This is a genomic window from Thalassobaculum sp. (assembly GCF_040219215.1).
Lineage (GTDB): Bacteria > Pseudomonadota > Alphaproteobacteria > Thalassobaculales > Thalassobaculaceae > Thalassobaculum_A.
Genome location: NZ_JAVJSX010000011.1, coordinates 115,344 through 226,796, shown reverse-complemented (window position 1 = coordinate 226,796; position 111,453 = coordinate 115,344). Strand labels below are relative to the sequence as shown.

At 65.1% G+C, this 111,453-nt stretch carries 113 protein-coding genes and 1 pseudogene (1 of these 114 cut by a window edge); 63 read left to right on the top strand and 51 right to left on the bottom strand.

The annotated features are described in order from the left end of the window. Positions 1–110 precede the first annotated feature (110 nt). Together RIC54_RS10990 and RIC54_RS10985 are read right to left on the bottom strand one after the other, a co-directional pair. Complete coding sequence (locus tag RIC54_RS10990) at positions 111–1,091, bottom strand: NAD(P)/FAD-dependent oxidoreductase (RefSeq protein ID WP_502990176.1); 981 nt, start codon at positions 1,089–1,091, stop codon at positions 111–113. 14 nt (positions 1,092–1,105) lie between these two features. Beyond that, positions 1,106–1,864 (bottom strand): NAD kinase, encoded by a 759-nt coding sequence (locus tag RIC54_RS10985; RefSeq protein WP_350097329.1) that lies wholly within the window; start codon positions 1,862–1,864, stop codon positions 1,106–1,108. 113 nt (positions 1,865–1,977) lie between these two features. Between RIC54_RS10985 and RIC54_RS10980 the strand changes: the two genes are divergently transcribed. Continuing rightward, positions 1,978–2,493: a molybdopterin-guanine dinucleotide biosynthesis protein A gene (locus RIC54_RS10980; RefSeq protein ID WP_350096097.1), complete on the top strand. Its 516-nt coding sequence runs from the start codon at positions 1,978–1,980 to the stop codon at positions 2,491–2,493. A gap of 22 nt (positions 2,494–2,515) precedes the next feature. On the opposite strand, the gene moaA is transcribed toward RIC54_RS10980, so the two are convergent. Further along, the gene (moaA, locus tag RIC54_RS10975; RefSeq protein ID WP_350096095.1) at positions 2,516–3,556 is read right to left on the bottom strand and encodes a GTP 3',8-cyclase MoaA; all 1,041 of its coding nucleotides are present in this window, start codon (positions 3,554–3,556) and stop codon (positions 2,516–2,518) included. 155 nt (positions 3,557–3,711) lie between these two features. Here moaA and fdhD point away from each other — a divergent pair, with 155 nt between their 5' ends. The 4 genes from fdhD to RIC54_RS10955 are packed head-to-tail and all read left to right on the top strand — an operon-like array spanning position 3,712 to position 7,486. Then, positions 3,712–4,599 (top strand): formate dehydrogenase accessory sulfurtransferase FdhD, encoded by an 888-nt coding sequence (gene fdhD, locus RIC54_RS10970; protein WP_350096093.1) that lies wholly within the window; start codon positions 3,712–3,714, stop codon positions 4,597–4,599. Position 4,600: 1 nt separating this feature from the next. Continuing rightward, complete coding sequence (gene mobA, locus RIC54_RS10965) at positions 4,601–5,242, top strand: molybdenum cofactor guanylyltransferase MobA (protein WP_350096091.1); 642 nt, start codon at positions 4,601–4,603, stop codon at positions 5,240–5,242. 16 nt (positions 5,243–5,258) lie between these two features. Further along, positions 5,259–5,639 (top strand): hypothetical protein, encoded by a 381-nt coding sequence (locus RIC54_RS10960; RefSeq protein WP_350096089.1) that lies wholly within the window; start codon positions 5,259–5,261, stop codon positions 5,637–5,639. Further along, the gene (locus RIC54_RS10955) at positions 5,636–7,486 is read left to right on the top strand and encodes a sulfotransferase (protein WP_350096087.1); all 1,851 of its coding nucleotides are present in this window, start codon (positions 5,636–5,638) and stop codon (positions 7,484–7,486) included. The genes RIC54_RS10960 and RIC54_RS10955 overlap by 4 nt, the downstream gene beginning before the upstream one ends. Here the strand turns inward: RIC54_RS10955 and RIC54_RS10950 are convergent. Then, positions 7,471–8,157 carry a Rossmann-like domain-containing protein gene (locus RIC54_RS10950; protein ID WP_350097328.1) on the bottom strand — a complete coding sequence of 229 codons (687 nt, stop codon included), beginning with the start codon at positions 8,155–8,157 and terminating at the stop codon, positions 7,471–7,473. The two genes, RIC54_RS10955 and RIC54_RS10950, sit on opposite strands and share 16 nt — an antisense overlap. A gap of 206 nt (positions 8,158–8,363) precedes the next feature. Beyond that, positions 8,364–8,549 (bottom strand): DUF3553 domain-containing protein, encoded by a 186-nt coding sequence (locus RIC54_RS10945; protein ID WP_350096085.1) that lies wholly within the window; start codon positions 8,547–8,549, stop codon positions 8,364–8,366. 210 nt (positions 8,550–8,759) lie between these two features. Here RIC54_RS10945 and RIC54_RS10940 point away from each other — a divergent pair, with 210 nt between their 5' ends. The 6 genes from RIC54_RS10940 (at position 8,760) to RIC54_RS10915 (ending at position 15,206) form a co-directional block, all read left to right on the top strand. Continuing rightward, positions 8,760–9,380, top strand: a complete 621-nt coding sequence (locus RIC54_RS10940; protein WP_350096083.1) for a histidine phosphotransferase family protein — start codon at positions 8,760–8,762, stop codon at positions 9,378–9,380. A gap of 119 nt (positions 9,381–9,499) precedes the next feature. Beyond that, positions 9,500–12,235, top strand: coding sequence for a hybrid sensor histidine kinase/response regulator (locus tag RIC54_RS10935; RefSeq protein ID WP_350096081.1), 2,736 nt, complete (start codon positions 9,500–9,502; stop codon positions 12,233–12,235). A 16-nt stretch (positions 12,236–12,251) separates the two neighbouring features. Further along, a complete protein-coding gene (locus RIC54_RS10930; protein ID WP_350096079.1) occupies positions 12,252–12,743 on the top strand; it encodes a chemotaxis protein CheW in 492 nt (163 codons plus the stop codon). A 53-nt stretch (positions 12,744–12,796) separates the two neighbouring features. After that, entirely contained in the window at positions 12,797–13,162 is a 366-nt protein-coding gene (locus RIC54_RS10925; RefSeq protein ID WP_350096077.1) for a response regulator, read from the top strand. Next, positions 13,162–14,367, top strand: coding sequence for a protein-glutamate methylesterase/protein-glutamine glutaminase (locus tag RIC54_RS10920; RefSeq protein WP_350096075.1), 1,206 nt, complete (start codon positions 13,162–13,164; stop codon positions 14,365–14,367). The genes RIC54_RS10925 and RIC54_RS10920 overlap by 1 nt, the downstream gene beginning before the upstream one ends. Beyond that, the gene (locus RIC54_RS10915) at positions 14,364–15,206 is read left to right on the top strand and encodes a CheR family methyltransferase (protein WP_350096073.1); all 843 of its coding nucleotides are present in this window, start codon (positions 14,364–14,366) and stop codon (positions 15,204–15,206) included. The genes RIC54_RS10920 and RIC54_RS10915 overlap by 4 nt, the downstream gene beginning before the upstream one ends. A gap of 366 nt (positions 15,207–15,572) precedes the next feature. Here the strand turns inward: RIC54_RS10915 and ctrA are convergent, their stop codons facing one another. Next, positions 15,573–16,271 (bottom strand): response regulator transcription factor CtrA, encoded by a 699-nt coding sequence (gene ctrA, locus RIC54_RS10910; RefSeq protein WP_350096071.1) that lies wholly within the window; start codon positions 16,269–16,271, stop codon positions 15,573–15,575. A 126-nt stretch (positions 16,272–16,397) separates the two neighbouring features. Here ctrA and fliI point away from each other — a divergent pair, with 126 nt between their 5' ends. Further along, entirely contained in the window at positions 16,398–17,747 is a 1,350-nt protein-coding gene (gene fliI, locus RIC54_RS10905) for a flagellar protein export ATPase FliI (protein WP_350151015.1), read from the top strand. Between the two features lie 11 nt (positions 17,748–17,758). Next, the gene (locus tag RIC54_RS10900; protein WP_350096069.1) at positions 17,759–18,181 is read left to right on the top strand and encodes a flagellar FliJ family protein; all 423 of its coding nucleotides are present in this window, start codon (positions 17,759–17,761) and stop codon (positions 18,179–18,181) included. 10 nt (positions 18,182–18,191) lie between these two features. On the opposite strand, the gene RIC54_RS10895 is transcribed toward RIC54_RS10900, so the two are convergent. Further along, positions 18,192–18,923 carry an HAD family hydrolase gene (locus RIC54_RS10895; protein WP_350096067.1) on the bottom strand — a complete coding sequence of 244 codons (732 nt, stop codon included), beginning with the start codon at positions 18,921–18,923 and terminating at the stop codon, positions 18,192–18,194. 16 nt (positions 18,924–18,939) lie between these two features. Then, positions 18,940–19,884 (bottom strand): hypothetical protein, encoded by a 945-nt coding sequence (locus RIC54_RS10890; RefSeq protein ID WP_350096065.1) that lies wholly within the window; start codon positions 19,882–19,884, stop codon positions 18,940–18,942. Here RIC54_RS10890 and RIC54_RS10885 point away from each other — a divergent pair. Continuing rightward, a complete protein-coding gene (locus tag RIC54_RS10885; protein ID WP_350096063.1) occupies positions 19,853–20,650 on the top strand; it encodes a hypothetical protein in 798 nt (265 codons plus the stop codon). The genes RIC54_RS10890 and RIC54_RS10885 overlap by 32 nt on opposite strands. Positions 20,651–20,879: 229 nt before the next feature. On the opposite strand, the gene RIC54_RS10880 is transcribed toward RIC54_RS10885, so the two are convergent. From RIC54_RS10880 to fliF, 8 genes are all read right to left on the bottom strand, one after another. Then, complete coding sequence (locus RIC54_RS10880) at positions 20,880–21,677, bottom strand: MinD/ParA family protein (RefSeq protein WP_350096061.1); 798 nt, start codon at positions 21,675–21,677, stop codon at positions 20,880–20,882. A 20-nt stretch (positions 21,678–21,697) separates the two neighbouring features. Further along, the gene (locus tag RIC54_RS10875; RefSeq protein WP_350096059.1) at positions 21,698–22,657 is read right to left on the bottom strand and encodes a flagellar biosynthesis protein FlhF; all 960 of its coding nucleotides are present in this window, start codon (positions 22,655–22,657) and stop codon (positions 21,698–21,700) included. Between the two features lie 145 nt (positions 22,658–22,802). After that, positions 22,803–24,932: a flagellar biosynthesis protein FlhA gene (gene flhA, locus RIC54_RS10870; protein ID WP_502989703.1), complete on the bottom strand. Its 2,130-nt coding sequence runs from the start codon at positions 24,930–24,932 to the stop codon at positions 22,803–22,805. Positions 24,933–24,965: 33 nt separating this feature from the next. Next, the gene (gene flbD, locus RIC54_RS10865; protein ID WP_350096057.1) at positions 24,966–26,396 is read right to left on the bottom strand and encodes a sigma-54-dependent transcriptional regulator FlbD; all 1,431 of its coding nucleotides are present in this window, start codon (positions 26,394–26,396) and stop codon (positions 24,966–24,968) included. A gap of 16 nt (positions 26,397–26,412) precedes the next feature. After that, the gene (locus tag RIC54_RS10860) at positions 26,413–27,258 is read right to left on the bottom strand and encodes a motility protein A (RefSeq protein ID WP_350096055.1); all 846 of its coding nucleotides are present in this window, start codon (positions 27,256–27,258) and stop codon (positions 26,413–26,415) included. A gap of 16 nt (positions 27,259–27,274) precedes the next feature. Next, complete coding sequence (gene fliN, locus RIC54_RS10855; protein ID WP_350096054.1) at positions 27,275–27,640, bottom strand: flagellar motor switch protein FliN; 366 nt, start codon at positions 27,638–27,640, stop codon at positions 27,275–27,277. A 14-nt stretch (positions 27,641–27,654) separates the two neighbouring features. Then, the gene (locus RIC54_RS10850) at positions 27,655–28,449 is read right to left on the bottom strand and encodes a FliH/SctL family protein (RefSeq protein ID WP_350096052.1); all 795 of its coding nucleotides are present in this window, start codon (positions 28,447–28,449) and stop codon (positions 27,655–27,657) included. A 43-nt stretch (positions 28,450–28,492) separates the two neighbouring features. Then, positions 28,493–30,166 carry a flagellar basal-body MS-ring/collar protein FliF gene (gene fliF / locus RIC54_RS10845; protein ID WP_350096050.1) on the bottom strand — a complete coding sequence of 558 codons (1,674 nt, stop codon included), beginning with the start codon at positions 30,164–30,166 and terminating at the stop codon, positions 28,493–28,495. Between the two features lie 222 nt (positions 30,167–30,388). Between fliF and RIC54_RS10840 the strand changes: the two genes are divergently transcribed. After that, positions 30,389–31,975, top strand: a complete 1,587-nt coding sequence (locus RIC54_RS10840; protein ID WP_350096048.1) for a tetratricopeptide repeat protein — start codon at positions 30,389–30,391, stop codon at positions 31,973–31,975. A gap of 6 nt (positions 31,976–31,981) precedes the next feature. On the opposite strand, the gene sciP is transcribed toward RIC54_RS10840, so the two are convergent. From sciP to RIC54_RS10820, 4 genes are all read right to left on the bottom strand, one after another. Next, entirely contained in the window at positions 31,982–32,311 is a 330-nt protein-coding gene (gene sciP, locus RIC54_RS10835; RefSeq protein WP_502989702.1) for a CtrA inhibitor SciP, read from the bottom strand. Between the two features lie 155 nt (positions 32,312–32,466). Beyond that, entirely contained in the window at positions 32,467–33,768 is a 1,302-nt protein-coding gene (gene flgE, locus RIC54_RS10830; protein WP_350096046.1) for a flagellar hook protein FlgE, read from the bottom strand. An 87-nt stretch (positions 33,769–33,855) separates the two neighbouring features. Beyond that, positions 33,856–34,524: a flagellar hook assembly protein FlgD gene (locus RIC54_RS10825; RefSeq protein ID WP_350096044.1), complete on the bottom strand. Its 669-nt coding sequence runs from the start codon at positions 34,522–34,524 to the stop codon at positions 33,856–33,858. Positions 34,525–34,535: 11 nt separating this feature from the next. Then, positions 34,536–35,738, bottom strand: a complete 1,203-nt coding sequence (locus tag RIC54_RS10820; protein WP_350096042.1) for a flagellar hook-length control protein FliK — start codon at positions 35,736–35,738, stop codon at positions 34,536–34,538. 1,074 nt (positions 35,739–36,812) lie between these two features. Here RIC54_RS10820 and RIC54_RS10815 point away from each other — a divergent pair. Together RIC54_RS10815 and RIC54_RS10810 are read left to right on the top strand one after the other, a co-directional pair. Continuing rightward, positions 36,813–37,637 (top strand): flagellin, encoded by an 825-nt coding sequence (locus tag RIC54_RS10815; protein ID WP_350096040.1) that lies wholly within the window; start codon positions 36,813–36,815, stop codon positions 37,635–37,637. Positions 37,638–37,921: 284 nt separating this feature from the next. Continuing rightward, the gene (locus tag RIC54_RS10810) at positions 37,922–38,746 is read left to right on the top strand and encodes a flagellin (RefSeq protein WP_350096038.1); all 825 of its coding nucleotides are present in this window, start codon (positions 37,922–37,924) and stop codon (positions 38,744–38,746) included. A 92-nt stretch (positions 38,747–38,838) separates the two neighbouring features. On the opposite strand, the gene RIC54_RS10805 is transcribed toward RIC54_RS10810, so the two are convergent. Then, entirely contained in the window at positions 38,839–40,299 is a 1,461-nt protein-coding gene (locus RIC54_RS10805; RefSeq protein ID WP_350096036.1) for a CHAT domain-containing protein, read from the bottom strand. A 162-nt stretch (positions 40,300–40,461) separates the two neighbouring features. Continuing rightward, positions 40,462–40,656, bottom strand: a pseudogene (locus RIC54_RS27075) (tetratricopeptide repeat protein); the annotation flags it as partial. 94 nt (positions 40,657–40,750) lie between these two features. Here RIC54_RS27075 and flbT point away from each other — a divergent pair. From flbT to RIC54_RS10760, 9 genes are all read left to right on the top strand, one after another. After that, positions 40,751–41,200, top strand: coding sequence for a flagellar biosynthesis repressor FlbT (gene flbT, locus RIC54_RS10800; RefSeq protein ID WP_350096032.1), 450 nt, complete (start codon positions 40,751–40,753; stop codon positions 41,198–41,200). A 7-nt stretch (positions 41,201–41,207) separates the two neighbouring features. Further along, positions 41,208–41,639 carry a flagellar biosynthesis regulator FlaF gene (gene flaF, locus RIC54_RS10795; protein ID WP_350096030.1) on the top strand — a complete coding sequence of 144 codons (432 nt, stop codon included), beginning with the start codon at positions 41,208–41,210 and terminating at the stop codon, positions 41,637–41,639. Between the two features lie 16 nt (positions 41,640–41,655). Further along, positions 41,656–43,608 carry a tetratricopeptide repeat protein gene (locus tag RIC54_RS10790; RefSeq protein WP_350096028.1) on the top strand — a complete coding sequence of 651 codons (1,953 nt, stop codon included), beginning with the start codon at positions 41,656–41,658 and terminating at the stop codon, positions 43,606–43,608. A gap of 404 nt (positions 43,609–44,012) precedes the next feature. Continuing rightward, positions 44,013–44,834, top strand: a complete 822-nt coding sequence (locus RIC54_RS10785) for a flagellin (protein ID WP_350096026.1) — start codon at positions 44,013–44,015, stop codon at positions 44,832–44,834. A gap of 75 nt (positions 44,835–44,909) precedes the next feature. Beyond that, positions 44,910–45,284 carry a flagellar biosynthesis regulator FlaF gene (gene flaF, locus RIC54_RS10780; protein WP_350096024.1) on the top strand — a complete coding sequence of 125 codons (375 nt, stop codon included), beginning with the start codon at positions 44,910–44,912 and terminating at the stop codon, positions 45,282–45,284. A 94-nt stretch (positions 45,285–45,378) separates the two neighbouring features. Next, the gene (gene flgK, locus RIC54_RS10775; protein WP_350096022.1) at positions 45,379–46,809 is read left to right on the top strand and encodes a flagellar hook-associated protein FlgK; all 1,431 of its coding nucleotides are present in this window, start codon (positions 45,379–45,381) and stop codon (positions 46,807–46,809) included. Between the two features lie 20 nt (positions 46,810–46,829). Further along, positions 46,830–47,849 carry a flagellin gene (locus RIC54_RS10770; protein WP_350096020.1) on the top strand — a complete coding sequence of 340 codons (1,020 nt, stop codon included), beginning with the start codon at positions 46,830–46,832 and terminating at the stop codon, positions 47,847–47,849. A gap of 167 nt (positions 47,850–48,016) precedes the next feature. Continuing rightward, complete coding sequence (locus RIC54_RS10765) at positions 48,017–48,448, top strand: hypothetical protein (protein ID WP_350096018.1); 432 nt, start codon at positions 48,017–48,019, stop codon at positions 48,446–48,448. Between the two features lie 101 nt (positions 48,449–48,549). Continuing rightward, on the top strand, positions 48,550–49,515 hold the full coding sequence (locus tag RIC54_RS10760; RefSeq protein ID WP_350096016.1) for a tetratricopeptide repeat protein: 966 nt from the start codon (positions 48,550–48,552) through the stop codon (positions 49,513–49,515). A 14-nt stretch (positions 49,516–49,529) separates the two neighbouring features. Here the strand turns inward: RIC54_RS10760 and RIC54_RS10755 are convergent, their stop codons facing one another. The 3 genes from RIC54_RS10755 to RIC54_RS10745 are packed head-to-tail and all read right to left on the bottom strand — an operon-like array spanning position 49,530 to position 51,471. Next, the gene (locus RIC54_RS10755; protein ID WP_350096014.1) at positions 49,530–49,976 is read right to left on the bottom strand and encodes a hypothetical protein; all 447 of its coding nucleotides are present in this window, start codon (positions 49,974–49,976) and stop codon (positions 49,530–49,532) included. Beyond that, on the bottom strand, positions 49,973–50,317 hold the full coding sequence (locus RIC54_RS10750) for a rod-binding protein (RefSeq protein ID WP_350096012.1): 345 nt from the start codon (positions 50,315–50,317) through the stop codon (positions 49,973–49,975). The genes RIC54_RS10755 and RIC54_RS10750 overlap by 4 nt, the downstream gene beginning before the upstream one ends. A 14-nt stretch (positions 50,318–50,331) precedes the next feature. Further along, on the bottom strand, positions 50,332–51,471 hold the full coding sequence (locus RIC54_RS10745) for a flagellar basal body P-ring protein FlgI (protein WP_350096010.1): 1,140 nt from the start codon (positions 51,469–51,471) through the stop codon (positions 50,332–50,334). Between the two features lie 194 nt (positions 51,472–51,665). Between RIC54_RS10745 and RIC54_RS10740 the strand changes: the two genes are divergently transcribed. Further along, complete coding sequence (locus tag RIC54_RS10740; protein WP_350096008.1) at positions 51,666–52,082, top strand: flagellar assembly protein FliX; 417 nt, start codon at positions 51,666–51,668, stop codon at positions 52,080–52,082. A 131-nt stretch (positions 52,083–52,213) separates the two neighbouring features. Next, positions 52,214–52,630: an RNA polymerase-binding protein DksA gene (gene dksA, locus RIC54_RS10735; RefSeq protein ID WP_007672351.1), complete on the top strand. Its 417-nt coding sequence runs from the start codon at positions 52,214–52,216 to the stop codon at positions 52,628–52,630. A gap of 114 nt (positions 52,631–52,744) precedes the next feature. Here the strand turns inward: dksA and flgH are convergent, their stop codons facing one another. The 4 genes from flgH to flgF all read right to left on the bottom strand — a co-directional run bounded on the left by flgH (position 52,745) and on the right by flgF (position 56,181). Next, complete coding sequence (gene flgH, locus RIC54_RS10730; RefSeq protein WP_350096005.1) at positions 52,745–53,500, bottom strand: flagellar basal body L-ring protein FlgH; 756 nt, start codon at positions 53,498–53,500, stop codon at positions 52,745–52,747. A gap of 35 nt (positions 53,501–53,535) precedes the next feature. Further along, positions 53,536–54,510: a flagellar basal body P-ring formation chaperone FlgA gene (gene flgA, locus RIC54_RS10725; RefSeq protein WP_350096003.1), complete on the bottom strand. Its 975-nt coding sequence runs from the start codon at positions 54,508–54,510 to the stop codon at positions 53,536–53,538. A 40-nt stretch (positions 54,511–54,550) separates the two neighbouring features. Next, positions 54,551–55,336: a flagellar basal-body rod protein FlgG gene (flgG, locus tag RIC54_RS10720; RefSeq protein WP_350096001.1), complete on the bottom strand. Its 786-nt coding sequence runs from the start codon at positions 55,334–55,336 to the stop codon at positions 54,551–54,553. A gap of 122 nt (positions 55,337–55,458) precedes the next feature. Next, complete coding sequence (flgF, locus tag RIC54_RS10715; RefSeq protein ID WP_350095999.1) at positions 55,459–56,181, bottom strand: flagellar basal-body rod protein FlgF; 723 nt, start codon at positions 56,179–56,181, stop codon at positions 55,459–55,461. Between the two features lie 352 nt (positions 56,182–56,533). Between flgF and RIC54_RS10710 the strand changes: the two genes are divergently transcribed. The 9 genes from RIC54_RS10710 to RIC54_RS10670 all read left to right on the top strand — a co-directional run bounded on the left by RIC54_RS10710 (position 56,534) and on the right by RIC54_RS10670 (position 65,416). After that, positions 56,534–57,061, top strand: a complete 528-nt coding sequence (locus tag RIC54_RS10710; RefSeq protein ID WP_350095997.1) for a flagellar basal body-associated FliL family protein — start codon at positions 56,534–56,536, stop codon at positions 57,059–57,061. Between the two features lie 10 nt (positions 57,062–57,071). Then, positions 57,072–58,097, top strand: a complete 1,026-nt coding sequence (gene fliM / locus RIC54_RS10705) for a flagellar motor switch protein FliM (RefSeq protein ID WP_007672343.1) — start codon at positions 57,072–57,074, stop codon at positions 58,095–58,097. 15 nt (positions 58,098–58,112) lie between these two features. Continuing rightward, positions 58,113–58,604, top strand: a complete 492-nt coding sequence (locus RIC54_RS10700) for a DUF6468 domain-containing protein (protein WP_350095995.1) — start codon at positions 58,113–58,115, stop codon at positions 58,602–58,604. 298 nt (positions 58,605–58,902) lie between these two features. Further along, positions 58,903–59,460: a MotE family protein gene (locus tag RIC54_RS10695; protein WP_350095993.1), complete on the top strand. Its 558-nt coding sequence runs from the start codon at positions 58,903–58,905 to the stop codon at positions 59,458–59,460. Between the two features lie 108 nt (positions 59,461–59,568). Continuing rightward, positions 59,569–59,955 carry a chemotaxis response regulator CheY gene (locus tag RIC54_RS10690; RefSeq protein WP_007672336.1) on the top strand — a complete coding sequence of 129 codons (387 nt, stop codon included), beginning with the start codon at positions 59,569–59,571 and terminating at the stop codon, positions 59,953–59,955. A 23-nt stretch (positions 59,956–59,978) separates the two neighbouring features. Beyond that, positions 59,979–60,410 (top strand): hypothetical protein, encoded by a 432-nt coding sequence (locus RIC54_RS10685; RefSeq protein ID WP_350095991.1) that lies wholly within the window; start codon positions 59,979–59,981, stop codon positions 60,408–60,410. Positions 60,411–60,416: 6 nt separating this feature from the next. Further along, positions 60,417–61,079, top strand: coding sequence for a hypothetical protein (locus tag RIC54_RS10680; protein ID WP_350095989.1), 663 nt, complete (start codon positions 60,417–60,419; stop codon positions 61,077–61,079). 3 nt (positions 61,080–61,082) lie between these two features. Further along, positions 61,083–61,835 carry an OmpA/MotB family protein gene (locus tag RIC54_RS10675; RefSeq protein ID WP_350095987.1) on the top strand — a complete coding sequence of 251 codons (753 nt, stop codon included), beginning with the start codon at positions 61,083–61,085 and terminating at the stop codon, positions 61,833–61,835. Then, positions 61,832–65,416, top strand: coding sequence for a tetratricopeptide repeat protein (locus RIC54_RS10670; protein WP_350095985.1), 3,585 nt, complete (start codon positions 61,832–61,834; stop codon positions 65,414–65,416). Before RIC54_RS10675 ends, RIC54_RS10670 begins: the two co-directional genes overlap by 4 nt. 3 nt (positions 65,417–65,419) lie before the next feature. Here RIC54_RS10670 and fliP read toward each other — a convergent pair whose 3' ends face one another. From fliP to RIC54_RS10650, 4 genes are read right to left on the bottom strand one after another with little or no spacing between them, the layout of a single operon-like run. Continuing rightward, positions 65,420–66,181 carry a flagellar type III secretion system pore protein FliP gene (gene fliP, locus RIC54_RS10665; RefSeq protein WP_502989701.1) on the bottom strand — a complete coding sequence of 254 codons (762 nt, stop codon included), beginning with the start codon at positions 66,179–66,181 and terminating at the stop codon, positions 65,420–65,422. Continuing rightward, a complete protein-coding gene (locus RIC54_RS10660; RefSeq protein WP_350095983.1) occupies positions 66,178–66,504 on the bottom strand; it encodes a flagellar biosynthetic protein FliO in 327 nt (108 codons plus the stop codon). Before RIC54_RS10660 ends, fliP begins: the two co-directional genes overlap by 4 nt. A 54-nt stretch (positions 66,505–66,558) precedes the next feature. Further along, positions 66,559–66,903: a hypothetical protein gene (locus RIC54_RS10655; RefSeq protein ID WP_350095981.1), complete on the bottom strand. Its 345-nt coding sequence runs from the start codon at positions 66,901–66,903 to the stop codon at positions 66,559–66,561. Beyond that, entirely contained in the window at positions 66,900–67,229 is a 330-nt protein-coding gene (locus tag RIC54_RS10650) for an EscU/YscU/HrcU family type III secretion system export apparatus switch protein (RefSeq protein ID WP_350095979.1), read from the bottom strand. Before RIC54_RS10650 ends, RIC54_RS10655 begins: the two co-directional genes overlap by 4 nt. A 158-nt stretch (positions 67,230–67,387) precedes the next feature. On the opposite strand from RIC54_RS10650, the gene flgB reads away from it, so the two are divergent. The 15 genes from flgB (at position 67,388) to RIC54_RS10575 (ending at position 81,517) form a co-directional block, all read left to right on the top strand. After that, positions 67,388–67,801: a flagellar basal body rod protein FlgB gene (gene flgB, locus RIC54_RS10645; protein ID WP_350095977.1), complete on the top strand. Its 414-nt coding sequence runs from the start codon at positions 67,388–67,390 to the stop codon at positions 67,799–67,801. Positions 67,802–67,829: 28 nt separating this feature from the next. Then, a complete protein-coding gene (flgC, locus tag RIC54_RS10640; protein ID WP_350095975.1) occupies positions 67,830–68,240 on the top strand; it encodes a flagellar basal body rod protein FlgC in 411 nt (136 codons plus the stop codon). A gap of 80 nt (positions 68,241–68,320) precedes the next feature. After that, on the top strand, positions 68,321–68,617 hold the full coding sequence (gene fliE, locus RIC54_RS10635; protein ID WP_350095973.1) for a flagellar hook-basal body complex protein FliE: 297 nt from the start codon (positions 68,321–68,323) through the stop codon (positions 68,615–68,617). A gap of 90 nt (positions 68,618–68,707) precedes the next feature. Further along, a complete protein-coding gene (gene fliQ / locus RIC54_RS10630) occupies positions 68,708–68,974 on the top strand; it encodes a flagellar biosynthesis protein FliQ (protein ID WP_350095971.1) in 267 nt (88 codons plus the stop codon). Positions 68,975–69,022: 48 nt separating this feature from the next. Further along, complete coding sequence (gene fliR, locus RIC54_RS10625; RefSeq protein ID WP_350095969.1) at positions 69,023–69,790, top strand: flagellar biosynthetic protein FliR; 768 nt, start codon at positions 69,023–69,025, stop codon at positions 69,788–69,790. Positions 69,791–69,802: 12 nt separating this feature from the next. Beyond that, the gene (gene flhB, locus RIC54_RS10620) at positions 69,803–70,879 is read left to right on the top strand and encodes a flagellar biosynthesis protein FlhB (protein WP_350095967.1); all 1,077 of its coding nucleotides are present in this window, start codon (positions 69,803–69,805) and stop codon (positions 70,877–70,879) included. Between the two features lie 10 nt (positions 70,880–70,889). Next, a complete protein-coding gene (locus RIC54_RS10615; protein WP_350095964.1) occupies positions 70,890–72,872 on the top strand; it encodes a response regulator in 1,983 nt (660 codons plus the stop codon). A gap of 188 nt (positions 72,873–73,060) precedes the next feature. After that, positions 73,061–74,143: a recombinase RecA gene (gene recA, locus RIC54_RS10610; RefSeq protein ID WP_350095963.1), complete on the top strand. Its 1,083-nt coding sequence runs from the start codon at positions 73,061–73,063 to the stop codon at positions 74,141–74,143. A 152-nt stretch (positions 74,144–74,295) separates the two neighbouring features. Beyond that, positions 74,296–76,965, top strand: a complete 2,670-nt coding sequence (gene alaS, locus RIC54_RS10605) for an alanine--tRNA ligase (RefSeq protein ID WP_350095961.1) — start codon at positions 74,296–74,298, stop codon at positions 76,963–76,965. Between the two features lie 26 nt (positions 76,966–76,991). After that, entirely contained in the window at positions 76,992–77,852 is an 861-nt protein-coding gene (locus RIC54_RS10600; protein WP_350095959.1) for an AAA family ATPase, read from the top strand. Further along, entirely contained in the window at positions 77,849–78,226 is a 378-nt protein-coding gene (locus tag RIC54_RS10595) for a hypothetical protein (protein WP_350095957.1), read from the top strand. The genes RIC54_RS10600 and RIC54_RS10595 overlap by 4 nt, the downstream gene beginning before the upstream one ends. A 69-nt stretch (positions 78,227–78,295) precedes the next feature. Further along, entirely contained in the window at positions 78,296–79,474 is a 1,179-nt protein-coding gene (locus RIC54_RS10590) for a vWA domain-containing protein (RefSeq protein WP_350151009.1), read from the top strand. Further along, positions 79,471–80,355: a C40 family peptidase gene (locus RIC54_RS10585; protein ID WP_350095953.1), complete on the top strand. Its 885-nt coding sequence runs from the start codon at positions 79,471–79,473 to the stop codon at positions 80,353–80,355. Before RIC54_RS10590 ends, RIC54_RS10585 begins: the two co-directional genes overlap by 4 nt. Continuing rightward, on the top strand, positions 80,352–81,215 hold the full coding sequence (locus tag RIC54_RS10580; protein ID WP_350095951.1) for a hypothetical protein: 864 nt from the start codon (positions 80,352–80,354) through the stop codon (positions 81,213–81,215). Before RIC54_RS10585 ends, RIC54_RS10580 begins: the two co-directional genes overlap by 4 nt. A gap of 35 nt (positions 81,216–81,250) precedes the next feature. Then, positions 81,251–81,517: a hypothetical protein gene (locus RIC54_RS10575; RefSeq protein WP_350095949.1), complete on the top strand. Its 267-nt coding sequence runs from the start codon at positions 81,251–81,253 to the stop codon at positions 81,515–81,517. Here the strand turns inward: RIC54_RS10575 and RIC54_RS10570 are convergent. Beyond that, entirely contained in the window at positions 81,514–82,146 is a 633-nt protein-coding gene (locus tag RIC54_RS10570) for a histidine phosphatase family protein (protein ID WP_350095947.1), read from the bottom strand. The two genes, RIC54_RS10575 and RIC54_RS10570, sit on opposite strands and share 4 nt — an antisense overlap. 97 nt (positions 82,147–82,243) lie before the next feature. Here RIC54_RS10570 and RIC54_RS10565 point away from each other — a divergent pair, with 97 nt between their 5' ends. Continuing rightward, positions 82,244–83,440: a pyridoxal phosphate-dependent aminotransferase gene (locus RIC54_RS10565; protein WP_350095945.1), complete on the top strand. Its 1,197-nt coding sequence runs from the start codon at positions 82,244–82,246 to the stop codon at positions 83,438–83,440. Between the two features lie 74 nt (positions 83,441–83,514). Next, on the top strand, positions 83,515–83,766 hold the full coding sequence (locus RIC54_RS10560; protein ID WP_350095944.1) for a hypothetical protein: 252 nt from the start codon (positions 83,515–83,517) through the stop codon (positions 83,764–83,766). 3 nt (positions 83,767–83,769) lie between these two features. Here RIC54_RS10560 and RIC54_RS10555 read toward each other — a convergent pair whose 3' ends face one another. The 5 genes from RIC54_RS10555 to RIC54_RS10535 form a co-directional block, all read right to left on the bottom strand. Further along, positions 83,770–84,513, bottom strand: a complete 744-nt coding sequence (locus tag RIC54_RS10555; RefSeq protein ID WP_350095942.1) for a sulfite exporter TauE/SafE family protein — start codon at positions 84,511–84,513, stop codon at positions 83,770–83,772. A 4-nt stretch (positions 84,514–84,517) separates the two neighbouring features. Next, a complete protein-coding gene (locus tag RIC54_RS10550; protein WP_350095940.1) occupies positions 84,518–84,868 on the bottom strand; it encodes a DUF6614 family protein in 351 nt (116 codons plus the stop codon). A 27-nt stretch (positions 84,869–84,895) separates the two neighbouring features. After that, the gene (locus RIC54_RS10545) at positions 84,896–85,363 is read right to left on the bottom strand and encodes an RNase A-like domain-containing protein (protein WP_350095938.1); all 468 of its coding nucleotides are present in this window, start codon (positions 85,361–85,363) and stop codon (positions 84,896–84,898) included. Between the two features lie 13 nt (positions 85,364–85,376). Then, complete coding sequence (locus RIC54_RS10540; protein WP_350151007.1) at positions 85,377–86,591, bottom strand: NADP-dependent isocitrate dehydrogenase; 1,215 nt, start codon at positions 86,589–86,591, stop codon at positions 85,377–85,379. A 104-nt stretch (positions 86,592–86,695) separates the two neighbouring features. After that, positions 86,696–87,298, bottom strand: coding sequence for an LOG family protein (locus tag RIC54_RS10535; protein WP_350095934.1), 603 nt, complete (start codon positions 87,296–87,298; stop codon positions 86,696–86,698). 405 nt (positions 87,299–87,703) lie between these two features. Between RIC54_RS10535 and RIC54_RS10530 the strand changes: the two genes are divergently transcribed. The 4 genes from RIC54_RS10530 to RIC54_RS10515 are packed head-to-tail and all read left to right on the top strand — an operon-like array spanning position 87,704 to position 91,062. Then, positions 87,704–88,879, top strand: a complete 1,176-nt coding sequence (locus tag RIC54_RS10530) for a LysM peptidoglycan-binding domain-containing protein (protein ID WP_350095932.1) — start codon at positions 87,704–87,706, stop codon at positions 88,877–88,879. Positions 88,880–88,894: 15 nt separating this feature from the next. Continuing rightward, on the top strand, positions 88,895–89,581 hold the full coding sequence (locus RIC54_RS10525) for a phosphatidylserine decarboxylase (protein ID WP_350095930.1): 687 nt from the start codon (positions 88,895–88,897) through the stop codon (positions 89,579–89,581). Then, positions 89,578–90,444 carry a CDP-diacylglycerol--serine O-phosphatidyltransferase gene (gene pssA, locus RIC54_RS10520; RefSeq protein ID WP_350095928.1) on the top strand — a complete coding sequence of 289 codons (867 nt, stop codon included), beginning with the start codon at positions 89,578–89,580 and terminating at the stop codon, positions 90,442–90,444. Before RIC54_RS10525 ends, pssA begins: the two co-directional genes overlap by 4 nt. A gap of 12 nt (positions 90,445–90,456) precedes the next feature. Next, positions 90,457–91,062, top strand: a complete 606-nt coding sequence (locus tag RIC54_RS10515) for a CDP-alcohol phosphatidyltransferase family protein (RefSeq protein ID WP_350095926.1) — start codon at positions 90,457–90,459, stop codon at positions 91,060–91,062. 14 nt (positions 91,063–91,076) lie between these two features. On the opposite strand, the gene RIC54_RS10510 is transcribed toward RIC54_RS10515, so the two are convergent. The 4 genes from RIC54_RS10510 to RIC54_RS10495 all read right to left on the bottom strand — a co-directional run bounded on the left by RIC54_RS10510 (position 91,077) and on the right by RIC54_RS10495 (position 96,309). Next, positions 91,077–94,286: an efflux RND transporter permease subunit gene (locus RIC54_RS10510; RefSeq protein ID WP_350095924.1), complete on the bottom strand. Its 3,210-nt coding sequence runs from the start codon at positions 94,284–94,286 to the stop codon at positions 91,077–91,079. Beyond that, complete coding sequence (locus RIC54_RS10505) at positions 94,283–95,374, bottom strand: efflux RND transporter periplasmic adaptor subunit (RefSeq protein ID WP_350095922.1); 1,092 nt, start codon at positions 95,372–95,374, stop codon at positions 94,283–94,285. The genes RIC54_RS10510 and RIC54_RS10505 overlap by 4 nt, the downstream gene beginning before the upstream one ends. Before the next feature lie 22 nt (positions 95,375–95,396). Continuing rightward, positions 95,397–95,954, bottom strand: coding sequence for a PadR family transcriptional regulator (locus tag RIC54_RS10500; protein ID WP_350095920.1), 558 nt, complete (start codon positions 95,952–95,954; stop codon positions 95,397–95,399). 148 nt (positions 95,955–96,102) lie between these two features. Then, positions 96,103–96,309 (bottom strand): cold-shock protein, encoded by a 207-nt coding sequence (locus RIC54_RS10495; RefSeq protein WP_007672236.1) that lies wholly within the window; start codon positions 96,307–96,309, stop codon positions 96,103–96,105. 258 nt (positions 96,310–96,567) lie between these two features. On the opposite strand from RIC54_RS10495, the gene RIC54_RS10490 reads away from it, so the two are divergent. The 3 genes from RIC54_RS10490 (at position 96,568) to RIC54_RS10480 (ending at position 100,061) form a co-directional block, all read left to right on the top strand. Further along, positions 96,568–97,557, top strand: coding sequence for a hypothetical protein (locus RIC54_RS10490; RefSeq protein WP_350095917.1), 990 nt, complete (start codon positions 96,568–96,570; stop codon positions 97,555–97,557). Between the two features lie 279 nt (positions 97,558–97,836). Continuing rightward, entirely contained in the window at positions 97,837–98,874 is a 1,038-nt protein-coding gene (locus tag RIC54_RS10485; protein WP_350095915.1) for an FkbM family methyltransferase, read from the top strand. Between the two features lie 149 nt (positions 98,875–99,023). Continuing rightward, positions 99,024–100,061: an FkbM family methyltransferase gene (locus RIC54_RS10480; RefSeq protein WP_350095913.1), complete on the top strand. Its 1,038-nt coding sequence runs from the start codon at positions 99,024–99,026 to the stop codon at positions 100,059–100,061. Positions 100,062–100,079: 18 nt separating this feature from the next. Here RIC54_RS10480 and RIC54_RS10475 read toward each other — a convergent pair whose 3' ends face one another. Then, complete coding sequence (locus RIC54_RS10475; protein ID WP_350095911.1) at positions 100,080–100,772, bottom strand: SDR family NAD(P)-dependent oxidoreductase; 693 nt, start codon at positions 100,770–100,772, stop codon at positions 100,080–100,082. Positions 100,773–100,777: 5 nt separating this feature from the next. Beyond that, entirely contained in the window at positions 100,778–102,427 is a 1,650-nt protein-coding gene (locus RIC54_RS10470; RefSeq protein WP_350095909.1) for a thiamine pyrophosphate-dependent enzyme, read from the bottom strand. A gap of 163 nt (positions 102,428–102,590) precedes the next feature. On the opposite strand from RIC54_RS10470, the gene RIC54_RS10465 reads away from it, so the two are divergent. After that, the gene (locus tag RIC54_RS10465) at positions 102,591–103,991 is read left to right on the top strand and encodes an amidase (protein WP_350095907.1); all 1,401 of its coding nucleotides are present in this window, start codon (positions 102,591–102,593) and stop codon (positions 103,989–103,991) included. 37 nt (positions 103,992–104,028) lie between these two features. On the opposite strand, the gene RIC54_RS10460 is transcribed toward RIC54_RS10465, so the two are convergent. Beyond that, the gene (locus RIC54_RS10460) at positions 104,029–105,699 is read right to left on the bottom strand and encodes a thiamine pyrophosphate-binding protein (RefSeq protein WP_350095905.1); all 1,671 of its coding nucleotides are present in this window, start codon (positions 105,697–105,699) and stop codon (positions 104,029–104,031) included. After that, complete coding sequence (locus RIC54_RS10455) at positions 105,696–106,283, bottom strand: SRPBCC family protein (RefSeq protein ID WP_350151004.1); 588 nt, start codon at positions 106,281–106,283, stop codon at positions 105,696–105,698. Before RIC54_RS10455 ends, RIC54_RS10460 begins: the two co-directional genes overlap by 4 nt. Positions 106,284–106,527: 244 nt before the next feature. On the opposite strand from RIC54_RS10455, the gene RIC54_RS10450 reads away from it, so the two are divergent. Continuing rightward, complete coding sequence (locus RIC54_RS10450) at positions 106,528–108,156, top strand: FMN-binding glutamate synthase family protein (RefSeq protein WP_350095901.1); 1,629 nt, start codon at positions 106,528–106,530, stop codon at positions 108,154–108,156. Here RIC54_RS10450 and RIC54_RS10445 read toward each other — a convergent pair. The 4 genes from RIC54_RS10445 to RIC54_RS10430 form a co-directional block, all read right to left on the bottom strand. Next, a complete protein-coding gene (locus RIC54_RS10445) occupies positions 108,083–108,637 on the bottom strand; it encodes a GNAT family N-acetyltransferase (RefSeq protein ID WP_350095899.1) in 555 nt (184 codons plus the stop codon). The two genes, RIC54_RS10450 and RIC54_RS10445, sit on opposite strands and share 74 nt — an antisense overlap. Before the next feature lie 28 nt (positions 108,638–108,665). Beyond that, the gene (locus tag RIC54_RS10440) at positions 108,666–109,634 is read right to left on the bottom strand and encodes a DMT family transporter (RefSeq protein ID WP_350095897.1); all 969 of its coding nucleotides are present in this window, start codon (positions 109,632–109,634) and stop codon (positions 108,666–108,668) included. Between the two features lie 89 nt (positions 109,635–109,723). Then, on the bottom strand, positions 109,724–110,542 hold the full coding sequence (locus RIC54_RS10435; protein ID WP_350095895.1) for an aldo/keto reductase: 819 nt from the start codon (positions 110,540–110,542) through the stop codon (positions 109,724–109,726). A gap of 50 nt (positions 110,543–110,592) precedes the next feature. Continuing rightward, a protein-coding gene (locus tag RIC54_RS10430; protein ID WP_350095893.1) for an amidohydrolase family protein crosses the window boundary here: on the bottom strand, positions 110,593–111,453 show its 3' portion. The gene runs 345 nt beyond the window's last position; only the last 861 of its 1,206 coding nucleotides appear in the window; its start codon lies beyond the right edge, outside the window — the gene reads right to left on this strand; its stop codon occupies positions 110,593–110,595.

The window sequence follows — 111,453 nt, the reverse complement described above, 5'->3', positions numbered from 1 at the left end:
CGCCTGGCCTCGCGCTGGGCCGGCCTGCGCAGCTTCGTCGCCGACAAGACGCCGGTGGTCGGCTTCGATCCGGCGTCGGAGGGCTTCTTCTGGCTGGCCGGCCAGGGCGGCTACGGCATCCAGACCTCGGACGCCGGATCGAAGCCGACCACCGGCGTCTTGTCGGCGACGAAGCTGCGCAGGCCGGCCCAGCGCGAGGCCAGGCGACGGATGTCGAAGGTGGTGTCGGTCATGATGCGGTCGACGGCGACCGCAACGTCGTACTCGTCCGGCTGGGCGTCGCACGGCTCCGACGGGATCTCATCCGCCGGGCTGCCAAGGATGCGCCCGGCATTCGGGATCACGTACCAACTCTCGTCGCACAGATCGACACCCGGCCACTTGGTAACGTCGGCACCGGCCGGCGGCTCGAACGTGAACGCGGTGCGCCGCTTCGGCACCAGCCCGATCGTCGGTACCCCGGCCATCCCGGCAACCGCGTCGCACCACGCGCCGGCGGCGTTGATGACCACAGGCGCCTCGAATGTCCCGGCGCGGGTCTGCAGCCGCCAGATCGAACCGGCCCGGGTCAGGGATTGTACATCGGCGTCGGTGACGGTGCGTCCACCCTTTGCCCGCATGCCACGCAGGAAGCCCTGGAGCACCGCGTTGACGTCGATGTCCATCGCATCCGGCTCATAAATTGCCTTCACGATCCGGTCGCGGCGCAGGAACGGCGCCAACGCAAACAGCGCATCGCCCTCAAGGGTTTCGGTGGCCGGGCCGGCTTCCAGTCCCGCCATGGCGTCAAGGCGATCCACCAACTCGGCCGTCGCAACCGTCAGCATGCCGCGCGGCGTCAGCAGCGGGCCGGATGCGAACCCGTCCGGCGGGGTCTGCAGGAAGCCGCGGGACGCCTTGGTGATCCGCCGGATCACCGCGTTGCCGTAGCTTTCGTAGAACAGCGCCGCAGAGCGTCCGGTGGTGTGGTAGCCGGGCTGCTCTTCGCGTTCCAACAGGATCACGCTCGCGGTGTCGGCGAGGAAGTACCCGCAGGAGGCGCCGGCCATCCCGCCGCCGATGATCAGCACGTCGCTGGTGGTGGTCGTCACGTCAGGTTCTCCGTTCAGGGCGCAAACTGTTCCTTGAGGACCCGTTCCTCAAGGTTCTGCTCTGGGTCGTACAGCACGGTCAGGCGGACCGACCGGTCCTCCCAGACCTCCACAGAGACCACGTCCTTCACCTCCATCACGTCGGCCACGGCGTTCACCGGGCGCTTTTCGGGACGAATGGTCTCGAACAGAATGTGGGCGGCATGCGGCAGCAGGGCGCCGCGCCAGCGCCGCGGGCGGAACGCGCTGATCGGCGTCATCGCCAGGATGTCGGCGCCCAGCGGGATGATCGGGCCGTGGGCGGACAGGTTGTAGGCCGTCGAACCGGCGGGCGTGGCGACCAGCACGCCGTCGCACACCAACTCGTCCATGCGCACGACGCCGTCGACGGTGATGCTGATCTTGGCCGCCTGCGCCGACGCGCGGAACAGCGAGACCTCGTTGATGGCGAGGCCCTCGGTGATCGCACCGTCGCGGCAGACCGCCCGCATCCGCAGGGGATAAAGCGTGACGGGCTGGGCGTTGCGAATCCGCTCCGGCAACCCCTCCAGCCGGTATTCGTTCATCAGGAATCCGACCGTTCCACGGTTCATGCCGTAGATTGGCCGGCCACCGCCGATCGAGGCGCGCAGCGTCTCCAGCATGTGGCCGTCGCCTCCCAACGCGATCACGACGTCGGCCCGCTCGGCGGATACGTTGCCGTAGCGCGCCGACAACGCTTGGCACGCCTCGGTTGCCTCGTCGTTGGAGGCCGACACGAAGGCCAGTTTCATCTCGGACACGCGTCTTCCTCCAACCAGGGCGCGGCGCCGGATCGCGCCGGCGGGCAAGATAGGCGATGATGCGTTCAGAGCCAAAGGGCTGGGGGCGGAAAGGAGACGACACGATGCAGGAACGGTATGGGGCGAGGGGATACCGGCTGGCCGGTGCATGGCTCGCCGGGATTGCGCTTGTCGCGATTCTCGGCACGGCGAGCGGTGCCGTCAGTTCGGAAGACCGTCATGCCGGTTACTACTATCCTGCGGTGTCGTCATCCGAGATCTATCACTCACGGGCGGAAACGCTTCCCGATTCGGACCGAAGCCGCCGGGTCGGGTTCGTGACCGGTGTTACGGCCGGGCAGACCGAGCGGCCCTACGCCCCCATCACGGCGATGTATGCGAAGGGCACAGAGGCGGAGAAGCTGATCCTGATCGGTCTTCAGAACGGGCCGCTGGACACCTTGTTCCGGGCTCGGGCGGTGCTGGCCATGTTGACGGCGACCGCGCGGACGACCGCCGTGTTCCGCGATCTCGATCCGCAGGCGCACTACACCTTCCTTGATCTCCTCAAGCTGCTGGGGTTCACGCAGATCACCGTCAGCGACGGCAGGACCTGGGCGCATCAGATCGAAATTCAGTGACACACGAAGTCCGGCCTGAGCTTCAGCCGCCGGTGACGCTCATGTGGCGGGCTACCGCCGGACCTTGGTGCCGTCGGTCGATGATGAAGTCATGGCCCTTCGGCTTGCGGCTGATCGCCTCGCGCACCGCCGCCTCCAGTACCGCATCGTCGTCCGAGGCACGCATCGGTCCTCGCAGATCGGCGGCGTCATCCTGGCCAAGGCACATATACAGCGTTCCGGTGCAGGTCAGCCGGACCCGGTTGCAGCTTTCGCAGAAATTGTGGGTCAGCGGCGTGATGAACCCCAGCCGGCCGCCGGTCTCCTCGACGCGCACATAGCGTGCCGGTCCGCCGGTCTGGTACGGGATGTCGGTGAGGGTAAACCGCTCGGCCAGCTTGGCCCTGACCATCGACAGGGGCAGGTACTGGTCGACCCGGTTCTCGCCGCCGATGTCGCCCATCGGCATCACTTCGATGACCGTCATGTCGTAGCCGCGGTCGCCGCACCATTGCAGCATGCCGGCCAACTCGCTGTCGTTGACGCCCTTCAGCGCCACCGCGTTGATCTTGACGGCCAACCCGGCGCGGTCGGCGGCGTCCAAGCCTTCAAGGACCTTGTCGAGCTTGCCCCAGCGGGTAATCGCCTGGAACTTCGCGGCATCCAGCGTATCGATCGAGACGTTGATCCGGCGCACGCCGGCGTCGACCAACTCATCTGCGTACTTGGCAAGCTGCGAACCGTTGGTGGTTACCGTCAGTTCCTCAAGCCCGCCGCCGTCCAGGCGCTTACCGAGTTCGCGGAACAGCCACATGATGTTCCGCCGGACCAGCGGTTCGCCACCGGTCAGGCGAAGCTTTCTCACGCCGAGGTCGACGAACACGTTGCACAGCCGCGCCAGTTCCTCGAGCGATAGAACGTCGGCCTTGGGCAGGAACGTCATGTTCTCCGCCATGCAATACACGCAACGGAAATCGCATCGATCGGTGACGGAGATCCGCAGGTAGTTGATCGCCCGCTGGAACGGGTCGATCAGTGGCGCGGGGCCGGATGCTGGACGGTTGAGGATGGTCGTATCGGTCATGACCGTTATATACGATGGAAGATAACGCGGCGAAAGGGGCGCATCGTTCACAAACTCGACGGGGGCGCTCAAATGGTATGGTCGCGGTCTCGAGCCGCCTCGTCAACCGGTTCGCCCGGATTGCCATCGACCCGTCGCCGGGCCATGTTTTGCCTATGAACGTTGAAACCTCTCCCTACCTCGTCGCCCCGGAACCGGCGGATACGCGGCTGACCACCCGGGTGTCGGGCCGGGACCAGGAGGGTCGTCCGGTCGACTTGGCGGTGGTGAACGAGCGGCCGTTGACGATCTATCTGAACCGTCAAGAGATCGTGACGGTGATGACGATCGGGGATCGGCCCGACGAGCTGGCGGTCGGATATCTGTTGAATCAGAACATGCTGCGATCGGACGACCGGCTCACCGGCATCGAGTTCGACGAGGATCTCGAAGTGGTCGTGGTGCGCACCGAGCGATCGACCAACTATGAGGCGAAGCTCAAGAAGAAGATCCGCACGTCGGGCTGCGCCGTGGGCACGGTGTTTGGCGACCTGATGGAGAAGATCGAGGGCATCACCCTGCCCGAGACCGAGGTTCGGACATCCTGGCTGTACGCCCTGTCGAAGCGGATCAACACAACGCCGAGCCTTTACCTGGAGGCTGGTGCCATTCACGGCTGCGTGCTGTGCCAGGGCGACCGGCCGCTGGTCTACATGGAGGATGTCGGCCGCCACAACGCGGTCGACAAGATTGCCGGCTGGATGTTCCTGAACGGCGTCTCGTCTCACGACAAGCTGTTCTACACCACCGGGCGCCTGACCTCCGAGATGGTGATCAAGACCGTTCAGATGGGCATCCCGGGATTGGTCTCGCGCTCCGGCTTCACCGCCTGGGGAGTCGAGTTGGCCCGACAGACCGGCCTTACGCTGATCGGACGCATGAAGGGCAAGCGCTTCATCGTGTTGGCCGGGGAGCATCGCTTGGTCTGGGACGCCGACACCGCCAAGGTCGACGACGAGGATACCCGCAGCCGCCGCAAGGCCGGCACGATGGACGATTCCTGACATGGCAACACCGAGTTTCGGGACGCTCTCGAAGGATCGCATCGTCGGGGTGTTGCTGGCCGGTGGCCAGGCACGCCGGATGGGCGGCGGCGACAAGTGCCTGCGGACCCTCGGTGATAGGACGCTGCTGGCCCGAGCAATCGGGCGGCTGGAAAGTCAGGTCGGGCTCATGGTGCTGAACGCCAATGGCGATCCGGCGCGGTTCGCGGACTACAGCCTGCCGGTCGTCGCCGATCCGGTCGAGGGGTTCGCTGGCCCGCTCGCGGGCGTACTGGCCGGGCTGGACTGGGCGGCGGCGCGGGCGCCGGGTGCAGAGTGGATCGTGACCGTACCGACCGATGCCCCGGCTTTCCCGACCGATCTGGTCTCCCGCCTTGCTGATTCGCTGCAAAGCGACGGCGCCGAGTTGGCGTGCGCGTCCTCGGGTGGACGGCGTCATCCGGTGTTCGGGCTCTGGCCGATCGGCCTGCGCGGCGCCCTGCGCGACGCGTTGATTGGCAGGGACGTGCGCAAGGTCGATGTGTTCACCGCCGATTACCAACTGGCGGTTGCCGATTGGCCGACCGATCCGGTGGACCCGTTTCTCAACGTCAATCGGCCTGAAGAACTCGCCACCGCGGAACGGCTGCTTGCCGCGATCTGAAAACACCGATCATATGATGACTCTTGCGCGTTGGCGGGTGTTCGATCACGCTGCCATCATGACGCGCGCACCTGTAGTTCTCGCCCTCGCCCTGTCCGCTGCCTTGACCGCCTGTGGCGAGGAGGAGCCGAAAGGGCCGCCCACATCAGAGATCTACGTTCGAAACGAGAGTTCGACCGAGGCCAATGTTCGGGTCAAGTTCTGGACTAAGGACTACGTGCGGGTCACGTCCGGTGACAAGGCGACCGTCAAGTTCGTGAACACCGAGAAAGCCAACGCGGTCCAGGTCGAAGCCAAGTCGCGCAAGCAGTGGGATGATTGCTGGGTCACGATGAACGTCGGCCAGACCCTGGTGGTGTTCGATGCGACTGAGCGGATCGGCTGCCGGGCCGAATGACCGCAGGGCCGTCCGCGGCGATTTATCTCAAGACGGCGGCTGCGGCTCTTCGCCGGGGTTCCAGCGGCGAGGCCACTCGACAGATCCGGCCGGCGCTTGTTCTGGACCCGGGTCACGTCGACGCTACCATCCTGGCAGCCATGGGGCTGCGCGCGTCGGGCGATGCATCCGGAGCGGTGCGCCTGTTCCGACGAGCGCTGGCATTGCGCCCCGGGGACGTCCATGCGCAGGGTGGGCTCGCCGACCTTGGTTCCAGGATCGGACAACCGCCTCAACACACCGATGATCAGGCGCTTCTTGCGCGTGTTCGGGAGTTCCCGGATCAGTCGCCTGGCTGGCGGGCGCTCGGTCTGTCCGCACTGTCGGCCGGACGGCGCTCTGTCGCCTGGCCGGCATTGCGGCGTGCCGCTCTCCTGGCCCCCGGTGATCGCGCGACGCTGCCGCTGCTGATCCTGGCCGAGCGGCGGGGTGGAGCGCGGGTGAACTGGTCGGTGCTGGCGGGGCGTGCGCTGGTGGTCGATCCGAACGGACCGGCGACCTTGGAAGCGGCACTGGTCGCGTATCGAGAGGCCCGTGACAGCACGGCGGTGTTGCGGATCGGAAAGCGGTTGATGCTTGGTGCGCCGGGCGGGTCCGGAGCATATCAGGCCACTGTTGCCGTCGCGGACGTGGCGTTGCGGGTACGCGATTCGCAGACGGCTGTTCGTTTGACTGCCCGGGCCGAGTCTCTGTGGCCCGGATCCACCGTCCACGCCGGGATGCGCGCCAGGTTGCTGCGCGACGCCGGCCGGCGAAAGGCGGCGGTCGACTATCTGAAGGAGTTGGTGGCGACGCGCCCCGACGACCCGGACACCGTGGGGCTGTTGTTCAATCTCGCGTCCATGCTTGACGAGGAGGGCGACTCCGAAGGAGCTGCCAGCGCTCTGACGGCGGCGAACCGTCAGGCGGCGGCACGATCGGCCGAGTATGGGGTCGATCGTCGGCGGTTCCTGAAGCTGGTCGATCTCTTTGCGGCAAACACGGTACAACCGGTCGATCCGGAAACCGCCGAGGCATCAGATGCCTCGCCGGTGTTCCTGTTTGGCATTCCCAGATCCGGGACGACGCTGGTCGGCGATCTGCTGCATCGCCATCCGCAGGTCGAGACGTTTGATGAAGTCGATCCGTTGCCCGATCTGGTGGGAATCGAGAACGCGCGCCGACGCGAGGCCGGCGATCGGAACAGTCTGACGAGCCTGTTGGCCAGCCCGCATCCCTTCGATGCACGCACCGCCGGGATCATGCGGGAGACATTCCACAACCTGCTGAAACGTCATGAGACGCACCCTGAGCGACCGATCAAGGTCGACAAAAGCCCATTCGGCCTAGTGTATATCGGTCTGGTCGCACGGCTGTTTCCGAGGGCACGGGTTGTGCTGGTTCTTCGACATCCGGCGGACGTTTGCCTCAGTTGCCTGATGCAGGAGTTCGCAGCGACTGATGCGCTGGCCAGCTTCACGTCGGTGGAGGAGACCGGGGACCTGTACAACCGGGTGATGTCGTTCTGGATGAACGCCACCGCGACATCACCATTGCCGATCCACACGGTGCGCTACGAATCTCTGGTCGATGATCCCGAGTCCGAACTGAAGAGGCTTGTCGGGTTTCTCGGCCTGGAGTGGGATCGCGGAATCCTGGACCACCAGCGCACTGTCGGGCGGTACACGGCAACGCCGAGCTATCGTCAAGTGGCCCGTCCGATCAACCGGGACGCGGTCGGGCGCTGGATGCGGTACCGCGATTACCTGGCCCCGGCATGGCCCTACATCGAGCCATGGGTGAAGCGCTTCGGCTACGACGCCGGCTGACGTAGGACGGCCCGGCCGTGTCGGCGGAACGCCCGGGCGCCGGCACCCTCCATCACCGCCTTGATGCAGCCCTCCCTGTCGGTGGCAAGGAACCCGGCCAGCCGGCTGATTCCAATCCGGAACAGGCCGGGGCACAGCGGCGTTCCCGGTCCGACCAGGGTAATCTCGGTTCCAGGTCCGGCCAGCGCCAGCAAGCCGTCGACGGTGCCGTTGACCAGGGTCGAGGCGGTGATCACCAGACGCGCGCACCCGGGAATGACTTCCGGCGCCCGGTCGGCGGGAAGATCGTCTGGGCCCGGATGGCGTTCCAGGACCACAGCACCCGGAAGCTTGACGTCCAGCCCGGGGAAGCGGCCGACCACGACGGTGCGTCCGCCGCTTGATGCGTCGGCAAGGCCATCGCCGTCAGCAAGGTCGGCCGCGTCGGCATTCCAATGCGCGTTGGCCGCCGCAATACCGATGGCCCGTTCATAGGGATTGGCCGAGCGTGCCAGTGCGGCCAGTTCGGACAGCGCCCGGCCTCCATAGCTCCCGGTCTGCGGCGTGGTCGCTGCACCATCGGCGCGGGCCGGCGTTGCGGCAAAACCGATGGCTGCCGATCCCTCGACCGCGGTCCAGTTGAAGCCGACGACGACACGCCCGGACGGCAGGTCCGGGACACCGGCGGTCAGGACATCGATGAGCGGGTCCGTGGCGTTTCTCTTCTTACTGAGTGGCGGTTGCGGCTGTGCCTGCGGGTTCGAGGCATGCGGCGGCGAACGTGAGCGCGGGGATATTGCCGAACCGGTGGAGCGCCGGGTTCGTCAGGGCTCCAGTTCCCGTCATCGCTCCCTCCAAGACGCGGCTTCGGCCTTCATACTGCACACAAAGCGCGAATCTATCGGCCGAACATCCCATGATCGACCGCCACCAGACTGGCGCGGTCGGTGTTGATCAACTGCTTGCCGCCATGCTCGAAATTTACCGTCACCCGGGAGCCGATCACCGTCTGTACCTGACCAATCCCCCAGTCCGGGCGCCCGGAAAGCCTCACAAAGGATCCGGGACTCAGGAAGTCGTTCATCGAAGGCTCCGTCAAAGGTCCGTGAACTCCAGGTCGTGATCTTAGCCTGTCTGTAGTCGGCGAGCCTATCAAGACCGTTGTCGGCGCGTGTCGGTTGGGCGGTTTCGGACTTCGGGAGAGCCGTGCTAAAAATATGGTTAAGTGTGCAGAGCGGTCAGCTTGGATGCGGTCGTGATCCGAGCGTCGCCCGACTTCGAAAGGTGGCAGTCCGTGGACTATTCGCCCGGCCATGTGGATCTGCTGATGTCTCGGCTGTTCCACGATCTGATCAGCCCGGTGGGCGCTGCGCGCAACGGGCTGGAGCTGCTGAAGGAGTTCGGCGCCGACGAGGTCGGGGCCGACGCCATGGATCTGGCGGCTGACAGCACCGAGCAGGCCACCGCCCGTCTGACCTTCTTTCGAATGGCGTTTGGCGGGGCTGGCAGTTCACCCGGGCATGGATTCAGCGAGGCTGACCGGATTGCCAGAGCCTATCTAGAGAGCCGGCGGATCGACTGGTCGATGACTGGCGGCTCCGGCCGGCCGACGCCGCAGACCGGTGCGATCAAGACACTTCTGGGGACAATTGCCGTCGTGGCGGATGCGTTGCCTCGACTGGGTTCGGTGTCCGCCGCCGTCGAGGATGGCCGGGTCATCGTCACCGGCGATGGGGAGGCGGCCTGCTTCGAACCGGCGGTGCGCGGCGCCCTGGTCGGCGAAATCGAGCCAAATGACGAACGCACGATTCTGGGGGCAACGGTGCACAAGAATGTGCGCCGCTTCGGGCTGAGCCTGTCGGTTGTTAATGACCGCCCGCCGAGTGTTTCGATTGAGTTCGCCGAATCTTCGTAGAATGGGGCAGTGCCGGACCGGCGTTTTCACCGGTTTATTAACCCTTCTTTAGGAGGGCACCGCTACGGTCACGCAGATAACGCTTGCCTGGAGCCGGGCGAAATATCTGGGGATGGACGATGGACGAGCTGCTAAGCGAATTCCTGACCGAGACCACCGAGAATCTGTCGCAACTCGACGTCGAAATCGTTCACCTTGAACAGAATCCGAACGACCAGGCGCTGCTCTCGAATATTTTCCGCTTGGTTCACACCATCAAGGGAACCTGCGGTTTCCTCGGGTTGCCCCGGCTTGAGTCAGTGGCCCACGCCAGCGAGAACGTGCTCGGAAAGATCCGCGACGGCGAGCTTGTCGTAACCCCCACCGGCATCAGCCTGATCCTGGAGTCGCTTGACTGCATCAAGGGCCTGCTGGCGACGCTTGAGGCGACCGAAGCCGAGCCGGAAGGATCCGACGGCGACCTGATCGCGCGGCTTAACGCACTGGCTGAAGGAGCCGAAGGGGCGGACCCTGCCGAGGCGGTATCGTTTGGCTCCGAGCCGGAACCGGAGCCGGAGATTGACGACACCCCGCCGCCGGGATCTGAAGTGATCGGAACCCGTCCGGGCGAGGTGCCGCTCGATGAGCTTGACCGGATCTTCAACGAGACCAGCGTAGACGACTTCGATACTCCCGAGGCGGCACCCACCCCGCCGGCAGCGCCGGCTCCGGCTCCGGCTCCGGCGGTCCAGTCGACACCGGCGGCCGCCGCATCGAAGGCCGTCGCAGTGGCCTCCGAGGCTTCGGATGACAGCGCGCCGAGGGAAAGCCAGGTCGCGAACCAGACCATCCGGGTCAACGTCGATCAGCTCGAGAACCTCATGACGATGGTCAGCGAGCTGGTGCTGACCCGCAACCAGCTGCTGCAGATCGCGCGCCGCGAAAAGGACAGCGAGTTCACCGTGCCGCTGCAGCGGCTCAGCCAGGTGACGTCCGAGCTGCAGGAAGGGGTGATGAAGACCCGCATGCAGCCGATCGGCAATGCCTGGTCGAAGCTGCCGCGCATCGTGCGGGATCTGGCCCATGAACTGGGCAAGAAGATTGACCTGGTGATGCTGGGTGCCGACACCGAGCTCGATCGCCAGGTGCTGGAGCTGATCAAGGATCCGCTGACTCACATGGTCCGCAACTCCGCCGACCACGGGGTCGAGACCCCGGACGTCCGGATGGCGGTCGGAAAGAGCGAGCACGGCAAGATCACGCTGAACGCCTACCACGAGGGCGGGCACATCCTGATCGAGATCTCCGACGATGGACGAGGCCTCGATCCGGCGAAGATCAAGGCGAAGGCGATCGCCAACGGCTTGGTCTCGGAGCTGGAAGCCGAGGCGCTGACCGAACAGCAGATTCACCACTTCATCTTCCGCGCTGGGTTCTCGACGGCGGCGGCGGTCACCAGCGTGTCCGGCCGCGGCGTCGGCATGGACGTGGTGCGGACAAACATCGAGAAGATCGGCGGGACGATCGAGCTGCAGTCCAAGCTGGGCCGCGGGTCGCGCTTCATCATCAAGATCCCGCTGACCCTGGCAATCGTGTCGGCGCTGATCGTTGAGGCGTGCGGCGAACGTTTTGCGATCCCGCAGCTCAGCGTCATCGAACTGGTTCGGGCGTCGGCGGACAGCGAGCATCGGATCGAGGAGGTGCAGGGCACCCCGGTCCTGCGCTTGCGGAACCGCCTCCTGCCCCTGGTTTCCCTGGAGCGGTTGCTCAATCTTGAGCGTACGCAGGGTGACGAGCCCGCCAGCAAGCAGACTTTCATCGTGGTGGCCCAGGTCGGAACCTACACGTTCGGCATCCTGGTCGACCGGGTGTTCGACACCGAGGAAATCGTGGTGAAGCCGGTGGCGCCGATCCTGCGGCACATCGCGATGTTCTCAGGCAATACCATTCTGGGTGACGGCAGCGTCATCATGATCCTCGACCCGAACGGGATCGCCCAGGCGACCGGCGAGCTGTCTGTCACCGATCCGAACGCCGCGGACGAGGCCGCAGACCATCGCAGCATCGGAATGTCGACGGTTTCGCTCCTGGTGTTCCGGGGCGGCTCGGACGCGACCCCCAAGGCAGTGCCGCTGTCACTGGTGGCCCGACTGGAAGAGATCGACCTGTCGCTCGTCGAGTACTCGGAAGGTCGCCCGCTTATCCAGTATCGCGGACAGCTCATGCCGCTGATCCCGATGGACAGCCGCGCCGAATTGAAGCGCGAAGGGCGTCAGCCGGTCCTGGTGTTCACCGACGACAGCCGCTCGATGGGCCTGGTGGTCGACGAGATCGTCGACATCGTCGAGGACCGGATCAACGTCGAAGTCCGGCCGGATTCGCCGGCGCTGATGGGCAGTGCCGTGATCGCCGGAAAGGCGACGGACGTCATCGACGCCGGCTACTACCTGACGCAGGCGTTCGGCGACTGGTTCGACCACAACAACGAAGAGACGCTGTCCGTCACCCGCGGGCGCCGCCTGCTGGTGGTCGATGACAGCGCGTTCTTCCGAAACCTGCTGACGCCGCTGCTGTCGGTGGCTGGCTACGAGGTGACAGCGGTGGCCGGCGGCGAGCAGGCAATGGCGCTCTGCGAGAGCGGCGATACCTTCGATGTCATCATCAGCGACATCGAGATGCCGGGCATGGACGGCTTCCAGCTCGCCGAGGCGGTACGGTCGGACAGCCGGTGGGCGGACGTCCCGATCGTCGCGCTGTCCTCGCGCACCACGGCCGAGGATCTGGAGCGGGGCCGCCAGGTCGGCTTCACGGACTACGTCGCCAAACTGGACCGCGACGCGCTGCTGGAAACCCTGGCCCAGACTGTCGGCGCTTGATCGAGGAGATATCGCCATGAGCAAGAACACGTTGCCTGCGACGACCAAGTCGCGGCTGCCGGCCAAGACCGAGGGTCGCCAGTTCGTCTCGATCACGATCGGCAAACAGACTTTCGGTATCCCGGTTCTGCTGGTTCACGACGTGCTGGGTCCGCAGAGGATCACGCGGATTCCGCTGGCGCCGAAGGAAGTCGCCGGTTCGCTGAACCTGCGGGGGCGGATCGTCACCGCCATCCAGGTGCGCCGCCGGCTTGGCCTGGATGCGTTGCCCGCCGACGCGGCGACCATGAGCGTGGTGGTCGAGCATCAGGGCGAGCTGTACAGCCTGATCGTGGACGGGGTTGGCGAGGTTCTGATGCTCTACGATCACGACTTCGAGAATCATCCGCCGACCATGAGCCCGCGTATCCGAGAGGTATCGAGCGGCATCTATCGGCTGAAGGAAGCGTTGCTGGTCGTGCTTGACGTGCCGAGCCTGCTCGACCTCGTGCGGGCCGAGGCGGCATAATGTCGGTATCGACCACTGGTTCTCGATCCCAGGCCTCCGAAGGGAGATCTCCGATGAAGTCCTGTCTTGTCGTCGACGATTCGAAGGTCGTCCGGATGGTTGCCCGACGCATCCTGGAGAAGCTCGATTTTGAGATCGAGGAAGCTGCCGACGGCGCCAAGGCACTGGAAGCCTGCGCGCAGAAGCTGCCGGATGCCATTCTGCTGGATTGGAACATGCCGGTGATGAACGGTATCGAGTTCCTGCGCGAGTTGCGGCGCATGCCGAACGGCAGCTCGCCGGTGGTGGTGTTCTGCACCACCGAGAACGATCTGGCGCATATCCAGGTGGCGCTGTCGGAAGGCGCCAACGAATACATCATGAAGCCGTTCGACAGCGACATCATCGAGACGAAGTTCCAGCAGGTGGGATTGCTGTAATGGCATTCGCCCCGTCCAAGCCGGAGCGTGCGACCGATCCGTATCGGGTGATGCTGGTGGATGATTCCGCGGTGATCCGTGGCTTGTTCGCCCGCTCCCTTGAAGGCGATCCGGAGATCGAAGTCGTTGCTTCCGTCAGCGACGGGCAGATGGCCTTGAATACCCTGGAGAAGCGGACGGGCGAGATCGAAGTGGTGGTGCTCGATATCGAGATGCCACGGATGGATGGTTTGACGGCGCTGCCGAAGTTGATCGCGATCGACCCCGAGATCGCGGTGGTGATGGCGTCGACACTGACCGAGCGGAACGCCGACATATCGCTGCGAGCGCTGGCTCTGGGCGCAAAGGAGTACATCCCGAAGCCGACGAGCACCCGGGAGTTGTCGGGTGCCAATGAGTTCAAGAGGGAGTTGTCTGCCAAGGTCAAGGCGCTTGCGAGCACGCGGCGGGCCAGCCGCGGCGAGCGGCAGCCGGGCAAGAAGGCGTTCTCGGCCGAGCGACGGACCACGGCCTCGACACAGGCCGCGGCGACACCGGCGGCCGCTCCGACGATGGTGCGGACACCGGGTGTTGCACCGGCTGCCGGAACGGCAGCGATCGCGCTGCGGCCGATCGGCCGGGACATGCCGCAGATGATCGCGATCGGGAGCTCGACCGGCGGACCGCAGGCGCTGTTCAAGGTCTTGGGCGACTTGCCGAAGACCGTGCAGCTGCCGATCTTGCTGACCCAGCACATGCCGCCGACGTTCACGACCATTCTGGCCGAACACATCAGGCGCACGACCGGCTGGGAATGTGTCGAAGCCGAGGACGGGATGCCGATCACCGCAGGCCGGATCCATCTGGCACGGGGCGACCACCATATGCGGGCCGAAGGAACGGCAACCAAGGCGGTGATTCGGATCGACCAGGGGCCACCGGAAAACTTCTGTCGGCCGGCGGTTGACCCGATGTTGCGGAGCATAGTCGAGATCTGGGGCGGCCGGGCCTTGGCCGTCATCCTTACCGGCATGGGCCATGACGGGCAGAAGGGGTGCGCCGACCTGGTTCAGGCCGGCGGCACGGTTGTCGCGCAGGACGAGGCGACGAGCGTTGTGTGGGGGATGCCGGGGGCAGTCGCTCGGGCTGGTCTGTGCAGCGCCGTGCTTCCGCTGGGCGAGATCGCGGCCTGGGTGCAGAAACAAACGATGAGGCGGGCGGCATGAACACGTCGGATTTCCAGATGATTGCGACGATGCTCAGGGAGCAGTCGGGCCTCGTGATTACGCCGGAGAAGGCGTACCTCGTCGAAAATCGGCTGCAGCCTGTTGCGCGCAAATGGGGTTATGCCAGCCTCGACCAGTTGGTCGGTGCGATGCGCACCAAGTCGGATGGCAAGCTGCGCAAGGACGTGGTCGACGCGATGACCACCAACGAGTCACTGTTTTTCCGCGACCTGAAGCCATTCGACCTGATGCGCGACGTGGTGCTGCCGCCGCTGCTGACCGCGCGCGCGTCGACCAAGCGCATCCGGATCTGGAGTGCTGCATGCTCCAGCGGACAGGAACCCTATTCGCTTGCGATGATGCTTTCGGAGATGCAGGCGAAGCTGGCCGGATGGAAGATCGAGATCCTGGCGACCGACCTGTCGAGCGAGATGGTCGCCAAGGCGAAAGCCGGTACATACTCGCAGTTCGAGGTGCAGCGCGGCCTGCCGATTACCATGCTGGTGAAGCACTTCAAGCAGGACGGCGACCGCTGGCAGCTGTCGGACGCGATCCGCAACCAGGTGACGTTTCGTGAGTACAACCTGCTCGAACATCCGCGTTCGCTCGGGCAGTTCGACGTGGTGTACTGCCGCAACGTGCTGATCTATTTCGACCAGCCGACCAAGACCAAGGTTCTGGCCGGCATCGCCGACCAATTGGCTCCCGACGGCACACTGTTCCTGGGCGGGGCGGAGACCGTGCTGGGTATCACCGATCGCTTCGAGCCGGTCCCGGGGCAGCGCGGCATCTACCGGGCGGCCACCAAGACCGGAGCGGGCCTGCGCGCCGTGGTTTGAGCCACTCGGGGCTCGGCCTGCGAGGCGGTGCTGAACTGAAGAAGGCCCCGGCGGGCTTCGTCGGGGCCTTGTCTTTGATGTTCGGCACTTGAAGCGAGATTGCCGGCTGGGCGAAGCCCGGGAGAGGCTCCGCACCGGGGCCCGGCTCTCAAGGATCAGGGCCGACCGGGCAAGACCATCTCCGATGACCCGACATTCAAGGGGCGGGAATTCGCCTCAGAATGGGAAACGTTCGTATTCACCAACAGGGATACGCGAGAGAGACTGCGCGACCCTGGAGGAGTTCTTGGCAGGGCAGGAGGCTTCCGACTTTGCGTCAGGCGCAGCGGTTCCGCCTTCTCGGCGCCAGAGATCAGGCGCCAGAGATCAGGCGGCAGAACTCGCCGACTCGAGCGGATCGCGCAGCACGTAGCCACGGCCCCACACCGTCTCGATGTAGTTGTCGCCGTGGGTCGCCGAGGAAAGCTTCTTGCGCAGTTTGCAGATGAAGACGTCGATGATCTTAAGCTCCGGCTCGTCCATGCCGTTGTAGAGATGGTTCAGGAACATCTCCTTGGTCAGCGTCGTGCCCTTGCGCAAAGAGAGCAGTTCCAGAATGCCGTACTCCTTGCCGGTCAGGTGGATCGGCTGGCCTTCGACTTCGACCGACCGGGTGACGAGGTTGACGGTCAGCTTGCCTGTCTTGATCAGCGAGTCGGAGTGCCCCATCGAGCGTCGTACGATCGCCTGGATGCGGGCCACCAGTTCGCGCCGGTCGAATGGTTTGGTGACGTAGTCGTCGGCGCCGAAGCCCAGGCCCTTGATCTTGGCGTCGAGCTCGGCGAGACCGGACAGGATCAGGATCGGGGTGCGCACGCGGGCCTGACGCAACCGGCGAAGGACCTCGTAGCCGTCCATGTCGGGCAGCATGATGTCGAGCAGGATCAGATCGTAGTCGTACAGCTGACCGATCTCGAGCCCGTCTTCGCCTTGGTCGGTGGTGTCGACGATCCAGCCTTCCGCCTTCAACATCAGTTCGATGGAACGGGCGGTCGAGGCGTCGTCTTCGACGAGTAGGATGCGCATAGCCGGATCTCCCTCGGGAGTAAGTTCGCCCCAACTTACGGCGAGTGTTTAAAAGAAAGGTTAACGCGTATCTGGCAATTCGTTAAGGGTGGCCGGTCATGGTAAAGTCCGGATCGCGTCGTGTTGATGGAGGACGGCTTGGCGACCCTGCTGCGTCATCTGGTGAGCGATATCGATAAAGTGCCGGATTTCCGCCTCTACGGGCGGGTTACGGCGGTGCTCGGCATGATGGTTGAGATCGGCGGAGTCGAGCGGGCACTGTCGATCGGCGACCGTTGTTTCGTTCAGGCCCGCGGCAGCCGGATGGTTACCTGCGAGGTCGTGGGGTTTCGCGAGGGGCGTGCATTGGCGATGCCCTATGCGCCTCTGGAGGGTGTCGGCATCGGCTCGCGCGCGCAGATCTCCGATGCGGATCCGGTGGTGTACCCGGACGACGGCTGGCTCGGCCGGGTGGTCGACGCCATGGGCGATCCGGTCGACGGAAAGGGCTCGCTGCCCCAAGGCAACGAGGGCTTTGCCCTGCGCAATCCTCCACCACCGGCTCACAAGCGCCATCGGGTGGGGGCGAAGCTCGATGTCGGCGTGCGGGCGATCAACCAGTTCCTGTCGATCTGCTGCGGCCAGCGTATGGTCATCTTCGCCGGCTCCGGAGTCGGCAAGTCGGTCCTGATGGCAATGCTGGCACGCTTCGCCAGCGCCGACGTCTTCGTGATCGGCCTGATCGGCGAACGTGGCCGCGAGGTCCAGGAGTTCATCCAGGATTACCTGGGCGAGGAGGGCATGCGGCGCAGCGTGGTGGTGGTCGCGACGTCCGACGAAAGCCCGCTGATGCGGCGCCAGGCGGCCTACCTCACGCTGTCGGTGGCCGAATACTTCCGGGACAAGGGGCGCCAGGTGCTCTGCATGATGGACTCGGTCACCCGTTTTGCCATGGCACAGCGTGAGATCGGGCTGGCGACCGGCGAGCCGCCGGCGTCCAAAGGCTATACGCCAACCGTGTTCTCGGAGTTGCCGCGCCTGCTGGAACGGGCCGGCCCCGGCGTGGGCGGCGGCTCGATCACCGGCCTGTTCAGCGTCCTGGTCGAAGGCGACGATCACAACGAGCCGATCGCCGACGCCGTGCGTGGCATCCTGGACGGCCACATCGTCCTGGAACGCGCCATCGCCGACCGCGGCCGCTATCCCTCGATCAACATACTGCGGTCGGTTTCCCGAATGATGCCGGGCTGCAATACCGAGGAGCAGAACGCGCTGGTCCGCCGGGCCCGGGCGTTGATGGCGACCTATGACGACATGGCCGACATGATCCGGTTGGGCGCGTATCGGCGCGGCAGCGATCCGCAGGTCGACGAGTCGATCAAGTACCATGACGCGCTGGAGGCCTTTCTGTCGCAGGATAAGGACGATCGCGCCGAACTGGAGGAAGGCTACGGCCTGCTGGCCGAGATCCTCGACGGCGACGAAGCGGCAGCTTGACCCGATAGCCGATGCGTCCGTTCGACACCCTGATCCGGTTGGCTGAACAGGCCCTCGACGAGAAGCGCAAGGCGCTGTCGCAACTGGAGGCCGGGCTGGAGCGGGCTCGGGTTGCCCGGGCTGCGCTCGACGTTGAACTGGCTGCCGAGCAGAAGGCGGCGGCCGGATCGATGGAGGCAGGGCGGCTGTACGGTGCCTATGCACAGGCGATGCTTGCCCGACGGCGGCAGGCCGACCGGCTGGTCGATGATGTTGAGATGGCGGTCGAGGCGGCGCGCGAAGAGGTTCGGACCGCGTTTGCCGAACTGAAGCGCTACGAGATCACCCACGACGCCCGTCTGGCCAAGCTGGCGGCAGAGGAAGCCCGCAAGGAGCAGGCCGTGGCCGACGAAACCGCCCAGAACCTGAAGCGCCGAGAGAATGATCGCCTGTAGTCGGGCGGGGTCAGTCTTCCAGAAGCTCGGCTAGGCGGGTGATGATGCGATCGGGCTTGGCGGTCGTCCCGGCCGGCAACCCGTTGCCGACCGGATCGCGCCAGATGGCGTGGAAGCCGAGGCGCTGCGGCACGACGACTTCCCAGTCGATGTTGTCGCCGACTATCCAGGTTTCGGCGGCGGTGGTTCCAAGCCTGGCCAGGGCATGCGCATACGCCTGCTCCTCCGGCTTGCCGACGCCCAGTTCGCCCTCGATCTGAATGTGGACGAAGTGCCGGGCCAGATCGAACCGGACGATCTTGGCGCGTTGCGCCTCGGCACTGCCGTTGGTGATCAGGCCGAGGCGCACGCCCCGTTCCGCCAACCCGAGCAGGGTATCGACCGCGTCCGGATACAGGGCGGTCTCCTCGGTTCGCCGCACCGTGAAATGATCCGACAGGCGCTCCGTCAATGCCGCGTCCGAGATCCCGAGGTGTCGGAGCCCGCGGTCGACGATTCCGAGACGCGCGCGCCGGATGTCCATCCGGCCCTCGCGATGACGAACGGGATCCGACCAGAACCAACGCGCGGCCTCGTGGATCGCAACCGCAGCCGCAAGCGCGTCGAACGGGTCGGGACGGTCGGGCAGCGTCTCGATCGCCTGTTGCCATGCCGCACGGGGATGCAGAGGCGCGGTGATCAGGGTGTCGTCCAGGTCGAAGAGGATCGCCGGTGGGAGCGCCGCGTTGGAGGAAGTCTGCATGGGCCTGTGAGGATGTTTAGACGGTGACCGTGGTTGTATCGCCTGCAGCACTGCTGTCCAGGGCGACGGGAAGCGGCGGCATGACCGGCGATGCACGGAAGGTCAGCCGACCGACGATGCCCGTCCGCTCCAACGTGTTGTCGAACAATGCCTTGATGTCGTTGCGCATCACTCCCGGCAGCGGCTTGATGGTGCGGATCATCAGGTCGAGCAGTTCGTTGCGGACCAGACCGTCGAGCCGGAATGGCCCTAGGTTGGTGAGGTCGATGTCCACCAGGAAAGCGGTGCCCGGCTTGCCGCCACGCCCGTCGCCGGGTTCGCGCCTCTCGCGCTTGGTCAGGAGGCGGATCGGCCGACGCTCATCCAAGGCGACCGGGATGAGGAAGCTGCGCCAACCGTTCTCCGAAGGCTCGGATGCGCGCTGCATCGTCTGGAAGTCGTCGGACAGCGCGCGCAGCAGCCCGCTGTTGTTGGTGCTCTCGAGGGTCTGAACGGCGTTTCGTCCAAGCCAGGTCCGGACGTCACCGCCACGCAGTGCCGCCATGAAGAACAGCAGGGTAGCGGTCAGTTGCGGCCCGGGCCGAGGCATGGCGTCGAGGGCCTGCCGTGCTCCGGCCGGGCCGAGGTGCTCTTCCAGGACCCGAAGGGTGGCCTCCAGCGCCGGCCACTCGCGGGCGAGCACGGGGAGGGGGGCCGACCGATCCGCCACCTGACCGGACCGGGCCGCCAGGACATCGAGCGCGACGGAGGTTCCGAGACGCAGGTCTGCGCGGGCGTCGAGGGCGAGGAAGCCGGACGACGATTGAATGACCGGCCGTCCGGCCGCCGTTACCCCGGCAATCTGCCCGGCAATCCGGTTCGGTGTTGCACCCGTTCGACTGTCAGGATGGATCAGTCCGGTGCCGGCGCGAGCGGAACCCTCCGGACGTGTGGGTGCTTCGGCAATCGATGCGACGCGCACGGTCAGGACGGCCCCGTTCGGCAACGTCGTCCGGCTGGCGGCCGCCGAAGCCGTCGCCGTGGTCGCGTTGGAAGACGTTGGCCCGGGCGTGCTTGCGGTCGGTGCCGCCGAAGGCCGGGTTGCCGCCGCTCCAGAGGCCGTTGCGGGAAGCGATGCCATTGGAGTGGGGGATGAGGTCGCAGGACCCGTTGGAGTCGGGGCCGGACCCGTGGCGGAGGGCGTGGCGGCCGGTACCGTGGTTCTGCCTGTGCTCGCGGCAACGGGAGCGGCTGCCAGTGCTGCGGCGGTCGGTTGCCCTGCCGTCGAAACGGGAGCACCGGTTGCGGGATTCGGAACGCCGGGTGCAGCGCCGGCAGACGGCGTCGGACCGGATGTCGGGGTGGTTGCCGGCGTCGCCGTCGTTGCAGGTTGGCCGGGGGCCTGCGGCACGTTGGGCGATGGCGGGCCGGATGAGGTCGGAACCGTCGGCGCCGAACCGGCTGCCGGCGTGCCGCCTGGCGCTGGACCCGGAACCACGGTCGCCTGGATGATCCGGCCGACCGCCAAGGGAACGGTCGGCGCCGGGGCCGATGATCCGGTCACTACCGCCGGGCCGGCCGTCGATTGCGGTGCGGACGGTGTGCCGGTCGGCGGGTTCCCACGGACCGTGACCTGCACCACCGGCGGCTGGGCTGTGGTGTTGCGAATCTCGATCGTGACCGGGGTTCCGGCGCGCAACAACTGGGCCAGTTGCGAGCGTCCGACTTCCAGCCGCACCTCGCCCTGACCGGTGCGGACAGTGACTTGGCCATCGGCGGTTGCCGAACGCACCTCGCCGTCGACCGCGGTGCCGGCCGGCGCGTTGGCCAGACCGGGAGGCAGGGCCGGTGCCCGCGCCGGGCTGGATGCGGCGGTGTCGGTTGCCGGCGGACTTCCGCCGGAGGGTGGCGGCGAAGGGGACGTGGTTGACGGTGTCGGGGGGGAACCCGTGGGCGGAGGTGCGGGAGGTACGTCGCTCACTGGTTCTCGATCAGATGATTGGCAATCGCCTCGACATCGTGCGCCGCATCGGCGCCTGGATGGCGGATCATGATCGGAGTCTGCGTGCGGATCGCCTCGATGACCTTGCGGTCGCGCCTGATGACACCGGCAAGCGGCGGTTCCGCCTTCAGGAAGTTGGCGCAGGCCTTGCGCAGTGTCTCATAGGTCCTCTGGCCTTCGCCCTTGGTGTCGGCGGCGTTGATGACAATCCGCAGGTCGGCTGACGGGTCGTTGGTCAGCGTCACCTTGATGAAGGCATAAGCGTCGGTCAGCGACGTTGGCTCGGCAGTGGCCACCACAAGAACCCGCCCGGCGCGGCCGGACAGCAGCCGCACGGTCCGGTCAAGTCCGGCGCCCATGTCCATGATGACGCTGTCGTACGAGCGCCCGAGGTCGATCAGGTCGGTGCCCAGTGTACCCAGCCGGTTGGACGGAAGCTGGGCCAGGTTCCCCGACCCGGACCGGCCGGCGATGATGTCGAAGCGACCCTCTTCGTAGCGAACCCGGGACTGCGCCAGCGACAGCTTTCCGGCGAGCACTCCACCGAGGTCGCGCTGAGGCATCAGGCCCAGTTGGATGTCGACGTTGGCCAGCCCGAGATCGGCATCGAACAGCAGAACCTTCTGGCCTTCCCGGGACAGGGCATGGCACAGCGTCACCGAGAACCATGTCTTGCCTACACCGCCTTTGCCGGAAGCAACGGCGATGATGTTGCGGCCCTTTGCCAGCTTGGCGGGCGGACCGGCGGGGGTCGGTGCATCAGACGGAACCATCTCGGATCCTTTCACACGCATCACTCGGCAGCCTGGTCGCGAGCGGTGGCATACTTTGGCAGCAAGAGTCGTGCCAGGGAGACTGGGTTGAGCGGGCCAAGGCCCTCGGCGACGTTCGCGCCGATCCCGACCTCGGTGAAGGCGAGCCGGCCGGCGCTTGCCCCGCTGAGAATGCCGCCAAGGCGTCGGGCGATGTCCAGTCGGGTCGCCAGTATCCGCCGGGCACCGATCGCCGCGTAGGCCTGGGCCAGATCCGCGGCATCCAGCGGATCGCTGCCCGCCGCCGTAACCATGATCACCTCGGCCTCGATTGCCGCAATCAACTGGTGCTGGCGCCGTGCATCGTCGGCGTCGAACGGATTGCCGCCGGCGCAGTCCACCAGGATGAGCGATCCGGAACGTGCTGCCGAAACCGCATCCTGCAACTCGGCAGGTGTCCCGGCCTGTTGTAGGTCGATCTCAAGCAGGCGCGTGAACGCGTGAAGCTGATCGTAGCCGCCGGCGCGCTGCGTATCGGTGGTGATGACGCTGACCGGACGGCGGTTCATCACCGCCCGGGTGGCCAGCTTGGCGGTTGTCACGGTCTTGCCGGCACCGGGCATACCAATCAACACGATCGGGCGTTTGCCGGCCGCCGGTACCGGCTGGAACTTGAAATGCTGGTCAAGCGCACCGGCAAGAGCCAGCAGCGGGTCGTCGGCGTCCAGAGAGCCGGCGGCCCGGGTGAGCTTGTCGGCGAGCTCGCCGGGAACGTTATGGTGGGCCAATGCTTCGGCAATCTCGTCAAGCGGGTCGGCGCCATCTTCGATCTGGTCATAGTGGTCTTCATCCTCGACCGCTTCGATGGCCGCGGTAATCCGAACTCCAAGCCCGCCGTCACCCTTCTGGGTCGACACGATGATCGCGTCGGCCCCCAGATGGGTCTTCACGAGTTGCATCGCTTCCGCCATAGAGGGCGCGGTGAAGGTCTTCAGGCGCATGGACGAGTCCGGCCGCTGAGAAACCCATGCCGGGTCAACCCGGCGGGCCGATCCTCTGTAGTCTCCGGCCCGGCGCCGATGGCCGATGACCGGGAGTGGCCGGTGCCCTGTACGCTGGAACGCATTCCCAGCCTCTCAACTTCCCTCATATCTGCCCGAGTGTACGGATCTTTGCCTTCGGGTGGATCTCATTCTGCGACATTACCACGGTCTGCGGCCGGAACCGCTCGATGATCGAACGCACGTAAGGGCGGATCGCCGGCGAGGTCAACAGGCAGGGCTGCTCGCCCATGGCGGTGTACTTGTCGAACTGATGCCGGACCGTGGTGATGAACTGCTGCAGGCGCGTAGGGGCCATCGACAGCTGCCGGTCGTCGCCACTGCCGATGAGCGATTCCGCAAAAGACTGTTCCCACTCCGGCGACAGCGAGACCAGGGGAATCACGCCGTCCTCGTCCGCGTGCGCCTCGCTGATCTGCCGGGCCAGCCGGACCCGGACGTGTTCGGTGATGATCGACACATTGCGGCTGTAGCCGGCGGCCTCGGCAACGCCCTCCAGAACCGTCGGCAGGTCGCGGATCGAGACACGCTCGGCCAACAGGTTCTGCAGAACGCGTTGCAGGGCTCCGACCGTAATCTGTCCCGGTATGACGTCGGCGACGAGCTTCTGGTTGTTGTCGCCCAGCTCGTCCAGCAGCTTCTGGGTTTCGCCGTAGGACAGTAGCTCGGACATGTTGTCACGCACCAACTCGGTGAGATGCGTGGTGATGACGGTCGACGGATCGACCACGGTGTAGCCCTTGAACAGCGCCTCTTCGCGCAGATCGGGCGAAATCCACATGGCCGGCAGGCCGAAGGTCGGCTCCTTGGTGTCGGTGCCAGGCAGTTCGATCTTTCCGCCGGTCGGATCCATCACCAGCAGCCGGTTCGGCCGAAGCTCGCCGTTGCCGACATCGATCTCCTTGACACGGATGACGTAGGTGTTGGCTCCGAGCTGCAGATTATCCTGGATGCGGACCTGCGGCATGATGAAGCCGCTCTCGGTCGCCAACTGTCGGCGCAGGGCCTTGATCTGGTCGGTCAGGCGCTGGCCCTCGACGGCTTCGTTGATCAGCGGCAGCAAGCCATAGCCAAGTTCCAGCCGAATCAGGTCGATCTGCAGCGCCGAGCCGATCGGCTCCTCCGGTGGTGGCGCTGTGAGAGCGGATTCCTCGGCCTCCACCTTGGCGACCTTGGCCTCTTCCTGGTCGCGCCACAGAAAGAAGGCTCCCGCGCCGGTCACGCCGGCGATCAACAGGAACGGGATCATCGGGATCCCGGGCAGCAGGGACATGATGAGCATAAGTCCGCAGCTCATCATCAGCGCCTTCGGATAGCCGCCGAGCTGTCCGAAAACCGCCTCGTCGCTGCGGCCTTCGGTGCCGCCCTTGGTCACCAGCATGCCGGCGGCGGTCGACACGATCAGCGCCGGGATCTGGCTGACCAGGCCGTCACCGACGGTCAGGACGGTGTAGGTCTCCGAGGCGCTGGCGAATGTCATGCCTTGCTGGGCCATGCCGATGATCATGCCGCCGACGACATTGATGACCGTAATCAGCAGCCCGGCGACCGCATCGCCGCGAACGAACTTGGAGGCGCCGTCCATCGACCCGAAGAAGCTGCTCTCCTGGCCGAGTTCTTCGCGTTTCCTGCGGGCTTCGTCCTCGGTGAGCAGTCCGGCAGACAGGTCGGCGTCGATCGCCATCTGCTTGCCGGGCATCGCATCGAGGCTGAACCGCGCCGAGACCTCGGCGATACGGCCGGAGCCCTTGGTGATGACGATGAAGTTCACCAGCACCAGGATCGCGAACACGATCACCCCGATGACCGGGTTGCCGCCCATCATGAAGTTGCCGAACGCCTGAATGACCCGGCCGGCGGCGTCGGTGCCGGTGTGGCCCTCGCCCAGAATCAGTCGGGTCGACGCCAGGTTGAGGGCCAGGCGCATCATGGTCGCGATCAGCAGCACCATCGGGAACGCGCTGAAGTCCAACGGCTTCCGGATGAACATGACGGTCATCAGGATCAGGATCGAGAACAGCAGCGACACCGCCAGACAGAAGTCCAGCAACCATGTCGGCATCGGCAGGATCAGGACCGACAGGATGGCGACGACTCCGCCGGCCATCAGGATGTCGCCGCGCCGCAGCGCATCGCCGATGCTGCCGAGCGTCGGCATGGCTACACCGCGACCGACCCCTCGGTTGCCGCCGCCTTGTCCGGATGCGTCCGCCATCGCTCAGGCCGCCCCTGCCACCGTGTTCACCAACTACACCGACGCCCGGTCGGCATCACCGGGTGCCGGGACGGCATAGCCCTCGTCCATGAACAACTTGACCTTGTTGCGCAGCGTCCGGATGGAAATGCCCAGGATGTTCGCCGCGTGGGTCCGGTTGCCCAGGCAGTGGCTCAGCGTGTCGATGATCAGGTCTCGTTCGACATCGGCCACTGTCCGGCCAACCAAGCTGGATGTGTTGTTGCCGGCGGTGGCGGAGTCGTCCGCGGCGGAACGGGGCGGCTGCGGCGCTGTCGGTTGCGCTGGAGCGGGCTGCGCGCTTGACGGTTGTGCCGCTGCGGATGGCGCTGGCGTCGACCCCATGGTTTCGCCGGTCAGAAGGATCGCCTCCGGGCCGATCTCGGCGCCGCTGGCCAGCAGGACACCGCGGTGCATGGTGTTCTCGAGTTCGCGGACATTGCCCCGCCAATGGTGGCCTTCAAGCCGTTGCAGGGCGGCCTCGGACAGCGGCCTTGCCGGCAGGCCATTGGCGTCGGAGTACTTCTTGGCAAAGTGTGCGGCCAGCGCCCGGATATCGCCCGGCCGTTCCCGCAGCGCGGGGATCTGCAGGTTGAAGACGTTCAGCCGGAAGTACAGGTCCTCACGGAACTTGCCGTCCTGCACATGCTTGTCGAGGTCACGGTTCGATGTTGCGATCAGCCTTATGTCGACCTTGACCGGGTTGGTTCCGCCGAGCCGGTCGATCTCGCGCTCCTGGATGGCGCGCAGCAGCTTGGCCTGCAGGCGGATGTCCATCTCGCTGATTTCATCGAGCAGCAGCGTGCCCTTGTCGGCCTCTTCGAACTTGCCGATCCGCCGCGCGACAGCACCGGTGAACGCGCCCTTCTCGTGACCGAACAACTCGGATTCCAGCAGGTTGTCCGGGATGGCTGCGCAGTTCACAGAGACGAACTTTTCGTTGGCACGCCGCGACTTGGAATGCAGGTAGCGCGCCAGCACTTCCTTGCCGGTACCGGATGCGCCGGTGACCAGCACGCTGGCATCCGACGGGGCGATCTGGTCTGCCAGCTTCAGCACTCCGGCCATCACCGGGTCGCGGAACACAACCGACGTCTGCTCCTCGGCGACCGCAGCCAGGACGGCGGCGATCAACTCGGGGTTCGGGGGCAGGGGGATGTATTCCTTGGCGCCGGCGCGGATCGCGGCGACCGCCGTCTCGGGATCGCTCTGGATGCCGCAGGCCACGACCGGCGTGTTCATCCGCTCCTGTTTCATCTGCTTCATGAAACGGGCGACCGGCTGGCGCACGTCGATCATCACCAGATCGGCGCCCGGTCCGTCGCGCAGGATCTTCAAGCCGCCTTCGTAGCCGTCGACATGGCTGACCTTGGCACCGCGCTGCGTGGCCATCTGGCCCGCGGTGGTGATGTGACCCTCGAGTGTGCCGACGATCAGCAGACGCATCGTTTCGCTCCCGGTATCACGAGTAGTAGTCCAGCCGCTGCGACGGCGGCAGGACGGTGTTCAGCAGCGTTTCGAGCTGCCGCGGGTTCTCCTGGCGCGCGATGGAACTGGCCGCGACCATGTAGATCTGCTGGATCTGCCGCTCGTCCGCCGCGTTGCGATCCACCTTCGCCGCCACCGGCGCCAGCACCATGTAGGCCAGCACCGCGCCGTAGAACGTCGTGAGCAGCGCGACCGCCATGGCCGGGCCGATCGCGTTGGGATCCTTCAGGTTGGCGAGCATCTGCACCAACCCGATCAGGGTACCGATCAGGCCCATCGCCGGCGCCACCTCGGCGGCCCGTCGCAGCACGTTCGCCGAACGCGTCATACGCTCCGAAGTCGCCTCGATCTCGGTGACCAGAACCGACTCGATCTTCTCGGGCGGAGTCCCGTCCACCGCCATGGCAATCGCGCGTTGCAGAAAAACCTCGCGAGCGAGTTGCGGCAGTACATGGTCGAGCGCAAGGACGCCGTTGCGCCGGGCAATCTCCGCTAGGCTCAGGGCGCGCTCGCACGCACGCCGGGTGTCCCGGACCGGCGGGAACATGGTGCGCAGCAACAGCGGGACGACCGAGAACACCTCTCCGATCGAGAACGACACCATGGTGACCGCGAAGCTGCCGAGCAACACGATCAGGACGGAGGGATAGTCGACGAACGAGCGAACGGATTCGCCAAGCGAGATCGCCACGCCAATCAGGGCGAACGCCATCAACAGGCCGACGAGCAGGGCGCCGTCAACCGTCGTGCCGCTCGACGGTATCTCGTAGCTGGCCGCTGCGCCGGCGCGTGGTGCAGCGTATTCCGCTCCGTCCGCCATCATCCCCGCTCCGTCCTCAAGCCGGCCGGTCGGCTTTGATGATCTCGGTCATGGTCACGCCAAGCCGTTCGTCGACGATCACCACCTCGCCGCGCGCGACGAGACGGTTGTTGACGTAGATGTCGATGGCTTCACCGACCTTGCGGTCCAGTTCGACGACCGCGCCGCGGCCCAGCTTCAACAGCTGGCTGACCTGCATGCTGGTCTTGCCAAGCACCGCGGACACCTGGACCGGGATGTCGTACACCGCTTCCAGTTCGCGGGCGGTAATCTGGCCCTTGCCGTCGTCGGAGAACGTCTCTTCAGGCTCGTCCTGCGCCGCCATCGCCGCGGCCATGTCGTCGTCTTCCAGGTCCGTCAGGTTCAGGTCGTCGTCGGCCATTGTGTCACCCTCGGTCAGTTGGCTGGATCGGCCTGCTCAGCCGCTGCAGCCGTGTCGTGGTCGGCTTCGTCATCATCGGCCTGTTCTGCCGATGCAGCCGTAACGTCGTCGGTGTTCGCGTCAGCGCGCTCGGTCTTGATGCGTTCAGGCTGGCCGGCCAGCGCGCGGCCGACGATCTGGTCAATCTGGTCCCAGGTGTCGTCGAGCGACCGCTCGACGGCGCCGGCCTGCCAGGACACACGGCAGTCGTCGGTCGGAAGTTCCGGATCACCCACGAGAACCACCTGGCCCTCGTAGCCGACGCGCGATGCCATCAGCGCGACCTTGTCGCGCAACGCTTCCTCAAGCGTCGGCGCCACCCGGATCATCACCTTCGGTTGTTCGGTGAGGAAGCCGAATGCCTCGCGAATGATCCGTTCCACCTCCGGCAACTCGCTGTTGCGCGACAACTCCGGCGCCAACTTGCGCATCAACGCCACGGCCAGCCGCAACGCGTCAACCTCCATGGCCTTCGTCCAGGCGGCATGCTCCTCGAAAACCTTGGGCAAGCGCGAGAACGTCGCGTCCATTGTACGGGCAATCTGCTGTTCGATCCCGGCCATGGCGTCGTCCATGCCTTCCTGGCGGCCGGCGGCGTGGGCTTCGACCTTGGCCTGCTCAAGCTGCTCCTGCGTGAACGTCGGCGGCCGGTTGCTCTTGGCTTCCTGGGCCGCGCGCTTCTTGGCGTCCTCCTCGGCCTTCCGGCGTTCGTCGGCGCCATCGTCGAAACTGTAGTCGAATGTGAACGGCCTCGGCCGCAGTCGCGCCATTGTCAGCTCCCCCACCGGAACTCAGCCAGCTTCCAGCCGGACATCATTGCGCTTCCTGATACATCCAGTTGCGGATGATCGCGACGGCCTCTTCGGGATGCTTGTCGACGATCTCGCCGATCTTGCGCAGGGACGACGCCCGCACCCGGCCTTCGACCTGGTTGATGTCGATCATCTGGTCGAGCAGGCTTTCCTCCGCTTCGTCCTCGCCGTCGAGCAACTCGGCCATGTCCGCTGTTGCGCCGGGGCCGGCAAGCTGAGCGAGCTGTCCGTCCTGTCCGATCAGGCCGCCGCCGCGGGAGCCCAAAGTAGTCGGCATGCTTTCAAACAGGCGGGTCAGCACGGGACGGACGACCAGCAGGATGACCAGCAGGCCGACAACCGCGAGGACCAGAACCTCGGCGAGCTGCAGGAACTCTTCCTTGGAGATGCCGAACAGGAATGCGCCGTCGCCGAGATCCTCGGGTTCCAGCTTCACGAACTCCATGTTCACCACCTCGACTGAATCGCCCCGGTTGGCGCGATATCCAATCGCCGATTTGACCAGGGTCTCGATTTGCTCGAGTTGCTCGGGAGTGCGCGGAACATACACCCGCACTCCGTCGTCGTTGCGGGTGTAGGTGCCGTCGACCAGCACCGCGACCGACAATCGCTGGAGTTCGCCGGATTCCTTGGTGCGCTGGCGGATGGTCTTGGAGATTTCGAAGTTGACCGTTTCCTCGGTGCGGGTGTTCGAGGTCTGCGAGGTGTTCCCGCCACCGGCCGAGTTCGCCGCGGCCTCGGGCAGGTTGTTCTGTACGGTTACCGTGTCGTCCCGGGCGGCTTCGTTCGACGAGGACCGGTCCTCGATGCTCTGAGTCGACCGGGCGACCTGGCTGTCTGGATCGAAGCTCTCGGTGTTCTCCACCACCCTGCCGTAGTCGAGGTCAGCCGCAACCTCGGCCCGGACCTTGCCGTAGCCGACCGTGCGCTCCACCAGTTCCTCGACCGACCGGCGCACGCGGGTCTCGTAGGCGATCTTCATTTCTTCGGCGTTCAACAGCGCCAGTGAGTTCTGCGCGTCCTCGCCGAAACCGCGTGCCAGAAGCTCGCCACGGTCGTCGAGGATCGACACGCCTTCGGGACGCAGTTCCGGGACTGCCGCCGCAATCAGATGCTGGATCGACAGCACCTGTTCCTTGCCAAGCCGCAGGCCGCCGGAGAGTTGCAGGACCACCGACGCGCTAGGCTTCTGGCGCTCGCGCGAGAACAGTTCCCGGCGGGGCAATACCAAGTGGACGCGCGCGCCCCGGACGTTGCGCATCGAGCTGATGGTGCGGCTCAACTCGCCCTCCAGGGCACGGACCAGATTGACGTTCTGGACGAAACTGGTGGTGCCCAGCCCCTGGCTCTTGTCGAACAGTTCGTATCCCACCGAGCCGCCGCCTGGCAGGCCCTGCTCGGCCAGTGCCACGCGCAGGCGCAGGACATCGTCGCCGGGGACGAACACCTGCGTCCCGTTGGCCTTCAGCTGATAGGGGACCGTGCGTTGTTCGAGTTCGCGTACGATCTGTCCGGCATCCTTCGGATCAAGATCGGCGTACAGCAGGGACATGCTGCCTGTTGAGAGTCGCGAAACCAGGAAAATGAAGAAGCCCACGACCGCAACGCCGGTGCCGACCAGGGCAGCAAGCCGCATCGGCCCGAGATTCCGGATCAGATCGGCAAAGGGGTTCATCGCTCGTCACTCCCCGCGAAACCCGCCGCGACTCGACAGCGGTCGTTCAATCTAGAAACATACAATTTTATACAAAATTTTTGGACCTTTGGATAGCCCGCACCCGGCAAATTTTTCCTAGCGAACCTATCATGCCTATCTATAAAAAAGAACAATGAATTAGAATGAGTCGTTGCGGTCGAAGTTGAAGTGACGGCCGGGATCGTGATGACGGGAGGGTCGATGGCGGGGGGCAACACCGGAAAGCGCTCTGGGCCGAAGCGTCCGCCTCGGCGGGCGCGTGGCGCCTGGGCGGATCCCGCCGATCCAGCGAACCGACGCCACGCGGAGTTGGTAATCGCGTCGATGCAGGCGCTGGAACGCGGCGACGCAGAGACGGCCAATGCCGGATTCCGTCGGGTGCTGGCCGAGAACATCGAACATCCCGACGCCTTGCTCGGCATGGGGCTGATCGCGCGGGGGGTCAAGCAGTACGAGACGGCAGCGGACCTGATCCGCAAGGCCATCCAGATCAACCCCGACGTCGCCGGTTACTGGTCCAATCTCGGCAACGTCATGCAGGACATGGATCGCTGGGCCGAGGCTGTCGAAGCCCATGGCCAGGCTGTCCGGCTCAACCCCCGGCATGCGGCGATCCGGCAGAATTTCGGAAGCGCCCTGAACATGATTGACCGGTCCTACGATGCGCTGCCGCATCTGCGGGAAGCGCTTCGTCTGAATCCCGGCTCGCCGGATGCCGCAGCCAACTACGCGACGGTACTGGCGCGGGTGGGCGAGTTTGCGACGGCCGCCCGCTTCTTCCGACAGGCCCTGGAGAAGGCTCCGGACAGCGCGATTACCAACTTCAACTACGGCAGCAGCCTGCTGTGGATGGGCCGATGGGCCGAGGGCTGGCCGTTCTACGAGTGGCGGTTCGGCGCCAAGAGCTACGAGATGTCGGTGCGCGGCCTGCCCGTGTCTCCGGACCTGCCGGACGTGCTGACCGGTCAGCGTGTGTTCCTGTATCGGGAGCAGGGCATCGGCGACGAGATCCGGTTTGCCACCATGGTCCCGGACGTGGTCGAGCGGGGCGCCGACGTTACCCTGGAGGTGTCGCCGAAGCTCCTGCGGTTGTTCGAGCGATCGTTTCCATCGGTACGGGTGGTGGCGTCGCCGTTCCTCCCGGCGGAACGCGGGGAGGAACGGTTCGATATCGCGATGCCCACCGGCAGCCTCGGCCAGCACGTTCGGGGATCTGCCGAGCGGTTTCCGCGGGACCGAACGCTGTTCAGGCCGGACGCCCAGCGGGTGGCCGACCTGCGCCGCCGGGTCGAATCGCTCGGGGCCGGGCCCAAGATCGGCCTGTCCTGGCGCAGCGGCGTACAGGGCCGATTGCGCAACCAGTTCTATGCCGCGGTATCCGATCTGGAGCCGGTCCTGCGGGTCCGCGGCGTGGTGTTCGTGAATCTGCAGTACGATGACTGCCTCGACGAACTGGCCGAGATCACCGAACGGTTCGGGGTGCCGGTGCACGCGTTCGACGACCTCGACCTGTTCGACGACCTGGACGGCTCGGCTGCCCTGACCGCCGCTCTCGATGGCGTGGTCAGCGCCAACACCTCGGTGGCAACGATCGCCGGCGGCGTCGGCGTGCCATGTGTCGAGTTCCACGGCCGCCCGGTCCCGTCCGCCTACCTGATTGGAGGAGCGGATCCCTGGTTCTCGTCGGTTCGGCCGATTGGAAAGCGCATTGCCGATCCGTGGGATCGGACGATGCATCGCGTCTCTGAGATCGTCGGGGAATGGGTACGGAAGGACGCGGGGGACTAACCCGGGCTATCGCGGTCCGGGCGCAGCTGATCGTCGCCCGGAGCCACGGTACTGCTGGAGCCGGGTGGCGCGCAGGCCGCGTACGCCGTATCGGTCGATCAGTCGTTGCCAGGACTCCAGCTCTTCGATCGAGAGGTTCCAGCGCCCGCAGGCTTCCTCCGGGGACAGCAGCCCGCCGCGGACGGCAGATACGACCTCGGCCTTGCGGCGCATCACCCAGCGGGTGGTTTCCGGTGGTGGCAGGTCGTCGATGCCAATCGCCGTGCCGTCGGGGCCGGTGACGTGCTCGGGTCGCAGTGATGTGGTTTTGGTAGCCGCTTGTCCGCCCATGACCATCAAGAGCTGTTTTGATCCTGGAGACAGTGTGCCAACCGCCTCTTAACAAACGCCTAATGTCGGACGATTTGGATCGAATTCGTTGCAGGCAAAAAAAATGCCCCGGCCAGAAGGCCGGGGCGAGGCTGAGCGGTAACGCTTGCGGGGGGCGTACGTTACCGCTTCACACGGATGATCTCGTCGAGCAACTCGTCGCCGGTGGTGATCAGCTTGGTTGCCGCCGAGTAGGCGCGCTGGGTGATGATCAGGTCGGTGAACTCGTCCGATAGGTCGACGGTCGATTGCTCGAGTGCCGAAGACTCGATCGCACCCGCCCCCTGCAGTCCGGCTTCGGTCAGCAGAAGGTCGCCTGACCGGCTCGACAGCTTGTAGGCGTTGCCGTTCTCGGCACGCAGCTCCGTGGCGGCGGGGACGGTGCCGATGGCGATCTTGTAGATCGGTCGGGTGTCGCCGTTCTTGAAGCGCGCCGTCACGATGCCTTCGTTGTCGATCTCGACCGCGGTCAGCGCGGACGGCGACGAGCCGTTCTGGTTCAACAGCGTCGCCTCGTAGGAGCCACTCAACTGGCTCATTCCGTTGGTCTGGCCGACAATGCCCCAGTTGATGACGATGCTGGAGGCTGCGGCGCCGCTGCCGAAGGCCAGAGCGGTGATCGGCAGGGTGGTCTGGGCCGTATCGCCATCTGCCAGGGTGCCGCCGTTGTCGATGTCTTCGATGGTGCCATCGGCCGGGTCGAAGTCGATGGTGCCCGCGACGATCGCCGCGGTCGTGGTGCCGGCCTGATTGGTGACGTCGAGGGAGTAGGCCCACTCGTTGGCCTGGGCGTTCTTGGTCCAGTTGATCGTCATCAGGTGTTCGACGCCGAGAGAGTCATAGATCGTCAGGTTGGTGGTCTGCGTCGACGCCGTGGTGGCGTTGGCCGGAAGGTTGACTGCGAGGTTGGCGGTCGATGTCGGGTTCGACACCGATGTGAAACCGGCGAGATTGACCGTCTCAAGGCTCGAAAGCTGATCCTTGGTGGTGGCGTTGACGATCGCGCCCGTCGAGTCGGTCCGCCAGCCCTGCAGGAAGAATCCCGCGGCGTTCACCAAGTTGCCTTCTTCGTCCTCGGTGAAGGAGCCGGCTCGGGTCAGCAGGTACTCGCCACCGTCGGTGAGGGGTTCATCGTTCTCGTTCACGATGAAGAAGCCGTCACCGACCAGCGAAATATCGGTGTTCGACGTGGTGCCCTGCAACAGGCCCTGCTTCTCCGGGTTTACGAACGGCCGGGCCAGCACCCCGCCGGGCGAATAGCGGGCCGCCGACGCCGATTCGGTCACCAGGGTCTGGAACCGTGCGGTCGTGTCCTTGTAGCCGATCGTGTTCACGTTCGCGATGTTGTCGGAGATGATTCCGAACGCCTGGGACTGCGCGGACAGTGCCGACACCCCCGAGAACATACCGCCATAGATGCTCATTGTTATTGCCTCCGATTGCGCACCCGGTTTCGTCGGATGACTAAGAGGGTTGCTCCGTGGCGTTCTGCCAATTGGTTGCCGGTGTCGTTATGACGACGCGGCGGATTCTCTGACTGCGACAACCTTGGTCACATCGACCGCCAGGTCGCCGATCAGCAGGTAGTTGCCTGTCGCGTCGCTTGCGGCGCCGGTGACGTGGCCGGTGATGTCCTTGTCGACGCTGATGGCCTTTTCGCTGGCGTCTTCGGCCGTGACCAGGAAGGTGTACTGTCCGGCTGGAGCCGCTGCGCCGTCCTTGTCCAGGCCGTCCCATACGAGGGTGTGGCGGCTGGCGGAGCGTTCGCCGTCGACGGTCCTGATCGTTACGCCTTCAGCGTTGACGATCTTGATCTGTACCGATTCGGCCGTCTTGGCGGGTGTGTAGCCGAAGGTGACCGGCTTCGTGCCGTCGTAAACCGTCGTGCTGTCGGAGAACTGGACGTCGCGGCCGATATAGGAGACCGAGGAGGCTGCCGACTGGGAGTTCAGCAGCAGGATCATCTGCTCCAGGTTCTTGTTCTGGCTGATCTGCTGTTCGACGCTCGAGAACTGCACGAGCTGGTTGACCATCTCGGAGTTGTCCATCGGGTCGAGCGGATCCTGGTTCTTCAGCTGAGTGGTCAGCAGAGTCAGGAACATGTCGAAGTCCTTGCTCAGCTTGTCGGCCGAGGTGGACGACTTGGCACCGGTGGTGCTGATCGGGCTGACGGATTCCATGCTGCTTCTCCTCAGGCCACTAGGTCGTAGCTGCCGTCCTCACGGACGCTGCCGGAGCCGGTCTGGGTGTCGGGTTGGGCGTCGGCCTCGGCGCTCTGTTCGGCTGTTGCCGAGGATGCTGGGCCGGACGCGACACCGTGTTCGTCGCGCTCCGTCGGCTGGCCGTGGCCGCCGCGCAGATCAAATTCGAGCGAGTTCTGGTCGGTTTTCAGTCCGGCTTCCTGCAGCGCCTTCTCGAGGGCGCGGGAGTCGCGCTGCAGCATCTCGAGGGTCTCCGGCCGCTCGGCGCTGATCAGCGCCCGGACCATGCCGTCCCGGCCGAATTCCAGCTTCACGTCGACCTTGCCGAGTTCCTCGGGGTTGAGTCGGACCGTCATGCGCCCGCCGCCGTCGGCAGCCGAGCTCACCAGTTTCACGGCGACCTGGCCGACCGCGGTGCCTGGGAGGGCACCGGGTCGTCCATGGGCGGTCGCCTCCGCCCGAGAGGCCATAGCGGCGGGTAGTGTGCTCTGGGGTCCGCCTGGCCCGGCCGTCATAGAACTGGTCGCAAGAGTTGAAGTGGCTCCGGCCGACATCGAACCGGTGCCGCCGGGGCCCTGGAGCGGCGCACGCGCCGTCCGGGTTTCGAGGATCTCCTGGAACTGCGCTCGGGCGGCGTCGCCACCGAAGCCGCGCTGCCCGATGGTCGCCGTGCCGAAGGTGAAGCCACCATTGGCCTGAGCCTGGCCGCCATTCGGCTGTCCGCCATTCTGCGAATTGTTGCCCGACTGTCCGCCGGCTCCATTGCTGCCCTGCCCGCCGGACTGCGCCGCGCCGGCGTCGGCGCCGACGAACAGTGGCTGACCGCCACCGACATGCAAGGTGGTACCGGCTTGGGTTGCGGCTGCACTCTGTCCGGGCTGCACGGCAACCTTCGCACCGGCGTCGCCGGCGGCTGCCAGATGAGCCTGAACGAGGACGGCTGACGATACGCCCTGGGTGCGGGCGACGACGGTGGCGGGCTCGACGGTGACCGTCGCGCCGCGAAGCGTTCTGCTGTCCGGCGCGCCCGGGGATGCTGCCGCTGCCGTCGCTGCCGGCGCTGCCGAGGACGATGCGGGGGTGGCCGTCGGTGCCGACGTACGCTGCGTCGAAGTCGAATCGCTTGGCTTCTGGGCTGATCCGACACCCGGCGCTCGTTCGCTCGCCTGGGCCGCCGTTGCGAGTGGCGTCATGCCCGAAGGCAGCTCGGTTGTCGCTGCGGCTGCCGCGACTGGAGCGGCTGCCTGCTGCGGCGCCGGCTGTCCAGCGACGGTCTGCGCCGCGGCTGCGGCCGGCGGTGCGACGGCCGCGGGAAGGGGCGTCGGCGTGGCGGAGGGAGGGACTGGAACGGCAGGATGTGCAGGAACGACCGGCTGGCCGGCGACTGGCACTCCTACCGGGGTAGGTGTCGGGGTCAACTGCGGGATCGCTGGGGAGAGCGGGGCGCCGTCGACGGCTGCAGTTTCAGGTTCCCCGGTGTCGGATGTCCGGCCGGAGGCCGCAGTCGGTTTCGCCACTTCGACGGCGATGGCCGCTGACGCACTCGGATCGTCAACCTGTGGCTCGGAACGCCGTCCGTCGGCCGTCTCCGAGCTCGTCACGCGGCCGTCGTCTTCGACGCGCACGGAGTCGGGAGCCTCGTCCTGATGATGATCGTCGATCCGGGAGGACGCGTCGCGTTGGGTCTCGGGGCGCCTGGAGGGCTCGGGACGCACCGGCTCGGTCGGATTGCGACGAGCCGCCAGGTCCATGATGCTTTGGAAGCCGACATCTCCGCTCACGCGGTATCGCGGACTCCCGTTCGATCCGTTGGGGGCTTTGAGATCCAGTGGATTGAGGTCCATGGCGTCACCTGATCGGTCGTGTTCGATCCAATTCACGCAACAAGCGGGCCACTCCGGCTCCCCTGGTCTTATGGATAAATATCAATTGGTTAGGCTGGGGTCGTTGCTGTGGAGGCGGCAGGACCTGCCGAGCTCGGCAAATTCTTCCGGTTCACACGATCAAGATTGCCGGGCTGGGGCTTGGATCGGCCCGTGGGCCAGCGTTCAGGTCATTGAAACGAAGCCCAGCCGCGGCTTCCCGCCATCGGTACGAACCGTGCAGACGGATGAGGTGCATAGACTCTATAGTGAATATAATTTGAAATAAATTTTATTAAAATACTTGACAATATGCTTCAGCTCGTATTCAGTGAGGGTAGGACGGGCTAGATCCGTTCAGGTCGGCAAAACGCCGATGTCACCCTTAGAACGAGGATGAAGACAATGGCTGTTCAAAACTCCATCAACACCAACGTCGGTGCATTCGTGGCTCTCCGTAACCTCAACTCAGTCAACAAGCGTCTGGACGTCAGCCAGAACCGCGTGTCGACGGGTTTGAAGATTGCGGGCGCGCTCGACGATGCCTCGAACTTCTCCATCGCCCAGGGTATCCGGGGTGAGTTGAAGGCGATCGGCGCCGTCACGCAGGGCCTGAATAACGCCAAAGGCATTGGCAAGGTCGCGATCGCCGGCACGACGGCGATTTCCGATCTGCTGCAGACTGTCCGCCAGAAGCTGACCGAGCTGTCCAACGAGGGCATCACCACGGCGCAGCGGACCATTCTGGAGGAAGACTTCAACCAGCTGCTGTCACAGGCGGCCAACTTCATCGACAACGCCGTCTTCAACGGCGTGAACCTGCTCGACAGCTCGTCGGCGAACGTCAACACCTTGTCGAACCTGTCGGGCGGCACTCTGACGCTGACCTTCCAGGATCTGCGCACCACCGTCCTCGCGCTTGCGGGCTCGTCGTTCGGCAGTGCGACTTTGGCCCAGGCCGTGCTCTCGAGCGAGTACTCGGACCTGGAGTCGACCGTGAACTCGGCTCTCGGCTCGCTCGGTGCGGAAGTCCGTGCCCTCGAACTGCAGACCACGTTCCTGGAGCAGATCTCGGATGCGACCGAAGAAGGCTTGGGCAACATCGTCGATGCCGATCTGGCTCGCGAGTCCGCCAAGCTGACTGCCGCCCAGGTCTCGCAGCAGTTGGCAGTGCAGACGCTGGGAATTGCCAACCAGCGGCCGCAGAGCCTCTTGGGTCTGTTCGGTTAATCGGCAGGCATACGGGACACGGGGTGAGGCGGTGCCTCACCCCGTCACCCCGAAGAAAAACGCGGAAAGGAGAGATGCAAACTACAGAGAAATGATCCGGTAACTATTTGTTAATGATATAAACTCCGCTTGGAGTGTGATTTTTGGCCACCGCTGTGTTGCCACAGTCAACCGATACGTATTCGGTTGACTCGCGGGCGCTTGCGGCGCATGTTCTGAGGTGCTCTGGGGTTCGCCCCAATCTTGATGGGCAAAATGCCCAACCTTAGAACGAGGAGGCCAAAATGGCTGTTCAGAACTCAATCAACACCAATCCCGGCGTGTTCGTCGCGCTGCGGACTCTCAACACCGTCAATCGCGGCCTTGACATCAGTCAGAACCGGGTCTCTACCGGCCTGAAGATCGCGGGCGCACTCGACGATGCCTCGAACTTCTCCATCGCCCAGGGTATCCGTGGTGAGTTGAAGGCGATCGGCGCCGTCACGCAGGGTCTCAACAATGCCAAAGGCATCGGCAAGGTTGCGATCGCCGGCACGACTGCTGTGTCGAACCTTCTCCAGGACGTTCGCGTTAAGCTGACTGAGCTCTCGAACGAGGGTATCACGACGGCGCAGCGCACCATTCTGGAATCGGACTTCAACCAGCTGCTCTCTCAGGCTGCGAACTTCATCGACAACGCCGTGTTCAACGGGGTCAACCTGTTGGATAGCGGTGGCGCGAACATCAATACTCTGTCGAACCTGAACGGTGGCACCTTGTCGCTGACCGCTCAGGACCTGCGCACGACCATCAACTCGCTCGCCGGCTCGTCGTTCGGCAGCGCAACCTTGGCTCAGGCCGTGCTCTCGTCTGAGTACTCGGACCTGGAGTCGGCCGTGAACACCGCGCTGGGTTCGCTTGGTGCGGAAGTCCGTGCACTCGAGCTGCAGACCACGTTCCTGGAGCAGATCTCGGACGCGACCGAGGAAGGTTTGGGCAACATCGTCGATGCCGATCTGGCTCGCGAGTCGGCCAAGCTGACCGCCTTGCAGGTGCAGCAGCAGCTGTCCGTGCAGACGCTTGGTATCGCCAACCAGCGTCCGCAGAGCTTGCTGGGCCTGTTCCGGTAATCTTCTTCGACAGACTGACGCGACTACTTATGAGCCGGGCGACCCAGTCGCCCGGCTCTTTTATTGCCTGGCGCCTGGGATGCCGCTGAGTGTCATTCGGCGGATGCCGTCGGGTGAATATTGTGCCGCACGTGATCGGCGACGCGCTGCATTAGATGCTCCCAGGTTTCGGCGTTCTGCCGATGCAGGGTGGTCATCGATGGAAACCAGGGCGATTGCGTCCGGCCGAGTTCGACCCAGCTCGGTGCAAGGTCAAATCCCAAAGTCTGTACACCGATCGCACCTGCGAGGGCTTGGACGGCCGTTTGCGCCGAGGCAACGCCGTCGAGAGCCGCCATCAGCGCGGCAACGCCATCCAGATCGTCACGCCGATCGAGATCCGGTGGGAACAGAATCGGAGCTTGGTCTGGAGAGTCTAGGGCGGCGACTTCCGCGCCGCAGTCATCGTACTGCAGGACGACGATCCGCGACCCACCTTCGCGAAGCAGTGGTCGGCAATCCGACAGTTCCGGATAGTACTTGGCGCGATCCTCCGTCGTCAGGCCCGAGCGCCAACACAGACCCACGCGGCGCTCGTTCGGGGCTTCGGTGGCAAGCCAGTGACGAAACGCGGCAACACGGTCCGGATCCGGAGTGAGATAGCCGGCGGCAGCCGGGAAGTCGTTCTGCTTGCGTCGGAACATTGCTGGCAAATCGCCCGCCGCAATCCAATGAGTGGCTGCAAACTCGCCTGAGCGCCGGGCGCCGTCAGCGGGTCCGGCAGCCCGGTCGCGATCGAGCCAGTCAAGCTCCGGAAATGAGCGCTCGGCGAGACCGCGCAACCGGGAATCGATTTCCACCCGAACTGCCTGCAACCGACCGTTCCGAACCGCATCGGCAAGATCGGGCCAACAGGACGCGAACAGGATCTCGTCACCGAGGCCCTGTTCGGCCAGAACCAGCAATCTGGCGCCCGCCTCGCCGGTCCAGCGCGGTCCGGGTAGGTGCGGGGACCGTGCGATCGCCCTGGCGGTCTTTCGGTGCCCGAACAACTTCCAGCCATCGGCCAGGCTGCCGCTCGCGAGACGGTAGGTCCCGAGGTTGGCGAGAACCTGGAAGTCCGCGGGGGCGGCCACAGCGGCCCGGACGCCGTCGACGATAGCGCGCTCGAACCGGGCCAAGCGGTAGTGGCATTGCGCGCGGTTCCCATAGGCATTGGCCGTCTCCGGGACCAGGAGCGCGGCAACACGCGCGCTCCGGTCCGCGGCGTCGATTCGGTCAAGATCCAGTTGGACGGCCGACAGCGCCACCCTGGCGGCGGCGGACATCGGATTCAGACACAGCGACCAACTGCCGGTTCGGCTGGCGAGCCGGGAGGTGCGTCGTGACCGAAGCATGTCGGTCAGGTCCGTGGCGGCCGATCCGTCCATAGGGTCGATCACGATCGAACGCCGTAGGCTTGCCAAGGCGTCGTCCGGTGCCGGGGCGTCGCGTTTCCGACGCGCCAGAGCCAGTCCCAGACTCTGCCAGCCATCTGCCCTCAGCGGTGCGAGCATCACGATTCGGCGAGCCATCCGCACCGTTCCCGGTGGGTCTGTATGCAGAGTGATTCGGACCAGGGTGTCGCTGGCTTCGAGCAAAGACGGGCGAATCAGCAAAGCTCGGCGCAGCGAGGTTTCGCCACACGTCAGTCGCTTGAGGGTGAACTGCGCGTGGCCGAGATGAGCCCACGCTTCAGCGGATATCGGCGTTCTGCGGAGCGCCATTGCCAACAACGGCTCCGCATCGGCGGGCGAACCTTGCTGGAGAAGCACGAATCCCAGCAGATGATTGGCGCGTGGATGAAAGGGGGAGATCGTCAGAATCTCGCGATATCCGGCCGTTGCCGCATCGAGGTTCCCGGCGCGGTGGGCAAGGAGCGCACGCGCCATGATTTCGGCGATCGCCGTCACAGCGGTTCGACCGGCAGAGTGTCGGACAGTGAGGCTAGCTTGACAGAGCGGGGGTCCATGCGACACTTACTCCATGCCGCTCAAGGTCAACATCAAGCCGGGTGAGAAGTTCGTTGTGAACGGGGCCGTCATGGTCGCCGGCAACAAGGGCGCCTCACTTATTCTGCAAAATGAAGCCACGATACTTCTTGGAAAAGATATCATCCAAGAGGAAGAGGCCAATACGCCAGCGAAACGGATCTATTTTTCAATCCTTTTGATGTATCTGGATGACCACGATTCGAAGCAATACTATCCGACGTTTATCCGCTTGATTGAAGACTTTATGGAGGCGACATCGTTCAATCAGGTGCGAAAGACGCTCCTGCACATTGTACAGGACGTGAACGCCGCAAAATACTATCGTGCGTTAAAGACTTGTAAAGCATTGATAGGCTATGAAACTGAGGTGCTGGCGTATGCACAGGACCGAGGTGTAAGCCCCGATCTGAACGCGCTGGAAGCCGCTCACGACGACCGCTGAGTGTCCAATGTCAAAATATGATGCCTACAAGCGCACGATCAAGCAGACAGCGGCTCCTCGCGACGTCGAGTATCGGCTGCTTGCGCAGGTGACGTCGGGCTTGATGAAATCGAAGGAGCTTCGCGACGGTTCACACCGCGATCCTCGGCGCATGGCGCAGATCATGGATGCGCTGAACTGGAACAATCAGGTCTGGGACGCGTTCGTGGAGGACGTCGGCACCGAGGGCAACATGCTGCCACGGGAGTTGCGGGCAGCAATCGTCAGCCTCGGGATCTGGGTTACCCGCGAGACGGCTTTGGTCACATCGGGGGAAGGCGACATCGATGCGTTGATCGCCGTCAATCGAGCCATCATGCGCGGGCTGAATCCAAATCTGTCGGCGCGCGAGGATGCGACCGAAGACACTCAACTCGCCGTCCCGGACCAGTCCGTCTGACGTGAAGAGACGAGCCGTGACAACCGGCTCCAAGCACGGCGATCGCGGATCCCGGCTTCTCAAGTCATTCAACGAAGCGGTCGGCCTGCATGTCGCAGGCCGGTTCGCCGAGGCGGGTCGACTGTATGCCGATCTGCTTCGCCAGATGCCGAAGCATCCCGATGTCCTCGACTTCTATGGAACGCTCCACCACCAGCTTGGCGACAACGCCAGGGCGGCCGATCTCGTCGGGCGGTCCCTCACATACCGACCGCTGGCTGCGGCTACCCGGAATCGTTTCGGCGCAATCCTGAAAGCGCTCGCTCAGCGCGGATCAGCGGAGCGGGCGTTCCGCAGGGCGGCATTGATCGACCCCCGCCTGGCAGAGCCGGCCGTCAATATTGCCACGCTCCGTTCGGAGGATGGTGATCCGGACATTGCTTTGACATGGTGCGACCGGGCGCTTGTCCTGCAACCGGGCTCGTTTGAGGCCCGTGTTCGCCGAGGCGCGGTCATGAACGCGCTGCTTCGGTTCGATGAGGCGCTTCGGCTTCTGGAGCCTGCGCGGCGGCTCCAGCCGCAGCACCCCGAGATCTGGCTGCACTTGGTCACGGCTCGGTCCGGCACCGGCGACTTCGATGGGGCCCTGCGTGCGGCCCGTACTGGTATCGTTCAAGCACCCGCGGCCTATGAGCTGTATGCGGGCCTGACCAGCGGGCGCGGGCCGGTACTGGAAGGCGATGGGTTTGTTCCCTGGGCCCGGCGAGCGGTGCGCCTCAAGCCGACGGATGGCCGGCTGTGGGCCAATCTCAGTTCGGAACAGCACCGCGGATCCGAACCTGAAGCGGCCCTCGAAGCGGCGCGACGCGCCATCGTGCTCGATCCCGCACGGGCGTCGGCGATGCATGCCCTGGTCAACGCAGGCTTCCAGTGCGACCGGCTGGCGCTGACGAGGAACGCGTGCCGGCGAGGGTTGCTGGCACATCCCGGCAACCCTGACATCGGGTATGTTCTCGCGGAGGTCGAGTTCATCATCGGCGATCTTCGGCGCGCCTGGGGTCTCCACGAGGCGCGGATCGAGCGGCGGGTATTTCGGCCGCGCTTGGCGGTGCCATCGCCCTGGCTTGGCCCCGGGACCGAGAGTGGCGCGCTCCTGGTCGCTTCGGAGCAGGGGGTTGGCGACGAGGTGATCTTCCTGAGTTGCCTGCCTGATCTCCTGAACGCCGTAAAGGTTCCGGTCGTGGTTGAGGTCGATCCGCGCATCGTACCGGTCATGGCACGGACTTTTCCGAATGTGACCGTGGTCGCCCGCCAGCTGGTTGCAGGCGATTCACTCGGGCAGTACTTCGACTACGCCGAGTTGACTGCCCGCCATGATCTCCGGCACGTGGTGTACGCGGGCAGCCTGCCGCGGTTCTTCCGAGCCGATCGGGCGGCTCCTTCATTGACCGGCGGCTATCTTCGGCCGGTGCCGGAGCGTGTTGAGCGTTGGCGGTCGGTCTTGGCGCAATACGGCGCGGATAAAGCGGTCGGCGTGGTATGGCGCAGCGCACTGATGACGCGGTTCCGCGCACGCCACCACGCAGACATTCTGGACTGGGCGCCGGTGTTCCGCACGCCCGGCTGCACGTTCGTCAACCTGATGCACGGCGACGTCCAGGCTGAGATCGATCGCCTGAAGGAGGCCGAGGGCGTTGACATCCAGCGGCTGGACGGGGTCGACCTGTGGAATGACATCGACGAGCTCCTGGCGCTGCTTGCCGCGTTCGACGTGGTCGTTGCGGCCAGGACTGCCAATTGCGCATTCTCGGCCGCGGTCGGCACCCCGACCATTCGCATGGCGCAGAGCTTCAACCGCATTTCCGATGGGCGCGACTTCTTCTTCGCGAATATGAGACCGGCTTTGGCCAAGGACGAGCCCTTCAACGCTCGCCAGGCGGGTGTTGGCGGCGCCCGGATCCTCGCCGACTTCCTGGCAGGCCGGTTCTGACTTTCGGTCTCCTGCGCGCGGCGCAGGCGAAGGCCGTCTCTGCATCCCGGTTCGCAGCAGATTGAGGTTCGCCGGCTTGGCCGGATGGAAGCTCAGCAGCATTCCACGGCGGTTATCCCGGCCGAGTCCCGTTCCGGATAGCCAGATCACCCAGTCCAACTCGGCGCTTTTTTCCAGGTCGGAGCGGCAATTCCTGCCGTGAACGAACCTGATTAACGGTGAGTGTGTCCGGTCCTCCAGAATAATATTTTTTAAAAACAAATAGTTATGTGGATTTTTCAATCTGGCCCAGAGCTTGCGCCATCCGCTTCGACAGACCTCTACCGGTTCCCACCGATTGTGAAGGTGGGAGGCACAAGAGAGCCGGGATTGGGTCGACAGAACGTTGACGAAGGAACGGGACCATGGCGAACAACTCAATCCTGACAAACCCCGGTGCACTTGTTGCCCTGCGCAACCTGGAGCGGACAAACCGTTCGCTGGACGTAACGCAGAATCGCGTCTCGACCGGCCTGAAGGTTACCGGTGCGATCGACGACGCGTCGAACTTCGCGATTGCCCAGGGTATCCGGGGCGACATCAAGGCGCTCGGCGCGGTGGTTCAGGGACTGAACAACGCCAAGGGCATCGCCAAAGTCGCGATCGCCGGTACCACCAGTATCTCCGATCTTCTCCAAACGGTTCGTCAGAAGCTGACGGAAATGTCCAACGAGGGCATCACCACCACTCAGCGGTCGATCCTCGAAGAAGACTTCGCGCAGCTGCTCTCGCAGGCGGCGAACTTCATCGAGAACGCGGTGTTCAACGGCGTGAATCTGCTCGACAGCGGCAGCACCAACGTCAACACCCTGTCGAACATCAACGGCGGCACGCTGACCCTGACGGTTCAGAACCTCCGTACCCAGGTTCTGGCGCTTGCCGGTTCCTCGTTCGGCAGCGCGACGCTGGCCCAGTCGGTCCTGGCGTCCGAGTTCAACGATCTGCAGTCCATCGTCAACACCGCACTGGGCTCGCTCGGTGCGGAGGCGCGGGCGCTTGAGCTGCAGACCACCTTCCTTGAAGAGATCACCGACGCCACCGAAGAAGGCCTCGGCAACATCGTCGACGCCGACATGGCGCGTGAATCGGCTCGCCTTACCGCCCTGCAGGTCCGCCAGCAGCTTGGCGTGCAGGTGCTGGGGATTGCCAACCAGGCACCGCAGATCCTGCTCGGGCTGTTCCAGTAATCGCCGGCGGTGCGTCCGGCGGAGCAGAGCCCGACGGACCGGCGATGACCGGAGAACGAAGCGGAGGGTAGGAGAATGCAGGGATACAACGCCTATCGCCGCACGCAGGGCGCGGTGGCGACCCAGAACGGCCGGGACCTGGAGTACAGGTTGCTTGCCCAGGTGACGGGCGCACTGATCAAGGCTCGCGATGGCGCATCGACACTGCCGGAACGGCTGAATGCGGTCTTGCGCAACGAGAAGGTCTGGGGGGTGTTCCTCGCAGACCTCAATCATCCCGACAACGGGTTGCCCAAGGAACTCAAGGGCGGGATCGCGAGCCTGGCGCTGTTCGTGATGAAAGAGACGCAGCTGATCATGGATACCAACGCGCCTCTGGACGACCTGATTCTGATCAACCGCCAGATCATGGCGGGCCTGAAGCCTGAGCCGCAGAGCCTGGCCGGATAGCGTCGGCGACACGCCGCACGGACCTTGGCTCAATTCTTGCTTGGTCTGTAGCGCGCGTTCGGACGTCTGACGCGGTCGAAGCCGAGGAACAACGATGTCACTGATCAACGCCATCTACAGTGCTTCAAGCGGCATCGCGGCGGCCCAGGCCAAGATCGACGTGGCCTCCCGGAACATCGCGAGCGCCAGCGTCGACGGCTATACCCGCAAGGTACAGGAAACATCGACCCGGGTCGTGGACGGCCGCGGAGGCTTGGTCCTGGTCGAGCAGGTTACCCGCAACGTGAACGCGCAGTTGCAGCGCGACGTGCGGGAGCAGACCTCGGTCGTTGAAAAGCTGACGGTCCTGGACGATTTCCTTGCCCGTTTCGAGCTCGAGTTCGGGCGGCCGGAAGACAACAGCTCGATCTCATCGAAGATCACCGATCTCAAGGCCAAGTTCCAGGCGCTGGCGACCAATCCAGACCAGTCCACCGCTCAGAACGATGTGATCTCGGCGGCCGAGGAAGTCGCGCGGACCCTCAACAATCTGTCGTCCAGCATTCAGGAGCTGCGAGCCGAAGCGGATCAGCGCGTCGAGGATTCGGTCGAAATCATCAACCAGGCACTGCAGAACGTCGAATCGCTGAACGCTGAGATCGGCTCGCGCAAGGCGGCGGGCGAGTCGACCGCCGATCTCGAGGATCAGCGAGACGTTTGGATCACCAAACTGTCCGAGCAGATGGACATCAAGACGTTCGAGCGGCCGGACGGCAAGATTGCCATCCTGACCGGCGACAGCCAGTTTCTTCTCGATCAGGAAGCCGTGACGCTGACCTTCGTCGCGTCGACCACGGTTTCGGCCGGGTCGGTGCTCAACGATGTCATGCTCGACAATGGGTTCATGGCGCCGTTTTCGATCACCAACTCGTTCTCCGGCGGAACGGTCTCGGGCTTGCTGCAGCTTCGCGACACCACACTGCCGCTGGCCCAGAGCCAGTTGGATTCGCTGGCTTTCGAGCTGGCCGAGCAGTTTGATGCCATCACGGTCGGCGCCACCACCGCCGATCTGGATCTGTTTACGGACGCGGCTGACGCGATCCCTGGAGCGGCTGCTGGCTTCGCGGCGGTGATCCAGGTTCGCAGTACGGTTACCGGCGCGGAGCTGCGCGACGGTACCGGCGGCACCTTCACCTCCTCTGGGGTGAGCGACTCATCGCTGCCGCTGGCCATCATCGATATGTTCGACACCAAGCAGGCCTTCACGGCGGTTACCGGCCTCAATACCGCGTCGTCCACGCTGGAGGAGTTCGCGGCCCAGTTTATTGGCTACCAGGCAAACCAGGCTGCCGACTTCGAGAGCCAGCTCCAGTTCCAGGATCAGGTTCGCAACCTGCTGAGCGAGCGCCTGACCGATGCAAGCGGCGTGAACCTCGATGAGGAACTGGCGAGCTTGATCCAGCTGGAGGCGGCCTTCGCCGCGTCCGCCCGGGTGCTGAGTTCGGTCCAGCAGGCGCTTGACGAACTCCTTGGCGCAATCCGCTAAGGCTTTGAGGGGTCTTTGACATGCGTATCTCAACCGTCACTCAGAACCTTCGCATCGACAACTCGATCACGTCGATCCAGCGGCAGATCGCGGATGCGCAGCAGCAGATCTCGACGGGGAAGAAGTCTCAGGTATACAGCGGATTCTCCGGACAGGACGTCCGGCTGCTGGTGTCTCTGAAAGAGCAGCGCACCAGTGTTCAAACCTATGTCGATTCCATCAACAACACGAAGGTGAAGACGACGACGATCAATGCATCGCTCGTGACGGTCACCGACATCACCCAGGATATGCGCAAGAAGTTGTACGAGCAGGTCGAAGGCCTGTTCGAGGACTCTTCACTGGCGCTGGGCACCTACGCGAATGCGGCGATCGATCAGCTCACCAACCTTCTGAACCAGACGTCCGGCGGGCAGTACCTGTTCAACGGTACCGATACGGATACCCAGCCGCTGCTGTCTCCATCGGCCATCAAGACGGCCTACGCGGCCCATGTGGCGGGTGCTCTTGGCCCCGGACAACCGGCCCTGTCGGCCGGCGCCGGCGCGACCGACATCATTACCTTCGTTGAGGATTTCTTTGCGACTGACGCCAACTGGAACAACGTAACCACGCCGGCACCTGGCTCGCTGCAGGCGCGGATCGACAAGGGCGTGGACGTCACATTCGGGGAACTCGGCAACGACAATGCGTTTGAAGAGGTGTACGAAGTCTTCTTCGCTTTCGCCAATGCCAACTTCCAGGCGGGCGATGACGCTGAGTACCAGGCGCTGGTTACCTGGGGCCTTGGAAAGATCGAGGCGGCGTTCGACCTGATCAACGACATGGTCGGTCAGAACGGTGTGATCGGCGCCCAGATGGAGACCAACCTGGAGTCGCATCGGGAAGCTCTGACGATGCTTGAAACGCAGGTCCTCGATATTGAGGATGTTGATGCCTACGAGGCCGTAAGCCTGTTCCAGACTCTGCAGGCCCAGCTGGAGTCGTCGTTTCAGACGACCGCCGTCTTGCGCAATCTGAGCTTGACCAAGTACATTTGATCATCCAGCGCCAGCATCGTCTTAATTGCCAGGCTGCTCCGACCGACAATCAGGCGTCCTGTCGTGCGGTCCAGGGGTTTGTGCTGGACCGATTGATTCGAATCCCGTATAATTCGCTTAGTAAGGTCTGCCAAGTTTGACCTAAAGTCTCCAGAATGGAGGTTTCCATGGAAATTGATGCGCGATTTCCAGGGGTCCAGGTCAACCAGACAAGTGACGGTCGCGACGGACAGAATTCGACCCCGCCGCCGGCGCTGGTTGAATCGGACGCCAATTTTTTCATCAGCCCGGTGCTGCGATTTGATTCGCGGTCACTGACCGTAATTTTCCAGGTTCGGGACAGTCTGTCCGGGGACGTCGTACGGCAGTTTCCGTCTGAGGCGGTGATTGCGCGCTACCGTCAGGATCCGACTGCCAAACCGTTCGTGCTGCCTTCCAGCCGTGATGCTGGCACTGGCGATGTTTCCGATGTGCAGATCGGTGGGCCGGTGGCCGCAGCATCTCGAGAAGATGCCGCGGTTGAACGCCCGCAAGCCGGGACGGTCGAAGGGGCATCCGTTGACCCGACCAGGACCGCGCCGGTTGACTTGGTCGCCTGACGCTGCTGCGATCAGCCTGTGCTGAAGGTGATTCACAGGGCCGCTCTAGATGTGGTATGGTCCAGAGGTGATGTATCAATAAATAGCAGGGATAGCGTTTCATGAATCTTGCCGATCCACTTCATCATTTGTTGGTATCGGCAATCCGCCATCAGGAAGCTGATGAGATCGATGAAGCGCGGGACCTGTATGTCGAGATCTTGGAGAAGAATCCGCGCCACGAGCAAGCGCTCCATCTGGGTGGATTGCTTTGCTTGCAGCATGGCGAGTTCGGCGGTGCTCGAACGCTCCTAGAGACCGCGATCGACGTTAACCCCAACAACCCGGCCTATTCGAATCACCTTGGCGTCGTCTCACTCCGCGAGAACGATTTGGACGGGGCGCTCGAGCTGTTCCGTCGCGCGACCGGCATGGACCCGACGTATTCCGAGGCGTACTTCAATCTCGGCATCGCGTTGCGCGGTGTCGATGATCTTGAAGGCGCAGCCGAGGCTATCTCGAGGGCCCTGGAGAACGATCCTGATAACGACCGGATCCTGGTTTGGGCCGGCGTTCTTGCACACGAACGGGGCGATCAGCATGCGGCGGCGGAGCTGCTCATGCGCGCGGTCGAGTTGAATCCGACGAACGCCGAGGCGTTGCACCAGCTTGGCGACATCTTCGTTGCACTGAACTCGCTGCCCGACGCAGAGCGCTGCTATCGTACGGCAATCGACGTCAATCCGAAGGTTGCGGGCTTCCACGGCAAGCTCGGCTCGGTCCTGACTCAGTTGCACAGGCTGGACGAAGCCCACCGGTCGTTCGAAGTGGCGCTGTCGATCAACCCCGACGATGCGGCGCTGCTGGGCGGTGTCGCGCTGGTCTATCTTGAGCAGGGTGAAATTGACAAGGCGCGGGCCCATGCCGAACGGGCGTTATCGATCGATAATGACAGCGTCGACGGTCACTATTCGATGGCGATGGTGCATCGGGTGACCGGCGATCTGCAGGGGGCTCGGGTGGAGGCGGCTCGGGTCCGCGAACTGGCGCCGGATAACGCCCGCTATCTCGACGGCCTGGATATCTAGGGCCGTATTCCCGATCAGAGCGTACGGTTGTAACCTGCTGCACCGGCGCCGCTGGTGCCGTATGCGGCGTACCCGCGGACCGGCTTGCCCGGCCGTACATCGGGGCCGGTTACACCGCGCGCCTTTTTGACGCCTGAGATGACCATCTTGACGACCCGGTCGGTGGCGTCATGGGCTGACTTCAGGGCGATCATGTTCTCCGACAACGTCTCCCGGAAGGCCGCATAAAGCTTTCGGAGGTCGGTCCGTTCCTCATCGCTCAGAGCATCCAGTGCCGCGAGATTCTTCCTGAGGCGGGTCTGGTGGTCGTGATAGCCCTTGGCGATCTGCGCTTTCCGGCGCTGGACGTCCTCAAGCTTGGTGAACTGGCGACCTTGAATCAGTTCGATCTCGTGCCGCATGACGGCGGTGAGCTGCGCCATAGACTCGACGAACAGCTGGATCAGATCGCGCGGGTTCATGACTTCACCTCCTGAAGCTGAAGCAACTGACGTTCGACGATATCGGCGACACCAATGCCGCCGCGCTTGGCGATGACCTCGCTGACTTCCTCGACGTAGAAGTCGCGCCATGTGCTCTCCGCCTGGCCACCACCGAACATCCCATCGGTCTTCACGCCCTTGAACATGTGACCGAGCATCTGGGCGATAAACTGGCTTTCGAACTTCTCGGCAGCCTTGCGGACGGCGGACTGGTCGCCCGCGGCGGCAGCGGCGTTGAGGGTGTCACGCTGACGTTGAGCGGCGCCCTGGGTGCGGGCGAAGTCGAGCTCAGCGACGTCGGGAAGGGAGGATACGTTCATCGTGCGTCTCCTGCTCAGAGCACTTCGAGTTCGGCTTGCAGCGCGCCGGCGGCCTTGATCGCCTGCAGGATCGAGATCATGTCGCGCGGGCCGACGCCCAGGGCGTTCAGGCCGTTGACCAGTTCCTGCAGTGTGACCTGGCGTGGCAGGACAGTAAGCTTCTTGTCCTTGTCGTCGTCGATCTCGATCTGTGTGCGCGGCACCGTGACGGTCTCGCCGGTCTGCGCGAACGGCTGCGGCTGGCTGACCTGCGGCGTTTCCGTGATGCGAATGGTCAGGTTCCCCTGGGCAATCGCCACGGTGTTGATGCGGACGTTCTCGCCCATCACGATGACGCCGGTCTGCTCGTCGATCACCACCTTGGCAATCGTGTCGGGAGTGACGCGCAGCTGCTCGACGTCGGTGATCAATGCGACGGCGTTGTTGCGGTACGCATCCGGCACCAGCATCCGAACCGTACCGGAGTCGGTCGACTGGGCAATCGGCCCGCCGATGAAGGCATTGATGGCCTGGGCGATGCGGCGGGAGGTCGTAAAATCGGGATTGCGCAGGGCGATGCGCACCGTTTCCATCTGGTTCAACGCGAAGCTGACCTCGCGCTCGACGATCGCGCCGTTGGAGATCCGTCCCCCGGTCGTGACGCCGCGCGACACGCTTGCGGCGGCACCCTGGGCCGAGAAGCCGCTGACCGCGACCGGACCCTGGGCCACGGCGTAGACCTCGCCGTCAGCGCCGATCAGCGGGGTGACCAGCAACTGGCCGCCGAGCAGGCTGTCGGCGTCGCCGATCGCCGACACGGTGATGTCGATCCGGGTTCCCTGGGTGGCGAACGGCGGCAGGATGGCGGTGACCATCACCGCAGCAACGTTCTTGGTGTCCAGGTCGTTGTCGCGCGCGTTGACGCCGAGCCGCTCCAGCATGCCGACCAGGCTCTCTCGGGTGAAGATCGCACTGCCGATGTCATCCCCGGTGCCCTTCAGGCCGACAACCAGTCCGTATCCGATCAGAAGGTTCTCGCGAACCCCCTCGAAGTCGACGATGTCCTTGATACGGGTTTGCGCCGCCGCACCGCCGACACCCACGGCAAGAATGACCCACAAGACTGTCACGAAGGTTGCGAACCGTTGCATCCAGCGTCCCGTTGTCATGATCATCGTCCCCGCGATCGGTCGGTGTTGCCGGGTGTTCCCGGTCTCGCCATCTTTTATGCTAGAAGCGTGCCACCTTGCTTGCCGCCGCCTGTAGTTGAGGGTGGCGTCGAAACCCGCGACGACGCATGGTACAATATGATTATGCGAATCCGAGTTGAGCGAAGTTCACGTCTGTTCGACCGAGGTTGCCCATCGCCATGAAGGTCGAATCATCCAAAGCGGCTGGAATCTCCGGCGTTCGTCGAGGTGGAAAGACCGGCAAGGCCGGCTCGTCCGATTTCTCGAAGCTGCTGGATGAAACCGCTGAAACCGGCGATGCGGCCGGCGTCTCCGGTGTGCGGGCGGTCGATTCGGTGTTCGCGGCCCAGGAGGTTGGCGACCGCGAAGGCAGCGCGCGCCGGGCACGGGAACACGCCGACCTGATGCTCGACAGGCTGGACGATATTCGTCACGGCCTGTTGATGGGAGCCATCCCGCGCGACCGTTTGCAGGAGCTGGCCACCACTGTTCGCCGGCAGCGCGAGTCGTTCGACGACCCTCGGGTGGTCGAGATTCTCGACGAGATCGAACTTAGAGCTCGGGTCGAGCTTGCGAAACTCGAACGAAGCGTGTAACCCGTCGCGCGGCGCGGAACTCCAAGGGTTTCATCCTGTTGATGCGGTCTAGGTCGCTTCAAGCATTCCGCGCCCGTTCGGTGACGGGCCCTCTGCCACCGAATGCCGTCGAGCCCGCGTGGAGGAAGGGGATGAGCGTGACCCTGCCGCCGGACTATATGCCGTCGGACGAAGAAGAGTTCATGAACCCGCAACAGCTGGAGTACTTCCGGCAGAAACTGCTCCGTTGGAAGGCCGAGTTGGTGCGCGATGCCAACGAAACCTTGAGCAATCTCACCGAACAGAACTTGCAGCAACCCGACATGGCAGATCGTGCCTCGCTCGAGACCGAGCACTCGATCGAACTCCGGACCCGGGACCGCGAACGCAAGCTGATCAGCAAGATCAACTCTGCCTTGAAGCGAATCGAAGACGGTACCTACGGGTATTGTGAAGAAACCGACGAGCCGATTGGTTTGAAGCGACTGGAAGCCCGACCCATCGCCACGCTGAGCCTGGAGGCACAGGAGCGGCACGAGAAGATGGAACGGACCCACCGCGACGACTGATACCGTTCTTCGGAACCGGCTTGAAACTAGGAAGGCCGCCCTTGTCCAGGGCGGCCTTTTGTTTTGGGTCTCAAGCGGTGTCGGAAACCGGGCGGCGACACCTGCGGCCGGTCGTCAGAACGGCATGATCACATCCAGGACCTGGGAGCCAAAGCGCGGCTGCTGGACGTCGGTGAGCTGGCCGCGGCCACCATACGAGATCCGGGCTTCCGCCATCTGGTCGTAGCTGATGGTGTTGGACGACGTGATGTCGGCCGCCCGGATCACGCCGCCGACCACGACCTCGCGCACTTCGAAGTTCACGCGCACTTCTTGCCGGCCATAGACGACCATATTGCCGTTCGGCAATTTTTGCGTAATCACGCCGGCGACCCGCAGATTGATCTCTTCCTCGCGATCCACCTTTCCGGCGCCGACGTTGCTGGTCGACGATCCCAGGTCGAGGAAATTGCCGCCGGTTACCGCTTCCGGGAACACGCTGGTCAGGCTGCCTTCATACCCGAACAGGCCGTTCAGCTGGGCGGCATCGGTGTTCTGGCGCGTGCGCGTGGTCGTGTTGTCGACCGCCGCCTTGTCGGCGATCGTCACGACCACCGTGATGATGTCGCCGATGTCGCTGGCGCGCTGATCCTTGAAGAACGCCCGGCTGCCTTCCTGCCACAGCGAGTTGGCCTGGCGGGTCGCCACGACCGGGGCCGGCATCGGCATCGAGACCGGCTGGTACCCGGCGCCGCGCGTCGGATCCTCGATCCGGGACATCTCGGGAGCCTGTCCGATGTTGGCGAGCCGATCGACCGCGCTGCAGCCGGAGAGCGCGGCGGCGACCGTAATGGTGGCGAGGAGCGGGAGGGCGGTGGTGCGGGCGATCATTTCTGGATCCTCCGAGTGCGCGTTGTGCGCGAGCGTCAGTTGATGGATGCGACCTGCGAGCCGGTGATCGTGACGGTGCCCGCCCCGGTCACGCGGGCCTCAAGGACTTTTCGGCTATGGTTGTTGCGAACCCGGATGATGTCGCCGACAGCCCCTTTTTCCGTGGCTTCGGCGCGGGCGGTGAGGGTCATCGTTCCGCTGTTCAGGACGATGGTGACCAAATCGCCCTTGTCGATCACGAAGTTCGGACGGATGTCGGTCAGTCGGATCGGCTGCCCGCCGACAATCGGCCGGCGAGGGGTCCGACCCAGCAGGTCTTCCAAGCGGGTAACCGAGTTCATGCTGGCGCGCCGGGATTCGACGCGGAGCCACTGGATGTCGTTCTCGGTGATCACTTCGCCGGGCATGGCGTGACTGCGCAGCACCGGTACGCTCAGCATCGGTTCGACGCGGCCGCTGACGACCACCGGGGTGGCCTGGCTGCCCGGGACGCTGATGGTGGCGTCGAAACGGTTCGAGCGAGGATCGTAGGCAAGGTTCCGGACCAGGACGTCGGGAACAGTGCCGGTCGCCACAAAGAGCGGAAGATCGCGATTGAAGATCTCGACGTCGAAGTCGTCGCCCCGACGCTGCGGTTCGATGACCCGCGCCAGCGCGTCCCGGATGAGTTCGATTGGCACCGGGGCGCTGTCACGGACCACTTCGGAGTAGACCTTCATGTCGCGCGGACGCCACTGAAGACCGAAGGATTTGGCGTAGTGGAACAGCTCCCGGACACCGAATACATGGCGGCCGCCGGGCTGCGGGGCGTCGGCGATCCGGCCGTCGTTGGCGGGCGGAACGTTCGCGAACAGGTCGGACAACCGGATGCCGTCGCCGCCGACGATCACCCGCTGCTTCAGGATCAACGGCAGGGCGTCGCCAGTGGCCGTTGCGGCCTGGGCGGCGCCGGAGCCGAGCAGGACGGCGGCGAGTGCGACGGAGGTGATCGTGCGGGCGGTGCGGTTCATCGGATGTCTCCCTGGTTCGAAGAGGCGGCGTCAGCCGACCTCACCGGACGTTGTTGACCGTCGACATCATCTGGTCGGACGTCTCGATGATCTTCGAGTTCAGTTCGTAGGCGCGCTGTGCGGTGATCAGGTTGGTGATCTCGTGGACCGGGTCGACGTTCGACGATTCCACGAAGCCCTGCTGCAGGCGCCCAAATCCCGTGGCGCCCGGCACGCCGGTGGTGGCGGCACCCGAGGCCGCGGTCTCCAGCAGCAGGTTCTGCCCGATGTTCTCAAGGCCGGCATCGTTCTGGAAGATTGCCAGCTGAAGCTGGCCGACGTTCTGCTCCTGGACCTGGCCATCGATCTGGGCGAACACCTGACCGGACTCGTTGATCGTCACGGAGAGGGTATCGGCGGGTATCGTGATCCCCGGCTGCACGGTGTAGCCGTCCGGGGTGACCAGGGTTCCGTCCTGGTTGGTCTGGAACGAGCCGGCGCGGGTGTAGGCGGTTTCGCCGCTCGGCAGTTCGACCTGGAAATACCCCTGACCAAGGATCGCGAGGTCGAACTTGTTGTCGGTCAGGGTAAGCGCGCCCTGCTCGTTGATCCGGTAGGTGGCGGCGGTCTTCACGCCGACGCCGATCTGGATGCCGGAAGGGACAATGGTGCCGGCGTCGGAAGAGTTGGTGCCGACCCGCCGCAGGTCCTGGTAGAGCAGATCCTGGAACTCGGCGCGCTGCCGCTTGTAGCCGGTGGTGTTCATGTTCGCGATGTTGTTCGAGATGACCTCGACGTTGAACTGCTGGGCAGCCATACCCGTCGAGGCGATGTTCAAGGACTGCATCGTGATCTCCCTTCACCGGCGCGGCGCGCCTGTATCCGTATTCCGTGCCGGGCCTGGGCCCTGGCCGATCCCCGATCGGGACTATTCGCCTGGTTTCAATGCACGTGCCGTGCCATCCGTGCTCAGCGCACGGGTCGGGCCAATCGTTGAATGATGGTGTCCTGCCGCTTGTCTTCGCGATCGAGCAGGGTTTTGACGGCCTCGTACGCGCGGTGGACTTCGATCATCGCGGTCATCTCGCCGATGGCATTGACGTTCGAGGTCTCGATCATGCCCTGGTTCACCTCGCTTTCCTGAGCCGGCTCCGCGACCTGATCGGTCTCGAAAAGGCTGTCACGAACCTTTTGCAGGATGCGGTTGTCGGCAAACTCGACAATGCCAAGACGACCGATCAGCTGATCGCCAAGCCGGATGACGCCATCCTTGCTTACCGTCAGGTCGGCTCCACCGCGTGGGATCAGGATGGGATTGCCTTGCGTGTCCAGGATCGGATTGCCGTCCTGGGTGACCAGCCGGTTCCGCTCATCAAGCGTAAAGGTGCCGTTGCGCGTGTACTTCGTGCCGCTGCCGTCATCGACCTGGAAGTAGCCGGGGCCGTTGATCCCCATATCGAAAGTGTTATGGGTGACCTTGAGGTTGCCCTGGTGCTGGTCGGTTGCCGTGCCCTGGTCGATCACGAAGTCCATGGTCTGTGCGAACGGAGCTTTCTGGACATAGGTCTGGTAGATCATCACCTCTCGCTTGAACGCGGTGGTGTTCGCATTCGCGACGTTGTTCGCAACGACCGACATCTGTCGACGCAGCGCTGACTGGCGGGAAAGGGCGATGTAGACCGGGTTATCCATGGCGCACTCCGTACTCTCGTATGCGTCTGTTGATGGCCAAACGGCGTTCGCCAAGGTCAATGCAGGTCGCGTGCCAAGTGCGCTGGACGGGCGCGGTCGGGCTGACGCCTTGAGGAGCGGGCCCGCTGCCGGGCTCGGCAGAAATTTCCGCGGCAGCCCGTTTCAGGGTCCGGAAGACGGTGTCGGCCGTGCCCGGCCGGGGGACGGGGAGGGCGCTTCAATGCCTCCTGGTGTGGCGTGCTTTCGGTTCGGCCGGCGATCCGGTAAGATTCACCGAGTCGGCACTTACCTTGCAGGAGGTGACCCGATGGCGCGGGACCGCATCTGCGCCGGGCAGTGAACGGAGACAGGAATGGCTGACGAGGCACTCGACGACATCGAAGATGTTGGCGGGGAACCCGACAAGAAGAAGCTCAGCGGCAAGCGCCTGATTGTGTTCGCCGCGATTCTTGTGCTTGTGCTCGTCGGCGGCGGTGTCGGTGCTGCGTTCATGCTTGGATTGTTCAGCAGCCCTCCGCCGCCTCCGACTGAGGAGGCAGGTGCCGCGCCGGCGCCGGTTGCGCCTGTGCAGCAGCGGGCGTTCTTCTTCGAGGTTCCCGATCTGATCGTGAACCTGAACACCAGCGGCCGGAAGTCGACGTTCCTGAAGATCAAGATCGCGCTGGAACTTGAGGGGCCGCAGGACGTTGACCGGATTAACGAGGTCCTGCCGAGAATCTTCGACAACTTCCAGGTCTATCTTCGGGAGCTGCGTGTCGATGATCTGAATGGATCGGCGGGGATGTACCGGCTGCGCGAGGAACTGCTGCGCCGGGTGAACATCGCGGCGCGGCCGATCAAGGTACGAGACGTGCTGTTCAAGGAAATGCTGGTTCAGTAAGGCGGCGGACATGGCGACCAATGACGATCTTGCGGCCGAATGGGAGTCGATGTCGGATGACGACGGCGAGGAAGTCGGTGCCGCCCGTGTCCTAAATCAGGACGAGATCGACAGTCTTCTCGGCTTTGACGAGGCCGGCGACGGCGACGGCGACACGTCGGGCATCCACGCGATCGTCAACTCGGCACTGGTCTCCTACGAACGCCTGCCGATGCTTGAGGTGGTGTTCGACCGTCTGGTCCGCATGATGTCGACCAGCCTGCGGAACTTCACCTCGGACAACGTCGAAGTCTCGCTCGACAACATCACGTCGATCCGGTTCGGCGACTATCTGAACTCGATTCCGCTGCCGGCGATGCTGTCGGTGTTCAAGGCCGAGGAATGGGACAATTTCGGCCTTCTGGTGGTTGATTCAGCGCTGATCTACTCGATTGTCGACGTGCTGCTGGGCGGACGGCGTGGAACGGCCGCGATGCGCATCGAAGGCCGGCCCTACACCACGATCGAGCGCAACCTTGTGGAGCGCATGGTGACGGTCGTGCTGAGCGATCTGTCGGCGGCGTTCGATCCGCTGAGCCCGGTGACCTTCCGTTTTGACCGTCTTGAGACCAACCCACGCTTTGCGACCATCGCCCGGCCGGCCAACGCGGCGGTTCTGGCGCGGCTGCGCATCGACATGGAAGACCGTGGCGGCCGGCTCGAACTGATGCTGCCCTACGCAACCCTGGAGCCGGTCCGTGAGCTGCTCCTGCAGATGTTCATGGGCGAGAAGTTCGGCCGTGACTCCATCTGGGAAACGCACCTGGCCAACGAGCTGTGGAACACCGACGTCGAGCTGGACGCGGTGCTGGACGAGATCGTGATGCCATTGCACGACGTGCTTAACCTGAAGCCGGGCAGCCGGATCCTGCTGAACGCAATGCCGAACTCGACGATCGATATGCGGTGCGGGAATGTGTCGTTGTTCAGCGGTAAGATGGGTCGGAAGAACGGCAGCATCGCGGTGCGCATCAGCAACCGATTGCGCAAGATGTGACGGAGAGGTCGCCGGATGAACTATGAGCTGGCACTCGACCTGCTGCTGATCGTGCTGTTGCTCGCCACTATCATCTACGTCGCGTTGCTGCAGCGTCGGCTGTCATCGCTGCGTGCGGACCGGGAGGCCGTCGATACCGTGGTCGACCGGATGAACGAGGCGACGCGCCGTGCCGAGGCCAGCCTGAAGGGCATCCGGCAGACGGCGGAGCAGGCCCGGGCGACGCTGGACGATCCGATGACACGCGCACAGGCATTGCGCGACGAGTTGTCGTTTCTGGTTCAACGTGCCGACGCCGCCGGCGAACGGGTCGCCAACGGGTTGTCCTCCTCCGGGGGCAGCGCCCCTGCAGCGGCAGCGCCGCGTCCCCGCCCGGCCGCGAAGGGCGGGAAGGCTTCGACCGAACGAGCAGCCGGTGGTGGCGATCGACGGAGCGAAGAGCCGGCGGATGACGTACGATCGCAGGCCGAACGCGACCTGATGGATGCCTTGAGGAACGTGCGCTGACATGACCTATGACCGTCGAGGACGCCCTGCGCCGAAAGCCGTTGCCGCTGGATCGGAGGATCGGGGTGCGTCGCCTTCTGCTGTGCCAAACCCGGCGGCGACGCCGAACGCTGCGCGTATGGCGCGTGGCCGGCCCGCCAAGCAGACGTCGGCTGCCGCGATCGCGAAGCCGTCGGATCGGCGCCCCCGGTTTGTTCCGCGACTGCTCCCGCTGACGGTCCTGGCGGCTGCTCTGGTGCTGTCGGTAAAGGTTGGAACGGTTTGGGAGCACCGGGCGGAGGTTCCATCGATCTTCACTATGAAGATGGCCGTAACAGTCGGGGCCCCGGCCGCTGCGAGAGCAGGGAAGGACGCGACCGACGTTCAGCTTGCCGCGTCAGACGGAAGTGCGGCGCCGAAGCCGGCTGCCGATTCGAGCGATGGTAGGGTCGATCCGTTCGCCCTTGGCAAATCGCAGATCGAGTTGCTGCAGAGCCTGTCGGAGCGTCGCAAGGAGCTCGACGCTCGTGAACGGGCGATTGAGCAGCGCGAAGGGCTTCTTGCGGCGGCGGAGCACCGGATTGAATCCAAGATCGGCGAGCTCAAGGCGGTGAAGGTCGAGATCGAAGGACTGATCAAGAAGTACGACGAGCAGGAAGAGCAGCAGATTGCCGGTCTGGTGAAGATTTATGAGACGATGAAGCCCAAGGATGCGGCTAGAATCTTCAACGAGCTTGATATAGACGTGCTCCTCGAGGTGTTCGAGCGGATGAAGGCGTCAAAGACGGCTCCCGTTCTCGCCGACATGGATCCGCTCAGGGCAAAGGAAATCACCCTGCGGATTGCTGAGCGTAAGAAAATGCCTGACCTGAATTGACGACCTGACGCTGTTTACCTGCAGTTAACCGGCGTCGCGTAGCGTTGTGAAGAATACGGACGAGGACGGGACAAGCCTCGCTGACGGGCTCGATGGAGGATTTCGCCAATGACGGTCGACAAGAATATGGCGGTGCTAATCGTCGACGACTACAAGACGATGTTGCGGATTATCCGCAACCTGCTGCGCCAGATCGGCTTCAACAATGTCGACGAGGCGTCGGATGGGGCGACCGCTCTGCAGAAGCTTCGGCGTGACAATTTCGGGCTGGTCATCTCCGACTGGAACATGGAACCGATGACCGGCCTTCAGCTTCTGAAAGAGGTTCGGTCGGACGAAAAGCTGCGTGGCACGCCGTTCATCATGGTGACTGCTGAAAGCAAGACCGAGAATGTCATCGCGGCCAAGAAAGCCGGCGTGAACAACTACATTGTCAAACCATTCAATGCTGCTACGTTGAAGACCAAGATATCGGCCGTACTTGGCGATTTCTAAGCAGCGAGGTTATGGAGTGTGTCATGACGGTCGACGCCACCGCCAGCACCTCCGAGCGTGCGCGCGCCGAGCTCGAGGCGATCGACACGGAACTGCAGTCGGCGTTTGACCGGATTCTGGGCGCTGCCGAGCGGGTGGCCGTTGCGGCGGAGGTGCTCGGGACCGAGCATGCAGCGAGCATTCAAGCCGCTCTGACCGACATCTTCGAGGCGTCCAGCGTCCGCGACATCGCCGGTCAGCGCCTGACCGCCGTGCGCGAGGCGGTTGACCATTTGGCCGACGGCGGGACGGGGACCCAATCCAGACCCGAAAGAAAACGTGACAAATCCTCGAAAGTAGAGGAAAAATACGGTCACGGGTCGGCTTCGGAGAGCGGTTTGCTCAATGGTCCCCAGTTGCCCGGTGCAGCCAGGACCCAGACGGAGGTCGACGCGCTGTTCGACAAACTCGACTAGGCGCGCATGTCCTTGTCCCGGCCAACGATGCGGGAACCCGGCAAGGGGGCCAGTCAGCCCCTGTTCCTCAGCTTGTTTCTGCTTCTTTTGGCGTTCTTCATTCTGCTGAATGCACTGTCGACGATCGAGCCCGGCCGAAGCAATCGGGTGCTGGAGAGCGTTCAGCGTGCGTTTCCGTCGGCGTACCGCGCCGAACTGGGCGAGGGGGTTCTGGCGGGTGATCCCGGGCAGGTCATCGGCGAGAACGCCCGCGCCCGGATAGGGGCGATCTTCAGCCAAGTGTTGCCAGTCGCGCAGGTGACGGTCGAACCGCACGGCAACCCGATCTACGTCCAGGCGCCGACGATGCGCGTGTATGCGCCGCAAGCTGGAGGGCTCACGCCGGCCGGTCGGATGTTGGCCGAACGCCTGGCGCCACTGCTGGCTTCGCCGCCGGCCGGCTCGGTTCTGGAGCTGGAGGTCCTGTTCTCTGCGAGCGCCGATGATCGGGGGACATCGCGGGACGCCCGCTCCCGCTCGGTTTCCGATATGGTGGAATCGATGGTCGGAGCCGGGATCGAGCCATCGTTGATGGCCGCAGGGCTTGAACCCGGACAGTCCGACACGGTGCGGTTTGTGTTCCGGACGCGGCCGGCCGCCGAGGCCGGTCTGTCGATCGGAGGGCAGTAAGTCATGCCGCTGGCCCGCATCCGCTCCACGGTGGCCGCGCATGAGCGTGCGCTGGGCCGGCGGGCTGGGCGCAAATACGGTGGCGGGCCGAGCTGGCTGGTGACGCTGGTCGACCTGGTGTCGTTGATGCTGGCGTTCTTTGTCATGCGTTTCGCGATGACATCGATCGATTCGCCGCGCTTCGACGAAGCGGCGGCATCGATATCGCTGGCTCTTGGGATGACGGTGTCGGTTGCCGGCGATGCGCCGCCGCAGCCGCTGGGGATCGAGACGGAGCACCGCGGGGCCGGGTTTCGACTCAGCTACCTCGAGCCGCTGCTGACGGCCAAGCTCTCGGGTGACCCGGTGTTGCGGACCGCCCGGATTGCCCGTGTGGGCGATCGGTTGATCATAACCTTGCCGTCGGACCTGTTGTTCGAGACTGGTCAGGCGGGTCTGGCTCCGGCCGCCCGGTCGGCGGTGGCCGAGCTCGCAACCGCGTTGGTCAATCTGCCGAACCGTATTGACGTGGTCGGGCATGCCGATCCGCGCCCCATTCCGGCCGGCGCGCCGTTCGGTACGAATCGAGCGCTGTCCCTGGCGCGGGCCGACGCGGTGGCGGTCGCTCTGGTTGACGCGGGACTGCCGCGCATGCCAACCGTTGAAGGCATGGGAGACAGCCGGTTCTACACAATCGCGCCCACGGCTCCGATGGAGCGTCGGTATGCTTTGGCGCGCCGGGTCGATGTCGTCGTGTTTCCGGAACGCGCGCGATGAGCGGCCGGGCAACGATCCGATCCGCATTGCGTCGCGCGCTTTCGGCCGTGTTGATCTCGGCATTGATCTGGAGCGTGCCGGCGGCGGCAGAGCCGGTTGGCGTGATCGGGGCGGCTGAAGACGGGCTGGATCGGTTGATCTTCGCTTGGCCCGGGCCTGTGGAGTATTCGGCGGAGCGCTTCGGCGACACCCTGATGATCCGTTTCACCCGGCCGATTGAGGGACCGGTCGCCGAGGCGGCTTCTGGGCTGAGCCGTTTCGTGCGCAGCGCCAGGATCGGCTCGGACGGTCGCAGCGTGATTGTCGAGTTGACCGGCAACCACCGGATGCGTACGGACCGCAATGGTAACCAGGTGGTCGTCGACCTGATGGCCCGCGGCACCGACCCGGTCGTTGCGGCCCCAGTACCTGCCCCAGCACCTCCAGCTTCGCCGCCACCGCCGGCTACGCCTGCTGCGGCTCAGTCGGTACCGCCGGCCGCTTCGGCGGCGGCTTCTCAGGCATCGGCAAGCACCCAGGGATCTCCCGAACTCGGCGTACGGATCGGGCGCCACCCGGACTACGACCGGATCGTGTTTGACTGGAACGCGCCGGTGGAGTTCACGGTCACTCCAGGTGCGGGCGAGGCGCGCGTGCAGTTCTCGCGCCCGGCACGGATCGACGACGCCGAGGTTCGACGGGACCTGCCGGAGGCGTTGCGCGGATTCGCATCGCAGACGACAGGCGACGGCACGGTCGCCACCATTCCCGTACCGACAGGTCGATCGGTCGACGCCTTCCGGTCCGGATCCAAGGTGGTGGTGGACGTGCGGCGCGACGGCAAGGGGCAGGCCGTTGCCAAGGCGTCTCCCGCCGCAACGCCCGCGCAACCGCTGCCGCCAGCGAGCGCGAATCCGGCGCCGGCCACAACGAACGCGCCATCAGCGACCGCAAAGCCAGACCCTGCGGCAAAGGTTCCACCGGCCACGGCGCCGGCTCCACGAACCGCCGCGACCCCACCGGCTCCAGCACCGCTCAGCGCTCCTACGCCGCGGATTGCCGATACGGCGCCGCTGCCGCCTGCCCGTGCGCCGGGTGCCGCTGGGGCGTCCTCGTCCGAGCCAGCGGCTACGGCGCCGGCTGCCGACCCACCGCCGCAGCCAGGTGGCGTCGTAAGTTTTGCCCGCGCAGGAACCGGTACGATATCCGGACCGCCGCTTCCGGTAGTGGCGTCGATCGCCAACGAGGCGTTGTCGATCCGGTTCGAGTGGCCGGACCCGGTGGCGGCTGTGGTGTTCCCGCGCGCCGGGTATGTCTGGGTCGCATTCGACCGGGAGGCGACGCTCGACTTTTCGCCGATGACCGGGGTCAACAACCAGATCGCTGGCCAGCCGGAACAGATCCCGGTCGATATCGGCTCCGCCCTGCGGATACCGGTCGTCGAAGGGGTGAATCCCCGCGTGTGGCGTGACGGCAATACCTGGGTGCTCGACCTGCAGCCGCAAGCATCGCGCCCCGACGTACCGCTGCGCGTCGATGCGCAGATGGTCAGCCCCCAAGGGCCCCGCCTGTTCATATCAATTGAAGGGGTGGGCAGGCCGATCGTGGCGCTCGACCCGGAGGTTGGCGATGGGCTGTTCATGATTCCGATCACCACGCTGTCACGGGGCATTGACGGCGACCGCACGTATCCCGAACTGACGATCCTGGCCTCGGTGCAGGGCGTGGTGGTTCGCCCGCGTCTTGACGGCGTCGAAGTGCGGGTACTGCCGGATGGCGTCGCGCTGACGACGGAAGGCGGCCTGCTCCTGTCGGGCCCGGCGCCGCGCACCGGCAGCGAGGCGTTCTCCGGCCGTGGTTTCGCCGGAATGCCAGCCGGCCTGCCCCCTGGCCGAATCTTCGACATGAGCAACTGGCGCCTCGGTGACGCCGCTGCGTTCCAGGAACAACGTCAGGCGCTTCAACTTCGGATCTCCGAGGCGACCAGCATTTCGCGCAGCGGGCCCCGGCTCGAACTGGCGCAGTTCTATTTCGCCCGTGGCCTCGCGGCCGAGGCCATCGGGCTGCTGCGCACAATCGAGCAGTCCGATGAAGACCTGGCCAAGCGTCCCGACGTGAAGGCGCTGCGTGGCGCATCGGATTTCATGCTGGGGCGCTACGCCGAGGCATCGGCCGGTCTGGCGGATCCGAATCTGAACGGCTTCTCCGAAGCGGAACTTTGGCGTGGGGCGTCGGCTGCCGCGCAGGGCCTGTGGAACGAGGCGGTCGAGCATTTTGCGCGCGCCGGCGAAATTCCCGGCGGCTACCCGAGGAACTACACGACGGAACTGGCGTTGCTGGCCGCGGAGGCGGCGATCCGGGCCGGTGACTATCGCGGTGCCGGTTCGTTTCTGGACGTGATCGCCGAAGGTGCGCCGACGCCGGCTGAGAAGGCCCGGATCGACTTCCTGCGCGCCCGGGTGCTGATGGCCTCGGGGGATGAGGAGACGGCACTGGAAATCTGGCGCGTCCTCGCCGATGGCGAAGACCGCTGGGCACGGGTCCGGTCCGAGCGGGCCTTGATCGAGGACGCGCTGGCGAAGAACAAGATATCGACGCAGGAAGCGGCCGACCGGCTCGATCTGCTTCGCTATGCGTGGCGCGGTGATCGTCTCGAGTTCGAATTGCTTCGGGAGCTCGGCAAGCTTCGCCTCGGCGAGAACGATTACGAACAAGGCCTCGATGCGCTGCGGCAAGCGGTGACGTTCTTTCCGAACAACCCCGAAACCCGCGAGGCGGCACAGGACCTCACGAAGACGTTCAGCGACATCTTCACCCAGGGGGCGGTCGAGGGAATGACGCCCCTGCAGGCGCTGGCGCTCTATGATGAGTTCCGCGAGCTGACGCCGGTCGGTCAGGCCGGCGACAAGATCATCGAGGGGCTGGCCGATCGATTGGTGCGGGTCGACCTGCTGGACCGGGCCGCGCGGTTGTTGGATCGTCAGGTCAAGTTCCGGCTCCAAGGAGTCGAGAAAGCCCGGGTAGGCGCCCGGTTGGCGGTTATTCACCTGCTTGATCGTCAACCGGATTCAGCCATCAAGGCACTCGACGAGAGTGTTGCGCCGGGGTTGAGCGAAAGCCTGGCCCAGGAGCGCCGCCGCCTGCGTTCGCGTGCGATCTTCGAATTGGGCGACGCCCAGGGCGCGCTCAAGCTTCTTGAGGGCGATTCATCGCGGGAAGCCGACTTCCTGCTGGCCGATATCCATTGGCGCACCCAGAACTGGGTCGAAGCGGCAAAAGTCTTCCGCAAGCTGGTGGGCAATGCCGGCCTGGATGGCTCTCGGATCAAACCGGACGCGGCCCAGTTCATCCTGAACTGGGCGGTATCGCTTTCGTTAAGCGAGAATGCCGAGGGTTTGAACCGGCTGCGGCAGCTCTATTCTTCGCAGATGGACAACACGCCCTACCGGGAAGCGTTCCGTCTCATCACCAACAGCACCACCGGCCAGCCCGATGACTTCATGCGGCTGACCGAGCGCTTCGAGGAGATCGGTCAGTTTCAGGCGTTCCTGTCCAGCTACCGCGACAAGCTGAAGGAAGGCACGCTGAGCGCGACCAATTGACGGTCAGCCAGATCCGACGCCGAAGCTTCGCACCAGGCTCCCGGCGATCATGTACCAGCCGTCGACCAGAACGAAAAAGATCAGCTTGAACGGCAGCGAGATCATCACCGGCGGGACCATCATCATGCCCATGGACATCAGCACCGAGGCGATGACCATGTCTATGATTACGAACGGCAGGTAGAGCAGGAAGCCGATCTCGAACGCCCGGCGCAATTCGCTGATCATGAAGGCGGGGATCAGCACCTGCAGCGGGGCGTTCAGACCGGTTTCCGCCGGGCCGACCTGGGCCATATCCTCGAACAGCCGCAGATCCTTCTCGCGGACCGTGCGCAGCATGAAGCCGCGAAACGGTTGAACGACCGCATCAAACGCCTCGACCTCGTCGATCCGCTCCTCGATCAGCGGCTGCACGCCGTTGGTCCAAGCTTCATTCAAGGTCGGGGTCATGATGAAGCCGGTCAAGAACAGCGCCAGGCTGATCATCACCAGGTTCGGCGGCGATTGCTGGGTCCCGAGCGCGGTTCGCAGCAGGCCCAGGACGATGATGATCCGGGTGAATGACGTCACCATCACCAGGATGCCTGGAGCCAGCGACAGCAGGGTGACCGTCAGGACCAGTTGGATCAACCGCGCCGTGGTCGAGCCACCTTGCTCGCCCAGGTCGAGAGTCAGCGACTGGGCGAGAGCCGGGCTGCCCCAAAGGATGCCCGCGCACAGGACAAGGACCGCCGCGGCCGTAAACAGACTGGAACGTAGCGTCACGGCTCCGCCTCATGGTCATCGGTGTCGGCGAGGGTGCGGTCGAACGACAACTGCTCACGGATTCCGGTCTCGACGACCAAGCTGCGGTCCGGGCCGATCAGAATCAGGTGCTCGACGTCATCGCGACGGACCAGCACCAACCGATGGCGGCCGTCCACGGCCCGAGCCTCGACCACCGACAATCGGGTGCCCGGTCCGCCACGCCCGACACCAAAGCCGAATCGACGCGAACCGTAGCGGTGTGCCAGCGCATAGAATACCCCTATCAGCCCGAGAACAAAGGCGAGAGAGGCGGCGAACTGGGAGTACTCCAGAATACTCATCCAGCAATTGTCCGCGTGCCGGCCGGCTGTGCCAAGCCCGTCTGTACCATACCTTCAGAAACCCCGACGACGGCGTGCCGTGGCGCTGCCATACGCGGCCGCCGCACGCCGTGGATCAGTCTTGGTGTTGCGTGCCATGTCGTCGGCGCTCGGAGCGGCGGCGCGCAGCCGCTGCGCCGCTGCATCGAACGCCTGGACCAGCCGGGCCAGCGTGTCGGTCATGCCCCGGGCCTCGGCAGGGGGCAGCGCCTCGGCCGTTGCGCATAGTTGTACGACTCGGCGATCCAACTCGGCGCGGTCTCGCGGGCCGGTGATCGATCCCGGAACTCCCAGCTGGCCGATAGCCGCTTCAAGCTCGTCGGCTTCGTCGAGCAGCTTCTGCAGGGCTGCGCTGGTCACGGATTGTCTCCAACAGTCTGGTCGCCGGTCTGCAGCGTGCCGTTGATGCGATAGACGTAGGTGAGGATCTCGGCCACCGCGGCGAATGCCTGCACCGGGATCTCGCAGTCGACATCGACCACCTCGAGGATCTGGGCGAGGTCTGGGTCCTTGCGAACCTTCACGTCGTTGTCGAAGGCCAGGCGGAGAATCTGCTCGGCCAGCGCTCCATAGCCCTTGGCCACGACGGTCGGAGCCTGATCCGACCCGATGTCGTGGCTCAGCGCGATCGCGACCTGCCGGTCGCGGTTCGGTGGTCGGTTTCGGGTTGAACGATCACGATCCATGAGGTCGGGCTCCAGTTCCCGATTCACTATAACCGGAGGCGGAGGCAAGCGCATCGTCAAGCGCACCGGATGTTGGCACGGACGTTGCTTCTATCTGAGCCGAGACCACTGACGGCGTTCCGACGCTGCTCCGGGATCGACGAAGGAAGGGTAGGCCGATGGATCTCGCGGATATGACACTGTTCAAGATGGCCCGACAGAAGATGTCGTGGCTTGGCCAGCGCCAGACGGTCCTCGCGCAGAACATCGCGAACGCCAATACCCCGAACTATCGTTCGAAGGAACTGCAGGCCCTGGACTTCGACTCGGCGCTCCGGGAACACAAGCCGGTCCAGATGCAGGCGACCAACAAGCTTCATCTCTCCGGAACCGTGACGCCGAAGGAGCACCGCGAGGAGAAGGTTCGGCTGAAGGACGTCTATGAAGTCAATCCGGACGGAAACTCGGTCATCATGGAAGAGCAGTTGATGAAGGTTTCCGAGACCCAGATGCAGTACCAACTCGCTGCCGGCGTCTATCAGAAGAACATGAAGATGTTCCGTCTTGCGCTCGGCAATCCGAACCAGAACTAAGCCTTAGTACGCGATCAGGAGACGTGTCATGGACCTGACTAACGCGATCAAGATCTCCGCTTCCGGCATGCGCGCCCAGGGAACCCGGCTGCGCGTCGTTGCGGAAAACGTCGCCAACGCGGAATCGCTGGGCAATACCCCCGCCGACGATCCGTACCGGCGCAAGACCATCACGTTCGAGAATGAGATCAATCGAAAGCTGAATGCCGACATGGTGCGGGTTTCCAAGATCGGACGCGACCAGGGCGATTTCAGGATCGTCTACGAGCCGCACCACCCGCTGGCCGATGAGAAGGGCTACATCAAGATGCCGAACGTCAACACGCTGATCGAAATGACCGATATGCGCGAGGCCGAACGCAGTTACGAGGCCAATGTCAGCGTGATCGAGTCGTCGAAGTCGTTGATCGAGCGGACCTTGGAGCTGCTGAGGGCGTGATTGCCGACGGGTGGCGGCCGGTGGGGCTTGCTTTCGGCGACGCGCGCGATTTGTTAAAGTGAAGGCGAGGAGGACGCATCATGGTCCAGAACATCGGCGGCCCGGTACCACCGGTAGCCGGGCTCGGCGTCAACACGGCCAGTGGCCCGACAGCCGGCAGCAAGGATTTCGCCAACTATGTGCGCGATGCCGCCTCTGAAGCCATCGCCTCCTTGCACCGTGGCGAGGACGTGTCGAAGGAGGGGATCGCCGGCAAGGCGGATCTGACCGATGTTGTCGCGGCGGTCAATGATGCCGAGTTGACCTTGCAGACCGTGACGACACTGCGGGATAAGCTTGTCTCGGCGTACCAGGAGATCCTGCGCATTCCGATCTGATTGCGCTGTGCATTGATGGCCTGGGAGTATTCTGCCCACCCTGCATTTATTGCCGGGTGGATAGCGGCACTGGTGTGAACGGAGGCCGACATGACCGAGGAAGATGCGCTCTCGATCGCGCGCGACGCGGTCCTGACCTTGCTGACGATGTCCGGCCCGATCATGGCGATCGCTCTGACCGTTGGGCTGACGATCGCGCTGTTTCAGGCTCTGACCCAGTTGCAGGAGATGACCCTGGTCTTCGTGCCGAAGATCATGGTGGTGTTCGCGTCCCTGATGCTGCTGCTGCCCTTCATGCTGGCCCAGATCAGCGCGTTTTTCGAAGGCATCGCCGACAAGATCATCGGATTGCCGTGATGCCCACCGCCGGACGGGCTAGGCGGTTTCGGACGTCGGGAGCCGGACGTGGATCTTGAGGAATACCTGCCGCTTCGGATCTTCCAGATCATGCTGGTGTTTGCGCGGACCAGCGCGGTTCTGCTGCTCCTGCCGGGCATTGGCGAAGTCTTCATTCCGGTTCGGGTCCGGCTGCTGTTCGCAGTTGCGCTCGCCCTGGCAGTGGCACCGGTGATTGCGCCGCAATTGCCGCCGGAGCCCACCAGCGCGGCCGGCTTGCTGACGTTGGTTGCCGGCGAAGTCCTGATCGGCCTGTACTTCGGTCTGGTGGCGCGGATCCTTTGGTTGACGCTCGATACTGCCGGCCGGGTGATCTCGTTCTCCACCGGCCTGGCTTCCGCCACAGTCTTCAACCCGTCGCTGTCGGAGCAGGGGTCCGCGATCGGCCTGGTGCTGACGCTGCTCGGCATCATGATGCTGTTCATCACCGACCTGCATCACATGGTGATTCGGGCCGTGGTCGAGAGCTATGCGGTGTTTCGGCCAGGCGGCGAACTGATGATCGGCGACTTCTCCGAGGCGATCACCGAGCTGGTGTCCGGCAGCTTCAAGGTGGCGGTCCAGCTGTCGGCACCGTTCTTCGTGTTCGGTCTGCTGTTCTTCGTCACTTTGGGCGTGCTGGCGCGGCTGATGCCGCAGCTGCAGATCTTCTTCATTGGCCTTCCGGCGCAGATTTATCTGGGCCTGTTCGTCTGGGTCACCATTCTGGGCGCACTGATGTCGGCGTTTCTGACGTACTATGCCGATACTGCGGCCACGTACCTGATTCCCAACTGAACGAAGCGGGCGATGTCGGACTCCCAGGACGCCTCCCAAAAAACCGAGGAGCCAACCAGCAAGAAGCTCGGTGACGCTCGCAAGAAGGGACAGATTGCCCAGAGCAAGGAGGTCACTAACTTTGCGTCGTTGCTGGCGCTGACCTTCGCGGTGACGATCCTGGCCCCCTACATGGCCATTCAGCTCTACTCGTCGATGGCGATCGTGATCGAGCATGCCGCGGTTGCCCGCATCGACGCCGGCAGCACCAGCGAGATCCTGATGGGGCTGGTGGTCGATACCTTCCTGGCCCTGGCGCCGACCCTGGGAACGGTGCTGGTGCTTGGCGTGGCCGCCGCGCTGGGACAGTCGGGGATACTGTTCACGACCGAACCGATCACGCCGAAGCTGGAGAAGCTGTCGCCGCTCGCCGGCTTCAAGCGGCTGTTCTCGCTGAAGTCGATCGTGGAATTCCTCAAGGGCATCATCAAGCTCGCGATCGTGGCGTTTATTGCCTATGTCCTGATGTCGCCCGAGATCGACCGTGCCGAAGAACTCCTGACGATGGACCTGATCGAGGTCCTCCAGGAGATCCAGACCCTGGTGATCCGGCTGATGATGGGCGTGCTGGCGTTCATGGCCGTGGTGGCGATCGCCGACTACATCTATCAGCGGTACGAGCACTACAAGCAGCTGCGAATGTCCAGACAGGACATCCGCGACGAGCATAAGCAGGCCGAAGGCGATCCGCAGATCAAGGCGCGCCTGCGGCAGATTCGAGCCGATCGGGCACGCCGCCGTATGATGGCGGCGGTTCCGAAGGCCGACGTGGTGATCACCAACCCGACCCACTTTGCCGTCGCTCTGCAGTACGATACGTCTGCGATGGCGGCGCCGGTCGTGGTGGCGAAAGGGTCGGACGCCGTCGCGTTTCGGATCCGCGAGGTCGCCAAGGAACACAAGGTCCCGATCGTCGAGAACCCGCCTTTGGCGCGTGCGCTGTTCGCCAGTGTCGACATCGACGAGCAGATCCCCGAAACCTATTACAAGGCGGTGGCCCAGGTGATCTCCTACGTGTACCGGCTCAAGGGCCGGACGTTCGGCGACTGAGCGACGCCGCATGGAAGCAGCGCAATTGATTGCCAGCGCCGTCTCGATTGCGATCGGGGTGGTGGTCGGCGCTGGTGCCGTGCGCTGGCTGGACAGGCGTGGCAGCGGTGCCGTCGCCTCGGTTGCCGAACCGGCGGATCGCGGTCTGGACCCCGAGCTGGGTCCGCCGGACGATGCAGAGGTGGTGCGCATCCATCTCGACGACGACGGCCGCCTGGTTTCCTTCGAGGGGCCGATCGCGGATCTGCTGGGGGAACAGGCCAGGAGTGGCGGCGGACGGGCGTTTGCCCGGCTGCGGCTGCAGCTTCTGCGTCTGAAGACGACGGAACAGCGGGGGGCGGGCCCGACGGAAGGCGAGGCGATCGAGGGAGAACTGGGCAGGGTGAGCCCGACCTTCGACTCGCTGGACGAGGGATTCAGGGTGACCTTGCGCCGGCTGCCGGATGAACGGACGGCAGCGGCACTGCCCGAACCGACCGGGTCGCCGGAGGCCCTGATCGCCTCGGTGATGCGGGACGCGCCGATCGGCGTGGTGCAGTTGGACGCAGGCGGCCGGATCATTGCGCACAACCGGTTCTTCAGCCGGCTGGCGGGGGACAACCGTCATGACGCGCTGGTCGGGACCGACTTCCTTGACTGCATTGTTCCGGTGGACCGGGAACGGGTTGCTGCCGCGATGCAGCACAGCGAACGCGATGACCCCGTGGAAGCCGGACTGGGGCCGGACGGGGAGGCGTATGTCTCGTTGTTCCTGAGACGAGAAGCGAACGGAGCGGTGGGGCGTTCCATCGTGTTCGCCATCGACATCACGCAACGCCGGATTCTGGAAACCCAGTTCGTGCAGTCCCAGAAGATGCAGGCCGTGGGGCAGTTGGCCGGCGGTGTCGCCCACGACTTCAACAACCTGCTGACGGCGATGACCGGGTTCTGCGACCTGCTGCTGCAGCGTCACCGACCGGGTGACCAGTCGTTCGCCGACGTGATGCAGATCAAGCAGAACGCGAACCGAGCAGCGAACCTGGTGCGCCAGCTGCTGGCGTTCTCGCGGCAGCAGACCCTGATCCCGCGGGTGATCGACGTCACCGAGACGCTGGCGGACCTGTCGCATCTGTTGCGTCGCCTGATCGGCGAGACCGTTACCCTGGAGCTGGTGCATGGCCGCGACCTGAAGCCGGTCAAGGCCGACGTCGGGCAGTTGGAGCAGGTGATCATCAATCTGGTCGTGAATGGCCGCGACGCCATGCCGTCGGGTGGTTTGATCCGCATGCACACCTCGCTGGTGACCACGGTCAAGCCGCTGCGCCAGGGCGAAGAAGCCATGGCGCCCGGGGAGTACGTTCTGATCGACGTGGTGGACAGCGGAACCGGGATTCCGCCCGAACACCTGGCGCGCATCTTCGAGCCGTTCTTCACCACCAAGGAGGTGGGGCAGGGCACCGGCCTCGGCCTGTCCACCGCGTTCGGCATCGTCAAGCAGTTCGGCGGGCACCTGTTCGTCGACAGCACGGTCGGTTCCGGCACGACGTTCTCGGTCTATCTGCCGGCATGGTCCGGCGAACTCGACGCGGTCGCGGAGTCGGCGGACGGGCGACTCGACTCCGATCTGTCAGGAACCGGAACCGTGCTGCTGGTGGAAGACGAGGATCCGGTCCGGCTGTTCGCCGCCCGGGCCCTGCGCAGCAAGGGCTACCATGTGATCGAGGCACGATCGGGCGAGGCGGCCCTCGAACTGCTGGAGCGCGAGGCGCCGCATCTCGATCTGCTGATCACCGACGTGGTGATGCCCGGCATCGACGGCCCCACGCTGTTCAAGACGGTGCGGGAGAGCCGGCCGGGACTGCCGGTGGTGTGCATCTCCGGTTATTCGGAAGATGCCCTGCGCCAGCGAATCGTCGATGCCGAAGGGGTGGCGTTCCTGCCCAAACCGTTCTCGCTGAAACAGCTGGCGGTCGCGGTGAAACGGACCGTCGGGACGTCGATTCCCACATCTTGAGTCGATCACCCTTCGGGAATCCACGATGTAGGCGTGAACAAAACAAGAAAATCTACTTGTGAAAGAGAACAAAATAAGTACGATCTGTGGGGCGCGGCGGCTGCGCTCAGGGTTCGGAACGCACAGCCGTTAGTCTGGAGAGGCCCGTTGCCGCGCCGGGTGCCCCGCGATAGAAGGAGGCCGAGCCGATGACTGCGGCGCTGCGTTTGATCGAGAAGGACGGCATGGACAGGTCCAAGGCACTGGAAGCGGCGCTCAGCCAGATCGAGCGTGCGTTCGGCAAGGGCTCGGTGATGAAGCTCGGCCAGCGGGAAAAGGCGGTCGAGATCGATACCGTGTCGACCGGGTCGATCGGCCTCGATATCGCGCTTGGAATTGGCGGCTTGCCGCGTGGGCGGGTTATCGAGATCTACGGGCCGGAGAGTTCCGGCAAGACCACGCTGTCGTTGCACGTCGTGGCCGAGGCCCAGAAGGCTGGCGGCACCTGCGCCTTCGTTGATGCCGAACACGCCCTCGATCCGATCTATGCCCGCAAGCTCGGGGTCGATATCGACGAGTTGCTGATCTCGCAGCCCGACACCGGAGAGCAGGCACTGGAGATCGCCGACACCCTGGTGCGATCCGGCGCCATCGACGTCCTGGTTGTGGACTCGGTCGCCGCCCTGGTGCCGCGGGCTGAACTTGAGGGCGAGATGGGCGACACCCATGTCGGCCTGCAGGCCCGGCTGATGAGCCAGGCGCTGCGCAAGCTGACCGGATCGATCTCGAAGTCGCGCTGCATGGTGATCTTCATCAACCAGATCCGTCAGAAGATCGGCGTGATGTTCGGCAACCCGGAGACGACCACCGGCGGCAACGCGCTGAAGTTCTATGCCTCGGTCCGCCTGGACATCCGCCGCATCGGCGCGATCAAGGATCGCGACGAGGTGGTCGGCAACCAGACCCGGGTGAAGGTGGTCAAGAATAAGCTGGCGCCGCCGTTCCGGGTGATCGAGTTCGACATCATGTATGGCGAGGGCGTGTCCAAGATGGGCGAGCTGCTCGATCTCGGGGTCAACGCCGGGATCGTCGAGAAATCCGGTGCGTGGTTCTCCCACGGCGGCAACCGGATCGGCCAGGGCCGGGAGAACGCCAAGACCTTCCTGCGACAGAACCCGGACGTCGCGCAGGCGATCGAGCACAAGATCCGGGAGAATGCCGGGCTGGTGGCCGATGCCATGCTGGTCGGGGACCCGGATCCGGGCGAGGGCGACGGCAGCGACGACGCCTGACCGGCTGGCCGCGGTGCGGCTGGGGGAGCGGCGTTCCGTTCCCTGGACAGCCGGGCGAGGCGTCGCTACAAGCGAGGGCTTTCCTTGGCGGGGGCGCGGTTCAGTCGAACCGCGCTTTCGCGTGCCGGGGCAGTGCTGGCTGGAGATTCGCCATGGCGACGACGAACGATATCCGACGCGCGTTTCTTGATTACTTCGCCGCCCAGGGACACACAGCCGTGGAGTCGTCGCCGCTGGTGCCGCGCAACGACCCGACGCTGATGTTCACCACCGCCGGGATGGTGCAGTTCAAGAACGTCTTCACCGGCGCCGAAAAGCGCGACTACGTCCGGGCCGCCACCGCGCAGAAATGCGTGCGCGCCGGCGGCAAGCACAACGACCTGGAGAACGTCGGTTACACCGCGCGCCATCACACCTTCTTCGAGATGCTGGGCAACTTCTCCTTCGGCGACTACTTCAAAGAGAACGCCATCGAGTTTGCCTGGGCCCTGATCACCCGGGACTTCGCGCTGCCGAAGGACCGGCTGCTGGTCACGGTGTACAGCGAAGACGAGGAGGCGGCCGCCCTCTGGCGCAAGGTCGCCGGCTTGCCCGACGACCGGATCATCCGGATCGCGACCTCCGACAATTTCTGGGCGATGGGCGACACCGGCCCCTGCGGCCCATGCTCGGAGATCTTCTTCGACCACGGCCCACACATCGCGGGCGGCCCTCCCGGGTCGCCGGACGAGGACGGCGACCGGTTCATGGAGATCTGGAACCTGGTGTTTATGCAGTTCGAGCAGATCACCAAGGATGAGCGGCGATCGTTGCCGCGGCCGTCGATCGACACCGGCATGGGCCTGGAGCGGATCGCGGCGGTGCTGCAGGGCAAGCACGACAACTACGACACCGACACCATGCGCGCGCTGATCGAAGCGTCGGCGCACGCCTCGAACACCGAGCCGGACGGCCCGTTCAAGGTTTCGCACCGGGTGGTGGCCGACCATCTGCGGGCCAGCGCGTTCCTGATCGCCGACGGCGTGCTGCCGTCCAACGAAGGCCGCGGTTACGTGCTCCGCCGGATCATGCGCCGGGCGATGCGCCACGCCCACATCATGGGTTGCACCGAGCCGTTGATGCACCGGCTGCTGCCGACCCTGGTCCGCGACATGGGTGGGGCCTACCCGGAGCTCGGGCGCGCCCAGGCGCTGATCACCGGTACGCTGCAGCTGGAAGAGACCCGCTTCAAGGATACCCTCGGGCGCGGCCTGAAGCATCTGGAAGAGGCGACCGGCAAGCTCGGTGACGGTCAGGCACTGCCGGGCGACGTCGCCTTCAAGCTGTACGACACCTATGGCTTCCCGTTGGACCTGACCGCCGACATCCTGCGCGGCCAGGGCCGGACCGTGGATCAGGCCGGGTTCGACACGGCGATGGACGCGCAGCGCGCGGCGGCGCGCAAGGCGTGGACCGGATCCGGCGAGGCGGCGACCGATGCCGTCTGGTTCGAGGTCCGCGAGAACACCGGGGCGACCGAGTTCCTGGGCTATGACACCACCGCGGCCGAGGGTCAGGTGACGGCCCTGCTGGTCGACGGCAAGCCGGTGCAGAAGGCCGAGGCCGGTGCGGAAGTGCTGGTGGTCGTGAATCAGACCCCGTTCTACGGCGAGTCCGGTGGTCAGGTCGGCGACACTGGAACGGTACGTGCCATCGACGGCGGCACGGCGACGGTGGCGATCGTCGATACCCAGCGCAAACTGGGCGATGTGTTCGTGCACCGCGGCACCGTGTCGGGCGGCTCGCTGTCGGTCGGCGACGCGGTGCAGTTGACGGTCGACACCGAGCGTCGGGACCGGACCCGCGCCAACCATTCGGCCACCCATCTGATGCACGAGGCGTTGCGCCAGCGGCTGGGCGAGCATGTCGCCCAGAAGGGCTCGATGGTGGCGCCGGAGCGCATGCGTTTTGACTTCAGCCATCCCGCGTCGATTGCGCGTGACGACCTGGCGTGGGTCGAGGCCGAGGTGAACCGTCGGGTACGCGGCAATTCCGAGGTGACCACCCGGCTGATGACCCCGCAGGCGGCGATCGACGAAGGTGCGATGGCGCTGTTCGGCGAGAAGTACGGCGACGAGGTCCGCGTGGTGTCGATGGGCGGGGCGGCCGACAAGGCCAACCGTTCAGCCTGGTCGGTGGAACTGTGCGGCGGCACCCATGTCCGGCGCACCGGCGACATCGGGCTGTTCAAGATTGTCGGCGAGAGCGCGGTGGCGGCCGGCGTGCGCCGGATCGAAGCGGTGACCGGTGCCGGTGCCCTCGACTGGATTGGAGCCCGCGAAACAGCCCTCGGCGAGGCGGCGGCCGAGCTCAAGACCACGCCGGAAGATCTGCCGGCACGGGTTCATGCGCTGGTCGAGGAACGCCGGCGGCTGGAGCGGGAGTTGGTCGAAACCCGCAAGAAGCTGGCTGCCGGTGGCGGTACGGCGGGCGAGGCCAAGAAGGTGGCGGGCCTTACTTATGCCGCACGGGCGCTGGAAGGTGTCCCGGCGCGCGAGCTGAAAGGCCTGGCCGATGCTTTGAAGAAGGAAATCGGATCGGGCGTGGTGGCGGTGGTCAGCGGCGATGAGGGCAAGGCGTCCCTGGTCGTCGGTGTCACCGCAGACCTGACCGGGCGGATCAGCGCGGTTGATCTGGTCCGGGTCGGTTCCGAGGCGCTTGGTGGCAAAGGTGGCGGTGGCCGGCCGGACATGGCGCAGGCCGGGGGGCCGGATGCGTCACAAGCCCAGGCGGCTCTCGATGCGATCGAGGCGGTGCTGGCCCAAGCACCGGCTGCGGCCTGAGAACGGAAACGACACGGGAGCGCCGGATGGCTGAGACGACCCGCTTCGAGGGAACCGACCGCTACGTCGCGACCGAGGACCTGATGGTTGCGGTCAATGCTGCGGTAGCGTTGGGACGGCCGCTGCTGGTCAAGGGCGAGCCCGGGACCGGCAAGACCGTGCTGGCCCGCGAGATCGCAACGGCGCTCGGCAAGCCGCTGATCGAGTGGCACGTCAAGTCGACCACCAAGGCCCAGCACGGCCTGTACGAGTACGACGCGGTCGCCCGGCTGCGTGACGGCCAGCTTGGCGACGAGCGGGTCAAGAACATCGCCAACTACATCCAGCGCGGCAAGCTGTGGGAGGCGTTCGCCTCGGACGAGCAGGTGGTGCTGCTGATCGACGAGATCGACAAGGCCGACATCGAATTCCCGAACGATCTCCTGCTGGAGATCGACCGCATGGAGTTCCACGTCTACGAGACCCGCGAGACCGTGGCCGCCCGGCACCGGCCGATCGTGCTGATCACCTCGAACAACGAGAAGGAATTGCCGGACGCCTTCCTGCGCCGCTGCTTCTTCCACTACATCCGGTTCCCCGACGCCGACACGATGGAGCGCATCGTCGACGTCCATTTCCCGGGACTCAAGAAGGAGGTCCTGAGGGCGGCGTTGACGGCGTTCTACGAGATCCGTGAGGTTCCGGGGGTGAAGAAGAAGCCATCGACCTCGGAGTTCCTCGACTGGATCAAGCTTCTGGTGATCGAGGATATCCCGCCGGAGGCGCTGAAGGTTACCGACAAGAAGGACCTGATCCCTCCGCTGTACGGCGCACTGTTGAAGAACGAGCAGGATGTTCACCTGTTCGAGCGGCTGGCGTTCCTCGCACGACGGGAGGGTCGAGCATGACCGTACGAGCGACGATGCTGGCGGCGTTACTGACGGTGGCCGCGACGGGCCCGGCCACGGCCGGCAAGTTGATCGATGCCGCTCCGCAGGCGATGCGGGCGTACGCCGATCAGGCCGGATACATCCTTGCCTCCGTCAAGGTCTGCGGCGGGGATGCGAAGGAAGAAGAGTACTTCCGCGGGCTGGCGCGCGACACGCTCGTCCAGCTTGGCGCCGACGATGACGACATCGGTTTCCTCGATCACTACATGTCCGAATCGGCGAAGGTCGCCAAGCCGAAGAAGCGCGAATGCCAGGACGAGAACGCGGTCCCGCTGACCTCCAAGCTGTTCACCCATCGAGCGATTATCGAGAAGGCGCTGAAGGCGCAATAACCAGAGTCGTGAGCGCCGGCTGGCGCCGAGCCGCTTGACCGCTGCGCCGGCTGGGGTCACAAGAGTCGGATGTTCACGCGGTTCTTCTACGCGCTGCGCGAGGCGCAGGTGCCGGTGTCGGTCACGGAGTACCTGACCCTTCTGGAGGCCGTGAAGGCCGGACTCGTGGCGTGGTCGGTCGATTCCTTCTACTACCTGTCGCGCGCCGCCCTGGTGAAGGACGAGCGCCACCTCGACCGGTTCGACAAGGTGTTCGGCCACGTTTTCCAGGGGCTGGAGGCGCTTGACGAGCTGTTCGGCAAGGAATTGCCCGAGGAATGGCTGCGCAAGCTGGCCGAGTTGAACCTGACGCCGGAGGAGATGGCGAAGGTCGAGGCGCTGGGTGGCTGGGACAAGCTGATGGAGACTCTGCGCCAGCGCCTGGAGGAGCAGAAGGGCCGGCACCAGGGCGGCTCGAAGTGGATCGGAACGGCCGGCACCTCGCCGTTCGGGGCCAACGGCTACAACCCCGAGGGCGTGCGGATCGGACAGGACGGCAACCGCAACAACCGCGCGGTCAAGGTCTGGGACAAGCGCGAGTTCCGCAACCTGGACGACACCGTCGAGTTGGGCACCCGCAACATCAAGGTGGCGCTGCGCAAGCTGCGCAAGTTCGCCCGCCAGGGCCGCCCGGACGAACTCGACATCGGCGGCACCATCCGCCAGACCGCCAAGAACGGCGGCTGGCTCGACCTGCAGATGCAGGCGGAACGCCGCAACGTGGTGAATGTCGTGCTGTTCCTCGATGTCGGCGGCTCGATGGACCCCTACGTCAAGCTGTGCGAGGAGCTGTTCTCGGCCGCCCGGTCGGAGTTCAAGCACCTGGAGTACTTCTACTTCCACAACTGCCCGTACGAGCGGTTGTGGCGCGACAACCGGCGCCGGCATGTCGAGCGGATTGACACCATGGAGGTGCTGCACACCTTCGGTCCCGACTACAAGGCGGTGTTCGTTGGCGACGCGGCGATGAGCCCGTACGAAATCGCGGTCGCCGGCGGCAGCGTCGAGCACATGAACCCGGAACCGGGCCGGGTATGGATCCAGCGCCTGCTGTCGCACTTCCGGCGTTCGGTCTGGCTGAATCCGGTCCAGGAGCGGTTCTGGAAGTACACCCAGTCGGTCGGGATGGTGCAGGAACTGATGGAGAACCGGATGTACCCGCTGACCCTCGGCGGGCTGGACGGCGCCATCAAGGATCTGAACGCATGACCGCGGAGCGCCTCGATCCACGGCTACACGCCTACCGGTTCGACCTCGCCGGCGCCGGTTTGCAGGGCCGGGTCGACGCTGCGCGGTTCGTGGAGCCGACACCGGCGCGCATCGGCGTCGGTCAGGCATCGCTGAAGGAGGGTCCGTACGACGATGCCCGGCAGGGCAGCGAGTTGCTGTACGGCGAGTTGGTCGACGTCTACGAGCGTGAGGGCGGCTGGGCCTGGGTGCAGAACCGGACCGACGGCTATGTCGGCTATGTCCGCGGCATCACCCTGGTCGAGCAAGGTCCCGAGCCGACCCATCGGATTGCGGCCCTGCGCAGCTATCTGTTCGGCGGGCCGGACCTGAAGCTGCCGCCGCGCGACCTGCTGCACATCACCAGCGCCGTCACTGTGGTGGAGATCCGAGACGACGGCTGGTGCCGGTTGGCGGACACCGCCGGAGGCAGCGGCGGCTGGCTGTGGGCGCGGCACCTGACGCCGCTGGATGCGACCGCCCGCGACTGGATAGCGACCGCTCGGCGGTTCATGGGAGCGCCCTACGCCTGGGGTGGTCGGTCGTCGACCGGCCTCGACTGTTCGGCCCTGGTCCAGCTCTCCCTGGCCCGCTCCGGCCTTGCCGTGCAGCGCGACAGCGACATGCAGGCGCAGACTCTCGGTCTGGAAGTGGAAGGGGGTGTTGATGCGGCGCAGCCCGGTGATGTGCTGTGCTGGCCGGGACATGTCGCGTTCCTGGTCGGTGGCGGCAAGATCCTGCACGCCAATGGCCACCATATGGCGGTGGCAGAAGAGAAGTTGAGCGACTTCCGCGCCCGCACCTTGGAGAAGGTCGGTGACGTGCGGACGGTCCGGCGGCCGGTGGTGGGCGGCAAGGGGTGAGCACCGGAACGTCGGCGCTGCTGCCCATGGCTCCGGCACCTGCCGACCCGGTCCAGGCCACGCTGACCGCGACGCATCTCGGCGACCCTGACGTCTTACGGCGGTACTTCACGTCCCTGCGCTCTGCGGTCGATCCGGCGCTGGCGCGCCAGTACCCGACCTTCACCGGCAAGGGTTACCCGGTTGGCCGCTGCCTGGAGATCCGCGACGCGGTGTTCGCAGTGCTGCAGGAGCGCGTGAATGCGCCCCAGGCCGATGCCGATGCCGTGATAGCCGACTTCCTGCGGCGCGGCGGATCGGCGCGCAAGATCTGGGGCGTGCTGCGCGACACCTACTTCCAGAACGCGATCCAACTGGGCACCTGGTATGTCGACGTTGCCAACGACACCGTGGTCCCGACCAAACCGCCGGTCGAAATCCTACCGATTGCCGACGCCGACATGGTGGCGATTCGCGACTACCGGCACTTCGCCGCGATCGCCGAGAAGTACTGGAAGACAACGATTTATCGGAACTCGGTCTTTCCGCGGCTGGCGGCGATCTTTCCGCTGGTGTGCGTGAACGCGGAAGGGGCGGCATGGCTGGCAGCTGCTTCCGATCAGGTAGTTGAACTGACCCGCAGACACGCCTTTCAACCGTCACTCGACGCGTTGGCGGCGTTTCCCGAACCGCCGGCGCACGGCGTCGCCCTACTGACCCGGCTGGCGGCGCGGGAGGTCGACTCGCTGCTGGATACCGACGGAGATGCAGTGCAGTGCGTGAAGGCCTGCATCGCCGAGAGACGGCACGACGATATCGACTACCGCCAGCGCTGCGTCGCGGCGTATCGGCGCCTGCGGTCGGCGGTTCCGTCGGTATGAGCCTGCTTTCGTTTCAGCCGACGGGCCAGCGCTGAATGTCCGGGCGCATCGACAAATCCTGGACCGTGTTCGACAGCCTGGAGAACGCGCAGCACGATCGGTGCGTCGATCTGTTCGCGCGACCGGATGGCACTTACGGCTTCGAGGAGTTCCGGCGAGACCCCGAGGACCAGGGCGAATGGACGCCGGTCGGGTACTATTCCGTTGCGGTTTATGCCTCCAGCGGAGCGGCGCTTATGGCTGCTGAGCAGGCCGTGGCGTGGCTCGCGGAAAGCCAAACAAACGCAAAGCGCCGCCGCTAAACCGTGCTCTCCGCTCGCGGGCTGTCGGGCACGTCGACGGTTATCGTGGTTTCGGTGCCGGCCTCCAGCCGGTGATACGCATCCTGCGGACGGTCGAGGGCGAAGGTCTGTTCGCGGGTCAGGCCGAGATACAGGCCTCGCGCGACCTTGTTCACCACGCCATGCGCCACGATGACGTGGACGCCGCCCATGGCCTCGCATTCGGCCAGGAAGGGCCTGACCCGATCCTGGACGTCCTGGCTGCTCTCGCCGTTCGGGTAGCGGTAGTTCCAGGGATCCGCATTGCGCCTTGCCGCTTCCTCCGGGTGGGCCCGGTCCAAGGCGCCCCAACCGGGGAAACCGTCCCAGTCCCCAAGCGTGATCTCCTTCAGACGGTCGTCCCAGACGACCGCCTCGTAGTCGACGCCCAGATGTTCCGCGACGATCGCTGCCGACTGTCGGGCCCGGCCGAGCGGGCTGGCGACCAATCGGAAGCCGGTCCCGTTGACGAGGCCGGCCAGCGAACGGCCGACCGCGTCGATCTGGGCGAGGCCGAGCCGGGTGAGGGGCGCATCGAGTTGACCCTGCAGCCGGCCGATCCGGTTCCAGGTGGTCTCGCCGTGCCGGAGGAAGTAGAGCGTTGCGGGCATCGGTTATCGCTTAGCCCAACTGGCGGTCCCGAAAAAGGCTCTATTCCGCGGAGGCGCTTTCCGATATGCCCGGTGCCGACGGATTCAGGAGGTTTCAATGACTCAGCGTGCGATTCTCGACGACCTTCGGCACGACGTGGCCGAACTCGAGGAGACCGGAATCGTCAAGGTCGCTGTGCACGGCTGGGGCAAACCCGGCCTGATCCCGATGTGGTTCGGCGAGGGTGACCAGCCGACTCCGGCGTTCATCTGCGACGCCGCCGCCGAGGCGATGCGTCGGGGCGAGACGTTCTATACCGACCAGCTCGGTATTCTGCCGCTGCGCGAATCGCTGGTACGCTACACCAAGCGCACGTTCGGTGTTGACGTGACGACGTCGGAAGTCTCGCTGGTGACCGCCGGCATGTCGGCGCTGTACCTCGCCATGGACATGCTGATCGAGCCGGGCGACGAGGTCATCGCGGTCGGCCCGGTGTGGCCGAACATCTACTCGACGGTCGAGGTCCACGGCGGCGTGGTGCGGCATGCCTCGATCGACTTGGTCGATGGCGAATGGATGCTCGACCTGGATGCGCTGTTTGCGATGGCAAGCGCGCGAACCAAGGCGATCTTCGTGAATTCGCCGGGCAATCCGACCGGCTGGATGATGGAGAGCGACGAGCAGCGCGCGCTCATGGATTTTGCCCGCGCCAGGGGCATCTGGGTTATCGCCGACGAGGTTTACCACCAGTTGGTGTTCGACCGTGACGTCGCGCCGTCGTTCCTGCAGGTGGCGCGGCGCGACGACCGGCTGCTAGTGGTGAACTCGTTCTCCAAGTCCTGGCTGATGACCGGCTGGCGCATGGGCTGGCTGACCCACCCGCCGGAGCTCGGGCCGGTGATTGCCAAGCTGGTGCAGATCACCACCTCGGGCGTGCCGGCGTTCCTGCAGCGTGCCGCGATCACCGCGCTGGAGGATGGCGACGAGGTGACCAAAGCCCTGCGCGCGCGCTGCAAGATCGGCCGCGACCTGGTGTTCGACCGCCTGGAGTCCTGGCCGAAGCTGCGCCTGGCCCGTCCGAAGGCGGCGTTCTATGCGTTCTTCGCGGTCGAGGGGATGACCGACAGCGTGGCATTCGCCAAGCAGATCATCGATGACGCCAATGTCGGCCTGGCGCCGGGATCGGCGTTCGGACCGGCGGGCGAGGGGTATCTTCGGCTGTGCTTCGCTGCCAGTGCCGAGACCATCAACCGTGGTCTTGACGCTTTGGAGCCGATTCTGGGCGCGGGCGCGGACCAGCGCCGGATTGCTTGATCCGGGTGGTTTCGATGTGCTGCGCGGTCGGCCGAGTTGACGTATCCTGACGGCATGAGACGGAGGCACGCATCATGGCCTTGAGGCCGACAGGACCGGGGGAACCGCAGGTTCCGGCACCGCGTCTCCGGCCGGCGTCGGTTCCGACCAGTACCCCGGCGACCCGTCCGTCCGAGACTCCGCGCCGCGAGCCCGGGTACCGACTCAAGACCGCGACCTCGCCGGACGAGATCGACCGGCAGATCCAGCGCCTGATGGCACTGATCGCCAACGACAACATCGATCCCGATGCGCCACCGGGCAGCTATCTGAACCTGCTGGTCTGACCGCTATCCGAGCGCCGGTACCAGCAGCGCCACGCCGGAGACGCCGAGCAGGACCAGCAGCACCCGCGCGAACACCTTGTCGTCAATCCGCCGGTACAGGCTGAAGCCGAGCCAGGCGCCGAGCCCGATTGCCGGAAGAGCAGCCACGAACAGGCCGCCGACCTCGGCGGTGAGCCGCCCTTGCCACGCGTAGGTACAGATCGTCACCGTGTGCATGACGGTGTTGAACAGTTGGAAGATGCTGCGTTGCCGGTCCTTCGGCCATCGGCGCAGCGAGCACCAGATGGTCGGGAGTATCCCCGACAGGCCGGCGAAGCCGCCGAGCACGCCGCCGGCGAACCCTACGGCAGCGTCGGCAAACCGGTTCTCGATCTTCAGAACCGGCAGCCGGCCCGAGACCAGGATGGCGACCGAGTACAGGACCAGCAGAGCGCCGGCGATGTGGCGGAAGGTGTCGGCGGCCAGTACCGAGAGCAACGCTGCCCCGAACGGCACGCCGCACACCCCGCCGATCAGGAACGGCATGGCGGCGCGCCAGTCCAGTCGGCGCCAGATCATCGGGATCACGATGAGTTGGACGGTCAGGGACGCTGCGACCACCAGCGGTGACACCACGGTCGACGGCAGGACGTGGGCGTACAGCCCAAGTGTCGTGGCGGCGAATGCGAAGCCGGCGAGCCCACTCGCCGTCGCTCCGATCAACGCACCGACAATGACGACGAGCAGGACGAGGGGTTCAGCCGGCACCGGCTCAGAACCGCTCTTCGCCGTGCTGGCGATGCGGATCGGGGAAGTCGCGGTACAGGGCGAAGACCGTGTTCTCGACCAGGGAGTTCACGCCGTGGTGGAAACCCTCCACCGGATCGGCGCGGCTTGAGACGCGGGTGAACGCGGCGTCAAGCTGGGCCATGTCTCGGGTCTCGATCCAGATATGGAACTCACCAAGGCCCGGTGCCCCGAGCCCGAGTTTCCGGCGGGTGACGCGGAACGTCTCTATAAGTCCGCCGTCGCGCAGGTTTCCAAGATACTTGTCGATGGCGTCCACGAAGGTCGTGTCACGCACACCGGGCTTCAGATCGCACCAGATGTGGTAGAGATCCACGCGGCTTCTCCTGATCGTCGTCGCCGACTATCTGGTTGGAAAGGCGGTCACCAAACGGCAGGCACCGCCGCCGATAGCCTCCAGAACCACCGTTATGCCGTGGGCCGGGAAGCCGGATCCGTTTCCGCGTTCGACGAGGATGCCGATGGGCTGCTCGAACGCCATCCGGACCTCGGCGCGTTCGCCGGCCTGCGCCACGCGAGCCCAGCTATCGTAGTCGGACTCGTCAGGGCGCAGGGCCGCCGAGATGACCTGCCGAGCCGTGTTGTGATCCGGAAAGGAACTGGTCGCCGCCATCGCCGGGTCCATGGCAAGACGCGCCGCCAACTCGCCAGTGCTTCGCCCGACGTGGCGATCCATGGTGTCGCCGCCAAGCCGCTCTTGTTCCTGCAGCCAGCCGTCCTTGAACGTACTGGGAACACACTTGGCGGCGGCCGGAGCCGCCGCCAATATCAGTGCGCTGAGTATGACTGCGCCGCCAACTGATCGCCGCATGCACGCCCCTCGGTCAGTTCATGGCCTTTTGCAAGTTCTCGTCCAGTTTGCCGAGAAACTGTTGCGTTGTCAGCCAGGGCTGATCGGGACTGATCAGCAGCGCCAGGTCCTTGGTCATGTGTCCGGACTCGACCGTGTCAACACAGACCTTCTCCAGCGTCTCGGCAAAACGTCCAACTTCCGGCGTCTGGTCGAACTTGGCCCGGAACGCCAGCCCGCGGGTCCAGGCGAAAATTGACGCGATCGGATTGGTCGACGTCTCCTTGCCCTGCTGGTGCTGGCGATAGTGACGCGTCACCGTGCCGTGCGCCGCCTCGGCCTCGACGGTCTTGCCGTCGGGGGTCATGAGGACCGAGGTCATCAGGCCGAGCGAGCCGAAGCCCTGGGCCACGGTGTCGGACTGGACGTCACCGTCGTAGTTCTTGCACGCCCATACGAAGTTGCCCGACCACTTCAGCGCCGAGGCGACCATATCGTCGATCAGGCGATGCTCGTAGACGATGCCCTTGGCTTTGAACTGCGACGCGAACTCGGCGTCGAACACTTCCTGGAACAGATCTTTGAAGCGGCCGTCATAGGCCTTGGGGATGGTGTTCTTGGTGGACAGGTAGACCGGCCAACCGAGGTCGAGCCCGTAGTTAAAGCAGGCGCGGGCGAACCCGATGATCGACTCGTCCAGGTTGTACATGGCCATCGCCACGCCGCCACCGGGGAAGTCGAAGACGTTGTAGGTCATCGGTTCGCCGCCGCCTTCCGGCTGGAAGGTCAGCGTGAGCTTGCCCTTGCCGGGGACTACGAAGTCGGTGGCGCGGTACTGGTCGCCAAAGGCGTGACGGCCGATCACGATCGGCTGGGTCCAGCCCGGCACCAGCCGCGGAACGTTCTTGCACAGGATCGGCTGCCGGAACACGGTGCCGCCGAGGATGTTGCGGATCGTGCCGTTCGGCGACCGCCACATCTTCTTCAGACCGAATTCCGCGACGCGATCCTCGTCGGGAGTGATCGTGGCGCACTTCACGCCGACACCGAATTCCTTGATGGCGTTGGCAGAGTCGATCGTGATCTGGTCGTCGGTCTTGTCGCGAGCCTCCATGCCGAGGTCGTAGTACTTCAGATCGACGTCGAGGTACGGAAGGATCAGCTTGTCCTTGATCATCTGCCAGATGATCCGGGTCATCTCGTCGCCGTCGAGCTCGACGATCGGGTTTGCCACCTTGATCTTGGCCATCGAAAGCTCCCAATCACATACAAAATCGCCCACAGGACCGGTGGGCGCGGCACAATATCATCGAGGCCGGCCAAAGCAAGCAAGCGAAGCGGCCGGCCGGTTTCCTACAGCCACTTGGCCGATACGTTGGACGATGGCGCGGGGAAGGTGCTGATGGCGTCGAACACGGCATCGACCGTGTTCACCACCCGGAACAGGTTGCGGTTCTCGGCCCGCGAGAATCCTGAATCGATCGTGTGGTCGATCAGCTTCAGCAGCGGCTCCCAGTACCCTTCGACATCGACCAGGACGACGGGTTTGCTCGACAGCTGCAACTGCGACCATGTCAGGACCTCGAGGGTCTCGTCGAGGGTGCCGAGACCGCCGGGCAGCACCACGAAGGCATCCGCGCGTTCGTACATCTCGGCTTTGCGCTGGTGCATGCTGTCGGTGATCACGAGTTCGCTGACCGCGCCGTGACCAACCTCGAGGTCCATCAGGAACCGCGGGATAACCCCGGTCACCCGCGCTCCGCCTTCAAGCGCCGCGTCCGCGACCAGGCCCATCAGGCCAACCCGCCCACCGCCATACACCAGTTCGTCGCCACGGACGGCCAGCAGGCGCCCGAACGCGGTCGCCGCATCGCGATAGCGCTCGTCAACCCGTGCCGAGGAGCCGCAAAAGACGCAGACGCGAAGCGGGCGATTGTCGTTTGGAGATGATGTCATGACGCCGTCTTTGGCATTGCTCGCCGCCGCGGTCAACCGGCGCGCGCCACCCCCGCCGATTGTATCGAAACCGTGACGGGTTTAAGGTCCGACAGGCAATTAAGGGCTCACGGATCGATGGTCGCAAAACCGGTCACCGTTGGCGTCGTCGGGGTAGTCGTCCTGGCGTCCGCTCTTGTGTTGAATTACTTCGTCCTCCCGGACGATGAAGCCGACATTGCGACTCCGACACCAGTTCCATCGGTGCCGGCAACGGCACCACCCAAATCTTCAGCCGAAGCGCCGAAGAAGGTTGCTCCGGCCGCGCCATCGCAATCGTCGACGGCGGCAGCCCCGGCACCGCGACAGGAACTGCCGTCGGCTCCCAGCTTCGACATCGTTCGTGTCGATCCGGAAGGTAATGCCGTGATCGCCGGCAGGGGCGCGCCGAACAGTGAAATAGCGATCATCGACGGCGAGGACGAGATCGGCCGCGTGGTGACGGACGATCGCGGGGAATGGGTATTCGTGCCGCCAGCCAAGCTGGCGCCGGGCGAGCGGGTGTTGATGCTGCGTGGGCTGGACAGCACGGGCAAGGAGTCGACTGAGGCGGTAGTTCTGGTGATTCCGGAGAGTGGCAAGGACATCGCGGGACGTCCGTCGGCCGAACCGAGTGTTCCGCTCGCCGTGGTGGTTCCAAGGGACACCGGCGCGGCAGGCAGCGGTGCGGTAGCCAGAGTGTTGCAGGCGCCGTCAGCGGGACCAATCGACAACGCGGATTCCGTGACACCTGCCAATGTGGCTCGTGCAAGCGGGGCTGGTGCGAGCGGGACTGGCGCAAGTAGCACTGGCGCAAGTAGCACTGGCGCAAGCGGAACCAGCAGCGTCCCGGCGACGCCAGCGCCGGACAAGGCCACTGCTGCCGCCGATCAGGCGGACAGGGCGCCGGGATCGACGTTGGCCGGAGGCGCCCTGGCTCGCAGTACCGCCAACGAAGCCGCCGCTTCGGCGCGCGCCCCGGCGGCATCAGGGTCCAGCGCGCCGCAGGCCGGCGCAGCGTCTTCCGACTCAATAAAAATGGCTTCCGCCGAGCCCGTCGCGTCGGCCTACCCGGAACCGGCGCCGCAGGCAAAGTCGGCGGACGGCGACAAGTCGGAAGATGTCGCGGTTGACGTCATCGACTACGACGACAAGGGCGAGGTGGTGTTCAGCGGGCGGTCCGAGCCGGGCGCTCGGGTCGAGGTCTTCATCGACAACCGCAAGGTCGGTGATACGGCTGCCAATTCCGAAGGACGCTGGAAAATGCAGCCAGCCGATCCTGTTCCGCCGGGCTCGTACCAGCTCAGGGTCGACAAGGTCGCGCCGACCGGCACCGTGGTGGCCCGGGTGGCCTTTCCGTTTGTCCGCGCCAATCCATTGACGGAATTGCCGAAGGGCCGCCTTGTGGTCATTCAACCGGGTAACAATCTGTGGCGCATAGCGACGCGGGTTTACGGATCGGGCGTCCGGTACGTCGAGATCTTCGACGCCAACCAGGATCAGATCCTCAACCCGGACCTTATCTTTCCCGGTCAGGTGTTCGGCCTGCCGCGTGTGAACTGATCCGAAGAGGGTTCATTGCTCGACAGCATTCTGGTTCCGATCGCCCGGGAAGGGCGGCCGTTCATCGCCGCGTTCGCCGTGGTCACATTGATTCTTGGCATGATCGCCGGGTGGCTGGTGGTTCCCGCCGGCATCCTGACGGCGTGGTGCGTGTACTTCTTCAGGGACCCGCATCGGGTAACCCCGACGCGCGCCGGTCTGGTGGTCAGCCCCGCCGACGGCCTAGTCGTCTCGGTGGCGTCGGTTCCTTGGCCAAAGGAACTGGCGATGGGGGACGGCGAAGCGACCCGCATCGGGATCTTCATGAACGTCTTCGACGTGCATGTGAACCGGGTGCCGACCGACGGCAAGATCACAAAGCTCGCCTACGTGCCGGGGGCCTTCTTCAACGCCTCCTTCGACAAGGCGAGCGAGCACAACGAGCGTCAACTGGTGGCCATGGAGACCCGTGACGGCCGCCCGCTCGCGTTCGTCCAGATCGCCGGTCTGGTGGCACGCCGCATCGTCTGCCGGATTACCGAGGGACAGGCCGTGCTGGCCGGCGAGCGGATGGGAATGATCCGGTTCGGCAGCCGAGTGGATGTCTATCTGCCGGCCGGCGTGTCCTCGCTAGTCACCGAGGGCCAGCGATGCGTCGCAGCCGAGACGGTGCTGGCCGACCTCACCTCGGACGAGCAGGCCCGGGATGGAGAGGTGCGATGAAGCGCTTCCGCCGTCGTCGCAGCCCGCGGTTCAGCGGGCAGTCGTTCAACAAGCTGATCCCGAACATGATCACCGTGTTGGCGGTCTGCTTCGGCCTGTCCGGGGTTCGCTTTGCGCTGGCGGGGAAATGGGAGTTTGCCGTCGCCATGATCGTTCTGGCGGCGGTGTTCGACACGCTCGACGGCCGCATGGCCCGCCTGCTACGGGCCCAGTCGAAATTCGGCGCGGAGCTGGACTCCTTGTCGGATTTCGTCAGCTTCGGCGTGGCGCCCGGCATTATCGTGTTCCTGTGGGCGCTGGAGCCGCTGACCAATTTCGGCTGGATGGCCGTGTTGTTCTATGCCACCTGCTGCATGCTGCGGTTGGCCCGGTTCAACACCCGCCTTGACGACGACAAGCCGTCGTTCGCCTACAATTACTTCACCGGCGTACCGGCTCCAGCTGGTGCCGGTCTGGCCCTGTTGCCGCTGATGCTGGATTTCCAGGTCGGCTTCGGTCCGGCGCTTGCGCCGTGGGCCGTCGCGGGTTGGCTGGTCGTGGTCGGCCTCCTGATGGTGAGCCAGGTTCCGACTTTCTCATTCAAGCGGATGAAGGTGCCGCAGCCTATGGTGCTGCCCATCCTGATCGGTGCCGGCCTTGTAATTGCCGGCGTCGTCAGTGCGCCTTGGTTCATGCTGGCGTTGCTGATCATCGCCTATCTGGGTTCGATCCCGCTCTCGGTCATCGCGTATCGCCGTTTGCTGAAGGAGGCCGAGCAGATGACCGCTGCCGCTCCGGTCGTCACCGATCCGAACGGCATGGCTGACTCTCCAACGGGTGCGGTGGAGCCGAGTTCAGGCGATCGGCCGGCCAAACTGCACTAGGCCGCGGTCGGGATGTTCGACGCGGCCCTGCGGCGCGTTATTGATCCGCCGCTCGATGTGTTGGGCTCGGGCCTCGCCCGGATGGGCGTTTCGGCGAACGCAATCACGGTGGGCGGTTTCCTCGTCGGCATCCTGGCGGTGCCGGCGCTGGCGTTCGGCCGCTACGATGTCGCTTTGGCCCTGATCCTCATCAACCGGCTGGGCGACGGTCTGGATGGTGCTGTTGCCCGCAGCGTGGGGGCGTCCGATCTTGGCGGTTACCTCGACATCGTGCTCGACTTCGTCTTCTACAGCGCGGTCGTGTTCGGCGTTGCGCTCGGCCGACCGGATCAAGCGGTGTGGGCGGCGTTCCTGATCTTCAGCTTCGTCGGCACCGGCGTATCTTTCCTGGCCTACGCGATCATTGCCGCCAAGCGTGGCGGCGAAGACAAGCGTCAGGAGCGAAAGTCATTCATCTACCTCGGCGGCCTGGCCGAAGGGGCGGAAACGATCCTCGCCTTGGTCCTGATCTGCGTGCTTCCGGACCTGTTTGCCTGGGTCGCGGCTGTGTTCGGTGCGATGTGCTGGATCACCACGGCTACTCGGGTCACCGAGGCGGTGCGGGCATTCGGAGACTGATGGACACGGCCCGCCTATTCAGCCGCGCGCGGCAGGTCGTAGCCGGGGGCCGTGCCGTCGACGGCGGTTGAGCGGCCACGGCGGGCGGCGTAGCGCGCCTTCAGCTTGCGCCAGCCAGTGCCGACGTTCGCCCGGAACATCAGGGCAGCCGGCGTCACCAGAAGCGTCAGGACCGTGGCGAACGCCAAGCCGAACACAATGGCGGTGGACAGCGATACCCACCACTGGGTCGACGGCGCGCCGTAGGTGACTTCGCGCGTGATGAAGTCGATGTTCATCTGCAGCACCATCGGCATCAGGCCGAGGATGGTGGTAACGGTCGTCAGCAGGACCGGCCGCAGGCGTTGCGCACCGGTCCGCAGGATGGCGTCGCGCACGTCCGCGTTGTCCTTCTTCAGGGTGTCGAAGGTGTCGATCAGCACGATGTTGTTGTTCACCACGATACCGGCGAGGGCGATGACGCCGATGCCGCTCATGACGATGCCGAACGGGTTCCCGGTCACCAGCAGCCCGATCATCACCCCGATGGTCGACATGATCACGGCCGAGAGGATCAGCAGCGCCGAGTAGAAGCTGTTGAACTGGGTGACCAGGATGATCGCCATGATGAACAACGCAACCCCGAACGCCTTGACCAGAAACGCCTGGGCTTCCTGCTGCTCTTCGTCTTCGCCCTTGAAGGTTGCCTCGACGACGCTCGGCAGGTTGGCGTCCTGCAGCCAGGCCCGAAGCTCCTGGACCTTGTCGTTCGGCAGGACGCCCTCTGCCACGTCGGCGCGAACCGTGATCGACGGCTGACCGTCGATGCGGCGGATCTTGCCGACCTTCGGCTCCGGCGTCATGGTCACGAAGTTCCCGATAGGGATCAGGCCTGAAGCGGTCTCCATCTGGATCTGGTTGAGCTGTTCAAGGGTGCGCATCGCCACCGGGTATCGGATGACGACGTCAATTTCCTCGTCGCTGTAGTCCGGCCGGTAGTCGGTGATCTTCATGCCCTTGGTCACGAGCTGGACGTACTGGCCGATGAGGCTGATGTCCGCGCCGAATTTCGACGCCTGGGCGCGGTCTACCGTCATGCGCCATTCGATTCCCGGAACGTCGCGGGTATCGTCGATGTCGATCAGGCCGGCCATGTTGCGGAACCGATCCATGGCGACATTGGCTGCGGCATCCAGCGCGTCTCGATCGCGGCTGCGCAGCTGCAACTGGACCGCCTTGCCCGTTGGAGGACCACCTTCCTGCTCGCGCGGCTCGACCCAGATGCCGGGCAGGTGGCGGGTGCGCTGGACGATGGCGTCGAGGATCTCCCGCGCCGGCTTGCGCTGCTGCCAGTCCTTGAACTCGATCTGAATGCTGCCGATGACGTCCTCGGCAATCTCCTCGCCAGCGCCGCCACCGCCGGTGCGTTCCCCTATGAAGGTATAGACAGACTTGTAGCCGCCTACGTCCAGGACCTCGCGCTCTACCGGCAGCACCAGGGCCTTCTTCTCTTCGATCGAGAAATTGCCGCGCGCGTGGACATAGATCATCGCGATGTCGGGCTCCACGTCGGGGAAGAACTCCACGCCGTTGCCATGGGTCGCGTAGTAGACCTGGACCCCGATCAACGTCCCGAATGCGGTCAGCAAAACAAGGCCCGGTCGCCGCAGGGCGGCACGCAAAATCTTCAGGTAGAAGCCGGTGAAGCCGGTGATCTCGTCGACACTTCCGGTCTCGGCGGCGGCGAGTTGCTTGCGGCTGCGCTCATCCGGCGCGCTCGCCTTGCCGATCAGCCCGCCGAGGGCCGGGATGAAGATCAACGCCATCAGCAGCGACGCTGCCAGGGTAGCCAGAAGAGTGATCGGCAGGAACTTCATGAACTCGCCGACCACGCCGGGCCAGAACAGCAGCGGGAAGAACGCCGCGAGCGTGGTGGCCGTCGATGCGATGATCGGCCACGCCATGCGCTTGCCGGCTTCGGCGTAGGCCGCCGATTTTGGCAACCCCTCCGCCATCTTCCGGTCGGCCAGCTCGGTCACGACGATGGCGCCGTCCACCAGCATGCCGACCGCCAGAATCAGGCTGAACAGGACCACGATGTTGATGGTCAGGCCGAGAAAGGACAGCACCAGCATCCCAAGGAGGAACGACCCTGGAATGGCGATGCCGACCAAGCCGGCGGACCGCAACCCCATCGCCGCCACGATCACGATCATCACCAACAGGATCGCGCTGGTGACGTTGTTCTGCAGGTCGGTCAGCATCAGCTTGATCTGGTCTGACTTGTCCTGACTGAAGGTGACGTCCACGGTGTCGGGCAAGCCGATCGCCGCCTCGCCCACGATCGCCCTGACGTCGGCGATCGTGCCGATGATATTGGCGCCGGTGCGCTTGGTCACCTCGATGGCGATCGCCGGCTGGCCGTTCAGGCGGGCATAGCTGCCGCGGTCCTTGAACCCCTGTTGGACCGTGGCGACGTCGCGGATCCGCACCACGGCATCGCCCCGCGCCTTGATCGGCTGGTCCAGGATGTCCTGGACTCCATGATACAGCCCGGGAACCTTGATCGGAAACCGGCCGGACCCGGTGTCCAGCGTGCCGGCCGCGATGAGCTGGTTCGATCGCGAGACCGCCTCGAGCACGGTCGCCGCCTGCAGGCCGTAGCTCTCCAGGCGAAGCGGATCGATCACCACTTCAAGCAGTTCTTCGCGCTGGCCGGTCAGCTTGGCGTCCAGGACGTCGGGCAGGCCTTTGATCTCATCGCGCACGTCACGCGCCATCAACAGCAGGTCACGCTCCGGCACCTCGCCGGAGAGCGTCACGACCATTACCGGGAACAGCGAGAAGTTGACTTCGTGGACGGTCGGCTCGTCGGTTTCCGATGGCAGCTCCGGCTTCGCGATGTCGACTTTTTCGCGGACGTCGTCGAGCGCGGAGTCGGCATCGAAGCCGGCGTCGAACTCCAGAACTATGTTGGCGCCGCCCTCGTGGGCGGTCGAGCGCATCTCCTTCACGCCTACGATCGAGCGCAGCTCCTGCTCCATCGGACGCAGCAGCAGCCGCTCGGCATCCTCGGGCGAGATCCCTTCGTGGTTCAGCAGGACGTAGATGATCGGGATATTGATGTCCGGATCAGCTTCCTTCGGGATATCGATATAGGCGACCGTGCCGGCAATCAGGATCAGAACCAGGGCCGACAGTGTGGTCCGGCCGCGGTGCAGCGCGGCCTCGATGATTGCTCTCATGACTGCGGCGCCTTGGCGGAAGCTTCCACCGGGGTGACCAAGTCACCATCCTGCACCAGTTGCTGTCCCACGGTGACGACCCGCGCCGTCTCGTCCAGTCCGGTGACCCATGCGCCCGCGCCGTCGGAGCCGATCACCCGGATGCGACGAAACCGCGCCACATTGCCGCCATCGACCACCATGACGCCGATCTTTCCCTGATCGTCGAGCAGGAACGCGGCCGGTGAGACGTGGTGAGCCCGAACGGTCGGCAGCGGGATCAGCAGTTCGGTCGTCATACCCTCGCCGATGCGGCCATCCGGATTGGTGAACTCCGCCTCCACCTTGAACGTGCGGGTCGCAGTGTCGGCGACAGCGGCGGTGTAGGTGATGATGGCGGGGCGCTCCTCTCCGCTTGCCAGCCGAGCGGTTGCCGTCATGCCGTCGACGAGGGCCTGCATCTGCTGCTCGGGGACATAGACAACCGCCCGCAGGGGGTCGAGCTCGACCAGGGTCGCGGCGATATCGCCAACCTTGAGGTAGTCACCGACCTCCATCGGCCGCTCGTCGAGAACCGCGTCGAACGGTGCAACAATGCGGGTGCGCTCCACGTCGACGCGGATGCGGGCTTCTTCGGCGCGCGCGTCCTGGTATTCGGCCAGCGCCTCCGCGCGCTTGGTTTCCGCCTGGAATCCGCTGGCCGCCAGTTTGCGGGCCGCTTCATACTCGATCCGGCGTTGCTCAACCCGGGCCTTCGCGCGTTCGAGCTGTGCTTGCCGGTCGGCTTCGTCCAACTGCAGGATCATCTCGCCGGCAGCAACGCGCGTACCTCTCGCCGGACCGATCTTGGCCACGCGACCGTCCGTCTCCGCGCGAATCTCGATCGACCGGGCGGACTTGGTCTGTCCGGATGCCCGAATGACCGCCCGGTAGTCGGCGGCATTTGAAACGATGACCCGAACCCGCGTCGGAGCCGGTTGCTTGGCGGTATCGTTGGCCGCTTCGCTGGCCGCAGTGGCAGGCTGGTCGGAGACCTGTCCGGACAGAATCCAGCCGACCGCCCCCAACGCAATCAGGGTTGCCAGAACGATCGAGGGGTTCACGCGCATCGTGGAAGTCCTTGTTCGGCCACTATTCCGCAGCCTGGGAGTGTTTGCTCAACCCGGACAGCAACGGCCCGCGGTTTCGAACGAGATAATCTGCCGCGGCGCGGTACACCTCGACACCGAAGCCCGAGACCAGCCATCGACCGGGATCGATCTCGGCACCGGATGACTGCCTTTCCATACGGCAGGCTTCGATGTGGTCTGCCTGGCTGGTGTATGACTCGATGTAGCGGTCGATCAGGGCGGCCACCCGATCCGGCGGCAGCTCGCGCGCGAAATACAGCAGGAACAGCATGTCGGAGCGAAACTGATCGTGTTCCGGTTCCTGGCCGATTGCCCGGAGAAAGGCCGCGCGTCCGGTCTGTGTCAGGCGATAGACCTTCTTGTCGGGCCGCCCGTCCTGTTCATGGGCCTCCGCCACGGCCATGCCGTCGGCCAGCAGCCTGGAGAGCGCCGGATAGATCGAGCCGAAGCTGGCACGCTGGAAGTGGGCGAACGGCCCTTCCTCGAATGCCTTCTTGATCTCATAGCCGGTCGCCTCGCCCTGGAACAGGACCGCAAGGCACAGCGTCTTCACGTCCATCGAGGGCCGGTCCGATCAGTGGTGAATCATATCGGTCCGATATATACCGCTGTGATATATTCGTTCAAGAGGGCGCGATGAATAAGAAAGCGGCGGCACGTCCGCGCCGTGCCGCCGCTAATGTCGTTTTCGAAGGTTGAAGAGGGCTTCAGAGCGGCTTGAGCTCTTCGGCGGCCATCTTGCCGTTCCGCTGCGGCTTCATCTCGTACATGATTGCCTGGCCTTCGTTCAGGCCCTGCAAACCAGAGCGCTGCACGGCAGTGATGTGAACGAATACGTCAGCACCGCCGTCGTCCGGCTTGATGAATCCGTAACCCTTCGTGGTGTTGAACCACTTCACCGTACCAGTCGGCATTCGATACGCACTCCAAACGCGACGCGTCCGCCGGAGATTGCAGAAATCATCTCCTCAGGACGCTCGAATGCCACTGCAGCACGCGAGTTCGGTCACGCAAGCGCAAGGCGACGTCTCGCCCGGCTCCTAAGGCGATGCTGATCCCGAACGCTGGAATCATGATGGAATCCATACGCCGACTCGCGTTCGCTGTCGATGTCGATGTGTCAATGGTTTTAGTTGCTTGTGCGACGATTCGGCTGTCGGCACAGTCGGCCCATGAGATTTTTCCTTTTAGCACTGGTGTTTGCTCTGCTTTCCTCGGCGGGCGCCTCGGCTCGCGAGCAGCTCAACCTACACTTGGCGTTCAGTTCCCGGACGCCGCTGTACGGTACCTTGGCCACTCGTCTGGTCGCGGAGGTTGCCGAGAGATCCGGCGGCCGGTTGCGTCTGCGACCTCATGAGCCGGGAGCGATGGTGCCGCGGTTCGGTTATCTGGACGCGGTGGCGCAAGGGGCGGTCGATGCCGCCTGGGGGACCCCGGCGGTGCTGAGCGGTCGGGCGCCGGAAGCGGCGCTCTTCACCGGTGTGCCGTTTGGCCTGGATCCGGCGGCGCATCTGTCCTGGGTCAGGGACGGCGCTGGTCGTGCACTCTACGACAGCCTCTACGGCCGCTTCGGCGTGATCGGACTGCCTTGTGCGTCGGTCGGTCCGGACGGCTTGGCCTGGCTACAGGCTCCGCTGGACGAAGCCGCGCCGTTCCGCGGACTGAGGGTTCGGGCGTTCGGCCTTCCAGCGCGCATTCTGGATGCCTTGGGAGCGGGCAGCGCCATCGGGTTTGGCGCGGACCTGGTCGTCGGCCTGGGAACCGGTGCGTTCGATGCGGCCGAGGCGAGCGTACCGGCGGCCGACGTGGCGTTCGGGCTGCACAAGGTCGCGCCGGTCTACCTCTACCCCAGCCCGATCCAGCCGACGACGCTGCTCGATCTGGTGATTAACGGCGAGCGCTGGACACGGTTGTCGGCCGATGCCCGTGCGACGTTGGTCGCAGCATGCGGTGCGACGGCCGAGTTTGCCGTTACCGCAAACCTGGAGATGGACGCCATCGCCCTGCGGTCAATTGTCGAGGCGGGCGTGGCGGTATCGGCTCCATCGGACGCGACGGTGGATAAACTGCGGGCGGCATGGCGGGAGGTCAGAGACCAGCAGCAGTCGGAGTCTGCCAGTTTCGCCGCGGTGATCCGCGCCTATCCATTGGACGGCAACTGAGTCGGCGTGCTGAGCTTGGGGGAACGAGCCACCCATGGATTCTACCGTGTACCGCCGTGACCGGCATCGGGAGCAGGGAATCGCTTACGGCCATCTCGCTCACACGGTTATGAACGCGCTAGGCGTTCACGGAAACCGTTCCGCCTCGGACGTTGGTCCGGTCGAGACCGGAATTCCGCCCTCCGGTTTGGCCTACCGGTGACCTCCTCGCTGCACTAGGACTCCACGCCGTGCTCCTGGAGTGCTACGACGCGGGTTTCCAATCGGGTTGAACAAACCATGACTGATTTGCAGAACGTGGGATCCGATCTTCGGATCATGTGGCGCCGTATGCTCGTGGATCCGACGAAGGTGTATGTCGGGAATGAGGTCCTGCGCCAAGCGGTCGTCGGATTGCACCCGAAGGTCTTGGTGAAGCTGCTGAAGTGGCAGCACCGGGTTCGACCGAATGACGACAATTTTCGTTTGTACGATCGATGCATCCGATTGATCGACGGGCGCGACATGCGGCGAGCCACGTTGCCGCGAACCCAACGCGTGCGCACGATCGATTTCGGCGATGGAATCAAGCTTCGCTTTACGGATGATCATCCGGCGGCGGGCGTGTTCATGCGACGCGTATTGCCGGTCGGGCGGGTGCATGAACCCGAACTGGTGAACTATCTGAAGAAGACCGTCCGGCGCGGGGACCTGATCGTCGATATCGGAGCGCACGCCGGTTACGTTTCCTGCATCGCTGCGGCACTTGGAGCAACGGTGATTGCTGCGGAACTGCAGCCGACGCTGATCCCGATCATCCAGTTGAACGCTGCTCTCAATGACCTGTGGACGGTGCATACGCTGTGCGCCGCACTTGGCGATCGAGCGGGATTTGTTCCGACGATGCGGGTCGGTCCCTCGCCGGGGTTTCAGGCCAGTGTCGGACAATGGGACCGGGCCGACTATCCCCTCAGCAGTCTGAATCATGACTGCATTCCCTGCATGACACTGGACAGCCTGTTCCCGTCCGGTCCCGTTCCAAGCCTGATCAAGATCGACGTCGAGGGCGCAGAAGGGCTGGTGCTCAAAGGGGCGCACGGCCTGATCGCGGCCGGGACTACCCGGTTCATGGTGGAGGTGCACGGTCATCTGATCGGCGGATTCGGGACAACGCTGGCGGATATCCTGGCACCGTTCCCGGCGGATCGCTGGTCGCTGTCGATGCTCACGGAGGATGGCGTGGAACCGTTGCCGAGGAAGGATTTCCTCGATCCGGCGGGACCGATCGCCACTCACAAACACAACGCACCGGTGCTGTTCGAGCCCGCTTCGCACTAGCAGTCGTCTTGTAGGGCGGTCGATCCACCGACCGCAGCGGAGCGTCGGGACCGTTCGATGTCCCCGAGTGATCGCTGGACATCGCCCGGCAGTTCTCGATGCTCTCCGTTTGATGCTACCAGGGTTTCGTGGTCACGGCTGGAACGGACATGATTGAACTGCAGCGATATGGGCCGGAACTTCGAGCCGCCATCCGCCGATCCCTGGATGAACCCGCTCGGACCCGTATGGATGGCGCCGCGTTGCAGGACGCCGTGACCGAGATGGCTCCGGCGACCCTGTACAACGTGATGCGCTGGCAGGCTTGCGCCAACCCCAGCGACCGCGCGGCGGAACTGGTTCGTCATTGGAAACGACTGGCCGCCGGACGCGGGTACCGGCAAAGCGTTCTGCCCCAGGCTCGACAGGCTCGGGTCGTCAAGTTCAGTCCTGATCTGGAACTGATGTTCTGCGCCGATCATCCCGCAGCGCGTCCGTTCATGAACGGGGTCATGCCCGCCGCGGGTGTTCATGAGCCGGAGCTTGTCGAATACCTCATCCGGACCGTGCGGGCCGGCGATGTGGTCGTCGATATCGGGGCACATGTCGGCTACGTGTCGTGCGTTGCCGCCGCCTTGGGCGCGACGGTGATCGCTGCCGAGATCCAGCCGACACTGGTGCCGATGATCCAGCTCAACGCGTCACTCAACGAGCTTTGGACCGTCCACGCACTGTGTGTCCAGATCGGCGACCGGGTCGGACTGACGTCCACGTTTCGGCTGAACCCGTCGCCGGGGATGCAGAGTTCCGTCGACCGGATCGGGCAGAGCCAGGCTCTTCTGACCAGCGTCAATCATGACTGCATCCCCTGCATGACGCTGGACAGCCTGTTCGGCGATGCTCCCTATCCGGCCCTGGTCAAGATCGACGTGGAGGGCGCGGAGGGAAGCGTCCTGGCCGGCGCGCGCGGGATGATCGCGGCAGCCAAGACGAAGTTCGTCGTCGAAATTCACGGACGCCTGATCAGCGGTTTCGGAACCACGCTGGCGAACCTCCTCGAACCCTTCGCAGAGGATGTCTGGTCGCTGTCGATCTTGACGGTTGACGGGCTGCAGCCGTTGTCGCGCGAGAGTTTTCTCGACCCCGACGGCCCGATCGCCACGCACAGGCATAACGCACCGGTGCTGTTCGAGCCTCTGCAGCCCTAGCGACCGGCCGGCCTGCCTTCAGAACGTCTCCATCCACGGACGGAGCTCGATCTCCCAGGACCAAGCGCTGCGGTGCTGGCGCAGGACATGAAGGTAGCTCTGGGCGATGGCGTCGGGTTCCAGGAACGCGTCGGGACCCCGCGACGCATCGGTGTAGTTGGGTCCGGCGATGCCGCCGTCGATCACGAAGTGCGCCACATGGATGCCTTTCGGCTGCAGTTCGCGAGCCAGCGACTGGCATAGCCCGCGCAGCCCGAACTTGCCCATGGCGAAGCAGGACGAGTTCGCGTAGCCCTTGACCGCCGCCGACGCACCGGTCACCAGCAGCGTGCCCTTGCCCTTCGGCAGCATGCGTTTGACTGCCTGCTGCGCGACCAGGAACCCGCCATAGGGGGCGACCATCAGGGCGTCGCGCACCGCGATCGGATCGAGGTCCTGGATCGGTCCGCGCACCCGCGCCGACGGGTTGAACACCACCACGTCCGGTTCGCCCAGGTCCTTGTCGACCGCGGCGAACAGGGCGGCGACATCGTCCGCATCGGACACGTTGCAGCGATAGGCCCTGGCGCCGGTCTCAGCGACCAGTGCGTCGAGCTTGCCGGGCGAGCGCCCGGCAAGTGCGACAGCCATGCCTTCCTTGGCGAACAGCCGGGCCAGCGAGGCGCTGAGGCCCGAGCCGGCACCGACGATCAGTGCGGATTCCTTGGTCATCGGGGTCACTCCTTGAGCTTGGGCTTGCTCGGGGCAGGGCGGATCACCGGCCACGGCTCCGGCATCTCGCCGACCGGGACCTCGATCACCGTCGGGCGGCGGGCCGCGAACGCCTCGCGCACGGCGGTCTCCAGCGCCGCCGGGGTTTCGGCACGCCTGCCGTCGGCACCATAGGCCTCGGCCAGCTTTACGAAATCCGGGTTGGTGAAGGTCGACCCGATCACCCGGCCGTCGTGCAGTTCCTTCTGCATGCGCAGCACGTTGCCGTAGGCGCCGTCGGCGAACACCACGGAGACCACCGGCAGCTTGTGATGAACCGCAGTGGCGATCTCGTTGGCGGTGAACATGAAGCCGCCGTCGCCGTTGACCGACAGCACCGGCTTGTCCGGGTTGGCGACTTGCACGCCGAGCGAGGTGGCGTAGCCATAGCCGAGGGTGCCCTGGTAGCCCGGCGTCACCATCGTGCGCGGCGCGTACACCGGGAAGCCAATGCGCGCGACGTAGGCGACCTGAGTGAACTCGTCGACGAAGAACCCGTCCTCCGGCAAGGCGCGGCGCAGGGCGCCGAGGAATGCCATCTGCGGTCCGACGATACTCTCGGCCCGGGCGTGATGCTTGGCGCGCAGGGCGGTAAGTTCGTCGGAACGGGACTCCCGCTTGCGGTTGTGGCCCGCGACGGCGTTGACCAAGGCGCGCGCGGCCTCGGTGGCATCGGCGACAATGCCGACCGCCGGCTTGGCGATCCGGCTGATCTCGGTCGGGTCGACGTCGACGTGCACCACCTTCACGCTGTCATCGAGGCCCCAGAACATCCGCTCGATCTGCATCCGGCAGCCGATGGCGAGCGCGGCGTCGCAGTCGCCCCAGTACTCGTTTCCGGCCGGATGGTTCAGGGCGTAGGGCTCCCGCTCGTCGACGATGCCGCGGCCGTTCTGGTAGGAGACCACCGGTGCCTGCAGCATGGCCGACAGCGCACGGATCTCCGCGGCCGCGTCATAGGCGCCGCCGCCGACAAAGATCATCGGCTGCTTGGCATTGCCCAGGATCTTGGCGGCGGCCTCGATCTGGTCGGGGTCGAGTGCGGGCATCGGGTCCGGCTCGCCGATGATGGCCGGGCCGACCGGCGCCTTCATCGCAAGGATGTCCATGGGCACCTCGAGAGCGACCGGGCGGGGCCGACCGCTCTGGAGCTGCCTGAACGCCTCGGCGACCGCGCGCGGTGCTTCGCTCGGGTGGTTGATCCGGGCCGCGTGCTTGGTCAGCCGCTCCAGGATTCCCAACTGGTCGGGGATCTCGTGCAGCATGCCGATGCCGCGGCCGATAGTGTCGGACGGGATCTGCCCGGTGAAGGCCAGTACCTTGGCGCTGCAGCCATAGGCAGTCGCCAGCGCCGCGCCGGTGTTCAGGATGCCGGGGCCCGGGACCACGGCGTAGGCGCCGATCTTGCCGGTCGACTGCGCCCAGCCGAATGCCATGTAGGCGGTGCCCTGCTCGTGTCGGGCGTTCAGTACCCGGACCTCGTTGCCGTGGTCGTGCAGGGCGTTGAAGAAGTGGTCGAGTTGGATGCCGGGCAGGCCGAAGATCGTATCGATCCCGTGCGCGATCAGGGACCGGACGACGGCCTCACCGCCACTGATGGTGTTGGCTGATGTCATGATGTTCTCCGATGGACGAGGCGCCATGCTGGCTCCCGTCGCAGGCGAGGGCAAGCCGTCTGCGGCAAAAGATTGCCGCCTGTCGGGCAACGGACCAGACACGCGCTTGCCTGCCAACGTTGAACCGGTGACAGTTCGCCTTCATTCGCAATGAGGACTCGATATGCCCCCGCTGCACGCGCTCACCGCCGCCGAACTCGCCCAAGCCTATGCCGACAAGAGCCTGTCGCCTGTAGAGGTGGTAGGTGCGGCTCTGGCGCGGATCGAGGCGTGGGAGCCGCACGCCAACGCGCTGTACCGGATACATCACGACGGTGCACGGGCAGCGGCGGCTGAATCGGAGGCGCGTTGGCGTGCCGGCAAACCGCTGTCGCCGATCGACGGGGTGCCGATCACCCTGAAGGAGAACATCACCACCAAGGGCGACCCGGCACCGATCGGCGTGGCGATCGGCGACCTGACGCCGAAGACCGAGGATGCGCCGGCCGCCGCACGGGTGCGCGAGGCCGGGTGCGTGCTGCTCGGCAAGACCACGATGCCGGACTACGGGATGCTGTCGTCCGGGCGGTCGTCGCTGCACGGCACCACCCGCAACCCGTGGCGGCTGGACCGCAACACGGCAGGTTCGTCTTCGGGGGCGGGGGCGGCGGCGGTCGCCGGCTACGGCCCGCTGCACATCGGGACCGACATCGGCGGCTCGGTGCGGCTGCCGGCCCATCACTGCGGCCTGTTCGGGCTGAAGCCGTCGCTAGGGCGTCTGCCGGTGTATCCGCCGTTCATGGGTCGCGCGGCCGGGCCGATGACCCGCACGGTGCGGGACTCGGCGATGCTGATGTCGGTGGTGACCGGTCCGGACGTACGCGACTACATGAGCCTGCCGCACCAGCCGGTCGACTATGCCGCCGAACTGGAGGGACTGTCTGCCAAAGGCCTGCGCATCGGCCTGATCCGCGCCATGGGCACCGGCATCGACCCGGAGCCGGGCGTGCTGTCGGCGGCCGACGATGCCGCCAAGGCGCTGTCGGCGGCGGGTGCGGAGGTCACGGAGATCCCGTCGTTCCTGACCCCGGATATGCTGGAAGGCATCTGCCGGTTCTTCGAGGCCCGCTCCTACAACGATGTGATGTCGCTGTCGGAAGCGGCCCGCGCCCGGATCCTGCCGTTCGTCCTGGAATGGTGTACATGGCGGGCTGGGACCTTCTCCGGCGCCGACGTCATGAACGCATACATGCAAGTCATGGCGATGCGCGAGGCCGCGGTGAAGGCGGTCGCGGCGTTCGATTTCGTGCTGTCGCCTGTGGCGCCGATCGTCTCGTACCCGGCCGAGGCCCACTCCCCCAATGAGGATCCGCACAACGCGCTGGCTCACATCGCCTATACGGTCGCCTACAATTTCTCGGAGCAGCCGGCAGCCTCGGTCAACTGGACATTCACCGGTGACGGGCTACCGGTCGGCGTCCAGGTGGTCGGCCAGCGCTTCGACGATCTCGGGGTCATGCGGCTCAGCCGATTGATCGAACAGATCCGTCCGGAGCAAAAGGCCTGGCCGGAACCGCCGCGCTGACACTGCGCGGCCGCCTGTTGCGCGGTTGCGACTGCGCTCAAGCCTCGCCGTAGTGAATGCGTCTGTAGGCGCGGGATGGAATCAGGTCGTCGATCTGCAGATCCCACAGCCCGGCGGTGTTGGCCGACTGGTGCTCCTGGAACAGCGCCGGGCAGCGCCCCATTTCGCTGACCGTGGTGCCGCGCAGGCCAAAGCCGGTGGCGACTCCTGCGAGGTCGCCGCGGCCGTGGATCGCCTCCTTGGCCTCGATGCCGTTGGCGCGGAACTTGTGGAACTCGGCGCCGTAACCGCCGTCGTTCATGATCGCGATCAACATCTGGATGCCGTGCCGACGGATGGTCTCCAGTTCCTGGACGTGCAGGTACAGGCTGCCGTCGCCCTCGATCAGCAGTACCTTCCCGTCGCCGCGGTCGGCCGCCACGCCGATCGCCGCCGGCAGGCCGGAACCGATACCGCCGAAATCGCTGATCACGTGATAGCGGTCGTTGGCCCGGCCGCGCATGTGGGTCAGCGCGATCGAGAAGTAGTGGCCGGCGCCGATCACGATGTCCCAGTCTTTCGGTACCACGGCGTCCAGTTCCAGGATCGCTTTGCGCGGGTCGAGCAGGCCGGGCTGCGGGGTGAACTGCTTAGCGTCCGGCACGTCGGCGGCAATCGCGGCGGCCATGTCGGGAGTCCGGAAGCCGGAGCGGGCAATCCCCCGCTTGTCGAGGGCTTCGACAATTGCCTCTGCGGCGGCTCGTGCGTCGGCACGGACGTGCAGGTCGGCGGTCCGCAGTCCTTGCCACAACCCGCGCGGGTTGGTGTCGATCTGCACAACCTGGGCGCCGGGATACAGATAACCCGCCTCGGTGGTGTAGTGGCCGAGCCCGGCGCCGACGCCGATGACGAGGTCGGACTCGGCGAAGCGTTCGCGGGCGTAGTCGCTGGCAAAGGCGCCGGCGATGCCGATGGCGTAGGGGTTGCCTTCGAACACGCCTTTCCCGAGCAGTGAGTTGGCGAGCAGCGCGCCGGAGCGCTCGGCCAGTGCCTCGAGCGCGGCGCGGGCGTCGGATCGGGCGGCACCCCGGCCGGCGATCACGATCGGCCGTTCGGCCTCGGCGATCAGCGCGACCACCTTGTCGACCATCAGCGGATCGGGACCCGGGCGCTGGGCTGCCGGTACGAAGCCCGCCGAAGTCATGTATTCGGAGAGGTAGGGATAGTCCTTCTTCTGCAGGTCCATCGGCACCGACAGTACCACAGGTCGGCGCTCGACCTGGGCGATGACGAAGGCCTCGCGCACGTTGTCGAGCAGGCGGTCGATGCTCTTGATCGCGATGTAGTGGGCGCCGGTCGCCAGCGCCAGCGGCGCCATGTCGATCTGCTGCAGGTACCAGGCGGCGCCGATCGGGGCGTCGCCGGCGAACACCACCATCGGCGTGTTGGCCCGCGCCGCCATGGTCAGCGCCGTCATGATCTGGGTGAAGCCGGGTCCGCAGGTGGTGGAGGCGACGCCGACCTTCCCGGTCGCACGGGCGTAGCCGTCGGCCATGGCGCAGGCGGCATGCTCGTGGCGGGCATGGATCACCTTGACGCCGGGCTGCTCGGCCATCGCCGCCGACCAGTACATGTTGGCGTCGCCCATCAGGGTGAACAGCACCTCCACGCCCTCGGCGCGGAACGCCTTGACCAGCATGTCGGTGACCTGGAGCTTGCGCGCGTTCATGACTTTCCCCTGTCGAAGAGCGACTTGAACCAGGACAGCAGCGCCCGCCACAGCAGGCTTCCGGCACTTAGCTCGGTTGCGGAGGGTGGCGCCGGTGCCGTGGTCGGTGCCGGCGGATCCTCGGCCGATTGCTCTGCTGCCGGCGCGGCGACCAGGTTGGTGAGGTTGGCCGTGAAATCGGCAAGCAGGGCGCGGGCGACGTGCACGCCGCCGGCGTTGGCGAACGCCTCCAGCGGCCCGGTGACGCTGAAGCTGCCGTCGACCGACAGTACCGTCTCGGTGTTGCCCGACGCGGTCACCGTGCCGGAGGCCAGCGCGTGCGATGCGCCGCACTGGTCGATGCCGCGGCCCTCGATGCTGCAGGTCCGGTTCGCGTGGTCGTAGGTCAGTGCGACCTCGCCCCGGAAGGTCGCGACCGTCGGGCCGAACTTGACCCGGATCGATCCGCGCCACAGGCCGTCACCCTGGTCGGGGGCCATCTCGGCGCCAGGGATGCAGGACGCGATCAGCGCCGGGTCACTCAGCAGCGGCCAGACGGTCTCGGGGGGCGACGGAATCGTCGTCTGTTCGTTCAGGGAAGGCATGAGGCTCGGATCGGTCAACGGCGGGTCGTGGAACGATAGTCGTCCGGCGCGCGGGTGGGAACCATCCGCCTCCCGCCGACTGCCGTGCCGATGCGGGGCGAGTCCCTCATATGGTTCTGCCGATTCGTCGTTAATTTCATCTTCATTCTTCGGAAATACGCTGCCTGCCGAATCTGTCGTCGCGTGCCGGCGGTCGGCATTCGCGTGCGGGTAGGGCTGACGACGAATCCCCGGGGGAGGGAACATGCGCTATTCGATCTTTGCGATCCTGATCGCGGTTGCCGCGCTCGGGCTTGTCGCCGGTGCTGCGGGCGTTTGGTACGGCTGGATCGCCGTTGCGGTTGCCGGGCCGCTGACCCTTCTCGGCGTCTACGACCTGCGCCAGACGCGGCACAGCCTGATGCGCAACTATCCGATCATTGCCCACATGCGCTGGCTGTTCGAAGGGATCCGCCCGGAGATCCGCCAATACCTGATCGAGAGCGATGCGGACGCGTTCCCGTTCAACCGCGAGCAGCGTTCGCTGGTCTATCAAAGGGCCAAGCAGGCGGTACAGACCGTACCCTTCGGAACCCAGCAGGACGTTTACAAGCCGGAGTACGCCTACTTCACCCACTCCCTGGCGCCCGTGCATCCGAAGACCTTCGATTTCCGGGTCACGGTTGGGGGAGAGTCCTGCAAGCAGCCCTACGCGATCTCGCTGTTCAACATCTCAGCCATGAGTTTCGGCGCGCTCAGCGGCAACGCCATCCAGGCGTTGAACAAGGGTGCCAAGCTCGGCGGCTTCGCCCACGACACCGGCGAGGGCGGGATCTCGCGCTACCATCGCCAGCATGGTGGCGATCTGATCTGGGAGTTGGGGTCCGGCTATTTCGGCTGCCGCGCGGCCGACGGAACCTTCGACGCCGAGAAGTTCATCAAGCAGTCCGCCGACCCGCAGATCAAGATGATCGAGGTCAAGCTGTCGCAGGGAGCGAAGCCCGGCCATGGCGGCGTGCTGCCGGCATCGAAGATCACCCCGGAGATCGTCGAGGCGCGCGGCATCCCGATGGGCATCGACTGCGTCTCGCCGGCGGCTCACCCGGCGTTCTCCACGCCGGTGGAGTTCGTGCGATTCCTGCAGCAACTGCGCGACCTCAGCCTGGGCAAGCCGGTCGGCTTCAAGCTGTGCGTCGGCCATCCCCACGAGTTCATGGCGGTGGTGAAGGCGATGATCCAGGAAGAGATCTATCCGGATTTCATCGTCGTCGACGGCAGCGAGGGCGGCACCGGGGCGGCGCCGGTGGAGTTCACCAACAGCGTCGGCATGCCGCTGCGCGAGGGGCTGCACTTCGTCAACATGGCGCTGATTGGCGCCGGCATCCGCAACCGCATCCGGATCGGCGCCAGCGGCAAGATCATCTCCGGTGCCGACATCGGCACAGCGCTGGCGCTCGGAGCCGACTGGTGCAACTCGGCGCGCGGCTTCATGTTCGCGCTGGGCTGCATCCAGGCCCGCTCCTGTCACACCAACCGCTGCCCGACCGGTGTCGCCACCCAGGATCCGACCCGGCAGAAGGCGCTGGTGGTGCCGGACAAGGCGGCCCGCGTCGCCAGTTTCCACAAGAACACCCTGATCGGCTTCGGCGAGATGCTGGGCGCCATGGGCCTGGACCGCCCGGACCAGATCACCGTCGACGTCCTGCACATCCGAACCGCCGACCGGGCCAGCCTGCTGCACCACCGGCTGGCACCGCTGCAGCTGTCGCATCCCGACTGCCCGTTGCCGTTCGCGCGGCCCTGGGCGGAGGCGCAGACGGTCAGCTTTGCGCGATCGGAGGGGCCGAAATCCGACCGCGCCGTGCCACCCAAACCTGTCCACGCCACGGGCTGACGCCGTCGTAGACCGCGGTGAAGTCGCGGGCCGGATCGCGCAGCATCGCCAGCCGGCCCATCACCGCCTGGGAGCGATGGTTGTCGGGGGCTGAGAAAGCGACGATCGCGGGCAGGCCAAGCCGGGCGAAGGCGTCGTCGAGGGCGGTCGCGGCAGCCTCGGTGGCATAGCCGTGGCCCCAGGCGCTGCGTACCAGGCGCCAGCCGATATCCCAGCCGGGCGCCAGGGGATGGCCGGCGGTTAGCGGCATGACGCCGGCATAGCCGAGGAAGTCCCGGTTCAGGGCCTCGACCGCCCAGCGGCACACGCCGTACCGTTCATACGCAGCGATATAGCGGTTCAGTTTGGCGCCGCTGGCCGCCCGGTCGATCGGCCCGCCCAGGTCGGTCATCACCATGGGATCGGCCATCAGCGCCGCGAACACCGGTCGGTCGCAGTCCCGCCACGGGCGTAGTCGGGTGCGCGACGTGTTGAGCATCATCGGACGGCCGTTGGACAGTGAGACGCGCTCAACGCCGGTAGCGCGGCGTGTCGGGGACGCGGGCGCTGCGCAGACGGGATTCTCGCCAGATCATGTAGAGACCCGAGCCGGTGATCAGCGCGATGCCGGCCAGCGCCACCCCGTCCGGCCATTCGTTGAACACTAGGATGCCCCACAGCACCGACAGCGGGATCGCCACGTACTCGAAGGGGGCGACGACGGCTGCTTCGGCGATCCGGTAGGCCTGGCTGATCCCGAAGCCGCCGAACGCCGACGCCACCCCGATCGCCACCAGCACCCCCCAGTCTGCGCTGTCGGGCACCACCCAGTTTCGGAACAGGAAGTCGAGCGACGCGTCACCGGTGTCGGCGAAGCGGCCGTCGCCGACCAGCAGGCCCATGCTGCCGGACACCATGATGAAGGTAAGCTGGATGTAGAACGACATGGCCAGCGCGCTCTCGGTCCGGCCGATGTAGCGGGTCAACATGTGCAGCGAGGCGTAGCCGAACGCCGCCGCAACCGGGTAGAGCGAGGCGAACTGGAACACCTCGGTTCCTGGGCGCAGCACAATCACCACGCCCAGCAGCCCGGTCGCAATCGCCGCCCAGCGGCGCGGTCCGACCCGCTCCTTCAGGAAGACGACCGAGAACACCGCGATGACCATCGGTGCCACGAAGAAGATCGCGACACCCTCGGCCAGCGGCAGGGTGGCGATCCCGAGGAAGAACGACATGTTGGCGAACACCACGCAGGCGCCGCGCGCCAGATGCAAGCCCAGCCGCCGGGTCCGCAACGCCGCGAAACCGCCCGACAGCGGGAGCAGCACCGCCAGCAGGACGACGAGGCCGATGACCGCCCGGATCAGCACCACCTGGTGCAGCGCATAGTCCCCGGACAGGAACTTGATCGCCATGTCATTGATCGAGAAGCAGAACACGGCCACCAGGGCCGACAGCGTTCCGAGCAGGGTGGGATTGTCGGTGAGCGTTTTGATCATCGAGCCATAAGACAGGGCGTTTGGCGCCGGCTCAACCGGTAATGGTGCCGGCGGTCGGATGCCTTGGCTCCCCGACCGCCGGCGGACGGTCAGTCCCAGTCGGGTCCGAACGCCGGGTCGACCAGCCGTCGGTTCTTCGGCAGTGCGGCAATCGCCCGGCGGTCGTCGTCGTCCAGGGTGACATTCCAGGCGTCCATATTGGCCTGCTGGCTTTGGGGGCGCTGCGCCTTGGGGATGGCGGCGACACCATCCTGGTCGAGCAGCCATTTCAGCGCCACCTGGGCGGCCGAGACGTCGTGCTTGGCCGCAATCCCGACCATGATCGGGTCGTCGGCGACGGTGGCGCGGGCGATCGGGCAGTAGGCGACCAGCGGCACGTTCTTGGATTGCAGGTAGCCGAGCACCGCCGACTGATCGAGGTAGACGTGATACTCGACCTGGTTGCAGGCGATCGGTGCGCCGATTTCCTCGATCGCCTGGCGCAGCAGGGGCAGGGTGAAGTTGGCAACACCAAGGGCACGGATCCGGCCCTCCTCCTTGAGGTGCACCAGGGTAGCCAGGGTGGCGCCCAGATCCATGTCCGGCGACGGCCAGTGCACCAGATAGAGGTCGACGTAGTCGAGCTTCAGCTTGCCGAGGCTGCCGTCCAGCGCGCGACGGATCGCGTCGGGTGCCAGGTGGTCGTGCCAGGCCTTGGTGGTGACGTGCAGGTCGCCGCGAGGGACCCCGGTGGCGGCGATCCCGGCGCCGACCTGAACCTCGTTGCCGTACATCTCGGCGGTGTCGACGTGGCGATAGCCCATGGCCAGCGCACTCTCGACGGCTGCCTGGCCGGGCGCATCGGTCAACTTGAAGGTCCCGAGGCCGAGCTTGGGCATGGTGATGCCCTGGGCGGTAATGGTCTGCATAACGGGATCCTCAGTTTTTGATTGTTCGGTCGACGATTTGGTTCAGCCTATCAGGCGGCGGTCGGCAGAAGCGAGCGGCCGTCGCGCGCCACCACCTGTCCGCGTTTGAGCACCAGCCGGCGCACCGGGTGAAACGCCACGGCCTCGGCTGCGGTCTCGGCCTCGACCAGCACCAGATCGGCAGCCGAGCCGACGGTCAGTCCGTAGTCGGCGGCCCCCATGACCTGCGCCCCGCCGTAGGTCGCCATGCTCAGCGCCACCTCCAGGTCGGGATCGTGGCGGAAGCCGGAGCGGTAGGCCAACAGGAAGGCGCGCTCCAGCATGTCGCCGGTGTTCAGCGGCCCCCAGGTGTCGCGTACCCCGTCGGACCCGGACAGCAGCCGCACTCCACGGTCGTGCAGCAGCCGGATAGGCGGGAACGGGGTCGGTCCGGACGGCGCGTGGGTCATGATCGCGATATCCTGGTCCAGAAGGTCGGCGATCAGCCCGTCGAGCCGCGCTGGCTCGACCATGCCGAGGCAGAAGGCATGGCTGATCACCACCTTGCCCTTCAGTCCGAGCGCGCGGGTGCGCTCCACGATCATGTCGATGGTCACCGCGCCCAGATCGCCACGGTCATGCAAGTGAATATCGATACCGCAGCCGTGTCGGTCGGCGATTGCAAAGATGCCGTCGAGTTGGCCTTTGGGATCGCGGTCTACGCCAACCGGGTCGAGGCCGCCGACCACTTCGGCGCCCTCGCGCACCGCCTGCTCCAGCAGTTCCAAGGTGCCCGGCTTGATCATCACGCCGGTCTGCGGGAACGCCACGATCTCGACATCGATCCAGTCGCGGTGGCTGTCGCGCATTGCCTGGATACCGTGGAAGTGGGCGAGGCCGATGTCCGGCCCGATGTCGACATGCGTGCGCAC

Bases quoted from the DNA above. Each gene is read 5' to 3' on its own strand.
- RIC54_RS10985 (WP_350097329.1), bottom strand. From the start codon at position 1,864: ATGAAACTGGCCTTCGTGTCGGCCTCCAACGACGAGGCAACCGAGGCG.
- RIC54_RS10980 (WP_350096097.1), top strand. From the start codon at position 1,978: ATGCAGGAACGGTATGGGGCGAGGGGATACCGGCTGGCCGGTGCATGG.
- moaA (WP_350096095.1), bottom strand. From the start codon at position 3,556: ATGACCGATACGACCATCCTCAACCGTCCAGCATCCGGCCCCGCGCCA.
- fdhD (WP_350096093.1), top strand. From the start codon at position 3,712: ATGAACGTTGAAACCTCTCCCTACCTCGTCGCCCCGGAACCGGCGGAT.
- mobA (WP_350096091.1), top strand. From the start codon at position 4,601: ATGGCAACACCGAGTTTCGGGACGCTCTCGAAGGATCGCATCGTCGGG.
- RIC54_RS10960 (WP_350096089.1), top strand. From the start codon at position 5,259: ATGACTCTTGCGCGTTGGCGGGTGTTCGATCACGCTGCCATCATGACG.
- RIC54_RS10955 (WP_350096087.1), top strand. From the start codon at position 5,636: ATGACCGCAGGGCCGTCCGCGGCGATTTATCTCAAGACGGCGGCTGCG.
- RIC54_RS10945 (WP_350096085.1), bottom strand. From the start codon at position 8,549: ATGAACGACTTCCTGAGTCCCGGATCCTTTGTGAGGCTTTCCGGGCGC.
- RIC54_RS10935 (WP_350096081.1), top strand. From the start codon at position 9,500: ATGGACGAGCTGCTAAGCGAATTCCTGACCGAGACCACCGAGAATCTG.
- RIC54_RS10930 (WP_350096079.1), top strand. From the start codon at position 12,252: ATGAGCAAGAACACGTTGCCTGCGACGACCAAGTCGCGGCTGCCGGCC.
- RIC54_RS10925 (WP_350096077.1), top strand. From the start codon at position 12,797: ATGAAGTCCTGTCTTGTCGTCGACGATTCGAAGGTCGTCCGGATGGTT.
- RIC54_RS10920 (WP_350096075.1), top strand. From the start codon at position 13,162: ATGGCATTCGCCCCGTCCAAGCCGGAGCGTGCGACCGATCCGTATCGG.
- RIC54_RS10915 (WP_350096073.1), top strand. From the start codon at position 14,364: ATGAACACGTCGGATTTCCAGATGATTGCGACGATGCTCAGGGAGCAG.
- ctrA (WP_350096071.1), bottom strand. From the start codon at position 16,271: ATGCGCATCCTACTCGTCGAAGACGACGCCTCGACCGCCCGTTCCATC.
- fliI (WP_350151015.1), top strand. From the start codon at position 16,398: ATGGAGGACGGCTTGGCGACCCTGCTGCGTCATCTGGTGAGCGATATC.
- RIC54_RS10900 (WP_350096069.1), top strand. From the start codon at position 17,759: ATGCGTCCGTTCGACACCCTGATCCGGTTGGCTGAACAGGCCCTCGAC.
- RIC54_RS10895 (WP_350096067.1), bottom strand. From the start codon at position 18,923: ATGCAGACTTCCTCCAACGCGGCGCTCCCACCGGCGATCCTCTTCGAC.
- RIC54_RS10880 (WP_350096061.1), bottom strand. From the start codon at position 21,677: ATGGTTCCGTCTGATGCACCGACCCCCGCCGGTCCGCCCGCCAAGCTG.
- RIC54_RS10875 (WP_350096059.1), bottom strand. From the start codon at position 22,657: ATGCGCCTGAAGACCTTCACCGCGCCCTCTATGGCGGAAGCGATGCAA.
- flhA (WP_502989703.1), bottom strand. From the start codon at position 24,932: ATGGCGGACGCATCCGGACAAGGCGGCGGCAACCGAGGGGTCGGTCGC.
- flbD (WP_350096057.1), bottom strand. From the start codon at position 26,396: ATGCGTCTGCTGATCGTCGGCACACTCGAGGGTCACATCACCACCGCG.
- RIC54_RS10860 (WP_350096055.1), bottom strand. From the start codon at position 27,258: ATGGCGGACGGAGCGGAATACGCTGCACCACGCGCCGGCGCAGCGGCC.
- fliN (WP_350096054.1), bottom strand. From the start codon at position 27,640: ATGGCCGACGACGACCTGAACCTGACGGACCTGGAAGACGACGACATG.
- RIC54_RS10850 (WP_350096052.1), bottom strand. From the start codon at position 28,449: ATGGCGCGACTGCGGCCGAGGCCGTTCACATTCGACTACAGTTTCGAC.
- fliF (WP_350096050.1), bottom strand. From the start codon at position 30,166: ATGAACCCCTTTGCCGATCTGATCCGGAATCTCGGGCCGATGCGGCTT.
- RIC54_RS10840 (WP_350096048.1), top strand. From the start codon at position 30,389: ATGGCGGGGGGCAACACCGGAAAGCGCTCTGGGCCGAAGCGTCCGCCT.
- sciP (WP_502989702.1), bottom strand. From the start codon at position 32,311: ATGGTCATGGGCGGACAAGCGGCTACCAAAACCACATCACTGCGACCC.
- flgE (WP_350096046.1), bottom strand. From the start codon at position 33,768: ATGAGCATCTATGGCGGTATGTTCTCGGGGGTGTCGGCACTGTCCGCG.
- RIC54_RS10825 (WP_350096044.1), bottom strand. From the start codon at position 34,524: ATGGAATCCGTCAGCCCGATCAGCACCACCGGTGCCAAGTCGTCCACC.
- RIC54_RS10820 (WP_350096042.1), bottom strand. From the start codon at position 35,738: ATGACGCCACTCGCAACGGCGGCCCAGGCGAGCGAACGAGCGCCGGGT.
- RIC54_RS10815 (WP_350096040.1), top strand. From the start codon at position 36,813: ATGGCTGTTCAAAACTCCATCAACACCAACGTCGGTGCATTCGTGGCT.
- RIC54_RS10810 (WP_350096038.1), top strand. From the start codon at position 37,922: ATGGCTGTTCAGAACTCAATCAACACCAATCCCGGCGTGTTCGTCGCG.
- RIC54_RS10805 (WP_350096036.1), bottom strand. From the start codon at position 40,299: ATGGCTCGCCGAATCGTGATGCTCGCACCGCTGAGGGCAGATGGCTGG.
- flbT (WP_350096032.1), top strand. From the start codon at position 40,751: ATGCCGCTCAAGGTCAACATCAAGCCGGGTGAGAAGTTCGTTGTGAAC.
- flaF (WP_350096030.1), top strand. From the start codon at position 41,208: ATGTCAAAATATGATGCCTACAAGCGCACGATCAAGCAGACAGCGGCT.
- RIC54_RS10785 (WP_350096026.1), top strand. From the start codon at position 44,013: ATGGCGAACAACTCAATCCTGACAAACCCCGGTGCACTTGTTGCCCTG.
- flaF (WP_350096024.1), top strand. From the start codon at position 44,910: ATGCAGGGATACAACGCCTATCGCCGCACGCAGGGCGCGGTGGCGACC.
- flgK (WP_350096022.1), top strand. From the start codon at position 45,379: ATGTCACTGATCAACGCCATCTACAGTGCTTCAAGCGGCATCGCGGCG.
- RIC54_RS10770 (WP_350096020.1), top strand. From the start codon at position 46,830: ATGCGTATCTCAACCGTCACTCAGAACCTTCGCATCGACAACTCGATC.
- RIC54_RS10765 (WP_350096018.1), top strand. From the start codon at position 48,017: ATGGAAATTGATGCGCGATTTCCAGGGGTCCAGGTCAACCAGACAAGT.
- RIC54_RS10760 (WP_350096016.1), top strand. From the start codon at position 48,550: ATGAATCTTGCCGATCCACTTCATCATTTGTTGGTATCGGCAATCCGC.
- RIC54_RS10755 (WP_350096014.1), bottom strand. From the start codon at position 49,976: ATGAACCCGCGCGATCTGATCCAGCTGTTCGTCGAGTCTATGGCGCAG.
- RIC54_RS10750 (WP_350096012.1), bottom strand. From the start codon at position 50,317: ATGAACGTATCCTCCCTTCCCGACGTCGCTGAGCTCGACTTCGCCCGC.
- RIC54_RS10745 (WP_350096010.1), bottom strand. From the start codon at position 51,471: ATGATCATGACAACGGGACGCTGGATGCAACGGTTCGCAACCTTCGTG.
- RIC54_RS10740 (WP_350096008.1), top strand. From the start codon at position 51,666: ATGAAGGTCGAATCATCCAAAGCGGCTGGAATCTCCGGCGTTCGTCGA.
- dksA (WP_007672351.1), top strand. From the start codon at position 52,214: ATGAGCGTGACCCTGCCGCCGGACTATATGCCGTCGGACGAAGAAGAG.
- flgH (WP_350096005.1), bottom strand. From the start codon at position 53,500: ATGATCGCCCGCACCACCGCCCTCCCGCTCCTCGCCACCATTACGGTC.
- flgA (WP_350096003.1), bottom strand. From the start codon at position 54,510: ATGAACCGCACCGCCCGCACGATCACCTCCGTCGCACTCGCCGCCGTC.
- flgG (WP_350096001.1), bottom strand. From the start codon at position 55,336: ATGCAGTCCTTGAACATCGCCTCGACGGGTATGGCTGCCCAGCAGTTC.
- flgF (WP_350095999.1), bottom strand. From the start codon at position 56,181: ATGGATAACCCGGTCTACATCGCCCTTTCCCGCCAGTCAGCGCTGCGT.
- RIC54_RS10710 (WP_350095997.1), top strand. From the start codon at position 56,534: ATGGCTGACGAGGCACTCGACGACATCGAAGATGTTGGCGGGGAACCC.
- fliM (WP_007672343.1), top strand. From the start codon at position 57,072: ATGGCGACCAATGACGATCTTGCGGCCGAATGGGAGTCGATGTCGGAT.
- RIC54_RS10700 (WP_350095995.1), top strand. From the start codon at position 58,113: ATGAACTATGAGCTGGCACTCGACCTGCTGCTGATCGTGCTGTTGCTC.
- RIC54_RS10695 (WP_350095993.1), top strand. From the start codon at position 58,903: ATGAAGATGGCCGTAACAGTCGGGGCCCCGGCCGCTGCGAGAGCAGGG.
- RIC54_RS10690 (WP_007672336.1), top strand. From the start codon at position 59,569: ATGACGGTCGACAAGAATATGGCGGTGCTAATCGTCGACGACTACAAG.
- RIC54_RS10685 (WP_350095991.1), top strand. From the start codon at position 59,979: ATGACGGTCGACGCCACCGCCAGCACCTCCGAGCGTGCGCGCGCCGAG.
- RIC54_RS10680 (WP_350095989.1), top strand. From the start codon at position 60,417: ATGTCCTTGTCCCGGCCAACGATGCGGGAACCCGGCAAGGGGGCCAGT.
- RIC54_RS10675 (WP_350095987.1), top strand. From the start codon at position 61,083: ATGCCGCTGGCCCGCATCCGCTCCACGGTGGCCGCGCATGAGCGTGCG.
- RIC54_RS10670 (WP_350095985.1), top strand. From the start codon at position 61,832: ATGAGCGGCCGGGCAACGATCCGATCCGCATTGCGTCGCGCGCTTTCG.
- RIC54_RS10660 (WP_350095983.1), bottom strand. From the start codon at position 66,504: ATGAGTATTCTGGAGTACTCCCAGTTCGCCGCCTCTCTCGCCTTTGTT.
- RIC54_RS10650 (WP_350095979.1), bottom strand. From the start codon at position 67,229: ATGGATCGTGATCGTTCAACCCGAAACCGACCACCGAACCGCGACCGG.
- flgB (WP_350095977.1), top strand. From the start codon at position 67,388: ATGGATCTCGCGGATATGACACTGTTCAAGATGGCCCGACAGAAGATG.
- flgC (WP_350095975.1), top strand. From the start codon at position 67,830: ATGGACCTGACTAACGCGATCAAGATCTCCGCTTCCGGCATGCGCGCC.
- fliE (WP_350095973.1), top strand. From the start codon at position 68,321: ATGGTCCAGAACATCGGCGGCCCGGTACCACCGGTAGCCGGGCTCGGC.
- fliQ (WP_350095971.1), top strand. From the start codon at position 68,708: ATGACCGAGGAAGATGCGCTCTCGATCGCGCGCGACGCGGTCCTGACC.
- flhB (WP_350095967.1), top strand. From the start codon at position 69,803: ATGTCGGACTCCCAGGACGCCTCCCAAAAAACCGAGGAGCCAACCAGC.
- RIC54_RS10615 (WP_350095964.1), top strand. From the start codon at position 70,890: ATGGAAGCAGCGCAATTGATTGCCAGCGCCGTCTCGATTGCGATCGGG.
- recA (WP_350095963.1), top strand. From the start codon at position 73,061: ATGACTGCGGCGCTGCGTTTGATCGAGAAGGACGGCATGGACAGGTCC.
- alaS (WP_350095961.1), top strand. From the start codon at position 74,296: ATGGCGACGACGAACGATATCCGACGCGCGTTTCTTGATTACTTCGCC.
- RIC54_RS10600 (WP_350095959.1), top strand. From the start codon at position 76,992: ATGGCTGAGACGACCCGCTTCGAGGGAACCGACCGCTACGTCGCGACC.
- RIC54_RS10595 (WP_350095957.1), top strand. From the start codon at position 77,849: ATGACCGTACGAGCGACGATGCTGGCGGCGTTACTGACGGTGGCCGCG.
- RIC54_RS10590 (WP_350151009.1), top strand. From the start codon at position 78,296: ATGTTCACGCGGTTCTTCTACGCGCTGCGCGAGGCGCAGGTGCCGGTG.
- RIC54_RS10585 (WP_350095953.1), top strand. From the start codon at position 79,471: ATGACCGCGGAGCGCCTCGATCCACGGCTACACGCCTACCGGTTCGAC.
- RIC54_RS10575 (WP_350095949.1), top strand. From the start codon at position 81,251: ATGTCCGGGCGCATCGACAAATCCTGGACCGTGTTCGACAGCCTGGAG.
- RIC54_RS10570 (WP_350095947.1), bottom strand. From the start codon at position 82,146: ATGCCCGCAACGCTCTACTTCCTCCGGCACGGCGAGACCACCTGGAAC.
- RIC54_RS10565 (WP_350095945.1), top strand. From the start codon at position 82,244: ATGACTCAGCGTGCGATTCTCGACGACCTTCGGCACGACGTGGCCGAA.
- RIC54_RS10560 (WP_350095944.1), top strand. From the start codon at position 83,515: ATGGCCTTGAGGCCGACAGGACCGGGGGAACCGCAGGTTCCGGCACCG.
- RIC54_RS10545 (WP_350095938.1), bottom strand. From the start codon at position 85,363: ATGCGGCGATCAGTTGGCGGCGCAGTCATACTCAGCGCACTGATATTG.
- RIC54_RS10540 (WP_350151007.1), bottom strand. From the start codon at position 86,591: ATGGCCAAGATCAAGGTGGCAAACCCGATCGTCGAGCTCGACGGCGAC.
- RIC54_RS10535 (WP_350095934.1), bottom strand. From the start codon at position 87,298: ATGACATCATCTCCAAACGACAATCGCCCGCTTCGCGTCTGCGTCTTT.
- pssA (WP_350095928.1), top strand. From the start codon at position 89,578: ATGAAGCGCTTCCGCCGTCGTCGCAGCCCGCGGTTCAGCGGGCAGTCG.
- RIC54_RS10515 (WP_350095926.1), top strand. From the start codon at position 90,457: ATGTTCGACGCGGCCCTGCGGCGCGTTATTGATCCGCCGCTCGATGTG.
- RIC54_RS10510 (WP_350095924.1), bottom strand. From the start codon at position 94,286: ATGAGAGCAATCATCGAGGCCGCGCTGCACCGCGGCCGGACCACACTG.
- RIC54_RS10505 (WP_350095922.1), bottom strand. From the start codon at position 95,374: ATGCGCGTGAACCCCTCGATCGTTCTGGCAACCCTGATTGCGTTGGGG.
- RIC54_RS10500 (WP_350095920.1), bottom strand. From the start codon at position 95,954: ATGGACGTGAAGACGCTGTGCCTTGCGGTCCTGTTCCAGGGCGAGGCG.
- RIC54_RS10495 (WP_007672236.1), bottom strand. From the start codon at position 96,309: ATGCCGACTGGTACGGTGAAGTGGTTCAACACCACGAAGGGTTACGGA.
- RIC54_RS10490 (WP_350095917.1), top strand. From the start codon at position 96,568: ATGAGATTTTTCCTTTTAGCACTGGTGTTTGCTCTGCTTTCCTCGGCG.
- RIC54_RS10485 (WP_350095915.1), top strand. From the start codon at position 97,837: ATGACTGATTTGCAGAACGTGGGATCCGATCTTCGGATCATGTGGCGC.
- RIC54_RS10480 (WP_350095913.1), top strand. From the start codon at position 99,024: ATGATTGAACTGCAGCGATATGGGCCGGAACTTCGAGCCGCCATCCGC.
- RIC54_RS10475 (WP_350095911.1), bottom strand. From the start codon at position 100,772: ATGACCAAGGAATCCGCACTGATCGTCGGTGCCGGCTCGGGCCTCAGC.
- RIC54_RS10470 (WP_350095909.1), bottom strand. From the start codon at position 102,427: ATGACATCAGCCAACACCATCAGTGGCGGTGAGGCCGTCGTCCGGTCC.
- RIC54_RS10465 (WP_350095907.1), top strand. From the start codon at position 102,591: ATGCCCCCGCTGCACGCGCTCACCGCCGCCGAACTCGCCCAAGCCTAT.
- RIC54_RS10460 (WP_350095905.1), bottom strand. From the start codon at position 105,699: ATGAACGCGCGCAAGCTCCAGGTCACCGACATGCTGGTCAAGGCGTTC.
- RIC54_RS10455 (WP_350151004.1), bottom strand. From the start codon at position 106,283: ATGCCTTCCCTGAACGAACAGACGACGATTCCGTCGCCCCCCGAGACC.
- RIC54_RS10450 (WP_350095901.1), top strand. From the start codon at position 106,528: ATGCGCTATTCGATCTTTGCGATCCTGATCGCGGTTGCCGCGCTCGGG.
- RIC54_RS10445 (WP_350095899.1), bottom strand. From the start codon at position 108,637: ATGATGCTCAACACGTCGCGCACCCGACTACGCCCGTGGCGGGACTGC.
- RIC54_RS10440 (WP_350095897.1), bottom strand. From the start codon at position 109,634: ATGATCAAAACGCTCACCGACAATCCCACCCTGCTCGGAACGCTGTCG.
- RIC54_RS10435 (WP_350095895.1), bottom strand. From the start codon at position 110,542: ATGCAGACCATTACCGCCCAGGGCATCACCATGCCCAAGCTCGGCCTC.